This window comes from Bradyrhizobium macuxiense (assembly GCF_001542415.1).
GTDB classification, from domain to species: domain Bacteria; phylum Pseudomonadota; class Alphaproteobacteria; order Rhizobiales; family Xanthobacteraceae; genus Bradyrhizobium; species Bradyrhizobium macuxiense.
In genome coordinates, this window is record NZ_LNCU01000088.1 from 123855 (window position 1) to 207705 (window position 83851).

General features: G+C 64.7%; 76 protein-coding genes, 1 tRNA gene and 1 pseudogene. 34 read left to right on the top strand and 44 right to left on the bottom strand.

Annotated elements, in window-relative coordinates; translation table 11 throughout:
• Positions 1–1612, bottom strand: a pseudogene (locus tag AS156_RS25965) (acyl-CoA dehydrogenase family protein); the annotation flags it as partial.
• A 232-nt stretch (positions 1613–1844) separates the two neighbouring features.
• Here AS156_RS25965 and AS156_RS25970 point away from each other — a divergent pair.
• Positions 1845–1919, top strand: a tRNA-Gln gene (locus AS156_RS25970).
• 813 nt (positions 1920–2732) lie between these two features.
• The gene (locus tag AS156_RS25975; protein WP_066510372.1) at positions 2733–4286 is read left to right on the top strand and encodes a porin; all 1554 of its coding nucleotides are present in this window, start codon (positions 2733–2735) and stop codon (positions 4284–4286) included.
• Between the two features lie 86 nt (positions 4287–4372).
• On the opposite strand, the gene AS156_RS25980 is transcribed toward AS156_RS25975, so the two are convergent.
• The 4 genes from AS156_RS25980 to AS156_RS25995 all read right to left on the bottom strand — a co-directional run bounded on the left by AS156_RS25980 (position 4373) and on the right by AS156_RS25995 (position 8031).
• Complete coding sequence (locus tag AS156_RS25980; RefSeq protein WP_066510376.1) at positions 4373–5407, bottom strand: LLM class flavin-dependent oxidoreductase; 1035 nt, start codon at positions 5405–5407, stop codon at positions 4373–4375.
• A 227-nt stretch (positions 5408–5634) separates the two neighbouring features.
• Positions 5635–6558 (bottom strand): glutathione S-transferase family protein, encoded by a 924-nt coding sequence (locus AS156_RS25985; RefSeq protein WP_066510379.1) that lies wholly within the window; start codon positions 6556–6558, stop codon positions 5635–5637.
• 106 nt (positions 6559–6664) lie between these two features.
• A complete protein-coding gene (locus tag AS156_RS25990; protein ID WP_066510383.1) occupies positions 6665–7423 on the bottom strand; it encodes an SDR family NAD(P)-dependent oxidoreductase in 759 nt (252 codons plus the stop codon).
• Positions 7424–7461: 38 nt separating this feature from the next.
• On the bottom strand, positions 7462–8031 hold the full coding sequence (locus AS156_RS25995) for a TetR/AcrR family transcriptional regulator (protein ID WP_066510387.1): 570 nt from the start codon (positions 8029–8031) through the stop codon (positions 7462–7464).
• Positions 8032–8139: 108 nt separating this feature from the next.
• Here AS156_RS25995 and AS156_RS26000 point away from each other — a divergent pair, with 108 nt between their 5' ends.
• The gene (locus AS156_RS26000; protein ID WP_066510619.1) at positions 8140–8928 is read left to right on the top strand and encodes a crotonase/enoyl-CoA hydratase family protein; all 789 of its coding nucleotides are present in this window, start codon (positions 8140–8142) and stop codon (positions 8926–8928) included.
• A gap of 176 nt (positions 8929–9104) precedes the next feature.
• The gene (locus tag AS156_RS26005) at positions 9105–9956 is read left to right on the top strand and encodes a division plane positioning ATPase MipZ (protein ID WP_160331142.1); all 852 of its coding nucleotides are present in this window, start codon (positions 9105–9107) and stop codon (positions 9954–9956) included.
• A 12-nt stretch (positions 9957–9968) separates the two neighbouring features.
• Here the strand turns inward: AS156_RS26005 and AS156_RS26010 are convergent, their stop codons facing one another.
• The 4 genes from AS156_RS26010 to AS156_RS26025 form a co-directional block, all read right to left on the bottom strand.
• Positions 9969–11456 carry a hypothetical protein gene (locus tag AS156_RS26010; RefSeq protein ID WP_245313068.1) on the bottom strand — a complete coding sequence of 496 codons (1488 nt, stop codon included), beginning with the start codon at positions 11454–11456 and terminating at the stop codon, positions 9969–9971.
• Positions 11457–11540: 84 nt separating this feature from the next.
• Positions 11541–12401, bottom strand: coding sequence for a sugar phosphate isomerase/epimerase family protein (locus tag AS156_RS26015; protein WP_066510392.1), 861 nt, complete (start codon positions 12399–12401; stop codon positions 11541–11543).
• Between the two features lie 3 nt (positions 12402–12404).
• Entirely contained in the window at positions 12405–13748 is a 1344-nt protein-coding gene (locus AS156_RS26020; protein WP_066510396.1) for an MFS transporter, read from the bottom strand.
• Between the two features lie 134 nt (positions 13749–13882).
• Positions 13883–14755, bottom strand: coding sequence for a phytanoyl-CoA dioxygenase family protein (locus tag AS156_RS26025; protein WP_066510397.1), 873 nt, complete (start codon positions 14753–14755; stop codon positions 13883–13885).
• A 99-nt stretch (positions 14756–14854) separates the two neighbouring features.
• Between AS156_RS26025 and AS156_RS26030 the strand changes: the two genes are divergently transcribed.
• Complete coding sequence (locus tag AS156_RS26030) at positions 14855–15856, top strand: LacI family DNA-binding transcriptional regulator (protein WP_066510400.1); 1002 nt, start codon at positions 14855–14857, stop codon at positions 15854–15856.
• A gap of 302 nt (positions 15857–16158) precedes the next feature.
• On the opposite strand, the gene AS156_RS26035 is transcribed toward AS156_RS26030, so the two are convergent.
• The 8 genes from AS156_RS26035 to AS156_RS26070 form a co-directional block, all read right to left on the bottom strand.
• The gene (locus AS156_RS26035) at positions 16159–16692 is read right to left on the bottom strand and encodes an NADH-quinone oxidoreductase subunit B family protein (RefSeq protein WP_066510402.1); all 534 of its coding nucleotides are present in this window, start codon (positions 16690–16692) and stop codon (positions 16159–16161) included.
• A 12-nt stretch (positions 16693–16704) separates the two neighbouring features.
• Positions 16705–18216, bottom strand: a complete 1512-nt coding sequence (locus AS156_RS26040) for a hydrogenase large subunit (RefSeq protein WP_066510403.1) — start codon at positions 18214–18216, stop codon at positions 16705–16707.
• 18 nt (positions 18217–18234) lie between these two features.
• Positions 18235–19683 carry a hydrogenase 4 subunit F gene (locus AS156_RS26045; protein WP_066510405.1) on the bottom strand — a complete coding sequence of 483 codons (1449 nt, stop codon included), beginning with the start codon at positions 19681–19683 and terminating at the stop codon, positions 18235–18237.
• Positions 19680–20342, bottom strand: a complete 663-nt coding sequence (locus AS156_RS26050) for a hydrogenase-4 component E (protein WP_066510406.1) — start codon at positions 20340–20342, stop codon at positions 19680–19682. Before AS156_RS26050 ends, AS156_RS26045 begins: the two co-directional genes overlap by 4 nt.
• Positions 20342–21298 (bottom strand): respiratory chain complex I subunit 1 family protein, encoded by a 957-nt coding sequence (locus AS156_RS26055; protein ID WP_066510410.1) that lies wholly within the window; start codon positions 21296–21298, stop codon positions 20342–20344. The genes AS156_RS26050 and AS156_RS26055 overlap by 1 nt, the downstream gene beginning before the upstream one ends.
• Positions 21289–23304, bottom strand: coding sequence for a hydrogenase 4 subunit B (gene hyfB / locus AS156_RS26060; protein ID WP_066510412.1), 2016 nt, complete (start codon positions 23302–23304; stop codon positions 21289–21291). The genes AS156_RS26055 and hyfB overlap by 10 nt, the downstream gene beginning before the upstream one ends.
• The gene (locus AS156_RS26065; RefSeq protein WP_066510416.1) at positions 23301–23573 is read right to left on the bottom strand and encodes a helix-turn-helix domain-containing protein; all 273 of its coding nucleotides are present in this window, start codon (positions 23571–23573) and stop codon (positions 23301–23303) included. Before AS156_RS26065 ends, hyfB begins: the two co-directional genes overlap by 4 nt.
• Before the next feature lie 154 nt (positions 23574–23727).
• The gene (locus tag AS156_RS26070; RefSeq protein ID WP_245313069.1) at positions 23728–24621 is read right to left on the bottom strand and encodes a CHAD domain-containing protein; all 894 of its coding nucleotides are present in this window, start codon (positions 24619–24621) and stop codon (positions 23728–23730) included.
• Between AS156_RS26070 and AS156_RS45665 the strand changes: the two genes are divergently transcribed.
• The 4 genes from AS156_RS45665 to AS156_RS26085 all read left to right on the top strand — a co-directional run bounded on the left by AS156_RS45665 (position 24620) and on the right by AS156_RS26085 (position 27191).
• Positions 24620–24748 (top strand): hypothetical protein, encoded by a 129-nt coding sequence (locus tag AS156_RS45665; protein WP_283807941.1) that lies wholly within the window; start codon positions 24620–24622, stop codon positions 24746–24748. The genes AS156_RS26070 and AS156_RS45665 overlap by 2 nt on opposite strands.
• A 183-nt stretch (positions 24749–24931) precedes the next feature.
• The gene (locus tag AS156_RS26075) at positions 24932–25366 is read left to right on the top strand and encodes a MarR family winged helix-turn-helix transcriptional regulator (RefSeq protein WP_066510418.1); all 435 of its coding nucleotides are present in this window, start codon (positions 24932–24934) and stop codon (positions 25364–25366) included.
• Between the two features lie 81 nt (positions 25367–25447).
• On the top strand, positions 25448–26218 hold the full coding sequence (locus tag AS156_RS26080) for an enoyl-CoA hydratase-related protein (protein ID WP_066510419.1): 771 nt from the start codon (positions 25448–25450) through the stop codon (positions 26216–26218).
• Between the two features lie 103 nt (positions 26219–26321).
• Positions 26322–27191: an aldose 1-epimerase family protein gene (locus AS156_RS26085; protein WP_066510425.1), complete on the top strand. Its 870-nt coding sequence runs from the start codon at positions 26322–26324 to the stop codon at positions 27189–27191.
• A 36-nt stretch (positions 27192–27227) separates the two neighbouring features.
• On the opposite strand, the gene AS156_RS26090 is transcribed toward AS156_RS26085, so the two are convergent.
• On the bottom strand, positions 27228–27821 hold the full coding sequence (locus tag AS156_RS26090) for a TetR/AcrR family transcriptional regulator (protein WP_066510427.1): 594 nt from the start codon (positions 27819–27821) through the stop codon (positions 27228–27230).
• Positions 27822–27946: 125 nt separating this feature from the next.
• Here AS156_RS26090 and AS156_RS26095 point away from each other — a divergent pair, with 125 nt between their 5' ends.
• Together AS156_RS26095 and AS156_RS26100 are read left to right on the top strand one after the other, a co-directional pair.
• A complete protein-coding gene (locus AS156_RS26095; protein WP_066510432.1) occupies positions 27947–28327 on the top strand; it encodes a DUF4267 domain-containing protein in 381 nt (126 codons plus the stop codon).
• 1 nt (position 28328) lies between these two features.
• Entirely contained in the window at positions 28329–28649 is a 321-nt protein-coding gene (locus AS156_RS26100) for a DoxX family protein (RefSeq protein WP_066510435.1), read from the top strand.
• A gap of 21 nt (positions 28650–28670) precedes the next feature.
• Here AS156_RS26100 and AS156_RS26105 read toward each other — a convergent pair whose 3' ends face one another.
• The 3 genes from AS156_RS26105 to AS156_RS26115 form a co-directional block, all read right to left on the bottom strand.
• On the bottom strand, positions 28671–28871 hold the full coding sequence (locus AS156_RS26105; RefSeq protein ID WP_066510626.1) for a hypothetical protein: 201 nt from the start codon (positions 28869–28871) through the stop codon (positions 28671–28673).
• Positions 28872–28958: 87 nt separating this feature from the next.
• Positions 28959–29960: a tryptophan--tRNA ligase gene (gene trpS / locus AS156_RS26110; RefSeq protein WP_066510436.1), complete on the bottom strand. Its 1002-nt coding sequence runs from the start codon at positions 29958–29960 to the stop codon at positions 28959–28961.
• Positions 29961–30327: 367 nt separating this feature from the next.
• Positions 30328–31062, bottom strand: coding sequence for an SDR family NAD(P)-dependent oxidoreductase (locus AS156_RS26115; RefSeq protein ID WP_066510628.1), 735 nt, complete (start codon positions 31060–31062; stop codon positions 30328–30330).
• 200 nt (positions 31063–31262) lie between these two features.
• On the opposite strand from AS156_RS26115, the gene AS156_RS26120 reads away from it, so the two are divergent.
• The 3 genes from AS156_RS26120 (at position 31263) to AS156_RS26130 (ending at position 33906) form a co-directional block, all read left to right on the top strand.
• Positions 31263–31676, top strand: a complete 414-nt coding sequence (locus AS156_RS26120; protein WP_066510629.1) for a DUF3830 family protein — start codon at positions 31263–31265, stop codon at positions 31674–31676.
• Between the two features lies 1 nt (position 31677).
• A complete protein-coding gene (puuE, locus tag AS156_RS26125) occupies positions 31678–32616 on the top strand; it encodes an allantoinase PuuE (protein WP_066510439.1) in 939 nt (312 codons plus the stop codon).
• A gap of 138 nt (positions 32617–32754) precedes the next feature.
• Positions 32755–33906, top strand: coding sequence for a mechanosensitive ion channel family protein (locus tag AS156_RS26130; protein WP_066510443.1), 1152 nt, complete (start codon positions 32755–32757; stop codon positions 33904–33906).
• A 13-nt stretch (positions 33907–33919) separates the two neighbouring features.
• Here AS156_RS26130 and AS156_RS26135 read toward each other — a convergent pair whose 3' ends face one another.
• The 5 genes from AS156_RS26135 to AS156_RS26155 are packed head-to-tail and all read right to left on the bottom strand — an operon-like array spanning position 33920 to position 39289.
• Complete coding sequence (locus AS156_RS26135; protein ID WP_066510444.1) at positions 33920–35452, bottom strand: ABC transporter ATP-binding protein; 1533 nt, start codon at positions 35450–35452, stop codon at positions 33920–33922.
• Positions 35449–36132, bottom strand: coding sequence for a biuret amidohydrolase (gene biuH, locus AS156_RS26140; protein ID WP_066510445.1), 684 nt, complete (start codon positions 36130–36132; stop codon positions 35449–35451). Before biuH ends, AS156_RS26135 begins: the two co-directional genes overlap by 4 nt.
• Before the next feature lie 13 nt (positions 36133–36145).
• On the bottom strand, positions 36146–37072 hold the full coding sequence (locus tag AS156_RS26145) for an ABC transporter permease (protein WP_066510447.1): 927 nt from the start codon (positions 37070–37072) through the stop codon (positions 36146–36148).
• 1 nt (position 37073) lies between these two features.
• Positions 37074–38183 carry an ABC transporter permease gene (locus tag AS156_RS26150; protein ID WP_066510450.1) on the bottom strand — a complete coding sequence of 370 codons (1110 nt, stop codon included), beginning with the start codon at positions 38181–38183 and terminating at the stop codon, positions 37074–37076.
• Positions 38180–39289 (bottom strand): BMP family ABC transporter substrate-binding protein, encoded by a 1110-nt coding sequence (locus tag AS156_RS26155; RefSeq protein ID WP_066510453.1) that lies wholly within the window; start codon positions 39287–39289, stop codon positions 38180–38182. The genes AS156_RS26150 and AS156_RS26155 overlap by 4 nt, the downstream gene beginning before the upstream one ends.
• A 402-nt stretch (positions 39290–39691) precedes the next feature.
• On the opposite strand from AS156_RS26155, the gene AS156_RS26160 reads away from it, so the two are divergent.
• The 3 genes from AS156_RS26160 to AS156_RS26170 all read left to right on the top strand — a co-directional run bounded on the left by AS156_RS26160 (position 39692) and on the right by AS156_RS26170 (position 42791).
• Positions 39692–40960, top strand: coding sequence for an allantoate amidohydrolase (locus AS156_RS26160; protein WP_066510455.1), 1269 nt, complete (start codon positions 39692–39694; stop codon positions 40958–40960).
• A gap of 224 nt (positions 40961–41184) precedes the next feature.
• Positions 41185–42423, top strand: a complete 1239-nt coding sequence (locus AS156_RS26165; RefSeq protein WP_066510456.1) for an ATP-binding protein — start codon at positions 41185–41187, stop codon at positions 42421–42423.
• Between the two features lie 146 nt (positions 42424–42569).
• Complete coding sequence (locus tag AS156_RS26170) at positions 42570–42791, top strand: hypothetical protein (RefSeq protein ID WP_066510630.1); 222 nt, start codon at positions 42570–42572, stop codon at positions 42789–42791.
• 196 nt (positions 42792–42987) lie between these two features.
• Here AS156_RS26170 and AS156_RS26175 read toward each other — a convergent pair whose 3' ends face one another.
• Entirely contained in the window at positions 42988–43914 is a 927-nt protein-coding gene (locus tag AS156_RS26175) for a LysR family transcriptional regulator (protein WP_066510464.1), read from the bottom strand.
• 85 nt (positions 43915–43999) lie between these two features.
• Here AS156_RS26175 and AS156_RS26180 point away from each other — a divergent pair, with 85 nt between their 5' ends.
• Entirely contained in the window at positions 44000–45061 is a 1062-nt protein-coding gene (locus tag AS156_RS26180) for a YeiH family protein (RefSeq protein WP_066510466.1), read from the top strand.
• A 15-nt stretch (positions 45062–45076) separates the two neighbouring features.
• On the opposite strand, the gene AS156_RS26185 is transcribed toward AS156_RS26180, so the two are convergent.
• On the bottom strand, positions 45077–46090 hold the full coding sequence (locus tag AS156_RS26185) for a formamidase (protein WP_066510469.1): 1014 nt from the start codon (positions 46088–46090) through the stop codon (positions 45077–45079).
• Positions 46091–46379: 289 nt separating this feature from the next.
• On the opposite strand from AS156_RS26185, the gene AS156_RS26190 reads away from it, so the two are divergent.
• Complete coding sequence (locus AS156_RS26190) at positions 46380–47057, top strand: cysteine hydrolase family protein (protein WP_066510632.1); 678 nt, start codon at positions 46380–46382, stop codon at positions 47055–47057.
• Positions 47058–47218: 161 nt separating this feature from the next.
• Here AS156_RS26190 and AS156_RS26195 read toward each other — a convergent pair whose 3' ends face one another.
• The 4 genes from AS156_RS26195 to AS156_RS26210 all read right to left on the bottom strand — a co-directional run bounded on the left by AS156_RS26195 (position 47219) and on the right by AS156_RS26210 (position 51287).
• Positions 47219–48043 (bottom strand): carbohydrate ABC transporter permease, encoded by an 825-nt coding sequence (locus AS156_RS26195; protein ID WP_066510471.1) that lies wholly within the window; start codon positions 48041–48043, stop codon positions 47219–47221.
• Positions 48040–48978, bottom strand: coding sequence for a carbohydrate ABC transporter permease (locus AS156_RS26200; protein ID WP_066510480.1), 939 nt, complete (start codon positions 48976–48978; stop codon positions 48040–48042). The genes AS156_RS26195 and AS156_RS26200 overlap by 4 nt, the downstream gene beginning before the upstream one ends.
• Complete coding sequence (locus AS156_RS26205) at positions 48975–50297, bottom strand: ABC transporter substrate-binding protein (protein WP_066510486.1); 1323 nt, start codon at positions 50295–50297, stop codon at positions 48975–48977. The genes AS156_RS26200 and AS156_RS26205 overlap by 4 nt, the downstream gene beginning before the upstream one ends.
• A 135-nt stretch (positions 50298–50432) precedes the next feature.
• Positions 50433–51287, bottom strand: coding sequence for a VOC family protein (locus AS156_RS26210; protein ID WP_066510490.1), 855 nt, complete (start codon positions 51285–51287; stop codon positions 50433–50435).
• Between the two features lie 73 nt (positions 51288–51360).
• On the opposite strand from AS156_RS26210, the gene AS156_RS26215 reads away from it, so the two are divergent.
• The gene (locus AS156_RS26215; protein ID WP_066510492.1) at positions 51361–52665 is read left to right on the top strand and encodes an NAD(P)/FAD-dependent oxidoreductase; all 1305 of its coding nucleotides are present in this window, start codon (positions 51361–51363) and stop codon (positions 52663–52665) included.
• On the opposite strand, the gene AS156_RS26220 is transcribed toward AS156_RS26215, so the two are convergent.
• From AS156_RS26220 to AS156_RS26235, 4 genes are all read right to left on the bottom strand, one after another.
• The gene (locus AS156_RS26220; RefSeq protein ID WP_066510495.1) at positions 52666–54291 is read right to left on the bottom strand and encodes an ABC transporter ATP-binding protein; all 1626 of its coding nucleotides are present in this window, start codon (positions 54289–54291) and stop codon (positions 52666–52668) included. It abuts the gene before it with no gap.
• Complete coding sequence (locus AS156_RS26225; RefSeq protein ID WP_066510497.1) at positions 54288–55118, bottom strand: ABC transporter permease; 831 nt, start codon at positions 55116–55118, stop codon at positions 54288–54290. Before AS156_RS26225 ends, AS156_RS26220 begins: the two co-directional genes overlap by 4 nt.
• 2 nt (positions 55119–55120) lie before the next feature.
• Positions 55121–56098: an ABC transporter permease gene (locus AS156_RS26230; protein WP_066510498.1), complete on the bottom strand. Its 978-nt coding sequence runs from the start codon at positions 56096–56098 to the stop codon at positions 55121–55123.
• 223 nt (positions 56099–56321) lie between these two features.
• A complete protein-coding gene (locus tag AS156_RS26235) occupies positions 56322–57935 on the bottom strand; it encodes an ABC transporter substrate-binding protein (protein ID WP_066510500.1) in 1614 nt (537 codons plus the stop codon).
• 453 nt (positions 57936–58388) lie between these two features.
• Here AS156_RS26235 and AS156_RS26240 point away from each other — a divergent pair, with 453 nt between their 5' ends.
• The gene (locus AS156_RS26240; protein ID WP_066510502.1) at positions 58389–58688 is read left to right on the top strand and encodes an HU family DNA-binding protein; all 300 of its coding nucleotides are present in this window, start codon (positions 58389–58391) and stop codon (positions 58686–58688) included.
• Positions 58689–58817: 129 nt separating this feature from the next.
• Here AS156_RS26240 and AS156_RS26245 read toward each other — a convergent pair whose 3' ends face one another.
• The gene (locus AS156_RS26245) at positions 58818–59597 is read right to left on the bottom strand and encodes an SDR family oxidoreductase (RefSeq protein ID WP_066510635.1); all 780 of its coding nucleotides are present in this window, start codon (positions 59595–59597) and stop codon (positions 58818–58820) included.
• 165 nt (positions 59598–59762) lie between these two features.
• On the opposite strand from AS156_RS26245, the gene AS156_RS26250 reads away from it, so the two are divergent.
• The gene (locus AS156_RS26250; protein WP_066510505.1) at positions 59763–60716 is read left to right on the top strand and encodes a sulfonate ABC transporter substrate-binding protein; all 954 of its coding nucleotides are present in this window, start codon (positions 59763–59765) and stop codon (positions 60714–60716) included.
• A gap of 295 nt (positions 60717–61011) precedes the next feature.
• Here AS156_RS26250 and AS156_RS26255 read toward each other — a convergent pair whose 3' ends face one another.
• Both AS156_RS26255 and AS156_RS26260 read right to left on the bottom strand, forming a co-directional pair.
• Positions 61012–61299, bottom strand: coding sequence for a hypothetical protein (locus tag AS156_RS26255; RefSeq protein ID WP_066510508.1), 288 nt, complete (start codon positions 61297–61299; stop codon positions 61012–61014).
• A 303-nt stretch (positions 61300–61602) separates the two neighbouring features.
• Positions 61603–62589 (bottom strand): ABC transporter substrate-binding protein, encoded by a 987-nt coding sequence (locus AS156_RS26260; protein WP_066510636.1) that lies wholly within the window; start codon positions 62587–62589, stop codon positions 61603–61605.
• Positions 62590–63061: 472 nt separating this feature from the next.
• On the opposite strand from AS156_RS26260, the gene AS156_RS26265 reads away from it, so the two are divergent.
• From AS156_RS26265 to AS156_RS26300, 8 genes are all read left to right on the top strand, one after another.
• Positions 63062–64156: an ABC transporter substrate-binding protein gene (locus tag AS156_RS26265; RefSeq protein ID WP_066510510.1), complete on the top strand. Its 1095-nt coding sequence runs from the start codon at positions 63062–63064 to the stop codon at positions 64154–64156.
• Positions 64134–65150, top strand: coding sequence for an ABC transporter permease (locus AS156_RS26270; protein WP_066510512.1), 1017 nt, complete (start codon positions 64134–64136; stop codon positions 65148–65150). The genes AS156_RS26265 and AS156_RS26270 overlap by 23 nt, the downstream gene beginning before the upstream one ends.
• Positions 65144–65941: an ABC transporter ATP-binding protein gene (locus AS156_RS26275; RefSeq protein WP_066510514.1), complete on the top strand. Its 798-nt coding sequence runs from the start codon at positions 65144–65146 to the stop codon at positions 65939–65941. The genes AS156_RS26270 and AS156_RS26275 overlap by 7 nt, the downstream gene beginning before the upstream one ends.
• Positions 65935–67107: an acyl-CoA dehydrogenase family protein gene (locus AS156_RS26280; RefSeq protein WP_066510517.1), complete on the top strand. Its 1173-nt coding sequence runs from the start codon at positions 65935–65937 to the stop codon at positions 67105–67107. The genes AS156_RS26275 and AS156_RS26280 overlap by 7 nt, the downstream gene beginning before the upstream one ends.
• Positions 67108–67138: 31 nt before the next feature.
• Positions 67139–68233, top strand: coding sequence for an LLM class flavin-dependent oxidoreductase (locus AS156_RS26285; protein WP_066510520.1), 1095 nt, complete (start codon positions 67139–67141; stop codon positions 68231–68233).
• Complete coding sequence (locus tag AS156_RS26290) at positions 68230–69171, top strand: ABC transporter substrate-binding protein (RefSeq protein WP_066510522.1); 942 nt, start codon at positions 68230–68232, stop codon at positions 69169–69171. The genes AS156_RS26285 and AS156_RS26290 overlap by 4 nt, the downstream gene beginning before the upstream one ends.
• Positions 69172–69525: 354 nt before the next feature.
• Complete coding sequence (locus tag AS156_RS26295; RefSeq protein ID WP_066510524.1) at positions 69526–70371, top strand: CmcJ/NvfI family oxidoreductase; 846 nt, start codon at positions 69526–69528, stop codon at positions 70369–70371.
• A 175-nt stretch (positions 70372–70546) separates the two neighbouring features.
• Positions 70547–71800 (top strand): MFS transporter, encoded by a 1254-nt coding sequence (locus tag AS156_RS26300; RefSeq protein WP_245313070.1) that lies wholly within the window; start codon positions 70547–70549, stop codon positions 71798–71800.
• A gap of 246 nt (positions 71801–72046) precedes the next feature.
• Here AS156_RS26300 and AS156_RS26305 read toward each other — a convergent pair whose 3' ends face one another.
• Genes AS156_RS26305 through AS156_RS26320 form a run of 4 tightly spaced genes read right to left on the bottom strand, consistent with a single transcriptional unit; the run spans position 72047 to position 75284 of the window.
• Positions 72047–72811: an anti-sigma factor family protein gene (locus AS156_RS26305; protein ID WP_066510534.1), complete on the bottom strand. Its 765-nt coding sequence runs from the start codon at positions 72809–72811 to the stop codon at positions 72047–72049.
• Positions 72808–73338 carry an RNA polymerase sigma factor gene (locus AS156_RS26310; RefSeq protein ID WP_066510535.1) on the bottom strand — a complete coding sequence of 177 codons (531 nt, stop codon included), beginning with the start codon at positions 73336–73338 and terminating at the stop codon, positions 72808–72810. The genes AS156_RS26305 and AS156_RS26310 overlap by 4 nt, the downstream gene beginning before the upstream one ends.
• Positions 73335–74792, bottom strand: coding sequence for a YncE family protein (locus AS156_RS26315; protein WP_066510541.1), 1458 nt, complete (start codon positions 74790–74792; stop codon positions 73335–73337). Before AS156_RS26315 ends, AS156_RS26310 begins: the two co-directional genes overlap by 4 nt.
• Before the next feature lie 12 nt (positions 74793–74804).
• Positions 74805–75284, bottom strand: a complete 480-nt coding sequence (locus AS156_RS26320; protein ID WP_066510542.1) for a DUF305 domain-containing protein — start codon at positions 75282–75284, stop codon at positions 74805–74807.
• Positions 75285–75581: 297 nt separating this feature from the next.
• On the opposite strand from AS156_RS26320, the gene AS156_RS26325 reads away from it, so the two are divergent.
• From AS156_RS26325 to AS156_RS26335, 3 genes are all read left to right on the top strand, one after another.
• Positions 75582–77234 (top strand): hydantoinase B/oxoprolinase family protein, encoded by a 1653-nt coding sequence (locus AS156_RS26325; protein ID WP_066510545.1) that lies wholly within the window; start codon positions 75582–75584, stop codon positions 77232–77234.
• Positions 77235–77240: 6 nt separating this feature from the next.
• Positions 77241–79280: a hydantoinase/oxoprolinase family protein gene (locus AS156_RS26330; protein ID WP_066510548.1), complete on the top strand. Its 2040-nt coding sequence runs from the start codon at positions 77241–77243 to the stop codon at positions 79278–79280.
• Between the two features lie 110 nt (positions 79281–79390).
• Positions 79391–80629, top strand: a complete 1239-nt coding sequence (locus AS156_RS26335; RefSeq protein ID WP_066510639.1) for an ABC transporter substrate-binding protein — start codon at positions 79391–79393, stop codon at positions 80627–80629.
• Positions 80630–80781: 152 nt separating this feature from the next.
• Here the strand turns inward: AS156_RS26335 and AS156_RS26340 are convergent, their stop codons facing one another.
• Positions 80782–81996 (bottom strand): mandelate racemase/muconate lactonizing enzyme family protein, encoded by a 1215-nt coding sequence (locus tag AS156_RS26340; protein ID WP_066510551.1) that lies wholly within the window; start codon positions 81994–81996, stop codon positions 80782–80784.
• 244 nt (positions 81997–82240) lie between these two features.
• On the opposite strand from AS156_RS26340, the gene AS156_RS26345 reads away from it, so the two are divergent.
• Positions 82241–83851 (top strand): CaiB/BaiF CoA-transferase family protein (locus AS156_RS26345; RefSeq protein ID WP_245313071.1); only part of this gene is annotated, 1611 nt, incomplete at its 3' end.

Consider the following 83851-nt stretch of genomic DNA (forward strand, 5'->3'; position numbering starts at 1 on the left):
AGCCGCCGAGGGTGGCGCCGAACAGCCGCAGATATGGGGTGGCGCCGGCGAGCGCATCGTTCGGCGCCGAGGCGAGGCGCTCGAGCAGCCATTTGCTGCTGCGATCGAGCGCTGCGTGCGCGTCGCGCAGCTTTGCGCCCGTCGTGCCGAAGGCCGGATCGTTGGAGGCCTCGACCTGTTTGATGGTTGCAGCGAGCTCGTCGAGCAGCGCCCACACCGACGCGCCGCCATTGGCGCCGAGCTTGCGGGTCACGAGGTCGATCGACTGGATGCCGTTGGTGCCCTCATAGATCGAGGTGATGCGGGCGTCGCGATAATGCTGCGCGGCGCCGGTCTCCTCGATGAAGCCCATGCCGCCGTGGACCTGCACGCCGAGATAGGCGACCTCGTTGCCGATGTCGGTGGAGAAAGCCTTTGCAATCGGCGTCAGCAGCGCGCCGCGCGCGGCGGCATCGGAGCGGACCCTGGCGTCCTTGGCGCGCACGGAGATATCGAGCGCGACCGCCGTGGCGTAGCAGATCGAGCGCGCGGCGGCGGTCATGCTGCGCATCTGCATCAGCATGCGCTTGATGTCGGGATGCATGATGATCGGATCCATCCCGTCGCCCTTGTGGCCGACGGCCTTGCCGATAGCTTTCCCTTGCCTGCGTTCCTGCGCGTAGGCCAGCGCCTGCTGATAGGCGCGATCGGCGATGCCGACGCCTTCGAGGCCGACGCCGAGCCGGGCCTGGTTCATCATCGTGAACATGCAGCGCATGCCCTGGTTTTCCTCGCCGATCAGATAGCCGATCGCGCCACCCTTATCGCCCATGGTCATGGTGCAGGTCGGCGAGGCGTGGATGCCGAGCTTGTGCTCGACGCCGGAGGCATAGATGTCGTTGCGTTCGCCGAGCGAGCCGTCGGCGTTGACAAGGAATTTGGGAACGAGGAACAGCGAGATCCCCTTGGTGCCGGCAGGCGCATCGGGCAATCGCGCGAGCACGAAATGCACGATGTTGTCGGTCATGTCGTGCTCGCCATAGGTGATGAAGATCTTGGTGCCCTTGATGCGATAGGTGCCGTCTGCCGCCCGCTCGGCGCGGGTGCGCAGCGCGCCGACATCCGAACCCGCGCTGGGTTCGGTGAGTTGCATCGTGCCGGTCCATTCGCCGGTGACCATCTTCTCGAGGTAGATCTTCTTCAGCTCTTCGCTGCCATGGGCATCGAGCGCCTCGATCGCGGACAGTGTCAGCAGCGGGCAGAGACCGAAAGCAATGTTCGACGCACTCCAGATCTCGGTGCATGCGGCGTTGATCGCGAGCGGCAGGCCCTGGCCGCCGAAGGCTTCCGGACCGGATACCGCGTTCCAACCTGCGGCGGTCCAGCGCTGATAGGCATCGGGCCAGCCGGGCGCGGTCGTCACCTTGCCGTTGTCGAGCTTGATGCCGTGCTCGTCGCCAACGCGGTTGAGCGGCGCCAGCACATCGGAGGCGAACTTGCCGGCTTCTTCGAGCACGGCGGCGGTGATGTCGCCGTCGAAATCGCCGTAATGGCCGGCCTGCACGGCGGCCGCGAGTCCCGCACCGTGATTGAGGGACAGCAGGATATCGTTGATCGGCGCACGGTAGGTCATGGCGTTACTCCCGACGAGGCGTTTGCGAATTGTCTTCCCATGAAACCCGCCGCCTCTCAACTCTCCGAAGCCGGCCGCCGCAGCGGAGGCGGGCGGTTTCGGCGATCGTGGCGTCACGCTATTACAATGGCTGGGCCGGCATCATCCCGCGGCTTTCGCGTGATTTCGGTTGCCGCCCTGTTGAAATGGTCGTGCTCCCTCTATAGACCGGCGTTGCCTTCGATCGGCGCGTTGGGGCGTAGCCAAGCGGTAAGGCAGCGGATTTTGATTCCGCCATTCGGAGGTTCGATCCCTCCCGCCCCAGCCACGAGTTGCTCCGATCTCGCGAATCTCCCGCGGGAGAGATTGCGCCGAGAGTGCAGATTTTCCATCGCCGATCGTCTTTGGAGAATAAAGCTATCGGCGGCGCATGTTGCGCGCGCCGCTGACGCGTCAACGAAATGTCGCACGATTGCGATAACTGCCGGGAATGCACGCCTCTGGCGATTGCCACGGTCCGGGCATGGCGTGCCCCCAATCTTGCAAATACGGCGATCGCTTTGCGGGCCGGATTCGGCTTCAGTGCCATCGCGAAGCCTCCGGCCGGGGCGCCAGTCGACGGTATTGGAGGGCGGCTATGTTCCTCAGATACCGGCATTTTCTGCCCAAAACGAGAGCCGGAAGACGGAATCACCGCCCCCGAAGCGGGCACTGGATACCGCGCTGCAGCGTCGAATGGTGCGTTTTCCACCCCGTTCCGCCCACTGTTGCCCACTCTTGCGCCGGGTAACGTGAATAGAAATATTTCCATTATATTTCAATGGCTTGACAAGATGCCGCAGTTCAAAAGCCCGTGATATTTGTGCAACATTTGCCCGAAAACAGCCGCAACTGACCCGAATCCGAGCGGTCTTTTGTTGCGTGATCGGGGGCCTTCTGTCTCATATGGAACTGCGACGGAGGGGGGCATCCCGAGGTCGTCCCGTTTTAGGTGGTTCGCTTAAGTCCCTCGCGTTCAGCGGGTGTGTCCGAAGGCGCGAAGCGACTGAGCGGGGATTAAGGGACAAGGGAACCAACCTGAGGGTGTTCTACCCGGCGGATCCGGAACCTTCCCTGAGATAGAGCAACTTGGAGGTTTAACATGAACATGGTTAAGAGCCTTATCCTCGGCTCGGCGGCGGCTCTGGTCGCGGTCGGCGGAGCTCAGGCGGCTGACCTTCCCGTCAAGGCCAAGGCCATTGAGTACGTGAAGGTTTGCTCCCTGTATGGTCCCGGCTTCTACTACATCCCGGGTACCGACACCTGTATCAAGCTGGGCGGCTACCTGCGTGTCGACGTTCTCGCGAACACCAACTCGGACGACACCGGCAACACCTCGGGCGCTGGCGCTGCGGGCAACCGTTTCACCAACGGCTACACCTGGCGCTCTCGTGAAGACCTGAACGTCGATACGCGCACCGCGACCGAGTACGGCGTGGTTCGCACCTTCTTCGACGCGACGTTCTCGTGGACGACGGACAGCTACGCTGGCGCCGGCAACGGCTCGACGATCTACTCGCCAATCGGCACCACCCAGGCGCCGAACAACGCCAACGCCGGTGCGGTCGCTGGCGGTACGGTCGGCGTCTACTACGCCTTCATCCAGTTCGCCGGCTTCACCATCGGTAAGGCGGTGTCGCAGTTCAGCACCCCCTGGGCCAACTATCCGGGCAACAGCTACGACGGTCTCGTCGGCGGCGGCGGCACGATCACTGGTGTGAACCAGTTCACCTACACCGCGGACTTCGGCAACGGCACGTCGCTGTCTCTGTCGGCTCAGGATCAGACCCAGTACTATCAGGCTGGCGTGCAGAACCTTGGCGTCCTGACGTCGCCCTACGGTGCGTCGGACTATGCCGGCACGATCGCTCCGGACCTCGTCGCCATGCTGCGCGTCGATCAGGCTTGGGGTCTGTTCCAGGCGTCGTTCGCGGCGCATGACAACCACGCTGCCTACTTTGGTGGTTCTGAGTTGACCGGTCATCCGGACGACAAGTGGGGCTGGGCAGGTCAGTTGGCCTTGTCGATCAAGAACATCCCGACCGGACCTGGCGACACCATCAACGTTCAGGGCGTCTATACCAACGGTGCAAGCCGTTACAACATCCAGGACCTTGCTGGTTCGGCTGGTGCCAACACCATCTTCGGTCACACCAACCTCCCTGGTGCTTACCAGAGCATCGGCTTCGGCATTGCGCCTGACTCGGTGTTTATCCCCGGCGGTCAGCAGCAGCTGGTCACCACCTACGGCATGCGCGGTGCGTACGTCCACAACTGGAGCCCGAACTGGAACACCAGCATCTACGGTGCCTGGGCTCAGGTTAACTACAACAGCACTGCGAAGACCTACATCTGCGGTGCGAGCGGGACCGGTGTTGACGGTACGTGGGGTGCGGTGTTCGGTGCAGCCGGTGTTGCCGGCATGACCTCGTGCAACCCGAACTACAGCATTGCTCAGCTCGGTACGCAGACCCAGTGGACCCCGGTGAAGAACCTGACCTTCTCGGCTGACTTCACCTACACCCATCTGGACCAGAACTATGCTGGCACGCTCGCCTTCCCGGGCACCGCCAGCATCGGCAAGCCGGCCGCCGTGTACGAGCTGAAGAACCAGGACACGTTCCTTCTTCTGCTCCGCGCTCAGCGCAACTGGTAATACCGGCTGATCTGATCAGGATCTAACAGAGCCCCCGACGGGAAACCGTCGGGGGTTTTGCTTTTGAGGCGGCTGGAGGCGATGCGTCACGCCGCGAGCATGTCGCGAACCATCGGCACCACCTTGCGGCCGTAGAGCTCGATGCTCGTCATCAGCTTCTCGTGCGGCAGCGGCCCCGCCGAGTATTTCAGCTGGAAGCGCGCCAGTCCGAGCGCCTTCACCGTCGCCGCGATCTTGCGGGCCACGGTTTCCGGCGAGCCGACATAGAGCGATCCGTGGTCGGCCTCCTGCACGAACTCATCGCGCCCCATCGGCGGCCAGCCGCGCTCCTTGCCGATCCGGTCGCGCATGATCTTGTAGTCGGGCCACAGATCCTCCCTGGCTTGCGCGTCGGTCCCGGCGACATAGCCTGGCGAATGCACGCCGATCGGCTTCGGCTCGCGGCCGAACTGCTGGTAGGCGCGCCTGTGCAGGTCCACATAGGGCGCAAAGCGCGTGGGATCGCCGCCGATGATGGCGAGCATCAGCGGCAGGTCGTAGTGCGCCGCGCGCACCACCGATTCGGGACTGCCTCCGACGCCGATCCAGGTCTTCAGCCGGCCGTGCTCGACCGGCGGATAGACCGACTGGTTGTTGAGCGGTGGCCGCAGCTTGCCCTGCCAGGTCACCGGCTCCTGCTTGAGCAGTTCGGTGAACAGATCGAGCTTCTCCTCGAACAGCTCGCTGTACTGGCGCAGGTCGAAGCCGAACAGCGGGAACGATTCGGTGAAGGAGCCGCGGCCGAGAATCACCTCGGCGCGGCCGTTCGAGACAGCGTCGACTGTGGCGAAGCGCTGGAATACGCGGATCGGATCGTCCGAGCTCAGCACCGTCACCGCCGAGCCGAGGCGGATATCTTTGGTGCGCGCGGCGATCGCCGCCAGCACGGCCTCGGGGGAGGAGATCGCAAAGTCGGCCCGGTGATGCTCGCCGAGCCCGATAAAGTCGATCCCGAGCTCGTCGGCGAGAACAGCTTCGTCGACGACGTTGCGGATCACCTGGGCATGCGGAAGCGGTGCGCCGTCGGCGCCCTTGGTGACGTCGCCGAACGTATCGAGCCCGAATTGGAGGGGGGTAGTCATTGGTCAGTCCAGTTGTCGGCGTGGCGTTGGATCCGCCACGGGCCACCCATCGCACGCAGGCTGAGAGATCGAATTGCGGCAGCTATATCCGCAAGCCTGCGCTGTGGAGCCTTCAGTTGGAGATAGCGGCGACGTAAGGGCTGTTCACGGCGGAACAAGGCCACGTGGCGAAACGCTGGGTTTCTCCGACTGGCCGGCTCGCGCCCGAAGCGCAGGTTGCTCCGCCCTTAGTCGGGTACGACCAGGAAGCCGGCGCGCGGGAAATGCACCACGACCTCGCCGGCGCGCGCGTCGGTCCGGCGGATCGCGATATGCTGCGCCGACAGCGACACGATCTCGCCGTGGACCGGGATCTTGCCGTAGTCATCGGGCATCACGCCGACGCGATCGCCGGGCTTGCGGCCGTTCGGATCGGCGGGGTCGCGGAAGCTCTCCGATTGCGGCGTCGACCGCGCGGCGATCTCGAGCGCGTCGGCCGACGACATCTCGGTGCGCGTGCCGTGCCCGATGCCGCGCATGCGCGTCTCCCAGGCCGAGACGCCGGGAAAATGCACCATCATCTCGTCGAGGGTGGCGACGCTCTGCCGCGCGTACCACACGTTCATGTAAGCGCTGACGTCGGCAAGGCTGAACTCGCTGAGCAGCCATGGCCTGCCGTCGCCGAGCTGCGCCTCGATCCAGTCGACATGGGCACGGAACTGGTCGCGCATCTGCGGCAGCGCCGCCATCATGGCGGCGACTTCGAACTTCGCGCCGCGCAGCTTCTCGCGATCCTCGATGAAGTCCTGCGGCACCTTGTCGCCGATGAAGCCGAACACGAGATTGACGGTGCTCTGGAAGAACGGTCGGTCCGTCCACATGCCGAGCGCAGCCGGCACGCCGGCGTTGCCGCCAGGAAACAGCGTCGGTGTCGGATATCGCCGCTCCAGCTCGCGGATGATGATCTGGGTGTCGCAATAGATGTCGGCGCCGATCTGCATCGTCGGCGTGCGCCGATAGCCGCCGGTCATCGGCATCAGGTCGGGCCGCGGCATGATGCGGGAGATCCGCACCGAATTCCAGGCGAGCTTCTTGAATCCGAAGATGATGCGAATCTTCTCGGAGAAGGGCGACTGATCGAAGTGATGCAGGATCGGCGTCGGCTCTGACACGGCTCCTCCCAGGCTGTGGGCGTCCTTCCAGGATCGCCGCACAGCCTGACAAGATTCCGGCAGATCGCAACCTATTTCCGAGACGAAATCCCGCTCGCCGGTCGCGTCAGAACGACTCCGCCCACGGCCGCAGATCGAGCTCCAGCGTCCAGGCGCTGCGATGCTGATGATGCAGCACCCAATAGGCATCGGCGATGGCCGCGATGTTGAGCAGCCCGTCCGGTCCGCGATCGTCCTTCAATTGCGGCCGCAGGCTCAGCAGGCGATCGCCCTCGATGCCGCCGTCAACGACGACGTGGCCGACATGGATTCCCTGCGGCCCGAACTCGCGCGCCACGCTCTGCGCCAGCGCGCGCAGCGCCGCCTTGGCGGAAGCGAACGGCGCGTAGTTGGCCTTGCCGCGCAGCGAGCCGCTGGCGCCGGTGAACACCAGCGTTCCGCCGCCGCGGGCGAGCAGCGCCGGAATCGCAGCCTGCGCCAGCTGGAAGCCGCCGAGCGCATGCTCGCGCCAATGTTCCTCGAAGCGCTGCTCGCTGACTTTCAGGAACGGCGCAGGCCGGTTGGAGCCCGCATTGTGCACGGCCATCGCGAGCGGCGCGAGCCGCTGGGCGGCGTCGACGAAGCGGGCAACGTCCGCAGCGGACGACGCATCGCCGACGACGTGGGCGATCTTTGCGCCGGTCGCGGCAAGTTCGGCGGCGGTCGCAGCGAGCTTGTCGGCATTGCGGCCGGCGATCGCAACGGGATAGCCGCCGGCGGCAAAACGACGCGCGATCGCGGCACCAAGCCCGTTCGACGCGCCGACGCCTGCGATCAGGACGCTGCCCTGCACGGCAGCCGGCTCAAGCACGGATCGATCGTTCATTGCTCACTCCATCAACCGAGCCCGCGTTGCGGGCGATATCATTCGTCCGCCGCCATCGCGATGACGCCGTCGCGCACCGTGCGCAGCACGGCATCGGAGCGCTTCTCATCGGTGATGACCCGCGAGATGGCGAGCGCGCCGATCATCGCGCTGACGGCCATGATCGCCCGCACGTCACCGTCATCATCGAGCACCTCGGCGACCTTGGCGATGAACGCCTCGATATGTGGCTCCATCACGGCGCGACATTCCTCGTCCGCGCGCCCGACGTCGGAGATCAGTGCGGCGATCGCGCAGCCCGACTTGCGGGAGTCGCGATGCGCGCGGCTGAGATAGCTCCGCGCCATCGAATTCAGGCTGACCGGCTTGTCGGGGTCGCGGGAGGCGTGCGCAGCCGCTTCGCCGGCAGCCAATGCCCGCTGCAGCGCGGCGGCGATCAGGTCCGACCGGGAGGCAAAATGCCCGTAGAATCCGCCATGAGTGAGCTTCACGCGCTGCATCAGGCTGCCGATGCTGACGGCGTCCAATCCCTTGTCGCGGATCTGCGTCGCGGCCTCGGTCAGAATGCGTTCGCGGCTCCTGGCCTTGTCGGCCTGGGAATGGCCCATCTTGCGTCACCTTCGCCAGTTTGACTCTCGATCAGGATTATGACCATCATATATCTGGATGACAAGCATCATCCAGAATTGGGCCGGTCACAAGAATGGGAGGAATCGATGTTTGGCAGCGCAAGCGAGGGGCGGGTTCGTCACGAGCGGCACGACCGAATCCTGAAGATCGTCATCGACAATCCCGCGAAGAAGAATGCGTTCAGTCCCGGGATGATGGCGGAGCTGTCGGACGCACTCACGCTGCTCGACACCGACGACAGCCTTTGGGTCGGCGTGCTCTGTGCCGCCGGCGACAATTTCACCGCGGGTCTCGACATGCCGAAGTTCTTCGGCCCGACCGCGACGCGCAAGCCGTTGCCGGAAGGCAATGTCGATCCGTTCGGACTCGCGAAGCGATGCCGGAAACCGATCGTCACCGCCGTGCAGGGCATCGTGTTCACGGTCGGCATCGAGATGATGCTGGCCGGCGACATCGTCGTCGCAGCCGATGACTGCCGCTTCTGCCAGATGGAGGCGAAGCGCGGCATTGCGCCGCTCGCGGGCGCGCATTTCCGCTACATCAGCCGCGCCGGGTGGGGAGATGCGATGTATCACCTGCTGCTGTGCGACGAGTTCTCGGCGACGGAGGCGCATCGCATCGGCCTCGTGCAGGAAGTCGTGCCGCCAGGGCAGCAGGTCGAACGCGCGATGACGCTGGCCGGCATCATCGCACGCAACGCGCCGCTCGGAATTCAGGTGACGAAAGAGGCGGGCCGCAAGTTCATCGAGGCCGGAGAGCAGGCCGCGATCGCGGTCATTCCGCAGATCCGCGAACGTGTGCTCAACACTGCCGATGCAGCCGAGGGCATCAGGTCCTTCGTGGAGCGTCGCGCCGCCGTCTTCCAGGGACGTTAGTCGCGTTCACGATACGTGCCCACAAATGTGGTTGTGGCAATCATGTCGCAACCATTGCATTTCGATTGCAAATGCGTTGCGACGACTCTTGTCGAGATTCGTCGAATCAGGGAGATTCGAAGCCTTACCGAATTCAATTCGTTCTGCTTTGGCTCAAGCGACCGGTCAGGAATCGCATGACAAACGCACATGTAATTGTCGTAGGAAACAACAAGGGCGGATCTGGCAAGTCGACAGTTGCCATGCATGTCGCCATCGCACTGATCAAGGCCGGTCAGCGCGTCGCAACCATCGATCTCGATAACAAGCAGAAGACTCTGACCCATTACGTCGAGAACCGGCGGGACTGGGCGCGAGAGGCCTCGCTGGAGCTCGGCGGCCCGACGCATATGTGCTTCGAGACGGTGAACGGAAGGACCAGCGAGGTCGAAACGCTCGGGCGCAGCGCGCTTGCAGAGATCGTGGAGCGGCTCAGCCGCTCGCATGATTTCGTCGTCGTCGACAGCCCCGGTCACGACACCTACCTGACCACGTTCACGCATTCGCTGGCGAATACGCTGATCACGCCGCTGAACGACAGCTTCCTTGATTTCGACGTCCTCGGAACCGTCGACCCGAACGATTTCAAGGTGACGGGCATCAGCCACTATTCGGAGATGGTAGAGGAGGCGCGGCGCGCGCGCAGCACTCACGATCAGCCGACTTTCGAGTGGGTGGTGCTGCGCAATCGCCTGTCCACGCTCGGCTCGCGCAACAAGCGCCTGGTTGGCGAGGCCCTGAGCGAGCTGTCGAAGACGCTGAACTTCCGCCTGGTCGACGGATTGGCCGAACGGGTGATCTTCCGCGAATTCTATCCGCGCGGACTGACGGCGATGGATGACATCAGCCAGCTGGCATCAGGTGCGAAGCCGACGATGTCGCATGTCACCGCACGGCTCGAGATGGAGCGGCTGATGACTGCGATCATGCTCGGTCATCTGGTGGCGCGGTCGCCCGAGACGTTCGACGCCGGCCGCAACGCCGCGTAGGGCAGGAGATCGCTACCGACAGTTGGCGTTCGCGGCTTCGGCAACGATCAGGAACGTGATCGTTGCCGGTGTGAACATGATTGGTCCCGCCGTAGTCGCTTCACCGGTGAGAGGCGGGAGTTCGTCCCGGGCATCAAGCGCAAGCATCGTTCCGTTGAGCCGAACCGAGCCATCGGCAAGACTGTCGCTTGCCAGCGTGTAGCGCTCCGCGGCCGCCGGCAACACCAGCTTCCTCGATTTCTTTCTGTCGTTGTTGATGACGAGCAGGGCAACGCCGCCCGGCGTGCCGCGCGCGCAATGCGCGTAGACGTGGAGACCCGGGCGAGCCGAGACACCGGAATCCAGCACGGTCGTTCCCATCAATCGTCGCCACAGCAGCGCGGCCCAATAGTTCGGCCGAGGCAGATGGGATTGCTCGTCGAGCAGGCCATAGTCGCTCGCGGCGAGGGTGTTGTGCATCACCACCTGAACGCCGGCCTTGGCGAGGCGCCCGAGTTGATCGAGGTAACGGAACGTATCGGTGAAGGTCGCGGCCCAGCGGTTGCCGCCGCACGCCGTTTCTCCGGTCTCGGTCAGCCAGATCGGCTTGCTCGGTGCGAGACGATCGCGCAGCGCCTTGTAGACGGCGAGCGTCTTGTCGGTTCGTGCCAGCCATCCATCTGATAGTGCGGTCCCCGGCGTGCGATCGCCGCGGCATCGGGCGGAAAGCGCGCCATAGAAATGGTAGGAGATCGCGCCGACGCCTGGCGCCACCGCGGCGAACAGCGCTGCTATTGTGGGGTTGGTGCCCGCCGTGCCGGGAGCGAGGATGGTCACATCAGGTGCGGCGCTCTTCATGAAGGCGCGGAACGCGGTGAAGTCCCGGCCGTAGGCCGTGGCGTCGTAGCCATCGGGGGCGCCGCCGGTCGCCGGGAGATCAGGCTCGTTCATGAACTCGGCCGCGGCGATATGTCCGCCGATGGATCGCGTGAAGGCGAGCCGCTGCCGTGCCTGCTCCGGTGTCCAGTGTCCGTTGGCGTCGCGCGTGCCGGCGCTGATCGCAAATGACGTGACGATTGGCGCATCGACGGCACGCGAGAAGCCGATGACGTCGTGCCATTGCTGCCTTGTGAGGACGCCCTTGAAGCCCGCCGGCGGTGCTGATGGCGGGGTATCAGTATCTGCAAAGAACGTGCTGTTGGCCCAGGTCCCGCTGACGCGGAGATAGGCGGGACCCAGCGCGGCCGCGAGCCTGCGCAGCCTGATTTCGTGGAGATTGATCGGAGCGCGCGCTGCGAGGCGGTCCGCCTTCGCGGCCGCATGCGTATCGCGTGCTGCATAAGGCTTCCAGAATCGTCCGCCGCTGACCTCGACCATCTCGATGTTGTAGGACTGGAAACGCGGATCGATTGTCGCAATCCGCGGCATGGTTGCGACGTTCAGCGTCAACTCTGCCGCAGGTGCGCTCGTGCAAGCGAAGACCATCGTCGCGGCAATGATGCGCGCGAGGCGTTCGAGCAATTGGGTTCGGCTGTGTGCGCGCAACGGTCCTCGCGGCGTCCTGAACTCCTGTCCCTGTCAGGATGCCGCCGAGGTGAGGTGGAATCAACGCGCGGATTGGTCCTGCGGCTCGTTCGCGATGCGATCCCACAGCGCGCGGATCATGTCCTTCATGATCAGTGCCTCCTGCCAGCGATCGGACAGTTCCCGGCCGTCGGGTCCGGTGATGGCGTAGGGCGGAGGCCCGAGCTCGCACAGGAAGGTCAGTGTCGTATCGGGACCGGCGCGTTTCCTCCAGGAACGGATGCCGTACTCCCACCAGCCCATGAACAGCGAGACCCAGCCCTGATGCTGCGGGAAGCCGAGCGAGATCTGCACTTGCTCGCGGCTTGCGACACGGCCGTGGATGCCCCAGGCATTGTCGAGGATGCGGTGGATCATCGCATGGTTGACGTCATCGACCGGCCAGGCGAATTCGCGGCCGACGAGATAGTGCGAGAGATCGGCGGTCAGCCGCAGATCGGGAAAGCAGTCGAGCAGGTCGAGTGTGAAGAACAGATCGGTCGTCATGCGGTCGCGATGGGTTTCGACATGCACGGCGACACCCGCCTGCTCGCCGAGCCGTCGCCAGCCCTCAAGCAAAGGGATGCAATCCGCAAGCCGCCGCGGACGGACATCCGCCTGCAGGTTGACGTGGTCGGCGCCGAGCTGCGCTACCAGCTCGAGCACCGGTTTCAGATCATCGACCGCCTTCGGATAGCACTGCGCCTGCCAGATCATGCCGTGCGCGCGAAGGAAGCTCGTCGCCTCACGCGCAAAGGCCGGATCGATGAAGCGTACGCCGGCGCCGTCAAACCCGGCATCGCGGATCATCGCGAGCTGGGTTTGCAGCGGCCATTCCGGCTCATCGGCCAGCCGCCGCTCCATCGCCCAGAGCGACTGCAGGATACGAAGCTGCTGCGCCATGGATCAGGCCCGTGCCGGAAGCACGGCGGGCAGTTCCTCCCGTTCGGGCTCGTCGGCCGCGATATTCTCCTGGTACGTTTCAGGTCCAATCCAGATCGCGACCACCGTGCAGGCGGACAGGAACATCGCGTAGCAGGCCACCGGCCACCAGGTGCCGTAGGCTGCCACCAGTGCGGTGGCGACGAACGGCGCCGGCCCGCCCGATAGCAGCGAGCCGAGTTCGCGCGCGAAGGCGAAGCCGGCGAAGCGCCGTTGCGGCGGGAACAGCTCGGCGAAATAGGCCGCCTGCGGCCCGAACATCGCGGCGGTCACGACAGCGCGCGCCAGGATGAAGGCGAGCGCGATCATGATCCAGCTCTTGGTGCCGACCATCCAGAAGAACGGGAAGGAGAGCGCCACACCGGCCAGCGCGCCGAACATGTAGACGGGCCGCCGCCCGATGCGATCGGAGAGTGCCGCGAAGCCGAGGATCGCGAACAGCTCGATCGTAAAGGCCAGCATCAGCGCGCTCAGCGCCTCCGATTTCGGTACGCCGAGGGTGGTGATGACATAGCTCAGGCCGAACACCGGGAAGAAATAGCCGAGCCCGTTCTCGGCCATTCGCGCGCCGAGCACGACAAAGAAGTTGCGCGGGTGACGCCGCAACGCCTCCATGGCCGGATTGCTCTCGACCTTGCCGCGCGCGACCACGGCCTCGGTATAAACCGGCGTCTCTGTCACGCGCATGCGGACGAAGATGCCGACGACGATCAGCAGGAAGCTCGCGAGGAAGGGCAGGCGCCAGCCCCAGCTCATCAGGTCCTCGCGCGGCAGCATCGTCACCAGCGCGAACGCACCGGCGGCGAGCAGATTGCCGACGGAGACGCCGAGCGGCGCGAAGCCGCCCCAGAAGCCGCGATGCTTCGGCGGGGCGTTCTCGACCAGATAGATCACCGCGCCGCCGTATTCGGCACCAGCGCCGAGACCCTGGATCACGCGCATCGCCACCAGCAACAGCGGCGCCCAGATCCCGACTTGCCCATAGGTCGGCAGAAGACCGATCGCGGTGGTGCCGATGCCGATCATCAGCAATGTCGCGACCAGCACCGGCTTGCGGCCGTAGCGATCGCCGAGGATGCCGAACAGCAGGCCACCAAACGGCCGTACCACGAAGCCGACGCCGAAGGTGAGGAACGACAGCAGCGTGCCGACAACGGGATCGCTCTTCGGAAAGAACAGCTCGCCGAACACCAGCGCCGCGGCGGTGCCGTAGAGGAAGAAGTCGTACCATTCGAGCGCGGAGCCGATGCTTGCGGCCAGGATCACACGCAGGCGCGATTTTTTGGCGCCGTTTGCCATCTCGGTCATTCGTTTCCCCGTTATGTTTTTTGGTCGTTTTGTTTGAGCATGATCTTTTCGGAAAACCGGTGCCCACTTTTCCGGATCATGCTCGAGAAAGCAGCAATGCCCGCGGCTTCGGCCGCGGGCATTTGTCGTCGGTGTTAGGCGGCGCGCGTGAAGTAGGATTTCTTCGACGCCGATTGGGTCTCGTAGATCGAGCCCTGCCGTTTCGCCGGTGGCAGCGGCATCCTCACTGGCACGTCGGCGAGCCGCGGCGTCACCACCGAGGGCCCCGCAAGCAAGCGGCTGTCGAATTCGGCAAAGTCCTTCACGCCCATCAGCGGCCAGGCGTCGCTGGCGGCCACTTCGTAGAGCAGCAGGTTGCGCGGCCGGTTCGACGTGTTGGTCGCGGAGCCATGCAGCGCCCGCACGTGGTGGAACGACATGCTGCCGGCCTTGCCCATGCAGGGCACCGCGCGCTTGATGTCGTCCTCGATCAGGTCGGGGTCGATCAGGCCGGCGAAGCAGCCGTCGTCGCCATGATGGTTCCACATGGTGTTGCCGGTGTGCGATCCCGGCGTCACCAACATCGGGCCGTTCTCGAGATCGCAGTCGTCGAGCAGCACGCCGATCGCGAGGATGTCGTCGTTGGTGTGCGGATAGAACGCCCAGTCCTGATGCCATTCGACCGGTGAGCCGTATTGCGCGGACTTCATATTGAGCTTGGAGCCGTGCAGGCGGAGGCCGGGGCCGATCAGTTTGGTCAGGATCGAGATGACGGCAGGGCTGCGGACGATCTCGTCGAAAATCGGATGCGCCTTGTGCGGCGCCTTGATGCGGCGGACGCGCGGGTTTTCCCGCGAATGGCCTGGCTCGAGGTCGTAGACGTCGGTGTGCTCGGTGACATCAGCGGCACCGGCGACCAGCTCAGCGAGCACCGTGCGCACCCGTCCGAGGGTTTCCTTGTCCAGCACTTCGGGGACCACGATCACCCCGTCGCGCTTGTAGGTCTGAGCCAGTTCGTCCGAAATCATGCCGTTTTCTCCCTCATTTGCGCTATGTTAGCGCTAACATATGGGCATGTTAGCGCTAACATTATGGCTTGGCAACCCGGAATCGTGCAGGCTCCGTCCATGAGCTCCGAACTGCCCGATCCTGAGACCGAAACCGCGCCCACGCTTTCAGCAGTGGCCAAGCGGGCAGGCGTCTCCTCGATCACGGTCAGCCGGGTGGTGCGGACGCCCGATCTGGTGGCGCCGGAAACCCGGGCACGGATCGAAAAGGCGATGCGCGAGCTCGGCTATGTCCCGAACCTAGTCGCGGGCGCATTGGCGAGCGCGCGGACCAATTCGGTCGGCGTGCTGGTGCCGACGATCGCCAACTCGATCTTCGCCGACACTGTGCAGGGACTATCCGACAAGCTCGAGCCGCTCGGCTTCTCCGTCATCCTGGCGCAGTCGCGCTACGACGCGGCGCGCGAGGACCGCATGCTCGCGGCGCTGCTGTCGCGGCGGCCCGAGGCGATCATCATGGTCGGCTCGCCGGCGACGGAGGAGGGCAGTCGTCTCCTGCGCAACGCGCGCATCCCGATCGTCGAGACCTGGGACCTGCCGACAACGCCGGTCGACGCGGTCGCCGGCTTCGACAATTACAAGGCCGGCACAGCGGTCGCGCGGCATCTGGTGGCGCAGGGACGCAAAGCGCTCGCCTTCATCGGCGGTGACGATCCGCGCGCGACGCGGCGCTGGCTCGGCTTCAAGGACGAGATTCTGGCGAGCGGCCTTGCCGAGCCGCGCCGGCTGATCCTCGATCGCAATGCGTCGGGCAGCGTGGCGGCGCATGCGCGCCTGCCCGGCGTGGATGCGGTGTTCGCCGCCAACGATGCCCATGCGATCGGCTTCATGGCGGGCCTGCGTAGCGCGGGTCTCTTGCGCGACGGACCGGCGTCAGCGCAGCCGGTCGCCGTCGTCGGTCTCGGTGATCTGGAAATGGGCCGGCTGATCTCGCCGACATTGAGCACGATCAGCGTGCATGGCGACGCGATCGGCCGCACGGCGGCCACCCTGACGCTCGAGCGCGGCGGCGAGCGCCGCATCGACCTCGGCTTCGAGCTGGTGCTGCGCGACAGCGGCTAAAGCGCGATGAGATCAGGTTGAGCTGGAACGGCGTCGAAGGATCACCTCTCCCTTGGGAGAGGTCGATTTGCTCCTGGCGATGCGAAGCATCGTCCAGTGCAAATCGGGTGAGGGGTTGCGGTCTATCGAGAGGGCAAGAGCCCTCACCCGGATTGCTCCGGACGATGCTTCGCATCTCCGAGCGCAATCCGACCTCTCACCGACGGGAGAGGTGAACCGAGGCCGCGCTGATCCAACCAAAACTCATCGCGCTTTAGTGATCTTCGCCGGTGCGGCGTGATCACGGGCCGCAGCCGCTTCACTCAGCGTGCCGCGATGCCTGACTCCACATCGACGAGCAAGGCAAGAAGACCACGGAGAATAGCCATCGGAGACGGAGGGCAGCCCGGAATGTGGAGATCGACCGGTACTACTGCGGAGACCCCGCCGACCACCGCGTAGCTGCCGGCAAAGCATCCGCCGTCCTTCGCGCAATCGCCGACTGCGACAACCCACTTGGGATTGGGCATCGCATTATACGTGCGCTCCAGCGCATCGCGCATGTTTGTCGTAACGGGACCTGTGACGAGCAGGACATCGGCATGACGGGGCGAGGCAACGAACCGGATACCGAACCGTTCGACGTCGTAATACGCATTGTTCAGGGCGTGAATTTCCAGCTCGCATCCGTTGCACGAGCCTGCGTCAACCTCCCGGATCGAGAGGCTGCGGCCGAGGCGGCGTCTTGCGGTGTGGCCGACCATCGCCGCGAGCTCTGCCAGCGCGGCGTCGTCGGGACGCGGCGCCTGTTCGGTCAAGGGCTGGCGAAGCAGGCTCTGAAACAGAAGTTTACGCATCTCGTCCGGTCCTCAGAGGTCCTGCCCTGAGTAGGAGCAGTTGAACGATTTGTTGCAGAGGGGGAAATCCGCCACGATGTTGCCTTCGATCGCGGCCTCCAGCAGGGGCCATTGAAACCACGACGGATCGCGCAGGTGGCATCGCTCGATCCGGTCGCCGCTCAGCCGCAGCCATGCCAGGATATCACCCCGGAAACCCTCGACGATCGCCATGCCTTCGGAAGGCGCGGATCCATTTTGCAGTGGCACACTGATCGGACCGGCCTCGAGTCCGGCGATGATCTGATCGACGAGTGAGAGGCTTTGCTCGACCTCGCGGATCCGAATCCAGACGCGGGCATTGACGTCGCCCTCGTTCAGGACGGGGATGTCGAAGCGCAGCACGTCGTAGGGGTGATAACCGGGTGCGCGGCGTGCATCATGATTGCGGCCGCTCGCGCGCCCGACGTAACCGCCGGCGGCAAATTGCCGGGCGAGGGCGGGATTGAGGCTGCCGGAACCGACGGTGCGGTCCTGGAGCGACGCGGTGTTGTCATAGAGATCGACCAACGCCGGAAAATGCCGGCGGATCTCGCCGAGCGCGGCGCGGATCGTCGCGGGTCCGTCGCTCGCGATATCGCGCGCCAGGCCGCCGGGGACAACAACGTCCCGCATCAGGCGGTGGCCGAACGCAGCTTCAGCGGCGCGCAGCACGCGCTCGCGCAGCACGCCGCAATGCGCGTGCATCAGCGCAAACGACGCATCATTGCAGATTGCCCCGATGTCGCCGAGATGATTGGCCAGGCGCTCGAGCTCAGCCATCAGCGCGCGCAGCCAGAGCGCGCGGCGTGGCGCCGTGATCTGCAGCGCGGCTTCGACGGCTTGCGAGAATGCCAGCGCATAGGCGACCGTGCTGTCGCCGCATACCCGGCCGGCGAGACGCGCGGCTTGCTCAATGGTGCTCGCCGCCATCAGTGCTTCGACGCCCTTGTGCGTGTAGCCGAGCCGCTCCTCCAGGCGCACCACGGTCTCTCCGCTCGCGGTGAAGCGGAAGTGCCCGGGCTCGATGATGCCGGCATGCACGGGACCGACCGCAACCTGATGCAAGCCATCACCCTCGGCCGGAAGGAACGGATAAGGCGAAGCATCGGGCGAAGCGTTGAGACGTTCGCCGAGCGGGAAGCGTGTTTGCCAGCGTCCGTGATCGAGCCAGCGCCGGCTATCCGGCGTTCCCACAGCCTCCAGTCCGAACAGGTCGTGGATGGTGCGCTCCAGTCGAAGCGCCGGACGATGATAGGCCGCGACCGACGGGTAGCGGCGATCGGGGCAATCCAGGCTGATCACGCCGATATCGGAGGTGCGGTCATCGAGAATGGCCATGTGCACGCGCGACGGTTCGCCCCACAACCCAAGCAAACTCATGCCGCCGTTCGCGCAGGCGCTGGCGGCAGAGCGCCAGACTTCGCCGTCCACGATCGCGCGTGGCCATGGATAGTGCCGTTCCACTCTGCGGCCCGCCTGCATCAAATCGATCAACGCCGGCATATCCCGTTCTCCTTCGCGCTAACCCAGAACGTTGGCGACGTGCTGGAACCAAACGACGAGCGGTCCCGGAAGGTAGATGCCCGCGGTCAGGACAAGCGCGAAATGCGCGAACATCGGCATGTAGGATGCGTCCGCCGGGGCGGTGCTGCCGCGCGGCTCGCCGAAGGCGACGTTCGTCAGGCGCAGCATGAGCGCCCCGAAAGCGAGCAGCAGGCCGAAAACAAGCAGGACGGCGAGCAGCGGCTGGCGCGCGAAGGTGGAGCTGACGATGAGAAACTCGCTCATGAAGATGCCGAGTGGCGGCAGACCGGCTATCGCGACCACGCCGACCGCAAGACCCCAGCCGAGCGCCGGATGCGTTTCGGTCAGGCCGCGGATGTTGGCGATCTGTTGCGTGCCCTTCACCTGTGCAATGTGGCCGACGGCGTAGAAGATCCCCGACTTGGTGAGGCTGTGCATCACCATGTGCAGCAGGCCGGCGAAGTTGGCGAGCGGACCACCCATCCCGAACGCAAACACGATGATGCCCATGTGCTCGATCGAGGAATAGGCAAACAGCCGTTTGATATCGCGACGGCGGTACAGCATGAAGGCCGCGAACAGGAGCGAGGTCAGTCCCATCGTCACCATCAGCGGGCCCGGCGATATCGCCTCCGGATTGGCGGCCAGCAGGATCTTGAAGCGGAGCACGGCGTAGAGCGCAACGTTCAGCAGCAAGCCGGACAGTACGGCGGAGATCGGGGTCGGGCCTTCGGCATGTGCGTCCGGAAGCCAGGCGTGCAGCGGCGCCAGGCCGACCTTGGTGCCATAGCCGAACAGCAGGAAGATGAAGGCGACGTTGAGCAATGCCGGGTCGAACGTCGCGGCGCGCCCGATCAAGACGGTCCAGACCATGGCGTCCTGACCCTCGCCGACCACCGGCCGCGCGGCCATGTAGACCAAGATCGTGCCGAACAGCGCAAGCGCGATGCCGACGCTGCCGAGAATGAAATACTTCCAGGCCGCCTCGAGCGCGGCGTGCGTCCGGTAGATGCCGACCATCAGGACGGTGGTGAGCGTGGCAATCTCGACTGCAACCCACATCAGGCCGATATTGTTCGACACGAACGCGAGATTCATGCCGAACATCATGACCTGATACATGGCATGATAGAAACGCAGATAGCCCGGCGTCAGTCGTCCGGTCTCGATTTCGTGGGCGATGTAGCTCGCGCTGAACACGCTCGTAGTGAATCCGACGAAGGTGTTGAGCACGATGAAGACGATGTTGAGGTCGTCCACCAGCAGGTACTGGCCCGGTTGCGGTCGTGCGATGATGAACAGCGAAAGCGCGGCGAGGAAGGTGCCGAGGCTTGCAACGACGTTGAGCGCGGCGGTCAGCCGGTAACCGGGCAGCGCCGCAAGGACCGCTGCGGCGCAGATCGGTATCAAAAGCACCCAGGCAACCGCATCCGACGCCGCGGTCATCGCCGCTCTCCTCTGAATTCGTCGAGAGCGCCGATGTCGACGGTGTCGAACCGTTCCCGAATGCGGAACAGGAATACGCCGATCACGATGAAAGCGATGAGGATCGAAAACGCCACGCTGATTTCCACGACGAGCGGCATGCCCTTGGCGCCCGTCGCGGCGAGCACCAAACCGTTCTCCAGCGACATGAAGCCGACGACCTGGCTGACCGCGTTGCGTCGCGTCACCATGACCAGCAATCCCAGCAGCACAACCGACAGCGCGAAGGCGAGGTCTTCTCGAGCCAGGGGATCGGCAGCACCTGTCACCCGCAGCATCAGCACCATGGAGAGGGCGACGAGCCCCATCCCCGCCAGCATGGTGGGCCCGATGCCCACGGCAGTCTCGATGTCGCGATGAATGCCGAGCTGCTTGATGATCCGGTGCAGCGCCACCGGGATGATGATGGCCTTGAAGACCAGCGCGATGACCGCGGTCACATAGAGATGCGGTGCGTTCTGGACGTACGCCTGCCAGGCGACCGAAAGCGCGAGCACCAATGCATGAAGCGCGAAGATGTTGAGCAACGCGTACAAGCGGTCCTGGTACAGCATCATGAAGCTTATCAGGACGAGGCCGCCGGCGAGCAGATGGGCGATGTCAAAAGCGAGATTGGGCATCAGAAGCTCTCTGACACGAAGCGAAGAAGCGTACCGAGCAGACCGAGCATGAGCGCCGCGCCGAGGAACTCGGGAACGCGGAAGACCCGCATCTTTGCCGTCGCGGTCTCGAACAGGGCGAGCAGAAACCCCGCCAGAGCAAGCTTGAAGAGATAGGCGCCGACGCTCACGACGTAGGACAGCGGGGCGGCGCCGACGATCGTGATCTGCCACGGGAAGAACACGCAGATGATCAGCGAGATGTAGAGCAGGAGCTTGAGAAAGGCGCCGAACTCGATCATGGCGAGATGACGCCCGGAATACTCCAGGATCATCGCCTCATGCACCATGGTGAGCTCCAGGTGCGTCGCCGGATTGTCGACCGGGATGCGGGCATTCTCGGCGAGCGCCACCATGATGAGCGCGATCATCGCCATTCCGAGCGAGACGCGCAGGCCCACCTGCGACGACGCCATGAAGGTTGCGACAGTCGACAGCTGGGTCGAGCCGGCAATCAGCGCCACGCAGAATACCATCAGCATCATCGCCGGCTCGGCGAGAGCGGCAATCATCACCTCGCGGCTGGAGCCGATGCCGCCGAAGCTGGTGCCGACATCCATGCCGGCAAGTGCAAGGAAGAAGCGCGCGCTTCCGAGCAGGGCGACGATGGCGATCAGGTCGGCGCTCCAGCTGAACTGCAGGCCGGTCGCGAATGTCGGGACCAGTGCCGCCGCGACCCAGATAGCTGCAAAGGTCACGTAGGGCGTGACCCGGAACAGCCAGGAGGCGTTCTCGGCGAGCACGACCTCCTTGCGCAGCAGTCGCAGCAGGTCACGGTAGGGTTGGAAGACCGATGGTCCTTTCCGGCGCAGCAGGCGGGCCTTGATCTTGCGCACGACGCCGGTCAGCAGCGGCGCCAGCAGCAGCACCAGCGTCATCTGCCCCAACTGCACGAGCATGTCCGAGATCACGACCATATCGCGAGCACCAGCAGCAGCGTGACGAGGGTTGCAAAGACGAGGCTGAGATAGCGGCGGATGGTCAGGAACTGGAGCTGGTTCAGCCGATCGGCGAAAAACCACACCGCTTTGGTCAAGGGCGTGTACAGCCGTTCCCAGACCAGATCGTGCATATCGACCGTGAGGCGAGCCGGCCGCGGATCGCCCGGCGACGGCATGTCGACATGCTCGCGGGCCTGGAAGATCAGCGTGCCGAAGACGCGGCGTATCGGCTGTGCGAAACTTGCGCCGGAATACTGCGCCGCCGGCGTCGGATCAGCAAAGCCACAGCCCCAGGCGGGGCCGCGCCTGATCGCGCGCGACGCAAAGCGGTGGATGAAATAGACTGCAAGCGACGCCGCGGCCGTTATGAAAACGAAGACGAGCAATCCGTTGTAGGAGCTGCGGCTCTCTGCGATCGGAACGATCGAGAGCCAGGGATCGTTGGCCTGGACCGGCATGCGGTGGCCAATGATGGCCTGCGCGACGGGCGCAAGGCCGTCGATGACCAGGCCGGGCAGAATTCCGGCCAGGAAGCAGAGCGCAGCGAGGCCGTACATCGCCGCCAGCGAGCAACGATCGACCTCACCGGCAGCTGCAGCGACGGGGCTTCGCGCGCGGCCGAGAAATGTGACGCCGAAGGCCTTGACGAAACATGCCGCTGCGAGCGCCGCTGCCAGCGCCAGCAATGCGCCGACGGCGGGCACCATGATCTTCAGCCCCCATTGCGGCAGATCCGGGCTCCGCAGCACCGCCTGGAAAACGAGCCACTCCGACACGAACCCGTTGAACGGCGGAAGCGCCGAGATCGCGACGCATCCGACGAGAAAGGCGAAGCTCGTGAGCGGCATGCGGTGGATCAGGCCACCCAGTTTCTCCATGTCGCGCTCGCCGGTTGACGTCAGCACGGCACCGGCTCCGAAGAACAGCAGGCTCTTGAAGAACGAATGGTTGAGGACATGGAATAGCGCCGCCGTGAAGGCGAGGGCTGCCGCCAGGCCAAGGCCGTTCGCCTGAAAGGCGAGCGCAAGGCCGAGGCTCGCAAAGATGACGCCGACGTTCTCGATCGTGCTGTAGGCAAGGAGGCGCTTGATGTCGTTTTCCATCAGCGCATAGAGGATTCCCATGACAGCGGTCGCGCCGCCGAGCACCAGCACGACGATTCCTGCCGACCAGCCTGGCGGGCCGAGCAGATCAAACACGACCCGGATGAATCCGTAGATCGCGACCTTCGTCATGACGCCGCTCATCAGCGCCGAGACATGGCTCGGAGCTGCAGGGTGGGCGAGCGGCAGCCAGACATGCAATGGCACCAGGCCGGCCTTCGATCCGGCGCCGAGCAACATCAGCGCAAGCACCAGCGCGGCTTCTGAGGGCGCATGCGGGGCGCTGCGTATGGCGGCAAATCCGTAGCCGACGCCGGCCCCCGACAGCAGACCGAAGGCGAGCAACAGGGCCAGCGTTCCGAAGCTTGCCATCACAAGATAGACGTAGCCCGCTCGCGCATTGTCCGCTTCGCGATGGTGCGCCATGACAAGCGCCCATGATGCGAGCGACATGAACTCCCAGCACAGCAGAAAGGTGAACGCGTCATCCGCAAGCACGACGAGATTCATTCCGGCCAGGAAGGCTGGGAAGAAGGGAAGGACGCGGTGCGGCGCGGATTCGTGGCTGCCATAGCCAAGGCCGTAAAGACTTGCCGCAGCACCGCCGAGATTGACCACCGCAAGAAAGAATGCGGCGAGCGCGTCGAGGCGGAAATGTGATCCGAGCCAGGGCAGGCCGATCGGCAGCACCATTTCCGTCGCTTCGGCGTGGGCGACGAGGAAGGACAGGGCGCGGGCGAACGCGATCAACGAGATCACAAGCGTTGCGCCGTAGACGACGGTTGTCGATTTGTTCGATCTGTTCGCTGCGATCGCGAGAAGGGTCGTTCCCAGCAGAGCGGCCACACACCAGACCTGCTGATCGACCCCCGGTATCACATCGGCACCTTCGGCGTATTCGATCCGGTCTTCAGTCGTACGCCGCGGCCGCCGCCGCTACTGACGGCTCCCTCGTTGATGACCTCGACACCGGCGGCGCCGAGTGCGTCGATCAGTTTAACGAGCGAGTCGACGTTGCCCCGGATGGTGCCCTCGCTCGCCTCCATGCGCTGTATGGTCGGCACCGAAAGCCCGGATAGTTCGGCAAGTTGCCGTTGGTCGATGCCAAGCAGGGCTCTCGCAGCTCGCAGCTGCGCCGCAGTGATCATCGGTCTGGCCGTCGATTGAGAGGGTCGATTCGAATGTCATTCATACACACCAAGTAGTGATGTTACAAGTGCAATAAATGATATCTCAGACATCACCGCCTGAACAGCGACAGCCGTTTACCTGTGGCGGGCCGATGGCGTCGCGCGGACGCGCTCAGCTGGAGATTTTTCGATAGATCGCCGCAGCCCGGCGCAAGAGCCGGCCCTTCTTCTTCCGTTCGTCCAGTTTCTTGTGTGCGGCTGTTTCGCTTCGCCGCTCCAATGTATCGACACTTTCGACGAGTGTGCGGCGCACCTCCGCGTCGTTCAGTTCGCCGAGGACTTGCTGCCCCTTGCGCAATTGCTTCAGGATATCCCGCCACGGTGCGAAGTCGTCCGCGGGCAATCCGCCTTCCGAGAATTCGATGGCGTAGCGCAGCCGCTTGCTGGCCAGCCGCACCCGATGCCGCTTGTTTTTGCCCATGCCCTGCAGGCCGCGGCTCTTGCGGGTGAGCTTCTTGTGCCATTGCGTCAGCTGGCGGGCGTGGAAGACCGAGACCGGCACCGCCCGCCGTTTCGCGGCGCTGCGATCCTGTCTCGTGGTCCACGGACCGCTGCCGACCCAGTCCCACATGCCCTCGAACCATTGTTGATAGCGTTGGCTTTGGAGCGCGTCGGTGAGCTGCTCGAACGCCTCGACGCGTGCAGCCCTGAACATGCGCTCCTCGGGCAGCCCCTTGCTGTTCTCGATCGCGACGTCGAGATCGCGGGTTGCGCCGAGATACCCGCTCAGCCATTTCAGCTCGGATTTCAGTCGTGCCCATTCGGTGTCCCCCACCATCCGTCCGTAAAACCTGATCGCGGTCTTCAGCCGCGTCAACGCGATCCGGGTGCGATGCAGCGCGGTGGTATCGCCGGCACGGACGGCCTCGTGATTGGTGGCGACTTCCTCGAGACATTCGGACAGGATCAGGCGAAACGCGGTCTCACAACGCATGGCCTGGCTGAGGTGACGCGGACGCTTCGGATGGGCAACGCGCCCTTTGGCCGGACTTGCCGATGACGTCATGAATTCTCTCGCGCCGCAGTCGGAGCCGCGAAACGCTACCGGCGGCATCCTGAACCCGAAGCTTTCCGGGTTGATCGATTTCGATCAAGGGTTTTCTGAAAAGCCCCGCTTCAACCATGCTGCATAGCGAAAAAATGTGGCGTGCGCACAACTGCGACGGGAGGTCGTTGCGCAGGCGGCCTTGCTGCGCGAGCGCATGCCCGTCGTTCGGCGACGGTCCGCCGATTTTTGCACGCACGATTCCGTGAGGCTGGATATTTCGTGCGCGAAATAGTTGAGTATTTCGTGTGCGAAATATATACGGATCAGCATGAGAGCAGAGCACCGGCTGATCTTTCTTTTGACCGTGGCCTATCGACGGCTGCAGCGCGCCATCGAGCAGGAGACGGCCGCGCACGATCTGACGTCGGCCCAGGCGGGTGTGCTGTTCTATCTCGGGCGCAATGGCGGCGCGCTGATCGGCGACGTCTCGCAGGCGGTCGACATCGTGCCGTCGGCGATGACCGGGCTTGCCGATCGGATGGAACGTGCGGGCCTCGTGAAGCGCCGGCGCGACGGTGAGGATGGCCGCAGCCAGCGGCTCTATCTGACCGCGGCGGGACAGGAGCTCGGCAAGCGTGCCGCGACGCGGACCAGGGTGATCAACAACCGCCTGATGGACGGATTTTCGGAAGCCGAGATCGACGTGGTGTCGCGCTGGCTGACCAGCCTGCAAGAGAAATTCCCGAAAGACAAAGACGCCTAGAGCGTTTTCGAGCGAAGTCGGCACCGGTTCGCGTGAAGAAAACGCGTCAAGACAAGACTCTAGAGGCAACAGGAGTGAGACATGAGTGAACTGGTCGACGTAGCCCTGGACGCAGGCGTCCTTACCGTGACGATGGCGCGTCCGGACAAGAAGAATGCGATTACGAATGCGATGTATGGCGCGATGGCCGATGCGCTGGAGCGTGCGGAAAGCGATTCCGCGATCCGCGTCGTGCTGCTGCAGGGCGACGGCGACAGCTTCACCGCCGGCAACGATCTCGCTGATTTCGCTGCGGTCTCGCAAGGCGCGCGCGTCGAGCGCCACGTGTCGCGCTTTCTCGCAAGCCTCGCGGCTGCGAGGCGGCCGCTGGTTGCCGCCGTGCAGGGCAATGCGGTCGGCATCGGCACCACCATGCTGTTGCATTGCGACCTCGTCTACCTCGCGCCGAACGCCAGGCTGATCACGCCATTCGTCAACCTCGCGCTGGTTCCCGAGGCAGCCTCGACCCATCTCCTGCCGCAGCGCATCGGCTATGCGCGCGCCTACGCGATGTTCGCGCTCGGCGAGCCCGTCGAGGCGGAGGCTGCGGTCTCTATCGGCCTGGCCAACGCAGTCGTCCCGCTCGACGATCTCCGCGCCAGGGCGCGGGCAGCGGCCGAAGCGCTCGCCAAGCGGCCGCTCGGCTCGCTCGTGCACACCAAGGCCCTGATGCGCGACACCGCTGCGATATCTGCGCAGATGGCGCGCGAGAGCGAGATCTTCCAGGAGCGGTTGATGAGCGCCGAAGCGCGCGAGGCCTTCGCTGCCTTTGCCGAGCGCCGCCCGCCGGATTTCTCCAGGATCACGGGATAGGCCTGATCATCAAAACCGTGTCGGCGAGCGTCATCGGGGTTGACGCCGCCGCCATGATCGAACATCTCGTTTCGCAGCACACTGCAGTCCGGCGAGGCGAGGCATGAGCGACAGTCACACGCTGCGTGGCGAGGGGATCGCCGCGACCATTCTGGCGCAGGGCGCGGAACTGTCGTCGCTCCAGAATATCGAAGGCGCCGAGCTGTTATGGCAGGCCGGCCCGCAATGGCCACGGCATGCGCCCGTGCTGTTCCCGATCGTCGGCCGGCTGAAGAACGATACGCTGCGTCACGACGGCAAGTCCTATCCGATGACGCAGCACGGCTTTGCGCGTGACCGGCGCTTCGCGTGGGTGGAGCAGGGGCCGCGATCCTGCAAGCTCTCGCTCACCGACGACGCCGAGACCCGCGCGCGCTATCCCTTCGCCTTCAGGCTCGAGGTCACCTACACGGTCGACCGCGCCGATCTCACGGTCGGCTTCGACGTCATCAACACCGGCGAGGTAACGTTGCCGGCCTCGCTCGGCGGTCATCCCGCCTTCAACTGGCCGCTGCTGCCGGGATTGCCGAAGGATGCTTATGCGCTGACCTTCGAACAGGATGAGCCGGCGCCGATCCGGCGGCTGAAGGGCGGGTTGATGCGGCCGCAAACAGAGCCCAGCCCGGTCGCAGGCAGGACGCTTGCACTGTCGGAGCAGCTGTTCGATGACGACGCCATGATCCTCGATCAGGTCGCGAGCACATCCGTTCGCTTCGCCGCGGGCCAAGGTCCGGCGATCGAACTGTCCTGGAGCGGTTTTCGTGAGCTCGGCGTCTGGTCGAAGCCGGGCGGTGCGCCGTTCCTCTGCATCGAGCCGTGGCACGGATTTGCAAGTCCGGTGGAGTTCGACGGCGAATTTGCCGACAAGCCCGGCTTGATGCACATCGCGCCGGGCGCGCGGCAGTCGCTGAGCTATCGCATCCGCGTCAGTTGAGCCTTGGCTTTATCCACGGAGGCCGAAGGCCGCTTATCAGGACGAGCGACGGTTCGGCGTGCTTCGGGAAACGACGAGCGCCCGAACAACAAGTGCGATGCGTTCGTCACGCGCGCTGGGCCTGATCCGGCCTGACCGTTCGAGTGCAGCGAGCCCATGAAGGGCCGCCCAAAAAGTCTCGGTCGCGGCCTCGACATCGGCACAGAACGGCTTGACCGCTGCAGCAATGGCTTCGAAACCAGCGTGTAGTTCAGGCCTGGTCTCGGCCGAGGCGAACCGCAGGCTGGTCGGGAGTATGAACATGGCCTCGTAGAGCGCAGGGCGACTGAGCGCAAAGGTGAGATAGGCCACGGCGACATTCTTGAGGGCGTTTCGTCCGGTCGATCCACTTGCCGCTTCGCGAAGAGCTGTTGTGAGTTCCTGAAAACCCTCGACTGCAACTGCCGCAACAATCGCATCCCGATTCTCGAAATGTGAGTAGAGGACGGGCTGGCTATATTCGATCTCGTCGGCCAGACGGCGGATTGTAACGGCATCCCATCCTTCGCGCTCTGCGATCACGCGCGCTGCCGCGACAATGCGATGCTCGCGCTCGGCACGTTGCCTTCCTTTCCGCTCGGCGGTTCCCAATCTTCGATCTCCCGGATCTGGAAGGCCCAAATATCTCAATAGCATACCGATGCTTGACAATCTAGCAATGCTATACAATGATCTAGCGGCGCTAGATTATCTTGTTTAACTAACGGGACACGGCGATGCATTGGCTTACGCTCGGACTGGCACTGCTCCTGGCCCTCGCGATCATCGCGATCGGCACCCTGTATGTTGCGAGCCCGCTGACCGCGACACGCAGCTTCGGCCTGCCGCTTCCCGAAGATGGCGTCAACATCGCTTGGTGGCTTCGCCTCAAGGGGGTGCGCGACATTGCATCGGGATTGGCGGTGTTGGCGTTCATGGCCTGGGGCATTCCTCTGGGGATCGGCATCATCCTGCTTGTAGAAGCCATCATCCCCGTCGGCGACATGCTGCTCATTCTTGCGGCGAAAGGCTCCACCAGAAGCGCCTTCGCCATGCACGGCCTTACGGCGGTGATCATGGTCTTGACGGCCGTTCCCATGATGATTGGGGGGCGCTGAGATGGTCCATGCTCTTTCGGTCTGGCTGCTGGTTGCCGGCTTCTTCGGCGCAGGCCTCATAAACGCGATCGGCACGCCCGCGACGCAAAGCGATTTCGTTCGGTGGGGTTATCCGCGCTGGTGGGGCCGCGTGACCGGCGGACTGGAAATGGTGAGCGCCGTTCTGATTGCGCTTCCCGTCAGTCGGATTGCCGGCCTGACGCTTGGGGCGGCCATCATAGCGGTTGCGGTTCTGACCGTTCTACGTCACCGCGATTTTTCGCACCTGGTGCCGCTTGGTGTCTTTGTCGCCGCGATAGCGCTCGCAGGGCTCTCGTCGTGAAAAGCGGCGCGTCGCTACGGCTCAATGCGCGCGTGGATCGAGCACGCTCGTGATCCCGCTGACTGATGGCGGATTCTCACGTGCCCATGCTTCATGCGCGGCTAGATCCCGGTAATGGTCAGCCATGCGCAGCAGCCGTTTGCGGATGCCCTGGTCCTTCTCGCCCTTGGCCTGGTCTGCGAGCTGCGAGGCTCGTTCAAGAAGCGCTTTCGGATCGATCACGGCAAAGCTCCAGATGCGGTTTCGCCTGACAGTCAACGATCGCAGGCAAGCACGGTTCCCGCACGGTTTGATGACAGCCTTGCAGCGTCACAGCTGGAACAAGCCGAGCCCTTCCATGACGTAGCATTTGGTGCGTTCCGTGGTGTCCCGTGCCTTCAGGGTTCCGCGTCTGATGATATCGACAACGAGGTCGCGATCGGTGGCCAGCTCGGTGCGCCGTGCCCGGATCGGCGCGATCAACTCCTGGAGAATGTTCTCCAGGCGCCGCTTGACGCTTGAATCGCCGAGACCGCCGCGCCGATAGCGCGCCTTCAAATCCTCGACCGCATTGCGATCGTCGTCAAACGCGTCGAGATAGGTGAAGACGACATTGCCTTCGACCTTGCCGGGGTCGCTGACACGCAGATGGTCGGGATCGGTGAACATCGCGCGCACGGCAGCGGAAATGTCATCGGGCGAGGCCGAGAGCGGAATGGCGTTGCCGGCGGACTTGCTCATCTTCGAGCGTCCATCGACGCCCGGCAGCCGCCCCGCACGCGGGATGATCGCCTGCGCCTCCTGCAACAGCTCGCGTCCGGCCAGCGCATTGACGCGGCGAACGATCTCGTTGGTCTGCTCGATCAGGGGAGCCTGGTCCTCGCCGACCGGCACGACCGTTGCGCGGAAGGCGGTGATATCAGCAGCCTGCGATGCGGGATGGCAAAGGAAGCCGGCCGGGATGTCGCGTCCGAAACCGCGCGCGCGGATTTCATCCTTGATGGTGGGGTTGCGCTCGAGCCGAGCGACCGTGACGAGGTTGAGATAGAGCATCGACAGCTCCGCAAGCGCGGGAAGCTGCGATTGCAGGCAGATCGACGTTCGTTCCGGATCGATGCCGACGGCAAGATAGTCCAGTGCGACCTCGATGACATTGTCGCGGACCTTGCCGACGTCGTGGGCATTGTCGGTGAGGGCCTGCATATCCGCGAGCAGCAGGAACTGCCGGTGCGTGTCCTGAAACGCGAGACGGCTTTTCAGCGAGCCGACATAGTGGCCCAGATGAAGCGGCCCGGTGGTGCGGTCACCGGTGAGAATGATCGGTTTGGTCATCGTATCTCCATTCGGTTGGAATGGGGACGCCGCATTGCGAGCTGGATGACATGAAAAGGCCGCCCGATGCGGCGGCCCCGAAAATGCATGAACGCGTTCGGCCCGCCTTGTCAGAAGGCGCGCCACCAGAAATTGGCGATGAGGATCGAATGCTTCATGCCGCAACGCGTAGGGCAAACCGGCGGTATGGTCAAGACGGCAAGGAGACGTACGCTAGTCCTGCTGCGTCACACACCTCGTAACCCTCATGGTGAGGAGCGCGGAACGCGCGTCTCGAACCATGAGGCCCCATCTGTGGCCTACATCCTTCGAGACGCCCGCTTCGCGGTCTCCTCAGGATGAGGGTACGTCTATGACGTAATACGTCTTAGTTGAACGCCATGCCGCCGCTCATCGCGATGGTCTGGCCGGTCATGTAGGGATTGTTGACCAGCAGCATCACGGCTTGAGCGACTTCCTCGGACGTGCCGAAACGTCCTATGGGGATGCGGCTAACCAGCCCGGTCTGCCCTCTCATCATGTCGGTCTCGATCAACGACGGCGCAACGGCGTTCACGGTGATGCCTTCCTTGACGAGCCGTGCGGCATAGCCGCGGGTCAAGCCTTCGATGCCGGCCTTGGACGCGTTGTAGTGCGGCCCGATCGAACCTCCACCGCGCGCGGCGCCAGAGGAGATGTTGACGATGCGGCCCCACTGCTTGGTTCGCATCATCGGCAGCACGGCCTGCGTGCACAGGAAGACCGATTTGAGATTGACCGTGATGGTGCGGTCGAAGTCCTCTTCCGTGAGATCGTCGACGCCCTTGACGATCGCGATCCCGGCATTGTTGACGAGGATGTCGATCGGGCCGAGTCCCGATGTCGCGCGCTCCACCATGTCGGCGACCGCGGCGGCTTCCGAGACGTCGGCGGCGATTGCGACCGCCCGGCCGCCCGCAGCGGTGATGCCTTTCGCCAGCGTCTCTGCTTCGGCGGCTCGCTCGCGATAGTTGATCGCGACCGCGGTGCCGGCTTCCGCCAGCATCCTGACAATGGCCGCGCCGATCCCGCGCGACCCTCCGGTTACGAGCGCCACATGTCCGTGCAGGCTGTCCGTTGCCATCGGGGCACCTCCCTCGTGTGTCCCTGTCAGGTTCGCAAACGGCGTCGCGGGATGCAATGCGACCCTGCTCAAATCTGCGTTGCCGGCGTGTCCCGCGTCGAAAAACCGGTTTTTGCGGCCGGAATCGGCCTTGCTTCCGGCGCGGGCCGGCGGCAATGCTGGCGGTGTCACTCCTTCCAAAAGCCACCCACGAGAGATCGATGAGCAAACTGATTGTCCGCGCCGGCGAGTTCACCTTTGACGCCCGTTTCGAGGAGCAGCTTGCACCGAAAACGGTCGCCGCCTTCCGTAAGGCGATGCCGTTCGAGAGCCAGGCGATCCATGTGCGCTGGAGCGGCGAGGGCGTCTGGATGCCGCTCGGCGATCTCGATTTCGGCGTGTCCTACGAGAACCACACCAGCTACCCGGCGCCGGGCCAGATCATCCTCTATCCCGGCGGCATCAGCGAGACCGAGATCCTGCTTGCCTATGGCGGCGTGCATTTCGCCAGCAAGATGGGCCAGCTCGCCGGCAACCACTTCATCACCCTGACCTCGGGGCTTGAGAACCTCACCATCTTCGGCAAGACGGTGCTGTGGAAGGGCGCGCAGAAGATCCGCTTCGAGGAAGTCTGATGTGAGCGAGCCCCGTTATCCGCGCGATCTCCGCGGCTACGGCCGCAATCCACCCGATCCGAATTGGCCGGATGACGCGCGGATTGCGGTCCAGTTCGTGGTCAATTTCGAGGAGGGCGGCGAGAACAACATCCTGCACGGCGATTCCGCTTCGGAGGCGTTCCTCTCGGACGTGCTGGGCGCCCACCCCTGGGTCGGTCAGCGCCATGCCAACATCGAGTCGATGTTCGAATATGGCTCACGCGCCGGCTTCTGGCGGCTGTGGCGGATGTTCACCGAGCGCAAGATGCCGACCACCGTGTTCGGCGTCGCAATGGCGCTCAAGCGCAATCCGGACGTTGTCGCCGCGATGCAGGAGGCAGGCTGGGATATTGCCAGCCACAGCCTGCGCTGGGTCGAGCACAAGGACATGTCGGAAGCCGAGGAGCGCGAGGAGATCAATCGCGCCATTGCCGTCCACACCGAAGCAACCGGCGCGCGCCCGCTCGGCTGGTACACCGGCCGCTCCTCGATCAATACGCTCCGGCTGCTGATGGAGACGGGCGGCCTGCGCTATCTCTGCGATTCCTACGCCGACGATCTGCCGTACTGGATCAAGGCCGCCGGCACCGAGCCGCATCTGGTGATCCCCTACACGCTCGATGCCAACGACATGCGCTTCGTCAATGCGCAAGGCTTCGGCGGCGGCGACGGATTCTACACCTACCTGAAAGACAGTTTCGACGTGCTCTATGCCGAGGGCGCGACCCGACCTGCGATGATGTCGATCGGCCTGCATTGCCGGGTGGTCGGCCGTCCCGGCCGCGCCGCCGCGCTGATGCGCTTCCTCGACTACGTCCAGAAGCACGAGCGGGTCTGGGTGCCGACGAGGCTTGCGATCGCCGAGCATTGGCACGCCAATCTGAAGCATCTCGCCGGACAGGCGTTCGAAATCGGCTAGCCAGGTTCCGCGCCGTCGTTTTGGCGCAGAATCCCGTGCACCCGAGTTGCACCGCATGGATTGCTGCGTTGCACTGATATCAGAAGCGATCCCGGATTCCGCGCGTTAGTTGCCTGCAATGCGGGAGCAGGCGGGTTCATGCAAGATGTCCGGGACATCCTGACCAGGTTGGAACACACGTTTCGTTGGGTTCCAGATTGGGTGTTCGGTCTCGCTCTGATCACGGCTGCCGTTGCCGTGGCCCTCGTCGTTCATTCCATCGCCCAGCGCATCGTCCACCGCATGGTTGGACCGAAGAACTCCGTCGCTCCGATGCTGCTTGACCGGACATCCGGTCCGACGCGGCTGGCGCTGTGTCTTGCCGCCGTCGCGCTGGTGCTACCGCTGGCGCCGCTCGACGATTTGCTGCGCCAGGCGCTCGGTCATTTCTTCGGCGTCTCTGTCATCGCCTTGGTCGGGTGGATATCGATCCGCGCCGTCGACATGGCCTCGGTGAGATATCTGGATAAATTCCGGCTCGATGTCGCGGAGAATTTCCTGGCACGCAAGCACGTGACCCAGGTTCGCGTCTTCAAGCGGGTTACGGATACCTTGATCATCATCATCGCGGTCTCCACCGCGCTGATGACGTTCGACTCGGTCAGGCAATATGGCGTCAGCCTGTTCGCGTCTGCCGGCGCGGCCGGCTTGATCGTCGGTCTTGCGGCGAGGCCCTTGCTCAGCAACCTGATCGCCGGCCTGCAGATCGCCATCACGCAGCCGATCCGGATCGAGGATGCCGTGATCATCGAGAATGAATGGGGCTGGGTCGAGGACATCGCCTCGACCTATGTCGTGATCCGCTTGTGGGACTGGCGACGCATGGTGGTGCCCTTGTCCTACTTCATCGAACGTCCGTTCCAGAACTGGACGCGCGACGCGCAGTCGCTGATTGGCGCGATCGCGCTGCATGTCGACTATAGCGCCGACGTGCCGGCGATCCGGAAAAAGCTGGAGCAGGTGGCGAAGGACTCAAGGCTTTGGGATGGTGCGGTCGTCAATTTGCAGGTGATCGACACCCATCCGCGCACCATCGAGCTGCGTGCGTTGGTCAGCGCGCGCAATGCGCCGCAATCCTGGGATCTGCGTTGCGAGATTCGCGAGAAGCTGCTTGCGTTCATTCGGGACGAGATGCCGCAGGCTCTGCCGCGCGATCGGGCGATCCTGGCGCCTGCCGTTGATGATTTCGGCAGGGCGTTCCTGCGCGGTGCGCCAGCACGGGGGCGTGCGGCGGCGCCGTCACGCAATTAGTCAGCGACTTGCCTCAGTGCCCCGCCATGTGCCGGCCGATCTCGGTGAGGTCGGCTTCGCTGGCGCGGGCCTCGTGGACGAACGCGCCGTGGAACATCACGACCAGCCGATCCGACAGCTCCAGCAGTTCGTCGAGGTCCTCGCTGACCAAGAGTACCGCCGCACCGCGGTTGCGCGCGGCCATGATCTCGGCATGGATCTGCGCCACCGCGGCAAAGTCGAGCCCGAAGCAGGGATTGGCGGCGATCAGCACCTCGACGTCGCCACCGAGCTCGCGCGCCAGCACCGCGCGCTGCACGTTACCACCTGACAGCGCCGCGATCGGCGTCTCCGGCGTGCGGGTCTTGATCTTGTAGCGTCCGATCTTGCGCTCGGCGCCTTTCCGGAACGCCGCGCGGTTCAGCCACCAGCCGCCACGCGCAAACGGCGCGCGGTCGAACTCGCGAAACGCGATGTTGTCGGCGACGCTCATGCCGCCGACGCAGGCGTTCTTCAGCGGCTCCTCCGGCAGCAGCGACATCCGGTGGCGGCGCATCTCCTCGCGGGTCGCCGCATAGGTCTCGCCCTGCACCCGGATCGCGCCGCTCTCGGCCTCGCGCTGGCCGGCCAGCACCTCGACGAGCTGACGCTGACCGTTGCCGGATACGCCGGCGATGCCGACGATCTCGCCGCTCTTCACCGTCAGCGATACGCCGTGCACGGCAATGGCGCCCGCATCATCAAGCGCGGTGAGCTTGTCGAGCTCGAGCCGGGCGGCTCCGGCTTCTCCGGTGCGCGGCGGCTGCACGGTCAGTTGCTCGGCGCCGATCATGGTGCGCGCCATCTCGTCGGGCGTGAGGTCGGCGACCTTGCCGGCACCGGCCAGCTTGCCGCGGCGCAGGATCGTCACCTCGTCGGCAAAGGCCATCACCTCGCGGAACTTGTGTGTGATCATCAGGATGGTCAATTCACCCGCGACCACCATCGCACGCAGCATGCCGAGCACCTCGTCGGCCTCGCCCGGCGTCAGCACCGAGGTCGGTTCGTCCAGGATCAGGAAGCGGCGCTTCAGATAGAGCTGCTTGAGGATCTCGCATTTCTGGCGCTCGCCCGCGGAGATATCGGAGACCTTGGCGTCGAGCGGTACCTTGAAGGGCATCCGTGAGAGGAACGCTTCCAGCGCCTTCTTTTCCTTGCGCCAGTCGACCACGATCGGGACGTCGTCGCGCGCCAGCACCAGGTTCTCGGCGACCGTCATCGCCGGCACCAGCGTGAAGTGCTGATAGACCATGCCGAGGCCGAGCGCGTGGGCATCCTTCGGGTTGGCGATGCTCTGCTGGCGCCCGCCGACGATGATGTCGCCTTCGGTCGCGCGGTAATAGCCCATGATGCATTTCACGAGCGTGCTCTTGCCCGCGCCGTTCTCGCCGAGCAGCGCGTGGAACGAGCCGGGCCGCACCTTCAATTCGACATTGTCGAGCGCGAGGAAATCGCTGAACCGCATCGTCATGGCGATGGCGTTGACGCCGAACGCGCCGGAGGGGGCAGGCGGCTCGCCGATGATCACGACAGCGTCCCGATCAGATCGGCGGATTTCGCCACCGCGCCGAACACGCCGCCCTGCATCTTGATCATCTTCAGCGCGTGATCGTGATTGCTCTTGTCGGTCGCGCCGCAGCAATCCTCGATCAGCACGCATTCGAAGCCGCGGTCGTTGGCCTCGCGCATCGTGGTGTGGACGCAGACGTCGGTGGTGATGCCGGTCAGCACGATGTTCTCGATGCCGCGCAGCCGCAGCATCAATTCGAGGTCGGTGGCGCAGAACGAGCCCTTGCCCGGCTTGTCGATAACAGGCTCGCCCGGCAGCGGCGCCAGATCGGGGATGATCTCCCAGCCGGGCTCGCCGCGGACCAGGATGCGGCCGCACGGGCCGGGATCGCCGATGCCCGCGCCGATCTGCCGCGAGCGCCAGCGCTTGTTGGCGGGCAGGTCGGTGAGGTCGGGCCGGTGGCCTTCGCGGGTATGGATGATGTGAAAGCCCTGCGCGCGCATCACAGCGAGCAGCTTCTTGATCGGCTCGATCGGGGCGCGGGTCAGCGACAGATCGTAGCCCATCTTGTCGACATAGCCCCCGACGCCGCAGAAATCGGTCTGCATGTCGATGATGATGAGCGCGGTGTTCTGCGGACGCAGGTCGCCATTGTATGGCCAGGCGTAGGGCTCGGACTTCACGTAGCGCTCGGGCATGGGACGGTCTCGGCTATCGGGTGATGGACAATTCGGCCGGCGCGCCGGTCACCGTGCGTTTCGGCGAGCAGGTGATGATCATGATCGCCAGCGTCAGGATGTAGGGCGCGGCGTTGAAAAGGTGATAGCCGGAGGTGATGCCGACCGATTGCAGCGCCGGCCCGAGCGCTGCGGCGCCGCCGAAGGCGAGCGAGGTCCACAGGCACAGCATCGGGTCCCAGCGCGCGAAGATGACGAGCGCGACCGCGGTGATGCCCTGTCCCGACGAAAGACCCTCGTTCCAGCTGCCGGGATAGAACAGTGACAGGAACGAGCCGCCGATACCGGCGAGGAAGCCGCCGACCATGGTGGCGCGCAGCCGGATCAGGAGCACCGAATGGCCCATCGCGCGCGCCGCGTCCGCGCTTTCGCCGGCGGTGCGGATCAACAGGCCCCAGCGCGTGGTCCTGAAGGCCCAATAGAGCAGTGGCGCGATCGCGACGCCGATCAGGAACAGCACGTTGATGCGCAGCGCCGCGCGCAGCTGCGGCACGTCGCTCCACCAGCCGAAGTCGATCGCCGGCAGCCGGGCGGCGGTGGGTTCGATCAACGGCTTGCCGAGGAAGAACGCAAGGCCGGTGCCGAGCAGCATCAGCGCGATGCCGACCGCGATGTCGTTGACCCGCGGCAGCGAGCATATGCCCGCGTGCAGCGCGCCGAACATTGCGCCGGTGACGCCGGCGGCGAGCACGCCGAGCCACGGCGAGCCCGAGAGATAGGAGATGCCATATGCGCTCATCGCGCCCATCACCAGCGTCCCCTCGAGGCCGAGATTGATCCGGCCGCTCCGCTCGGTGATGCATTCGCCAAGGCTGACGAACAAAAACGGCGTCGAGACGCGGATGGCGCCACCGAACACGGCGAGCGGAACGGTCCAGAGTCCGATCGAGGCATCCGCCATGTCAGGATTTCCCCTTCAGGAAGCCGATGCGCCCGTAGAGGGCGTCGCTCGCGAGCACGAACACGAAGATGATGCCTTGCAGCACCAGCACCGAGGCGTCGGGCAGGCCAAGCCGCCGCTGCAACAGACCGCCGGACGCACTGATGCCGCCGAGCAGGATCGCCACCGGAATGATCGCAAGCGGATTCTGGCGTGCGAGGAACGCGACGAGGATGCCGGTGAAGCCGTAGCCGGCGGCGAGATTGGCGTTGGTGCGGCCCTGCACGGCGGCAACCTCGATCATGCCGGCAAGCCCGGCGCAGCCGCCGGCGAGGAAGCAGACCGTCAGGATCAGCTTGCTGACACTGAGGCCCACGATCTTGGCGGCGCGGATATTGCCGCCGGCAACGCGCGCGGCGAAGCCGAAGGTGGTGTGATAGATCAGCACGTAGGCGGCAACAGCGGCGACGAGCCCGAACACCAAACCCCAATGCACCTCGGTGCCGGGAATGCTGCCGATCATGTTGGCGGCGCCGATCTCGCGGGTCGACGGCTTGTTGAGGCTCGCGGGGTCGCGCATCGGCCCCTCGACCAGATGGTTGAGGATCGCAAGCGCGATGTAGACCAGCAGCAGGCTCGAGATCGTCTCGTTGACCCCGCGATATTGCCGCAAGGCGCCCGACAGCGTGATCCAGAGGCCACCGCCGATCACGCCCGCGATCACCATCGCGACCTGCACGACGATCGGTGCCGCGCCCTGCAGCGCCAGCGCGGCCGATGTTGCCGTGAGCGCACCGATCAGCAGCGCGCCTTCGCCACCGATGATTACCATGCCGAGCTGCGCGGGCAGCGCCGTGCACAGCGCGGTCAGGATCAATGGTGCGGCGCGGGTCAGCGTGTTCTGCCAGGAGAACCAGGTGCCGAATGCGCCGTAGTACATGTAGAAATAGAGATCGAGCGGGTTCTTGCCGTAAATCGCGATGAAGGCGCCGAACACCGCGAGCGCGCCGACCAGCGCCGCGCCCGGGATCAGGATGTATTCGATGGTCGCGCCGTAGCGCTGGAGGAATCCGACATCGGCGGCCGGAACAACTCCGGCCGCATCGACCGATTCCACCGCATCAGTCGTCACGCGGTCGCTCCGATCACGCCGTCGACGAGATAGTCCATCCTCTCGAGTTCGGGATCCTGCTGGCCGCGGTCGGTGCCACCGGCGATCACGGTCTTGCCCTTGTTGTCGACGATCGGGCCCTTGAAGATGGTATAGCCGTCGGCCATGAACTTGGCCTTGACCTCGTCGGCATGCTTGCGCGCTTCCGCCGAGACCATCTCGCCATAGGGCGAGACCTTGACGATCTCTTCCTTCAGGCCGCCGCGATAGAAGTTCGGGATCGCTTCACCGGCGGTGATCATCTTGACGAACTTCGGATAGAGCGCCTCCCAATTCCACTCGGCACCGGTGAGATAGGCCTTCGGCGCCAGCGGCGACTGGTTGACGTGATAGCCGCAGACCATCGCGCCGCGGCGCGCGGCGTTCTCGACCATCGTCTTCGGACCGTCGACGTGGCAGGTCAGTACGTCGATGCCCTGGTCGATCAGGCTGTTGGTGGCCTCGGCTTCCTTGACCGGCATCGACCAGTCGCCGGTGAAGATCACCTGCGTGGTGGCCTTCGGGTTGGCGAGCTTGGCGCCGAGCGTGAAGGCGTTGATGTTGCGCAGCACCTGCGGGATCGGTTTCGCCGCCACGAAGCCGAGCTTGCCGCTCTTGGTCGAGTAACCGGCGACGATGCCGGAGATGTATTGCGCCTCGTCGATGTAGCCGAAATAGCTGCCGGCGTTCTTCGGGTCCTTGTCGGTCCATAGGCCGCCGCAATGCTCGAAATGCAGTTTCGGAAACTTGCTCGCCATCTTGACGACGTGCGGATTGTAGTAGCCGAACGAGGTCGGAAACAGCAGCGTGGCGCCGTCGAGATTGATCATGGACTCGATGGTCTTCTCGACCGCATCGGTCTCCGGCACCTTCTCTTCCTCGACCACCTTGATGCCGGGCAGCTTCTTCACCGCTGCCGCGCCTTGCGCGTGCGCCTGGTTGTAGCCGTAGTCGTCGCGCGACCCGACATAGATGAAGCCGACCGTGGTCTCGGCTGCGGCTGCGCCGCGAATGCCGAATGTGCTGCTCAATGCCAGCGCCGCGCTTCCCTGCAACAAATGCCTTCGTGAAATCCTGCCAAAATCCATCGCCTGCTCCCTCCGGCGGTCCGCCCGCCTGTCCTTGTCGCAGCCGCGCCCTGACGGCGGAGCTCAGAGGGGATGTCGCAAGCTTCGTGCCAGAGCGCGTTTCGCGGTCACAACGACGTAAACGATTGAAGAAGAAGGAGAACGTGTTGCGTGGGCAGGGCGTCCGAGGGCCGTGCATTCGCTCTTTGCATATATTTTAGGCTATCGAGCGACATTGTATGCAATCCCGTTGAGCACCCGCTAACCTGGTGAGTGCGGTCGAGGCCTTGGCCGGGACTGCGCAAAAGGCCTGACGTGCTGACTGGTGAATTGAACCGGGCCTGCTACGAGTGAGGGGCGGTCGGAGGCGCAGGCCGGTTCGGCCGATGGGATCGATACGGTCGCGCGGGAGAGCTGAGCGAGATGGAAACGGCAGCCGGAACCAAGCAGTCATCGCTCGGCGAGGAGATCGTGGCGCGGATAGATGCGCTTGCCGCGATCTCGGAGACGCCCGAGCACTTGGCGCGCATCTTCCTGACGGATGAGCACCGCAGGGCCGCCGATCTGATCCTGTCGTGGATGCGAGAGGCGGGCATGAGTGCCCATCTCGACGCGATCGGCAATGTCTGCGGCCGCTACGAAGGCGATCAGCCCGGTTTGCCGTGCCTCATGCTCGGCTCGCATTACGATACGGTGCGCGACGCCGGCAAATGGGACGGGCCGCTCGGCGTGATCACCGCGATCGCCTGCGTCACGGATCTCAATCGACGCGGCAAGCGGCTGCCATTCGCGATCGAGGTCGTGGGCTTCGCGGATGAGGAGGGGGTGCGCTTCGCCTCGACCTTGCTCGGCAGCCGTGCGGTGGCCGGCACGTTCGACACGGGCGTGCTCGACACGCGAGATCGCGCCGGGACATCGCTGCGCGACGCCCTGACCCAGTTCGGGCTCGATCCCGATCATATCAGTAACGCAGCGCGCGCACGCCGCGACCTGCTCGGTTATGTCGAGCTTCATATCGAGCAAGGGCCTGTGCTGGAGGAGAAGAAACTGCCCGTCGGCGTCGTCACCGCGATCGCGGGTGCGACCCGGCTTGTCGCCAATCTCACCGGCGTGGCCGGCCACGCCGGCACCGTGCCGATGCCGCTCCGACGCGACGCGCTAGCCGGCGCAGCTGAATGCATCGTTGCGATCGAGCAGTTCTGCAAGGCCGATCAAGCCGGCCTCGTCGGCACCGTCGGCCATATCAGCGCCATGCCCGGCGCGACCAACGTGATCCCGGGCAAGGTGTCCTTCACTATGGACATCCGCTCGCAGAGCGACGCGCATCGCAAGCATGCGGTGACTGAGATCTTGCAGCGGATCGAGGTGATCGCGAAACGCCGCGAGCTGACGCTGCACGTCGATGTCACCCACGAAAACCGCAGCGTGCCCTGCGCGGCGTGGCTGACGGCGCAGATCGCCGGCGCCGTCGCGACCGAGGGCTTCGCTGTGTTCGAACTGCCGAGCGGGGCGGGACATGACGGCATGGCGATGGTCGATATCGCCGATATCGGCATGATCTTCGTGCGCTGCCGCGACGGGATCAGCCATAACCCGGCCGAGCATGTCGAACTCGTCGACGCCGAGACCGGCGCGAGGGTGCTGCTGCGCTTGATCGAGAACTTCAAGCCGCACGACGCGGCCAATAGCTGAACCTGACGCGCCTGGCGCGCGGCCGACGTGGGGGCGCGCTGTTCGCATCGCACGCAACCCAACCATGGGTTGTGTTTTGGCGCGAAGGTGCGGTACGATTACACGGGCCTCGTCGAGCCAATATGCAGTTCGTGCCAAATCCGGACGGATTCGGCCCCGGAACCAACGTGAGGCTATTGCGGCCCGCCGTGAACCGCTAGACTTCCCTGAACCGGGGATAGGACATGAGGTCGTCCGTCGTTCAGGACATTCAGTTCCCAAAACAACCGGCGCTGCAGTTGATCTATGACACGGCGCCGATCGGTCTTGCCTACCTTTCTCCCGACTGCCGCTATCTCCAGATCAACCAGCGTCTCACCGAGATCTGCGGCATTTCGGTCGAGGGTCATCTCGGACGTACGGTACGCGATTGCGTGCCCGCATTGGCCTCGGCGGTCGAAGGCATCGTTCGTTCGATCATGGAGACTGGGAAACCCGTGACCGGCGTTGAGGTCTACGGCCAGCGCCCGGGGCACAATGACGAGCGATGCTGGATCACGTATTGGCACCCGCAGCGCGCGCCGAACGGGAGCATCGTCGGCGTCAACGTTGCGGCCGAAGAGATCACCGAGCGCAAGCGGAGCGAACGCGAGATCCGTGCCGCCCGTGATGCGGCCGAGCGGGCATTGCATCATCTGCAGGAGACCCAGGCGTCGCTGATCGAGGCGGAAAAGCTCGCGGCGCTGGGTCGGCTGGTGGCCGGCGTCGCGCACGAGATCAACAGCCCGGTCGGCACCAGCCTCACCGTCGCCTCGGTGCTCGAGCAAAAATGCGCCGACTTTGCTACCGAGGTGGCGCGCGGCAAGTTGAAGCGGTCCAGCCTGACTGATTTCATCGAAGTCGTCGAAAGCGCATCGTCGCTGCTTGTCGGCAATCTCAAGCGCGCCGCCGATCTGGTGCAATCGTTCAAGCAGGTGGCGGTCGATCGAAACTATTTCGAACGGCGCGAGTTCGATCTCAGCGAGGTGACTGAGCAGGTTCTTTCGAACCTGCGTCCGGCGTTGCCGAAGAACAATCTGGCGCTCGAGGTCGATTGCGCGCCTCATCTTGCAATGAACAGCTATCCGGGCCCTTACGGCCAGGTGCTGACCAACCTGTTCGTCAATTCGGTTGCGCACGCGTTTCCGGATGGCAAGGGCGGCACCATCGCGATCCGGTTGCGTGCGTCCGGCGCAGACCACGTGGAAATCCTGTTCGCCGATGATGGCTGCGGAATGGGCCACGACGTGCGGCGGCAGGCCTTCGATCCGTTCTTCACCACGCGCCGCGACAATGGCCGCATCGGGCTCGGCCTGCACATCGTCCATAACATCGTCATGAACCGGCTGGGCGGAGAACTGGATCTCGACAGTGCCCCGGGGATGGGGACAAGGGTGCGGATCACGCTGCCGCGGGTGGCGCCGCAGCGCGGGACCGACAGTTGAGGTCCGGGAGCGCTGAGAAGGAAATGCTCTTGCCTCTCCGTGCCGGAAAACGTCCTTCCAACTAGCTGCCGCAAAAGGCACTGCGCTACCCTTGCTTCTGGGCCTGTTGTCGCGACATCTTAAGGGCATTCCAGATGGTCGCGACAATGAGCCAATCCGCATTCGATCCTTTCGGCGAGCCGGTCCCCGCAATCGATCCTTCGATTGCTCGCGGGCGTGCGTCGACATGGCTGAAGACCGCGGGCACCAGCCTGTTCTGGGTACTGGTCGTGGGCATCGTGCTGGCGCGTGCGGTCTATTTCGAGCCCGGCGTTTTCAACTTCGAGCATGCCGTGGCCTGGGCGCAGGGTCTGTTTGCCGCGCTTTAGATGAGCTTGGATCGAAACGCTTCGGCCATGCACTCGCTTCACCTCTCCCCAATGGGGAGAGGTCGATTTGCGAAGCAAATCGGGTGAGGGGCCGCAGCTCTAACGAGGGACCGGAACCCCTCACCCGGCGCTACGCGCCGACCTCTCCCAAGGGAGAGGTGAACCTCCGCTGCCGATCCAGCTCAACCTCATCTCATCACGCTCTTGCCGCCCGCGCGCGCGACGTCTTAGCAGCTTTCGTCTCCCGGATGATCCCTTCGAACGCGACCGCCGCCGGCACCTCCAGCCGGCCGGGCGATTTGAGCTGCCACAGCGTGCGCTCGATCGGGACGCCCTTGATCGGGATCACCTTCAGCTTTCCAAGCCTGACCTGATCGTCGATCGTCGCCATCGAAACCATGGCGACACCGACGCCCGCGGCGACCGCCTGCTTGATCGCCTCGGTGCTGCCGATCTCGAGCGTCCGCTGCGGCTCGACGCGGTGGGCGGCCAGCGCCTGCGCGACCACCTCGCGCGTGCCTGAGCCCGGCTCGCGCACGATCAGGATCTCGTCGTTGAGCTGACGGAGGTCGATCGGCCCGGGCGCCGCCGCGAAGCGGTGGTCGGGACCGGCAATGAGGCCCATCACGTCGGTACGCCAGGCTGTGCTCGTCAGGTTCTCATCTTCCACCGGCCCCTCGACCAGGGCGATCTCGATCTCGTGCCCCAGCATCAGCGCGGCGATATCGCTGGTGTTGGCGCTGACCACGTGCAGGTCGATGCCGGGAAAGGCGCGATGGAAGATGCCGAGATATTCCGGGATCATGTAGGTCGCGATCGTCGTGCTGGCACCGATCCGCAGCGAGCCGCTGTCGAGGTTGCGCAACGCCTGCAACTCGTCCTCCGCGGCCCGCTCGGCGGCGAACAGCGTCTCCGCATGCCGCGCCAGCGCGGCGCCTTCCCGGGTCGGTCGCACCCCCTTGGGCGTCCGGTCGAGCAGCCGGCAGCCGACCTGCAGCTCGAAATCGCGCACGCCCTTAGAGATCGCCGGCTGGCTGATGTGCAGCAGGTCGGCGGCGCGGGAGAAGCTCCCGGTCTTGGCCACGGCCGCAAACAGGCGGAGCAGATGCAGGTTAAGGGACATAACTTCTCTCTATTGGGGCAGTTCGAAAATATATTAGCCAAAGTGACTGTGTTTGCGCATAAATCTTCTCCGAAAAGGAGATTTCGTGCCGGAACCATCCACCGAACAGGGGCAAAAGCCGGGCCCGCTCAGGCGGGCCCTTCTTCTCATTCCAGGTATCCTCCTCTGCGGAGTGGTCACGGTCATCTCGCTCGGCGTCCAGGCCGTCGAGGAGCGCGTGTTCGACCACCCCTATATCGAGGCGCTGGTCGTCGCGATCCTCTTGGGCATGGCGGTGCGCACCGCCTGGCAGCCGTCGGAGCGCTGGCGCTCGGGCATCGCCTTCAGCGCCAAGCAGCTGCTCGAGGTCGCGGTGATGCTGCTCGGCGCCTCGATCAGCTTCGCGGCGATCGTGGCATCCGGCTATCTCCTGATCGGCGCGATCGCCGTGACCGTGGTGATCATGCTGGCGATCAGCTATGGCCTCAGCCGGCTGCTCGGGCTCAAGGCCAAGCTCTCGGTCCTGATCGCCTGCGGCAACTCGATCTGCGGCAATTCCGCGATCGCGGCCGTTGCTCCCGTGATTGGAGCCGATGGTGACGACATCGCTTCGTCGATCTCGTTCACTGCCATTCTCGGCGTACTGATGGTGCTCGGCCTGCCGCTGCTGATTCCCCTGCTGCAGCTCTCGGCCACGCAATACGGCATTCTCGCAGGGCTCACGGTCTATGCCGTGCCGCAGGTGCTGGCGGCGACCGTGCCGGCCGGCATCGTCAGCACCCAGCTCGGCACGCTGGTGAAGCTGGTGCGGGTCTTGATGCTGGGCCCGATCGTGGTCGGCCTCTCGCTACTTGTCGCGCGGCGCCGCAAGCAGGAGGCCGGGGCCGCCAAGGCCGTGTCCATCAGTCCCTTCAAGCTGGTGCCCTGGTTCATCATCGGCTTCCTGGTGCTCGCCGCGCTGCGTTCGTTCCAGCTCGTGCCCGACATCGTGATCGCGCCGGTGACTAAGACTGCGGCGATCCTCACCGTCGTGTCGATGGCGGCGCTCGGCCTCGGCGTCGACGTGCGCGTGCTCTCGACCGTCGGCGGCCGGGTAACGGCGGCCGTCACCCTGTCGCTCCTGCTGCTGCTCGGCCTGAGCATCGGGCTGGTGCATTTCTTCAAGTGACACCAGCTCGGCCGGTTATTCGGCTGCCTTCGCAGTTCCGCCAAACATCCGTGTCGGCGCAGGGAAACCGCAGGACGTGCCGTCTGTGACCTTGACCTGATCTTCCCAGGGCAGCCGGAAGCGGCCTGACACCATGTCCTGCATGAAGGTATAGGGGCAGTCCATCGCGCCGCCCTTTACCGCGACATAGCCGCGATGCCACAGCTGGTAGATGTTGTTCTCGACGCCCCAGTTGATCCGGGCCTCCCGCACGAGATCGGGCCGCACCTCGGCGGTGATGATCTCGTCCGCGCGTCCGGTGGTCCCGTGCGCGATGATGCTGCCGTCGAAATTGACGATCATGCCTTCGCCCATCGAGTCGAACGAACCATCCGAGCCGCACATGCAGACGTTGGCCGTCACCATCAGGTTCTGGAACGCGTTGGCCTGATTGGTGAACCGCCAGCTCTCGCGGATGGGCGCGGTATAGCCCGCGGTGCGGATCATGATCTCCGCGCCCTTGTAGGCGCATTCACGGGCCATCTCGGGGAACATGCCGTCGTGGCAGATGATCAGCGCGATCTTGGCGCCTTTCGGTCCTTCGATCACGGGGATGCCGATGTTGCCCGGCTCCCACGGTTCGACCGGAATCCAGGGATGAAACTTGCGATAATAAAGCTTGATCTCCCCGCAATCGTCGATGATCAGGCCCGAATTGTAGGGGTTGCCGTGCGGGTTGAACTCCATGATGGAGAAGCAGCCCCATATCTTGTTCTCGATGCAGGCCCGCTTGAAAGCCGCCACTTCAGGCCCGTCGAGCCGGCACATGATCTCCGGATTGGTATCCATCGACAGGCCGTGCAGCGAATATTCGGGAAACACGACGAGATCCATGGTGGAGAGATTGCGCCGCGCCTTGCCGACCATCCAGACGATACGCTCGGTCTGCCGCGCCAGATCGGCCCTGGTCGCAACCACGGGGAGTTGCAGCTGCACCAGTCCGATCACGACGCCGTTGGGTGATTTGTTGAGACCGCCAAGTCCGTTCATGCCTGTCCTCCCGAATGTCTGAGGCGCGCTGCGCCATGCCGCGAACGGTCCTCGCCGTTCCGTCGGCCTCCGATCGAGCAATGATCGTGCCAGCGCGAATCTGGCGCATGTAAGGTGTCGTCACCGCAGACGGATGCGCGCGCCGCAGCGACGAGCAAACACAAGTACGGTGCCCAAGCGACTGAGATAACCGTCGATTTGACGACTGGTGCGATGGACGGGACAGTGCATCATGGCACGTCACTTGCTTGCCGAATGTGCTGATTGATTGCTCGATGGGGCGAACATCATGACGAACCTGAACGGTACGATCGCCGCGGAGCCGGAGCCGATCACGCTCGACTGGAGCAGGACCGCACTCGTGATCATCGACATGCAGCGCGATTTCATGGAGCCGGGCGGCTTCGGCGAGACGCTTGGCAACGATGTCGGCCAGCTCGTGCGTGCGGTGAAGCCGATCGCCACCGTGCTGCAGGCCGCGCGCGCCGTCGGGCTGCTTGTGGTCCACACGCGCGAGGGCCATCTGCCTGATCTGTCCGACGCACCGCCTGCCAAGATCGAGCGCGGCGCGCCTCGCTTACGGATCGGCGATCCCGGCCCGATGGGGAGAATTTTGATCCGTGGCGAGGCGGGGCACGACATCATCCCTGAGCTCTATCCGCTCGACAGCGAGGTCGTGATCGACAAGCCCGGCAAGGGCGCGTTCTATGCCACCGAGCTCGGCGACATCCTGCAGAAATACGGCATCGAGAACCTGCTGGTCTGCGGCGTCACCACCGAGGTCTGCGTCAACACCACCGTGCGCGAGGCCAATGATCGCGGCTATCGCTGCGTCGTGATCTCCGACGGCTGCGCGTCCTACTTCCCGGAATTCCACGAGATGGGCCTGAAGATGATCAAGGCCCAGGGCGGCATCTTCGGTTGGGTTACGGATTCGGCCGCGGTGCTGGAGGCGCTCGCTGCCTAGAGGATCCTTGCGCAATTTCGGAATATTAGAAGAATATCTCCGAGTTGCCCGACGTGTCAAGTTGCCTGGTCGAACGCCGGCCGCGGCCGGTTACTTTGCATGGGGTTGTTTTCGATATTTTGGCAGCGCCCCCTGCGACGGCCCCATAACTTCATGTTGCTCTAGCCGCCCTTCACCGCGCCTGCGGTGAGCCCGGCCACGATCTGCCGCTGCGCCAGCACGGTGAGCAGCAGCACCGGCGCGGTTACGATCAGCGCGGCGGCGGCGAGCGGGCCCCAGCTCAACTGATCGAAGGAGATCATGTTGTAGACCGCGACCGGCAGCGTGCGCGTCTCGCGCCCGGCCAGCACGATGCCGAACACGAAGTTGTTCCAGGAAAAGATCACGGCGAGGATAAAGGCGACCGCGAGCCCCGGCTTGGCGATCGGCAGCGCGACGTGGCGGAACACCTGCCAGCGTGTGGCGCCGTCGATCAGCGCGGCTTCCTCGAGCTCCAGCGGCGTGGTCTCGAAATAGCCGATCATGATCCAGATCACGATCGGCACCGTGACCACGAGATGGATGATGACCTGCGGCACCAGCGTGCCGAGCAGGCCGAGCCACTGGAACAGCAGGAACAGCGGGATCAGGTAGGAGAGGCCCGGCGTGATGCGCGCGATCAGGATCACGACCGCGGATTTGTGCGCGGCCATCCGCGCGATGCCGTAGCCCGCGGGCACGCCGACCAGCATCGCGAGCCCGGTCGCAGAGCCGGTCACGATCAGGCTGTTGACGAAGTAGGTCACGAAGCGATTGGAGGCGAAGACGTCGGCATAGTTCTTCCAGGCGAAATTCTCCGGGATGAACACCGGCGGATAGGCGGCGTTGTCGATCTCGAACTTCAGCGACAGCGAGGCCATCCAGAGGAAGAACAGGATCGCCGGCGAGACGATGACGAACACCGACAGCCACAGCCCGATCCGTCCCAGCAGCTGACGCAGATTCATGCGCCGCCTCCGAGCTCTGCCGTCCACAACATGCGCTTGCGCAGATAGAGCAGGAGGGCCGCGAGCGCGACGATCAACAGGAAGAACACCACCGCGATCGCCGAGCCGTAGCCGAGGTCGTAATAGACGAAGGCGACGCTGTAGAGATAGACGTTGATCGTTTCCGACGCCGAGCCCGGTCCGCCTTGCGTGATCGCGAAGATGATGTCGAAACTCTTCACCGCATCGATCATGCGGATCATGCCCGCGATGAACAGGAACGGCATGATCAGGGGCAAGGTGATGAAGCGGAACACCTGCCAGAAATTGGCACCGTCGATCTGCGCGCTTTCGTATGGTTCGGTCGGGATCGCGGCGAGGCCGCCGAGCACGATCAGCATGACCAGAGGCGTCCACTGCCAGGTCTCGACCAGCACCAGCGACGGGATCACCGTGTTCGGGTTGAATACCCAGAGCTGCGGCGGCAGCCCGACCAGCGAGAGCAGATAGTTGAGCACGCCGAGCTGCGGGTGGAACATCATGGTCCAGACCAGCGCGATCGCCACCGGGGTTGCCATCATCGGCATGATGAAGATGCCGCGCAGGAAGCCGCGAGCGGCGAACTTCTGGTGAAACACGATCGCGGCCAGCGTGCCGAAGATCAGCGGCAGCACCACCGACAGCGCGGTGTAGAGCAACGTATGCCCGACCGCTTCGACGAAGCGCGGGTCGGTCGGCAGCCGCAAATAATTGGCGAGCCCGACGAATGTGGTGGGCGAACCCACCTTCCATTCGTGCATGCTCATCCAGATCGTGAACACCCACGGGAAGATGATCACCGCCAGCACCACGACGAGCGCCGGGATCACGAACGGCCAATAGGACGGCGGACGCCATTCACGCTCCGGCGCGGCGTTGTCAGCCGCGGCCGAGGTCGCTTGTATGACCGTGCTCACGCTTTTTCGCTGCGCTCCAGGATCGGGCGGAACTGCTCGTGCGCCTTCTTGAGCTCGGTGGCGGGATCGGCGCCCGACAGCGTAGCGGTCAAAGCCGCGCCGACGATGTCGCGGAACTCGGCGACAGGGATAATCACGGGCAGACCGAGCTTGGAGATCTTGGCGGAGTCGACCACCGACTGCAGCCACTCCTTGGTCTTCACGCCCTTCTTGACCTCGGGATCGTCGACGATCGAGTTGCGGAACGGCACGCCGCCGCCGGCCTGCAGCAGACGCGCACCCTGTCCCTTCGAGACCACCCACTGGCAGAGCAGGTAGGCGGCTTCCTTGTTCGGGCTGGCCGCAGCGATGCCGACGCCGTCGCCGTAGGTGGACGAGAACTGGCCCTTCGGCCCGGCCGGCACGATGGTGTAGCCGACCTTGCCGACCACGCGCGAGGCCTTTGGATCTTCAAGCGGCGGCGCCCAGCCGTCGGCGTCGATCCACATCGCCGAGCGACCCTGCGTGAAGGAAGCCATCGACTCCATCCAGTTGAAGCCGGCCACGCCCGGAGGCGCCGACTTGGTCAGCAGGCGCTGATAGAGCTTGGTGGCCTCGATCGCCTCGGGGCCGTCGGTCAGGATGTTGCCCTTGGCATCGAGGAATTCTCCGCCATAGTTCAGATAGAAATTGGTCCACATCGCCATGTTGGCGTTGCGCAGGCCGCGGCCGACGAAGCCATAGATGCCTTCCTTCGGATCGGTCAGCTTCTCGGCGGCGATCGCCATCTCGTCGAGCGTCTTCGGGACCTCGACGCCCTTCTTCTGGAACAGCTCCTTGTTGTAGTAGAGGATGAAATAGTCGACCGACCACGGCAGCGACAGCATCTGGCCCTTGTCGTTGCGCGCATATTGCAGGCCGGCGGCGGAGAAATCGCTCTCGACGAGATCGGGCAGCGTGAGGCTCGGATCCTTGAGGAAGCCGGACATGTCGGCGAGCCAGCCGGCCTTCTCGAACTGCCGCTTCTGCACGTGATAGCTGAGGTGAACGACGTCGAAGCTCGGTTTTCCGGACGACAGTTCGATCACGCATTTCTGCCGCTGCTGCTGCTCGGGGACCTGCTCGGACTCGACCTTGATGCCCGTCAGCTCGGTGAATTCCTTGATGTATTTTTGCAGGTTGTCGCCGCGCGGCCCCTTCGCGAGGCTGACCTCGAGCGTGGTGCCGGAATATTTCTTCCAGTTGACCTCGGCGCGGGCGGGAAATCCGGTCAGTCCGACTGCGCCAGCAGCGGCGGTGCCGGCCAGCATCTGCCGGCGCGAAATCAGGTGATGCGACATGTTTCTCTCCCAGGGACGGTTCTTATTTGGGAGAGATACTAGCGTCTGAACTCCGTCTGCCTAGCCCCAACCTGCGCGGCGGGCGTGCATGATTGCCGCGCCGCGCAAGTGATGATGGCTATCAAGTTATGGCGGCTATGCCTGAACGAACGCGAGCAGGGTGCCGTTGGCGGCAGCCGGCGGCACGCAGATGCTGCTGCCGCTGCTGACGCCGGCCCCGCCCAGCGCTTTCTTGGTCGCCGCGAGATCCGCCGCGATCACGAGGCCCGCGCCGCCGCGATCGGGCAGGCCATCAAGCGAGACCCCGGGATAGCGCTTGCCGAGCTGATCCTTGGTCGCGAAGACGAAGTCGGCGCGATCCCCGCCTGACGGCACCGCCACGGCGCCGTCGGCCTCGTTCCGCACGGCGACATCGATCATCTTCGACAGATGCGCCGCATCGGTCGCAGGGTCCGGCGAGACGATCAGCACCTGCTTGAGGCGTTTTGCCCCATTGGCATGCTTCATCAGCTCAGGGATCCACACAGTCTCTCGCGTCTTGTGCTGGCAGGCGAAGATGCGGACGCCGCCGGGCGCTTCCGCGGTCGGCCACTGGAAGGTGCGGAATTTTGCCGCAGAGACTGTGCCGTTCGGCAGCGTCACCGGACGCTCGAAGTCGGTCGGGCCTATCGGCGTGTAGCCGCGGGCGCGGATCTCCTCGGCGCCTTCGGCCGAATCTACCGCGGTGAACGCGATCCGCTCGATGCCTTCGCCGCGCTTCTCCAGGAAGGCGCGCGCCGGAGCATTATGTTCCGTCGGCGTCAGCACGCCGAGCAATTCCATGTAGTCAGGATCGAACATAATGGTGTAGTTGCCCGAGCCCATATGCGCGCTGTGGGTGCCGCGCGGCGATACGGTGAAGCCGAGCCGCTTGTAGTTTTCGGCGGCCTTGTCGAGGTCCTTTACCATGACCACGGCATGATCGATTCCGATGACGTTCTTGAGTGCCACTTCTTGTTTTCCCGGCTGTAATAAGGGACTAGAGCTAACCAGAACGATCAGGCGCCCGCAAGAAAGGATCATGATGAGCAGCAATGCTGTGCGCTGGCCCAATTCGCTTTGGGCTGCGGTGACACCGTCCGGCCCTGACTGTCCCGAACTGACGGGTGCGCAGCAGGCCGATGTCGTGATCATCGGCGGCGGCTTCACCGGGCTGTCGACGGCGCTGCATCTGCGCGAGGCCAATATCGATGTCGCGATCGTCGAGGCGGCCGAGCCGGGCTGGGGCGCATCGGGGCGCAACAACGGGCAGGTGATCCCGACGCTGTCGCGGCCGGATCCCGAGGACATCGTCGCAACGCACGGCGCAGCCGGCGAGCGCTTCGTCGCGATGCTGCGCGACAGCGCCTCCACGCTGTTCGATATCGTCAATCGCTACAAGATCGAGGCCGAGCATGAGCCGGCCGGCTGGGTGCAGCCGGTGCATTCGCCGGGCCGCATCAGGATCGCGGAGCGGCGGGTGCGGCAGTGGTCGAAATTCGGTGCACCGGTCGAATTGCTCTCGCGCGAGCAGGTCAGGGACATGCTCGGATCGGACGCATGGTATGGCGGCTTCTGGAACAGGACCGGCGGTCACGTCAATCCGCTGGCGCTGGCGCGGGGCCTTGCGCGCACCGTGCTCGGGCTCGGCGCGCGCATCTATGCGCGCTCGCCGGCGACGCGCTTCGAGCGCCGCGGCGACCGCTGGGTGGTGAAGACGGAGAAGGGTGAAATCTCCGGCCGCGCGCTGGTGGTCGCCACCAACGCATATAGCGGCGAGTTCTCGCAGGCGCTCGTGCCGCAGATCGCCCATGAGGTGATGCCGGTATTGTCCTGGCAGATGGCGACGCAGCCGCTGTCGGACAATGTCCGCAAGACCGTCATCCCCGGCCGTCTCGCGATGTCCGATACCCACGGCGAGCTCTATTTCGCGCGCTACGATGCCCGCAACCGCCTCGTCACCGGCGGCGCGGTGATCGGTCCGGGCGACAAGGCAGCGCGGCTCAAGGCACGGGTGACGGAACAATTGCAGCGGCTGTGGCCGCAGATCGGCGACGTCTCCTTCGACTATGTCTGGAACGGCTATGTCGGCATGACCTCCGACTTCCTGCCACGCATTCACCGGCTCGGGCCCAATGCTTTCGGCTGGACCGGCTGCAACGGCCGCGCGGTTGCGCTGACCATGCCGCTCGGCCGGGAGCTCGCCAAGGCGGTGCAGGGCGTGCCGGAAGGCGAGCTCGCGCTGCCGTTCACCGAGCCGGTCACGATCCCCGCGCACGGCCTGATGCGCAAGCTCGCGCCGCTGATGCTGTTGGTCTACCGCCGCCGCGACGCGCGGGAGATCGCGTAGTCAGACCAGCGCGGCATCACGCTTGCGGGTGAAGTCGCCGCCGGGGATCGCTGCGAGCAGCGCCTGGGTGTAGGGATTTTGCGGGTTGCCGAACACCTCGGCGGTTGGCCCTTGCTCGACCACGGCGCCATCCTTCATCACGGCCACGAGATCGCATATCTGCGCCGCGACGCGCAAATCGTGCGTGATGAAGATGATGGAGAGGCCGAGCTGCTGGCGCAGTTGGGCGAGCAGCTTCAGTACCTGTGCCTGCACCGAGACATCGAGCGCCGAGACCGGCTCGTCGGCGACCAGCACATCCGGCTTCAGCGCGAGCGCGCGCGCCAGCCCGATGCGCTGCCGCTGGCCGCCGGAGAATTCGTGCGGGAAGCGATCGCCGGCGGATGGATCGAGGCCGACCAGTTCGAACAGCTTCTTCGCCTCCGCGATCGCGGTCGCGCGGTCGGTGCCGTGCACGATCGGGCCCTGCGCCACCAGCTCCGCCGCCTTGCGGCGCGGGTTGAGCGAGGCGAAGGGATCCTGGAACACCATCTGGATGTGGCGGGTCTCGCGACGGACCGCGTCGCGCGAGAGCTTCGCCCAATCCTTGCCGTCGAGCAGGATCGAACCCGTATCGGGATCGATCAGCCGCACGATGCAGCGGGCCAGCGTCGACTTGCCTGACCCGGATTCGCCGACGATGCCGAGCGTCGCGCCGCGCGGCAACTGCAGCGACACCTCCTTCACCGCCTCGGTGACCCGCGTGCCGCGGCCGAGGAAGCCGCCGGTGCGATAGGTCTTGGAGACGCGATCGATGGTCAGGATGTCCTTGCCGGAGAGGACTCGCGACGGTGGCGCCTTGAGCGGCGGCACCGCTGATATCAGCTGCTTGGTATAGGCATGCTGCGGATCGTTGAGCACCTTGTCGGCGGTGCCTTGCTCGACGATCGCGCCATGCTGCATCACCACGACGCGGTCGGCGATCTCGGCGACCACGCCGAAATCATGGGTGACGAAGAGCACCGCCGTCTTCTTGCGCTGCTGCAGGTCGCGGATCAGCTTCAGGATCTGCGCCTGGGTGGTGACGTCGAGCGCCGTGGTCGGCTCGTCCGCGATCAGGAGTTTGGGGTCGAGCGCTAGCGCCATCGCGATCATGGCACGCTGGCGCTGGCCGCCGGAGAGCTCGTGCGGATAGGCTTTCGCGGTGGCCTTGGGATCGGGAATACGGACGTCGTCGAGCAGCGCCAGCACCCGTGCATTGATCTCGGTCTTCGACAGGCGGGAGTGGACCCCGAACATCTCGCCTATCTGGTCGCCGATGGTGCGCAGCGGATTGAGCGCCGTCATCGGCTCCTGGAAGATCATTGCGATCCCGGCGCCGCGCACGTCGCGCATCTCGGCAGGACTCGCCGCGCAGAGGTCGCGGCCGTCGAACATCATCCGACCCCGTTCGATCGTCACCTCGTTCGGCAACAGCCGCATGATGGCGTTGGCCATCATCGACTTGCCCGAGCCGGATTCGCCGACCACGCAGAGGATTTCGTTCGAGGCGATCGACAGCGAGACATCGGACAGCGCATGCGGCCGGTCCGCGCCCTTGGGCAGGCGGACCGTGAGCCCGTCGAGAGAAAGAACCGTGTCGTTCATCGGCTCTTCAGCCTTGGATTGAGCGCGTCGTTCAGACCCTGGCCGACGAGCGAGACCGCTAGCACGGTGACGAGGATCGCAATGCCGGGGATCGCCGAGACGTACCACTGCACCCGCAGCACGTCGCGGCCGAGCCCGATCAGATTGCCCCAGGAGGCGACGTTGGGATCAGACAGCCGCAAGAAGGCGAGGGCACTTTCCAGGAGGATCGCGACCGCCATCACGACGCTGGCATAGACGATCACCGGCGGCAGCGCGTTGGGCAGGATTTCGCCGAGAATGAGCTGGATGTCCCGCATGCCGAGCGTCTTGCCGGCCTGCACGAATTCGCGGTTGCGCAGCGACAGGAACTCGGCGCGGGTCAGCCGCGCCGGTGCCGGCCACGAAACCACGCCGACCGCGATCGTCACCGTGGTCAAGGTCGAGCCGAACACCGCGACCAGCACCAGCAGCAGCACGAAGTTCGGCAGGGTCTGGAATGCTTCCGTGATCCGCATCAGCACATTGTCGACCCAGCCGCCGTAGTAGCCGGCGAAGGCGCCGACAAGGATGCCGATCAGGATCGCGATGATGGTGGCGACGCCGCCGATCAGCAGCGAGATCCGCGCGCCGTAGAATATCTGCGCGGCGATGTCGCGCCCCGAATTGTCGGTGCCGAGCAGGAAGCGCGGATTGGTGAACGGCCAGAGCAGCGGCCGGCCGGCGAGCGCCAGCGGATCGCGCGGATAGAGCCAGCCGGCGCTGACCGCCATCGCGATGACGAGCAGCAACAGGATCAGGCCGATGACGGCCGCAGGGCTGCGGAAGTAACGTTTCACCGCGTCCATCGCTAACCCTCCGCCGCAATGCGCGGGTCGAGCCGTGCGTAGAGCAGATCGACGACGAAGTTCACGATGATGACGAGCAGGGCGGAGACGAACACGATGCCGAGCAGCGTATTGAGGTCGCGCTGCACGACCGACTCATAGGCGAGGCGGCCGAGTCCAGGCAGCGAGAACACGCTTTCCACCACCACCGAGCCGCCGAGCATGGTGCCGGCCTGCAGGCCGATCAGCGTCACCATCGGCAGCAGCGCGTTGCGCAGCACGTGACGGGTGATGACGTGGGTCTCGTCCAGGCCCTTGGCGCGGGCGGTCCTGATAAAATCGAGGTTCAGGACCTCGAGCATCGAGGCGCGCATGATGCGGAGATAAATCGCAAGGAAGATCAGCCCCAGCGTCAACGTCGGCAGCACGAGATGGGAGGCGATGTCGAGCAGGCGCCAGATCCCGGTCTGCACCGTGCCGATGTCCTCGAAGCCGCCCGGCGGCAGCCACTGCAGGTAGACCGAGAACACCACGATCGCCATCAGGCCGAACCAGAACGAGGGGGTGGCGTAGAAGATCAGGCCGAGCGTCGAGATCAGCGTATCGGGCCAACGGTTGACGCCGCGCGCGGCGATCACGCCGAACACCAGGCCGAAGAAGAACGCGAACGACAGCGACGCGGTCATCAGCAGGATGGTCGGCGGCAGCCGTTCCAGGATCACGGTTGCCACCGGCTTGCCGTAGATCGCGGAAAAGCCGAGATCGAGCCGCACCAGGTGCCACAGGTAGTTGCCGAGCTGCGCCGGGACAGAGAGGTCGAGGCCGTAGAACTTGCGCAGCGCTTCGGCGGTTGCGGCATCGCCGCCGCCCATCTGCGCCATCAGCGCATCGACAGTGTCGCCCGGCGCGAGCTGCAGCAGCAGGAACACGCCGATCAGGATCAGGATAAGGGTCGGTATCGAGGCGGCGAGCCGCCGCCCCGCAAGGCTCAGGATGCGCATGCGTTATTGTGGCTGATAAAGGGTCAGAGTGCGACGGCTTTTGTCGCGCCATTTCGATCTGTTCATTAAAGGCGAGTTTGCATGGACCGCTTCGCGCCCAGTATCTCCTCATCCTGAGGAGCTTGCGCAGCAAGCGTCTCGAAGGATGAGGCCACCGGCCGGGCCTCATGGTTCGAGACGCGCTTCGCGCTCCTCACCATGAGGGATGAAACCGCGACCAGCCCTAAGTCGAAAGCCAAAGATCGTGCCAGCTCGTCGAGCCCCAGCGCGGGGTGTTGGAGTGGTTGCGCGCTTTCGCGGTGATCACGGTGACGAATATCTGCTCGATCGGCATCCAGACCGGCAGTTCCGTGTTCACCTCCTTGACGAACTCGGCATACAGCGCCTTGCGCTTGGCCGGATCGACCTCGGTGGCGGCATCGTCGATCGTCTTGTCGACGGTCTTGTCCTCCCAGCCCCACTGGTTGGTCCAGGGCGCGCCCTTGGGCTGGCCGGAGCGGTACCAGACCGTGGTCGAGACCGCGGGGTCGTTGCGGTACTGGTGCCAGCCGGTGGCGAGATCGAAGGCGTGGTCGTCATAGACCTGCTTGAGGAAGCCGCCGCCGTCGTTGCGCACGATGTCGACCTGGATTCCGACCTCGGAGAGCGACTGCTGCACGAAGGTCGACCACAGCGAGATGTCTTCGCCCCACGGCGCCGGCAGCAGCTTCAGCGCGAAGCGGTTGCCGCCTCTTGCCTTGAAGCCGGCCTCGTCGAGCAGCGCGATCGCCTTGGCCTTGTCGTAGGGATATTGCGGCGTGTCCGGGCCGGGATAGAAGTCGGTCGAGGTCGAGGGGATCGGTCCGGTGCCGAGCTTGGCGAAATCGCCGAGGAAGTTGTCGATGAAGAACGGCACGTTGATCGCATGCGCGATGGCGCGGCGGACGCGGAGGTCGGACAATTCCTTGCGGCGGAAGTTGAACTCGATCGTGTTGGTGCGGGCGTTGCCCTCATTGCCCTTGGTCGAGACGATGAAGCGCTTGTCCTTGCCGAGCCGCGCCATGTCCGAGATCGTCAACCCCGAGAACGGGCTGTAGTGCAGCTCGCCGGCTTCCATCTGTGCGGCAGCCGCGGCGCGGTCGGTGATCACCTTCCAGACGATGCGGTCGAGATAGGGCGCGTTCGGCCGCCAGTAATCCGGGTTGCGGTCGGCGATGATGTATTGGCCGCGCTCGTACTTGACGAATTTGAACGGGCCGGTGCCGACAGGCGCGAGGTTGACCGGGTTCTGCCTGATGTCGCCGCTCTCATAGAGATGCTTGGCTGAGACGTAGCCGAGGTCGGGCAGGGCCCGGAGCAGGAGGTTCAGCGGCATCGGCCGCTCGTAACGGAAGATCGCGGTCTGCGGATCTGGCGTGTCGACCGCGGTGAGGAAGAGCTGCAGCGTCGATCCGTAGTTGAGGATCTTCTTCCACATGTTCAAGGCGGTGAATTCGACATCGGCCGAGGTGAACGGCTTGCCGTCGTGCCAGGTGACGCCCTTGCGCAGCTTGAAGGTGATGGTCTTGCCGTCCGGCGCCGCCTCCCAGCTTTCGGCGAGCACGCCGACCGGCTGGCCGTTGGCGTCGAGGTCGACCAGGTTCTCCTGGATCTTGCCGCCGATGATGTAGACGCCGGTCGAGGCCTGCAGGCTGGGGTTGAGCTGGCGCTGCTCGGCGCCGTAATGGACGTTGAACACGCCTCCCTTGCGCGGCGTCTCCTGCGCAAAGGCCCGCATCGGATTGATGACGTTGGCCGCGATGGCGGCCGAGGTCAAAAGGGCCGTGCGGCGGTTGATCTCGAGGCGGGTCAAGTCCATACGCGGGTCTCCAAAGCTTACCTATTCCAAGGCTTACATATAAAGGCTTACATCCGACGGACCGCCACGTAGCCATGGCGGGCTTTGCCCGATGTTACGATGGAATGCGAACGCAAGTCATTTTCTAATGCCTCGGCCTTTTGGAGGATCGTTTCCAAAACCTGAAGTCGCGCGCCGCGACGCTTCGCAACTCACATTCGCCCTGCGTCAGGCCGCGCATCGGGTGTTCACGTGGTGCATGGTGATTCTCTCCGGGAGCCGTTTTGAGCACGGTCGGGTGCGCGCAAACCCTGTAATTTCAGGGGTCGGAAGTGCCTTGACTTGGAAAAACCGCGGAAAAATCACTGATTCGGAGGCTTTCCACAGCGATATTGCTGGGGGGAGTGCAGAAAACCCTGTCTTTTTCGGCATTTTCAGCCATATCGTGCCCACTCCAGAATCAATGGAGCAACCATGGCTACCCAATTGTCGAAGTCGCAAGTGATCGAGAAGATCGCGACCACCACCGAACTCTCCAAGCGCGATGTCAAGAACGTGTTGGACACGCTCGTCGATGTCGGCCACAAGGAGCTGAAGAAGGCCGGGGTGTTCCTCGTCCCCGGCTTCGCGAAGTTCGTCGTGGTCAAGAAGCCTGCGACCAAGGCGCGCAAGGGCACCAACCCCTTCACGGGCGAAGAGATGATGTTCAAGGCCAAGCCGGCCCGGAAGATCGTCCGCGCACGGCCGGTCAAGGCCGCCAAGGACGCGGTTTAAGAAAAAAGGCCTCCGGTGACGGAGGCCTTTTGCCTTGGTGCGCTCTTGCACGGCCATGCGGCGTGCTCGATGGGCTCCCTCTCCCCGCAAGCGGGGCGAGGTGAAGGGGGCGCATTTTCAAGCCGAAGCTTAGACCACCGGCGATCGGCCTCCGTCGACATTGATGGCGGTGCCGGTGATGTAGGAGCCTTGTTCGGAGGCGAGGAAGCAGGCGAGGTTGGCGAACTCCTCCGCCGTGCCGATCCGGCCGAGCGGCGTGCCCTTGGCAAGGCCTTTCGCGAACTCCGCGAAATCCATGTTCGGTGCTTGCGCGGCGTGGCGCTTGACCCACTGATCGCTCATGATCAGGCCGACCAGCAGAGCATTCACCAGGATATTGTGCTCGCCGCCTTCGCTGGCCATGACCTTGGTCAGCGCCATGCCGGCGGCGCGCGACACCGAGGTCGGCGCGGAATGGCCCGCCGGCGCCTTCGCGAAGGTGTTCAGCACGTTGATGATGCGGCCCCATTTGCGCTGCTTCATGCCGGGCCAGACCAGCCGGCTGAAGCGGATCGCGGCGAACAGCTTCAGGTCGAAGTCCTCCTGCCAGGCCTCGTCGCTGATGTTCTCGAATGCCAGCGTGCGCGCCGTCCCGGCATTGTTGACGAGCACGTCGATCGCACCGAGATCGGCGACGATCTTGTCGTGGGTCTTGCTGATGTCGGCGGCCTTCGAGACGTCGCAGACGTAGTCGCGCACCGCGAGCCCGTCCTTCGCCAGCGCCTCGCGCGCGGCGGCGAGATCGGCCGCGCCGCGGGCGAGGATCGCCACCTTGGCGCCGGATTCGGCAAACCGGCGCGCCACCGCGATCCCGATGCCCTTGCTGCCGCCGGTCACGACGGCGACGCGATCCTTCATTGATAGTTGCATGCTGCTCTCCCTGTTGTCGTTGCGGGCGGCGTCAAAGAAATTCTTCCGCACCGATGCTGCGTGAAATGCTTGAGGCGGAAACCGTCCATCTTTGAAATTGCTGCGATCGGTAAAATCAAACACGCTTCCTCTCTCCAATACTGTCTTTCGAAGGGGAAAGCGAGCATGCGAAACTGGCCGGGTCGGGCACTTGCGCTGGCGATGGCCGGCTTTCTCCTTGGCTTGGGTGCGCTGCCCGCCGCGCAGGCAAGGGACAAGGTGTTTCGCATTGCGTTCCAGAAGGGCGGCGGCAATTTGATCTTCCTCAAGGAGCGCGGCATCCTCGAGCAGAAGCTGGCGCCGCTGGGCTGGACGGTGAGCTGGAATGAATTCCAGGCCGGACCACAGCTACTGGAATCGCTGAATATTGGCGCGGCCGACTTTGGTCCGGTCGGCGAGGCGCCGCCGATCTTCGCGCAGGCCGCCGGCGCCACCATCGTCTATGCCGGTTACGAACCTGCATCGCCCCGAAATGAGGCGATCATCGTGCCCAAGGATAGTCCGATCAAGACGATCGCTGATCTCAGGAAGAAGCGCGTGGCGCTGAACAAGGGATCGAACGTCAACTATTTCCTGGTGCGTGCGCTGGAGGCGAACGGCCTGACCTACCAGGACATCGAGCCGGTCTACCTTGCGCCGGCGGATGCGCGCGCGGCATTCGAGCGCGGCGCCGTTGACGCCTGGGTGATCTGGGATCCCTATTATGCTGCGGCCGAAACCGGCCTTGGCGCGCGCAGCATTGCGGACGCCACCGGCCTTGCCGCCAATGTGTCCTTCTATATCGCGTCCCGGCCGATCGCGGAGGCGAATCCGAAGGTGCTGGAGACCGTGCTGACGGCGATCGACGAGATCGATGGCTGGATCAAGGACAATCGCAAGCAATACGCGGCCGAGCTCAGCCCGAAGATCGGCCTTCCTGCCGACATCATCGAGCGCTCGGTCAACCGCGCCGAGCTAGGTGCCGGGCGGGTCGACGCGGCCGTGCTTTCCGAGCAGCAGAAGATCGCCGATGTCTTCACCCGCCTCAAGCTGATCCCGAAGGCGATCAACGTCTTGGATGCGGAATGGAAGACGGAGTGAGACAACCTCTCGCGGCTGAGCGTCGCACCGCACCTGAGCTGCGGCGGTGCTAAGGCGCGGTGAGATTAGGTTGAGCTGGAACGGCGTCGAAGGATCACCTCTCCCTTCACCTCTCCCTTGGGAGAGGTCGATTTGCGCAGCAAATCGGGTGAGGGGTTACGGTCTATCGAGGGAGCAAGAGCCCTCACCCGGATTGCTCCGGACGATGCTTCGCATCGCCGAGCGCAACCCGACCTCTCCCCGGCGGGGAGAGTTGAACCGAGGCCGCGCCGATTCAACCAAAACTCATCCCGCTTTAGAGCTCGTCGGGCAATTCCGCGACCAGGAAGCGATTGGAGCCATCGGCAAACTCATCGGCGAGGCCGCGATAGAGTGCGGCTTCCGCCGCAGTTGCCGCGCGGATGCGGGCAGGTTCGCAACGATTCGATGTGCGTTGGTGCCGGCGGTGAAAGTCATCGAGGGCCGCGGCGAGCCACGGCGTCTGCAGAAGCTCCAGCGCCTGCACAAGGCTCGCGGCCTCGAACGCGAATGCCGCGTCGTGACGCGTCTCGATCACAAACACCGGTCGTTCTGCGGTTACCATCGAGGATGATCCGTTGCGGTGTTTGGCTGCGCTTAAACCGACAGCAGCACCAGCAGTATTATGCAGGTCAGGTGCGCCGCGACGATCAGAGCGAGATGGAGCGGGCCCGACATGAGGCATCTCCGTTCAGGCGTGGGGTGAGGTGAGCACCCGCTGTCTGGCTCCCTCCCCCTGAAAGCGGGAGGGTGGGGTGGGGGTTGCTCTCCACGGGTGCTCGCGTTCGTGGAAGCAGGATCCCCACCCGGCTTGCGCTTGCGCGCAATCCGACCTTCCCTTTTCAAGGGGAGGTGAAGAGATCGCCGGCTAGTTCAGGCTCGCGCCGGCCGTGAAGCTGCGATCCACGGCCTTGCCGACATCCAGTGTCTTCGCAAGAATGCCGTAGCGCGTGGCGCGATCGGAGGCCTCCTGGACTTCCTTCACCACCGCTTCATCGATCACGATCGGGCTCGTCTTCTGCGCGGTATAGGCGGCGAGTAGCACGTCCTCCGGCAGCTTGGTCAGGTCGGCCGTGTTCTTCGCGTACTCCGCGAGGTGGTCGAGCGACCACAGCCGCGCCTTGTTCAGCCGCTGCACCAGGTCCTGCACCGCCGCGCGCTTGGCCGCGATCGCATTGTCGGAAGCCACGATGAAGGTGACGGTCGGCGTCAGGCCGTCGCCATCGGCGACCACGCGCGCGTTGTCCTTCAGCTTGGCGTAGGAGACGTAGGGCTCCCAGACCGCCCAGCCGTCGATCGAGCCGGCGAGCAGCGCGATCTTGGCGTCGACCGGGCCGAGCGGCGCGAAGGTCGCGTCCTCGATCTTGTTGCCGGTCTTCTCCAGCGTCGCGTCGATCAGGAACTGGCCCCAGCCGCCGCGGGTGCCGGCCAGCCGCTTGCCCTTGAGATCGGCGGCCGTCTTGATCGGCGAGTCCGCGCGAACCAGGATCGCCTGCGTCTTCGGGTCGGCGCGAGTACCGCCGATCGCCTTGATCGGCGCGCCGGCGGCGTAGACCGTGAGGAAGGCGAGATCGCCGGTATAGCCGACATCCAGTGCGCCAGCGTTGAGCGCTTCGAGGATCGGCGCGGCCGCGGGGAATTCCGACCATTCGATCTTGTAGGGCAGGTCCTTCGCCTGTCCGGAAATCTCCAGCAGTGAGCGGTTGCCGCCCTTCTGGTCGCCGACGTGCAGCACGATCGTGTCGGCGGCGAAGGCCGCGACCGATGTCGACAACGTGATTGCCGCCGTGATCAGTGCGGCTGCCGTGCGGCGGGTGAGGGAGTGGAGAGACCTCGGGCGGGTGAGTTTGTGCATGTCCGTTTCTTTCCGATTCATTCGCTGCTGCGTGGGAAGCGCGTCAACGTTCGATCAAGTCTATGAGCGGCCTGTTCGCCGTCAATGAAACGGATAACTGAATTGTCTGCCCTTGCGGCAACGACTCGCTCGTCAAACGATGCGTTCGTAGAAGGCGTCACGCCTGCTGGCCGAAGACGCTGAAATGCTGTGCAGGCCGTGCCGGCGAGATGCGAGTCAGTGCATCGATCGCCGGAAATCGTTTCATCGTCGCGCAATGCCATCGGGGAGATAACGTCTTTCGCGCGCGTTACATTCGAAATTCCATTTCATTGACGATGCCGCTATCGCGCCGCATCATTTGCGTGTTGCTTTGAGTGCAATCGCGCCGGAGAAATCCGCTTTTTCTAGAACATGAGCTTCGAACGACGGGCGTGCAGACCGAGAGGTTTTGCGCGTGGGGGCAGAGCCTTGCCGAAATGCAGGAGTGAATATGTCTGTCGATAACAAGAAGACGGTGATGGATCGCCGCACATTGCTGCGCGCGGGAGCCGCCGCGGCGTTCGCTGCGCCGATCGGGACTTTCGGCGCGCAAGCCTTTACGCCACGTGCGGTCGCGCCCGCGATCGACGTCTCCGAGTTTCCGATCTGCAAGACGGCGTCCGACGCGCCGCCTTTGACCGGCGCCCCGCGCAAGCTGAAACTGTCGTGGAACGCCGGCGCGGTCTGCCTTGCGCCGCTGCCGGTCGCGATCGACCATGGCTTCTTCCAGAAGCAAAATCTCGACGTCGAGCTCGTCAATTATTCCGGCTCGACCGACCAATTGCTGGAAGCGATCGCCACCGGCAAGAGCGACGCCGGCCTCGGCATGGCGCTGCGCTGGCTGAAGCCGCTGGAGCAGGGCTTTGACGTCAAGATCGCCGCCGGCACCCATGGCGGCTGCATGCGGGTGCTGACCCGCGCCAACTCCGGTGTCGACACGCTCGCCGACCTCAAGGGCAAGATTGTCGCGGTCGGCGATCTCGCCGGGCCCGACAAGAACTTCTTCTCGATCCAGCTCGCCAAGCTCGGCATCGATCCGGTCAGGGATGTCGACTGGCGCGCCTATCCCGGCAATCTGCTCAACGTTGCGGTGGAGAAGGGCGAGGTGCAGGCGTTCCTGTCGTCGGATCCGCTGGCCTATCTCTGGCTGAAGGATCCGCAATACAAGGAAGTCGCCTCCAATCTCGACGGCGCGTATCGCGACCGCACCTGCTGCATCGTCGGCGTGCGCGGCAGCCTGGTGCGCGAAGAGCCGAAAGTCGCGCGGGCGATCACGCAGGCGCTGCTCGATGCCGCGATGTTCACCTCGCAGAATCCGGACAAAGCGGCAAAGTCGTTCCAGCCCTACGCCCCGAAAGCGGCGAGCCTCGCCGACCTCGAAGGCATGGTGCGCTACCACACCCATCGCCATCACCCGACCGGCGAGGCGCTCAAGCGCGAGCTGAAGGACTATGCCGACGACCTGAAAACCGTGCAGGTGTTCAAGCAAAGTACGGACACGGCCAAATTCGCGGAGCGGATCTATGTCGACCTATTCAGTGTCTGACGCGGCGGCCGCGCCTGCGCCGCGTGCCGCAGTGACGCTCTCGAACCTCTCGGGCAGCTACGGTATCGGGCTCGCCGCAAGCCTGGCATGGCTGGCCTTCGGGCTGTCATGTCTCTATTGGCCGGATGTCGGCGACTGGTCGCGGACGGATTCGCTCGGCATCGGCGCCATCGTCATTGCCGCCTTCGTGCTGTTCGGGACCTTCGGCGCAGACTATCTCGGCGGCCCGGGCGAGGCGTTGCGCAAGCGTGCGCCGTGGCTGGTTGCGCTCGGTGCGCTCTTCACACTGTGGGAGGTCGCTACCGCGAAGTTTGCCTGGCTGCCGCTGCCGTTCTTCCCGCCGCCGCAGTCGATCCTCGAAGTATATACCGACGATCTGCCGAAACTGCTCGACAGCGTGTTCGCCTCGGTCAAGCTGCAGCTCGGCGGTTACATCATCGGGGCGACCATCGGCTTCGTCACCGGTGTTTCGATCGGCTGGTCGCAGAAGGCCGGCTACTGGATCCATCCAGTGTTGCGCTTCATCGGCCCGCTGCCGGCCACGGCCTGGCTGCCGATCGCCTTTTTTAGCTTTCCGTCGAGCTGGAGCGCCTCGACCTTCCTGATCGCGCTCGCTACCGGATTTCCGGTGACGGTGTTGACCTGGTCGGGCGTGGCGAGCGTCAGCAGCGCCTATTACGACGTTGCGCGCACACTCGGCGCCAAGCCGTCGTTCCTGGTGCTGAAGGTGGCAATCCCCGCAGCGCTGCCGCATGTGTTCGTCGGTCTGTTCATGGGGCTCGGCTCGTCCTTTGCCGTGCTCGTCGTCGCCGAGATGATCGGAGTCAAGGCCGGGCTCGGCTGGTACCTGCAATGGGCGCAGGGCTGGGCGGCCTACGCCAACATGTATGCGGCGCTGATCGTGATGTCGCTGCTCTGCTCCGGCGCGATCACGCTGTTGTTCCGCACCCGCGACCGCCTGTTGGTCTGGCAGAAGGGTGTCGTCAAATGGTAGTGCAATCCGCCGCCGAGGCGATCACCTATCCGGCCGTGGGCGCCGAGCTCGATATCGAAGGCGTCAGCCACGCCTTCGATATCGACGGCGCAACGCTGCCGGTGCTCGACAATGTGAGTCTGGCAATCGCGCCGGGCGAGTTCGTCGCGCTGCTCGGCCCATCCGGCTGCGGCAAGTCGACCCTGCTGCGGCTGGTCGCCGGCCTCGAGAGGCCGCGCGCCGGCGTGCTGCGCGAGGATGAGACCCGCATCACCGGCCCGCATCCGTCGCGCGTCGTCGTGTTCCAGGATCCCACCTTGTTTCCGTGGCGCTCGGTCTGGGACAATGTGGCGCTCGGGCTCGAGGCGCAGGGCATTCTGAAGACGCAGCGGCACCGGGTCGATGATGCGATCGACCTGGTCGGCCTGTCGTCCTTCCGCAATGCCTATCCGCACCAGCTCTCCGGCGGCATGGCGCAGCGCGTCGCGCTGGCCCGTGCGCTGGTGAACGATCCGAAGATCCTCGTGCTCGACGAGCCGCTCGGCAAGCTCGACTCGCTGACGCGGATCGCGATGCAGTCCGAGATCGTCGCGCTCTGGCAGCGCAAGGGCTTTACGACGCTGCTGGTCACCCACGACGTCGAGGAGGCGCTGGTGCTCGCCAACCGCGTGATCGTGCTCTCCGATCGTCCGGCGCGGATCAAGGCCGACATCGCCGTGCAGCGGCCCTATCCGCGGCATCGCGGCGATCCCTATCTCGCCGAGCTCCGCAAGCAGATCCTCGGCCTGCTCGGACTGGAGGCGACGTGGTGACCATAGTCGCAAAGGAGGCTCCGCAGGCGAGCGAGCTCCAGTACATCGTGCGCGCCCTGCGGCTCGCCGAGTCGTTTGCAGCGCGTGCGCCGGCGCACGATCGCGACGCGAGTTTTCCGTTCGAGAATTTCGCGGACCTTTCGCGCGAAGGACTGCTGGCCCTGACCGTGCCGGCAGCGCTCGGCGGCGTCGGGGCGGGCGCCGGCGAAGCCGCGCGCGTGCTAGGCATCATCGGCAGGGCCGATCCGTCGACCGCGCTCGTGCTGTCGATGCATTACATCCAGCATCTGGTGATGGCCCGGAGCACGCGCTGGCCCGGCCGGCTCTCGCGCAAGCTCGCGAAGGAGACGGTCGAAGGCGTCGCGCTGATCAACGCATTGCGCGTCGAGCCCGAGCTTGGCTCGCCGGCGCGCGGCGGCCTGCCGACGACGATCGCGCGGCGCACGGAGACCGGCTGGCGGCTGAGCGGCCGGAAGATCTATTCGACCGGCGCGCCGATCCTGAAATGGTACGCGGTCTGGGCCAAGACCGATGAGCTGGAGACCCGGGTCGGAATATTCCTGGTTCCCGCCGGGTTGCCGGGGACGCGGATCGAGGAAACTTGGGATCACCTGGGCTTACGTGCCAGCGGCAGCCACACCGTGATTTTCGACGATGTCGTGTTTCCGCTGGATTATGAGATCGACGTTCGCAAGCCCGACGATTGGAAGGTTCCGGATTTCACGCAGGCGACGGTGCACGCCATCTTCATTGCCGCGATCTATGACGGCATTGCCCGCGCGGCGCGCGACTGGCTGGTGACCTTTCTGAAGGAGCGGGTGCCGGCCAATCTCGGCGCGCCGCTGGCGACATTGCCGCGCTTCCAGGAAGTCGTCGGCGGTATCGAGACGCGGCTGGCCGTCAACGCGCGGCTGATCGAGAGCTTCGCTGCCGATTTCGATGACGGCTTCCAGCTCTCGGCGATCGAGTCTAACATCGTCAAGCTGACGGTGACCAATAACGCCGTCAAAGCGGTGGAGGATGCCTTGTCGCTGACCAGCAATCACGGTCTGTCGCGAACCAATCCGCTGGAGCGGCATTATCGCGACGTGCTGTGCGGCCGCGTCCATACCCCGCAAGACGATGCCACCCGTATCTCCGCCGGACGCCTCGCGCTGGGCGTCTGATAACAACAGTCAACGAACCGGAGTTTCTCCCATGTCGGTCGAGTTCATCGGCTTCATCACCAACAACAACGCGTCCGAGACCATCGTCCGCTCCGGCCCGGTGCTCGATCCGCCCTATATCGAGACCGTCGCGAAGGCGCATGAGCTTGCGGGCTTCGACCGCGCGCTGCTGGCGTTCCACTCGACGACGCCCGATGCGCTGCAGGTTGCGCAGCACGTGCTGACCATCACCAAGACGCTGAAGGTGATGATCGCGCAGCGCCCTGGCTTCACTGCGCCAACGCTGCTGGCGCGCCAGCTCGCCACGCTGGACCAGCTCTATGGCGGCCGCGTCTCGCTTCACGTCATCACCGGCGGCAACGCCATCGAGCTGCGTCAGGACGGCAACACGCTCGACGACAAGGACGAGCGCTACGGCCGCACCAGCGAATTCCTCGATGTCGTTCGGCTGGAATGGACCAGCGAGAAGCCGTTCAACTACAGCGGCAAGTATTACAACGTCGAGAACGGCTTCTCGCAGGTGAAGCCGCTTCGGAAGGGCGGCATCTACACCTTCGTCGGCGGCGGCTCGGATGCCGCGGTCGAGGTCGCAGGCAAGCATGCGGATACGTTCTCGCTGTGGGGGGAGTCCTACGCGCAGGTTCGTGACGTCACCGCGCGCGTACGTGCGGCTGCCGCCAAATACGGCCGGCCGAGCCCGCGCTTCAGCCTGTCGGTGCGGCCGATCCTCGCCGACACCGAAGAGAAGGCGTGGAAGAAGGCCGACGCGATCCTGGAGCGCGCCACCGCGCTGCAGGACAAGACCGGCTACCGCCGCCCCAATCACGCGACTGACGGCGCCAAGCGCCTGCTGGCGCTTGCCGATCAGGGCACCCGCATCGACAAACGGCTGTGGACCGAGGTCGCCAAGCTCACCGGCGCCAACAGCAACACCACCGCGCTGGTCGGCACGCCCGAGCAGGTCGCCGAGGTGTTCGGCGACTATTACGATCTCGGCATCAACCATTTTCTGATCCGGGGCTTCGATCCGCTGGTCGATGCCATCGACTATGGCCGCGAGTTGATTCCGTTGACGCGGAAGCTGATCGCGGCGCGCGACGAGCAGCGCGGGATCGCCGCGGAATGATCCGGTTGATTGTTGCGGCGGCGCTTGCGTTCGCCGGGATCGACGCTGCGGCGGCGCAAACCACGCTGCGCGTCGGCGACCAGAAGGGCAATTCGCAGGCCGTGATGGAAGCGGCCGGCGTGCTCAAGGACATCCCCTACAAGATCGAATGGAAGGAGTTCGCCGCCGCCGCGCCGCTGCTCGAGGCGCTCGGCGCGGGCGCGATCGACACAGGCCTGGTGGGCGACGCGCCTTTCACCTTTGCGGCCGCCGCCAAGGTTCCGGTCAAGGCGATCGCCGCTGTGCGCCAGTCGCGCGAGGGGCTTGCGGTCGTGGTGCCGGAGAAGTCCGCGATCAAGAGTTTCGACGATCTGCGCGGCAAGAAGATCGCAACCGGCCGCGGCTCGATCGGCCACCAGCTGATCCTCGCCGCGCTGGAGTCGCGTGGGTGGAAGGCCGGCGACGTGCAGATCGTGTTCCTCGCGCCGTCGGACGCGAAGGTCGCGTACTCGCAAGGCTCGATCGATGCCTGGTCGACCTGGGAGCCCTATGTCAGCCAGGAAGAAGTGCTGTTCAAGTCGCGCCGCGTCATCACGGCCGACGGCATCACGCCCGGTCTCGGCTTCCAGGTGGCGACGCCCGATGCCATCAAGGACAAGCGCGCCGAGCTCGAGGATTTCGTGCGCCGGCTCGCCGCCGCGCGCGCCTGGTCGCAGAACAATGTCGAGAGCTACGCCGCGACCTGGGGCAAACTGATGAACATCCCGCCCGCGGTGCCGCTCAACTGGTTGACGCGGGCGAAGATCCGCATCGTGCCGATCGACGACAGTGTCGTGGCCGACGAGCAGAAGACCATCGATCTCTATGACCGCTGGGGTCTGATCCGGCAGAAGGTGAATGCGGCCGACATCGTCGACCGGTCGTTCGCGGCAGCCGTCGAGAAGGGCGCGGGGCTGTAGCGTTGCGCATCTGGTTGCGACTAGCCCCTCATGGTGAGGAGCGCGGAACGCGCGTCTCTGGACGATGCTTCGCATCGCCAGACGAACCATGAGGCCCCGTCTACGGCCTACATCCTTCGAGACGCTTGCTTCGCAAGCTCCTCAGGATGAGGGGCGAGCACAGGCTATGCGGTGACGGCTAACGAACCCGTGATCGCAAAAATATCCGTTCCTTGGCGTATAGGCCCTCGACAAGGATATTCCCCGTACGTCGCCCTGCAAAACCGCAACGTTGCTATTTTCGCAACGGCCTTGCCGGTCGCCCTGGCGTCGCCAAAATCAAACACATGAACAATCGAGTCCGGGGAAATCACCATGGGCCTTCAAGAAACTCGCATCGAGTCGTTGCCGTTCGTTACCGCTGAACTGAATTACCTCGCGCCGACGCCGGGCAAGCCCCGGACTTATGCTTTCGACCCGCCGCCCGGCGAACCCAAATCCACCGCGCTGCCCGAACCTCACAATGTCCCGATCTTCGACGGGCGCCTGATATCAGACAGTTTCTCGCTCGACCGCGAGGGATTTGCGCTGGTCAAGCATCCGACTATCGTCAAGAACTTCTACGACGACAATGAAGTCCGGAACGTCTACTACCCCGCTGTCGAAGCCTTCCTGAAGGCGACGCTGAAGGCGGACCGGGTCTTCATCTTCGACCACACCGTGCGCAAGCGCGTGGACGGAGCCGCCGATGTCAGAGGCGCCGGACCGCGGCAGCCCGCGACCCGCGTCCATGTCGACCAGACCGCCGTCTCCGGCCACAACCGGGTGTTCGAACATCTGCCCAACGAGGCCGAGGAGCTCGTCAAGGGCCGCGTGCAGGTGATCAACCTGTGGCGCCCGATCCGTGGACCGTTGCGCGATTCACCGCTCGCGATGGCTGACGGCACGACGATCGCGCCGGAGGATCTCATCGCTTCCGATCTGATCTACCCGAACCGCAGCGGCGAGACTTATTCGGTGAAGTACAATCCGAATCATCGCTGGTTCTACATTCCCGAGATGACGCCGGACGAGGCGATCCTGCTCAAGTGCTACGACTCGGCAACCGACGGCCGCACCCGCTTCGGGCCGCACACCGCCTTCATCGATCCGACCACACCGGCGGATGCCGCGCCGCGCGAGAGCATCGAGCTTCGAACGTTGGTGTTCCACAAGCAGTAACGCCCAAGTTGGTCATGCCCGGGCTTGTGCCGGGCATCCACGTCTTGGGCTCCTCCTTGAAGAAAGACGTGGATGGCCGGGACGAGCCCGGCCACGACTGCTCGGTGCCTCAAAAGTTGGCACCCGCTGCCCAATAATGTTACGCCCTCCCCACATTTTTGGGATAGGACGAATCGTGGACGGCGCGGCGGCAACGGAAGAGGCGGGGATCGGTTTCCGCGCATTGGTTCTTGCACTTCTGGCATTGGCCTCGGGCCATATGCTGTCGACGCTGCTGCGGACGATTCCGGGTATCAGCCTCGACCTGATGGCGTCGGATTTCGGCACCTCGCCGCAGGTGCTGGCGAGCCTCACCTCGATCTATCATTTCTCCTTTGCCGCCGCGCAGGTTCCGGTCGGCGCCGCCATGGATCGCTTCGGCGTGCGTCCGGTGTCGCTCAGCCTCCTGGCCGGAACGATTGTCGGCGCGATCGTCTCGGCGCTCGCGGTCGGGCCGTCCACCTTCCTGCTTGGGCAACTCCTGCTCGGCGTCGCCACGTCGGGCATGCTGATGTGCCCGATGACGCTCGCGGCGAAGCAGATGTCGGCGGCGAAGTTCGGGCTGTGGTCCGGGCTGATCCTCTCGATCGGCAACACCGGCATGCTGCTGTCGTCGAGCCCGCTCGCTTTCGTCGTCGACCAGCTCGGCTGGCGGGCGGGGTTCTGGGGGTCAGCCGCGATCGGCGTTGCCGTGTTGATCGCGGTGTTTGCGCTGGTGCCGCAGCAGCCCGCGGCGCATGCGGACGACTCCTCGCCACTGCACCAGATGACCGAGGTGCTGCGGCTCGGCGTTTCGCGCGGTCTGCGCGGAGTGATCGCGTTGTCGCTGGTCTCGCTCGGCGTCGTGCTGGCGCTGCGTGCGTTGTGGGGCGGACCGTGGCTGATGGACGTGAAGGGCCTCAGCCGCATCGAGGCCGGCAATGTGCTCGGCCTGTTCACGCTGGCGATGACGGTCGGGCCGATCTGCATCGGCCTGTTCGATCGCAAGTTCGGGCATCGCCGCGCCGTGGTCGGCGGCAGCCATGCGCTTGCGGCGCTGCTGTTCGTGCTGATGGCGGCGGGCGCACCGCATTTTCCGGTCTCGAACCTGTTCGGCGTCGCCGCGATGCCGTCGCAATATGATCTCGTGCTGCTGATCCTGATCGGCTTCGTCACCTCGGCGCAACCGCTGCTCTACGGCATGACGCGACAGCTCGTCGCCCCCCAGAACACCGGCAAGGCGTTGTCGGCGGTCAATCTCGCCTTCTTCCTTGGCGCTGCCCTGATGCAGTCGAGCACCGCCGGCGTCGCGGCGCTGTACGGATTGCCCGCGGTGCTGCTGTATATGGCAGGCGTGCTGGCCATCGGGACCGTGCTGTTCTTCCTCTACACGAAGGCTTCGAGCAGCTAAAGCGCGATGAGATCAGGTTGAGCTGGAACGACGTCGAAGGATCACCTCTCCCTTCACCTCTTCCTTGGGAGAGGTCGATTTGCGCAGCAAATCGGGTGAGGGGTTACGGTCTATCGAGAGAGCAAGAGCCCTCACCCGGATTGCTCCGGACGATGCTTCGCATCGCCGAGCGCAATCCGACCTCTCCCGGCGGGGAGAGGTGATCCGAAACCTTGGCGAGCCGATTCAACCAAAATTCATCCCGGTCTAGATCGTCCGGGCCTGCTTGCGGATCTCGTTGGCAAGCGGCCGCAAGGAGTCGTCTCGGCGTGGCCCCACGAGGCTATAGCCCATGCCGCGGTCAGCCCAGGAGAAGCCGGCGACATCACCGCTCGACAGCGGGGCCATCGGTTCGTTCTGATCTGTCGTCATGGGGCGTGTCAGGACGACAAGCCGGTCGCCGCGATCGTCGTCGTACATGAACATGGCCGCGGGACCGTGCGCGGTCGGCACCACACGTCCGCCCATGAAACGGTATCCCGACTGCGAAAGGTCCGGCAGCTTGATCGGCTGGCGCAGCTGGCTGGAGACCCATTGCGCAAGCTCGGTGCTGTCGCGCAGCTCGACCGGCCGGATGCGATCCGAGGCGTACACCTTGTAGGATTCACTTGCCTCCTGGGCCAGCGCGGTCAGTCCGCTCGTCGGCAGTTGTGTCGCGCCGCGGATCACCCATCCGCCGAGGCCGCCGATCGAGAGCATCAGCATCGCCGCGACCGCCCAGCGGAATGACGAGGGACGGCGGCGCTGGCTCTCTATGATCCGGGCAAGATTGAGCTGCGGCGGCAGCGGCTCCTCGGCGATCGGCAACAGCGCCGACCGCAGGAGATCGCGCTGGTCGGAAAAGGCCGCGACACGTTTCGCCACGTCCGGATGCTTGTCCAGATAGGTAGCGACCTCGGCCTCGCGTTCAGGCTCGAGGGCGCGGTCGACATAGGCGTGCAGATCATCTTCGGTGATAGGGCGATTGCTCATGAGTGGCTCCGCAACTGCACCACGTTACCCGGCGGACCGGCGGCGGACCTTTCGATTTCCTGCTGGAGTTTCTCGCGCGCCCGTGACAGGCGCGACATGACGGTGCCGATCGGGATGTTGAGCACTCTGGCGGCCTCTGCATAAGTCAGGTCTTCGACGGCCACCAGCAGCAGTACGGCGCGTTGTTCGTCGGGGAGTTTGGCGAGCTTCTCGATGACGTCCTGGTACATCAGTTTCTGTTCCTGCACGGCGTTCTGCCCGACCTCATGGTCGGACACCTCGTCGATTCCGACGTGTCGGCCGCGTGAGGCCGTGCGACGGAACTGGTTGACGGCAAGGTTGTGCAGGATCGCGAACAGCCAGGGGCGTGGACTGCCGTCGTCGCGGCGCTGGTTCCAGTGACGGACCGCGCGCTCCAGGCAGTCCTGCACCAGATCGTCGGCCGCCGCGTGGTTGCGGACCAGCGTGCGCGCATAGCGGCGCAACGCGGGAATGACCGGCTCGATCTGGTGCAGCATGTCGCTCATGGCGTCTGGACCTGCACGGCCGCGCCGGGCTTCGACGGCTCGCCGGGCGCAATGACCAGGTAGCGTCGTTCGGCCTTGGCAGAGTTTTGCACGAGTTGCCGAATTGGACCAGTCGCGTTGACGATCGCGGAGCCGACAGGGTTGGTCATGAAGGCTGCCAGTGGCTCGACCGCGCCCGTCCCGTCGGCCTTGCCGGCCAGCGCGAGAACATAGTGCTGCTTCGGCTCGAGGCCGGTGACGGACGCCTGCAGAACCTGGATCAGGCCCTGCTCGAACAGCGACACGCTGGTCGGCGGCTTCTCGCCCTTCGCCTCTTTCTTCGGTGCCAGCGTGAGGTGCGCGACCTGGCCGGCGACGCCGAGGCTTTGCAGGTTCTGGCGGTCGTTCGGATTGGGAGCGGCTTCCGGCACATAGGCAATCGCCTGCGGTGCCTGGCCGATCGGGATGTTGGCGATCACCTTGTTGGTCGCGGTGTCGATCGCAGCGAGCGCGTCGGCATTCTCCAACCCGACATAGACCCGCGTGCCGTCGCCGGATGGCCAGATGCCGTGCGGCAGGTTGCCAACCGGAATGGTGGCGACTTCTGAGAAGTCGTCGGTGCGGTACACCTTGACCTGGTTGGTCCCGCCGATGGTGACGTAGGCGAAGGTCCCCTTGAGGGTCTTCGCGAAATTGACGTGGTTGGTGATCGGGCCGGTGTCGATCGTCTTGATCGGGTTGAACGGCGGTTTGGCGTTGAAGATTTGCGTCTTGCCGATATCCTTCAGCGTGAACCAGACCTGCTCGCCGTCGGGCGTCGCTGCGATGTTCGGGCAGAAGGGACTTTCCTGCTTCACTTTCGCGACGATCTGATGATCGGCGACCGAGACCACGTCGGTCTCCGGATTGAACGACGAGCAGATGTAGCCGTATTTCCCGTCGGGCGAGAAGATCTGCATACCGGGCCCGGCCGGCACCTCGATGCGCATCATCTCCTTGAAGCTTTGCGCGTCGATGACGGAGATATAGTTCTCGCCGCGAACCGTGACCCACACTTCCTTGCCGTCGGGAGTGTAGAACGCCTCATGGGGGGAACGACCGACATAAGTGACGTGCTTGACCGCATTTGTCGTCGTGTCGATGAAAGTCACTGAATTCGAGCCGATCGAGACGATGGCGAGGGTGTGGTGATCCGGCGAATAGCCCATGCCGTGGACCAGCACCTGCCCCTTGTAGAGCGGGCTGAAATTGCCCGGCTGCGGATCGCCCAGCCGGATCACGCCGAGCAGCTTGTTGTCGACGGGATCCGTGACGGAGACCGTGTTGGAGAACTGCTCGGCGGCAAAGACGCGGTCGTGGTGGCTGATCGGAATATCTGGCGCGGCCGCTGCACCGGGTGCCTGGCCGGCGAAGGCGGACGTCGACATCGCAACCACGGTCGTGGCCAACAGGGTCTTCAGGAATTGGTGGTTCATCGCGTCGAGCTCCTACTTCTTCATCTCGTGGGACATGTTCATGTGGTCGTGCGTGGGCGCAGCCGCCGGAGGAGCGGGTTGCGTCGGGACGGGGGCAGATGCGGTGACCGGCTCGCCGATCGCGAGCTTCATCGCGTCGATCTCCTGCTTCTGGTCGACGATGATCTCCTGCGCGATGCGGCGGAGTTGCTCGTTCTTGCCGTAGCGGAGCTCGATCACGGCCATGTCGATCGCGCCCTGGTGATGCGGCGTCATCATCGCGACGAAGTCGCGGTCGATGTCGCCGCTCGGCTTGGCGGCCATGTCAGCCATCATCTTGTTCATCGCGGCATCGTTCTCGGCGAGGAATGCGCTTTCCTCCGCCGTCGGCGCCTTCTGGGCTGGCTGATGCGCTTCTTTCGCGAGCACAACCGGCGAAGCGGCCACGGCAACCAGGACGCGCGCGACGAGCAGCGCGGCGCCGAGGCCGGGTTTGAAGGAACGCAGGATCATCGGTTCACCCCTCGGGTTGCAGGGGAAGGGCTGCGCGCCGCCCGGCCGAGGCCGGTCCGCGTGGCCCATTCCCTCGAATGCCATCGGCTTGCATGGGTGGGACGCAGTCGGGTGGGTTCTATTCCGCCGGAAGACAGAAGATCTTCGATCACGACTTGCTGATCGATGGGAATGCCCTCGGCGGGTGGTTGGGCCGGTTTGCGGTCGAAAGACGTCTGGCTATAGAGTGGGGCCTCGTTTTCAGATCGACCGGTACAAATCACCAATCAGCGCATCCCACGCGCCAACAAGGCAAAAATGTCCGCCAAGATCGATCCCATCACCCGCTCCGTCGTCCAGCACCGCCTGTCGTCGATCGTCAAGGAAATGGGCGAGGCCATGCTTCGCACCTCCTATTCCCAGATACTCAACTCCAGCCGCGATTTCTCGTTGGCGATCTGCGACACGCGCGGTCGGCTGATCGCGCAGGCCGATCACATTCCGGTCCATGTCGGCGCTTTGCCCTGGGCGACGCTGGCGGTCGAGGAGCGCTTCAAGGACGTCGCGCCCGGTGATGTGATCCTGCTCAACGACCCCTATCAGGGTGGCAGCCATCTGCCCGATCTCACCGCCTTCGTGCCTGTTTTCGACGGCGGCAAGCGGCTGCTCTGGACCATCGTACGCGCGCATCAGAGCGACATCGGCGGTGCCACCCACGGCGCCTACAATCCCGGCGCCACCGAGATCTATCAGGAAGGCATCCGCATTCCGCCGATCAAGCTGTACGAGGCCGGCAAGCCGCGCGAGGACCTGCTCGATCTCCTGGCGCTGAACATCCGCAACCCCAGAGAATTCCGCGGCGACCTCGCCGCGATGCTGGGCGCCGCGCATCTCGGCGAGCGCCGGGTCTCAAAACTGTTCAGCGAGTTCGGTGTCGAGGTCGTCGAGGCCGCGATCGAGGCGATTTTGGATGCCACCGAGCAGCAGACCCGCGCCGTGGTCTCGGCCTGGAAGGACGGCGTGTTCCATGGCGAGGCCTTGCTCGACGACGACGGCCACGGCCGGACCGACATCAAGATCGCGGCCAAGGTGACGAAAAAGGGCAGCGACATCGAGGTTGATCTCACCGGCTCCGACCCGCAGTCGACCAGCTTCGTCAATTCCTCGCATGCCAACATGCAGGCCGCGGTCGCAATGGCCTTTGCCTATCTGATCGATGCCGACATCCCCAAGAACACCGGCGCGCTGCGGCCGCTGAAGGTGGTGGCCAAGCAAGGCACCATCGTCTGGGCCGATCCAGGCCGCCCCGTGACGCTCTGCACCAGCCATCCCTCCAACGAGATCGTCGAAGCGATCATCAAGGCGATGTCGGCGTGCTGTCCGGATCGTGTGATGGGCGGATGGGGTCGTCGCTTCCGCATCGCGATCCAGGGCGAGGACCCGCGCAACGGACGCAGTTTCATCTGGCACATGTTCCAGGCGCGGCCCGGCGGCGGCGCTTCGCCGGGCGGCGACGGCTATTCGTCGATCGGCGAATGGCACTCGGTCGGCGGCCTCAAATTCGGCAGCATCGAGGTCGCGGAGGTGCGCTTTCCCCTGCATTTCCGCCAGCACGAATTTCGCGCGGATTCCGGTGGCGACGGCCAGCATCGCGGCGGCCTCGGCGTTGCGCTCGACATGGTGCTTGAGACGGCAAAGCCCGCCAAGGGCAACACCGCTGGCGACGGCGCACGTCACGGTCCCTGCGGCATGCTCGGCGGCAAGGACGGCGAGCCGCATCACTATCGCCTGCTCTCGGAAGGCCGCGAACCGCGCGTGCTGAAGACCAAGGAGGTCGGCATCGAGCTTCGCCCCGGCGATTGCCTAGAGATCCGCTCTTCCGGTGGCGGCGGCTGGGGACCGCCCGAAAAACGATCGACTGAGGCGCGTGCGCGCGATGTCGCGCAGGGTGTGGTTTCGAAAGCGGTATAGGCGAGCATGTTCACGATTGGGGTAGACGTCGGCGGCACCTACACCGACCTGGTTGCCACGGACAAGACCGGGCGTACCATCTTCGCGAAATCACCGTCCACGCCGGCCGATCAGTCGATCGGCGTCATGGCCGGCCTCGATGAACTTGCGCGTCGCCTCGGCGTGACGCGCGCGGCGATGCTCGCCGAGACCGACCGCCTGGTGCACGGCACGACGGTTGCGACCAATGCGCTGCTGGAGCGCAAGGGCGCCAGGGTCGCGCTCTTGACCACCGAGGGCCATCGCGACGTCGTCGAGATGCGCGAAGGATTGAAGCCGGACCGCTACGATCTGCGTACGCCGCCGCCCGAGCCATTGGTGCCGCGCGAGCGCCGCTTCGGCGTGCACGAGCGGCTGAAGGCTGACGGCAGCGCGGTGATCCCACTTGACGCTGCCGCGCTGGATAGCGCTATCGCCGATGTAAAGCGCTCCGGTGCGACCTCGGTCGCGGTCTGCTTCCTGCACGCCTATCTCAATCCGGTGCACGAGCTCGCCGCAGTCGAGCGCCTCGCCGAGGAATTGCCCGACGTCAGCGTGTCGCGCTCGAGCGACGTGCTGCCGCAGATCAAGGAATATGAGCGCGTCTCGACCACGATCGTGAACGCCTATGTCGAGCCGACGGTGCGGCGCTATCTCACCAATCTCGAGCAGCGCCTGCATGAGGCCGGCTTCAAGGGCTCGCTGTTCGTCGTGCTGTCGCATGGCGGCATGGCGCCGGTGGACGAGGCCTCGCGGCTCGCCGCAGGCACGGTGCTGTCGGGCCCGGCCGGCGGCATTTCCGGCAGCCGACGCTGCGCCGACATGCTCGGCATTCCCGATCTGGTGCCGTTCGACATGGGCGGCACCTCGACCGACATCTCGCTGATCGCTGACGGCCAGGCCTCGCTCTCCGCCGACGGCATGCTCGCGGGCCAGCGCATCGCGCTGCGCAGCCTTGACATCGCCAGCATCGCGGCCGGCGGCGGCTCGATCGCGAGCGTCGACGGCGGCCGCACGCTGCGGGTGGGGCCGGAGAGCGCGGGCTCGGTACCGGGCCCGGCCTGCTACGGCAATGGCGGCACGGCCGCGACCGTCACCGATGCCAATGTCGTGCTCGGCTATCTCGATGCCGCCGCCTTCATGGGCGGTGCGCGGCCGCTCGATCGTGCCGCGGCCGAGGCTGCGGTGGATCAGATCGCGGCGGCGCTCGATCTGTCGCGGCTCGAGGCGGCGGCCGGCATCTACAAGATGATCAATCTGAAGATGGCCGACGGCATCCGCCTGATGACGCTGCGCCGCGGCGTCGATCCGCGCAAATTCGCGCTGCTGAGCTTCGGCGGCGCGGCCGGCATGCATGCGGCGGAAGTGGCGCGCGAGCTCGAGATCAAGCGCATCATCGTGCCGACGGTCGCCTCGGTGCTGTCCGCCTGGGGCATGCTGACCAGCGACCTGCGCTACGAGGTCAGCCGCACCCATTACGGCACGGGGCGGATTTCCGCAGACGAGGTGCGTGCACTCTACGCCGGGCTGGAGGAGCAGGCCGCGGGGCGGCTGCGCTCCTGGTTCAAGGGCGATATCGCGATCGAGCGCTCGGCGGAGATGCGCTATGGCGAGCAGGTGTTCGAGATCGATGTGCCGCTCGGCGACCTCGATCTTGCCGCCGCCGATCTGGTCACGCAGATCGAGGACCGCTTTCATCGCCGCCACGAGGAGCTCTACACCTACGCCTCGCGCGGGCAGGAGGTCGTGTTCGTCAACGCCCGCGTCGCCGCGATCGGCAAGGTTGCGCAAGGCGCCGGCGATGCCGGCCAGGTCGCGTCTTCAGCGCCGTGCGCGCCGCGCGGCAAGCGGCAGGCCTGGTTCGGCGCATGGCGCGAGGTACCGGTCTATGCGCTTGACGATCTCAAGCCCGGCCAATCGCTCACGGGCCCTGCGATCATCGAAGCCGAGACCACGACAGTCCTGATCGATACGGACGATCGCGTTACGGTCAATGCGCTCGGCTGGCTCGACATAACATTGCGTTGAGCGGAGCTCCGCCATCAACATTTCATTTTTCCGGCGTTGCCTTGGGCGATAAGGTTGACCTCGCTCGGGAGGGAGCGCCGGTCACGTTGCCGGCGTTTATGGCGATGTTGATGCAAACAGGATCACAAACCGCGCTTTCGCTCTCGCTTGCCCTGGGTGCGCTGCTGCTTGTCGCCGCGCCGTCGCGTGCGCAGCAAGGGCCGCCGGCCGCCGCTGATAACGACATCCGCATCGGCAACATCATGCCCTACACTGGCCCGCTCGCGGCGTTCGCCACCATCGGGCGGGCGGAAGCGGCCTATTTCGACATGATCAACCAGCAGGGCGGCATCGACGGGCGCAAGATCAAGTTCATCTCGGTCGACGACAGCTCCAATCCGAAGACCGCGATGGAGCAGACGCGCGATCTCGTCGAGAAGCAGAACGTGCAACTGATGTTCGGTTCGTTCGGCACGCCCGACAACCTGGCGACACGGACCTATCTCAACGAGAAGAAGGTCCCGCAGCTCTTCGTCGCCTCGGGCGACGAGGCGTGGGCGGAACCCAAACCCTATCCCTGGACCATGGGCTGGCAGCCGACTTTCCGTGCCGAGGGGCGAATCTATGCCAATTACATCCAGGCTGCCTATCCCGACCGCAAGATTGCCGTGCTCTGGCAGAACGATCAGTTCGGCCGCGACCTGTTCAAGGGATTGCAGGAAGGACTCGGCGCCACCGCGGGGATGATCGTCGCCGATCTCGCTTTTGACGCTTCCGAGACCAGGATCGAGAACCAGCTCGGAATATTGAAGGCGACCGGCGCCGACATCCTGGTGTTCGATGGTGCGCCGGCGATCGCCGCGCGCGCGATCCGCAGCGCCGCAAATCTCGACTGGCACCCGGTGTTCATCCTCGACAACGCGTCGGCCTCGATCGCCAGTGCGCTGCGGCCGGCGGGCCTGCAGAATTCGCTGGGCGTGATCTCGACCTCGTTCCTGAAAGATGCCGGCGATGCTTCCTGGAAGGAGGATCCGCACATCAAAGCGTGGTTCGCCTTCATGAACAAGTATTTCCCCGACGGCGACAAGGACGATCTCTACGCCGTGTTCGGCTATGCCGCGGCGGACACGCTGCTCCAGGTGCTGCGCCAATGCGGCGACGACCTGTCACGCGAGAACATCATGCGGCAGGCGGCGTCGCTGAAGAACTACCAGACCCCGGTCGCGCTGCCGGGGATCGTCATCAACACCAGCCCCCAGGACTTTCGCCCGATCAAGCAGATGCGGCTGGTGCAGTTCGACGGCAACGCCTGGCAACCGATCGGCGACGTGGTCGACAGCGCATTCACGACGGTCAGGGACGACAATTAGTTCACGTCGTCCCGGCGAAGGCCGGGACCCATTGCCACATCTGCGTTTTGTTGCGCTCCGCTGGAGCCACAATCCCGTTCACGTCACCCGGCGGTGGTTATGGGTCCCGGCCTTCGCCGGGACGACTGGGGTGAGGGCCGGTGCAATCGTCCCTACCTCTTCAGCCCGTAGTTCAACAGCCCGCCCTTGTTCTTCGGCGGATGGGCGCGCAGGCCTTCTTCGTTCGGTTCGGTGCCCCAGCCCGGGCGATCCGGAATCACGAGATGGCCGTCGACGAACTCCGGCACATGGGTGAACAGCTCGTGGTCCCAGGCGAGGCGGTCGATATCGGTCTCCATGATCCGCAGGTTGGGCACCGCGGCGCAGAAATGCGCGTTCATCATGGTGCAGAGGTGGCCGTAGAAATTATGCGGCGCGACGTTGACCTCGAAATGCTCGGCGGCGCTGGCGATCTTCATCGACTGCCACACCCCGTTCCACGGCGTGTCGATGATCGCGACATCCATCGCCTGCTCGGTGAAATAGGGTAGGAACTCGCGCAGGCCGAGCAGCGTCTCGCAGGATGAGATCGGGTGCGGGCTCTGGCGGCGGATATAGCCCAGCGCCTGCGGGTTGAAGGTATCGATCTCGACCCAGAACATGTCCATCTTCTCGATGGCGCGCAGGATCTTGAGATAGCCCTCGGTCTTGGCGTTGAAGTTGAGGTCGAGCAGCAGATCGACGTCAGGCCCCGCGCCGTCGCGGATCGCCTCGAGATGCATGCAGAGATTGCGCAGCACGGTTCGGTCGACATTGATCTCCGGCTCGAACGGCGAGCCGAAGCCAGGCCGCCATCCTTGCGGCTTGCCGTCGGTGTAGACGAAGATGTTGGTCTTCATCGCCGTGAATTTCTTCTCGCGCACCTCGCGTCCGATCGCCTTGACGCCGTCGAGATCGGTGATCGCAGGCTTGTACCAGTCCGGATGATTGATGCGCCACGTCGCGCAATGCGACCAGTAGACCCGCACGCGGTCGCGGATCTTGCCGCCAAGCAGGTCGTAGCAGGGCACGCCCAGCGCCTTGGCTTTCACGTCAAGCAGCGCATTCTCGATCGCACCAAGCGCGAGTGCCACCACGCCGCCGGCGGCCGGACGCGTCGCGGCGAACAGCTCCGCATAGATCCGTTCATGCTGGAACGCATTCTTGCCGACCACCCGAGCCGACAGCCGTTCGATCGCCGCCGTCACGCCGGGCGCGCCAAAGCCCTCGTCATATTCGCTCCAGCCGACCAGCCCGTCCGCGGTCGTCACCTTGACGAAATGATAATTCCGCCAGCCGGCATCGCAGGCGAGCATTTCGACGCTTTTGATTGTGGTTGATTTGCTCATGGTTTCCCGCCCGGCTTTTGTTGATGTCGAAGAGAGCACAATAGCGGATCGAGCAATGCGTCAACCGCACGGCGGCAGACCGTCAGCGCACGCTTGATGCAAAGTGCTGCGGCAATCTCGCGAATTCCGTCAAGCGGAAGAAAATTCCACTTGCATCACACAGTCGGCGCGGCTTCAAGTTCATCCTAACAAAAAATCTGAATCAGTCGCTGTCATCGGCTGGTCATGTTGGCGGGGAAGCGTGATGGGCGCGTTGTCGCATCTGCGGATTATCGAGATCGGAAGCGCGGCGGCGACGAGCTATTGCGCGCGGCTGTTTGCCGATTTCGGCGCTGACGTGCAGAAGATCGAGCCGGCGCAGGGCGATCCGCTTCGCCGCGCCGCGCCGCTCACGCCGGGCGGGCAGAGCGCGTGGTTTGCGTTTCTGAACTTCAACAAATCTAGCGTCATGCTCGACAGGAACGACGCGCGCGCTGCCTCGCGGCTGAGCGAGCTAATCGGCGTGTGCGACATTTTGCTCGATGGCCGCGGCCTCGATGCGGCGGATTGTCCCGATATCGATCTTGACGCGATCAAGCGGGACAATCCCGGCCTGATCCATCTCGATCTCTCCTGGTTCGGTGATCGCGGTCCCTACGCGAATTTTGCCGCGACGGATGCCACCATTCGCGCGCTGACCGGGCTCGTGAAGCTGGTCGGTCCGGAGCAGGGACCACCAATGCACGCGCCGGATTTCCAGACGGGAATCCTCGGTGGGCTCTGGGGCGTCATCGCGGCCAGCTCCTCGGTGCTCGGCCGCATGCAGGATGGGCGCGGCCGCGCGAGCCACCTGAGCATGTTCGAGGCGAGCATCGCCGTCACCGAATACATCATGTTCGAGGCGTTCTCGCGCGGCGACATCATGCGGCGGATCGGAGTCAACCGGTTCTGGCCGACCTTTCCGGTCGGCATCTACGAGACGAAGCAGGGCTGGCTCGGCGTCACCACGGTGACCCCTGCGCAGTGGCGCTCGTTCTGCGAGATGCTGGGGCTGCTGGATTTGCGCGACGATCCGACGCTGTTCCTCGGTGTCGACCGGCTGCAGCATGTTGCCGATATCGAAGGCAAGATCCTGCCGAGGCTCAAGCAGCGCACCGCGCAGGAATGGTTCGCCGAAGGCCTCAAGCGCAAGATTCCGATCGTGCCTGTGCCCGAGATCTCGGATCTGATCGCCGATGAGGAGAAGCGGGCGCGCGGCGCCATCGTGCCCATCACGATCGGTGAGGAGAGCGGCTTCAGCGCCGGCACGATGCAGCGGCTGACGGGCACGCCGCCGTTGCGCGGTGGCCGGGTTCCCAACGTCGGCGAGCAGCAGGCGAAGCGTGAGGCTGCGCCGCGCGCGGCCGCACCAAAGCCGGCCGCCGCCAACCGCCTGCCGCTCGAAGGCATCCGCGTGGTCGATTTCTCGATGGGCTGGGCCGGGCCGATCTGCACCCGCACGCTCGCCGATCTCGGTGCCGACGTCATCAAGATCGAGGCGATCCAGTATCCGGACTGGTGGCGCGGCGTCGATCGCCGCCCGGCCTATGTGCTGGAGCAGATGTACGAGAAGTCGGTGCGCTATTGCATCATGAACCGCAACAAGCGCGGCATCACGCTCGACCTGACAAGGCCGAAGGGCCTCGCGCTCGCCAAGCGGCTGCTCGCCGATGCCGATCTCGTGGTCGACAATTATTCGGTCGAGGTGCTGCCGAAGCTCGGCCTCGGCTACGAGGTGCTGAGCAAGATCAATCCGAAGCTCGTGATGATGTCGATGTCCGCCTTCGGCGCCGGCAGCGTCTATCGCGACTGCCGCGCCTATGGCTCGACCCTGGAG

Bases quoted from the DNA above. Each gene is read 5' to 3' on its own strand.
- AS156_RS25975 (WP_066510372.1), top strand. From the start codon at position 2,733: ATGAACATGGTTAAGAGCCTTATCCTCGGCTCGGCGGCGGCTCTGGTC.
- AS156_RS25980 (WP_066510376.1), bottom strand. From the start codon at position 5,407: ATGACTACCCCCCTCCAATTCGGGCTCGATACGTTCGGCGACGTCACC.
- AS156_RS25990 (WP_066510383.1), bottom strand. From the start codon at position 7,423: ATGAACGATCGATCCGTGCTTGAGCCGGCTGCCGTGCAGGGCAGCGTC.
- AS156_RS25995 (WP_066510387.1), bottom strand. From the start codon at position 8,031: ATGGGCCATTCCCAGGCCGACAAGGCCAGGAGCCGCGAACGCATTCTG.
- AS156_RS26000 (WP_066510619.1), top strand. From the start codon at position 8,140: ATGTTTGGCAGCGCAAGCGAGGGGCGGGTTCGTCACGAGCGGCACGAC.
- AS156_RS26005 (WP_160331142.1), top strand. From the start codon at position 9,105: ATGACAAACGCACATGTAATTGTCGTAGGAAACAACAAGGGCGGATCT.
- AS156_RS26015 (WP_066510392.1), bottom strand. From the start codon at position 12,401: ATGGCGCAGCAGCTTCGTATCCTGCAGTCGCTCTGGGCGATGGAGCGG.
- AS156_RS26020 (WP_066510396.1), bottom strand. From the start codon at position 13,748: ATGACCGAGATGGCAAACGGCGCCAAAAAATCGCGCCTGCGTGTGATC.
- AS156_RS26025 (WP_066510397.1), bottom strand. From the start codon at position 14,755: ATGATTTCGGACGAACTGGCTCAGACCTACAAGCGCGACGGGGTGATC.
- AS156_RS26030 (WP_066510400.1), top strand. From the start codon at position 14,855: ATGAGCTCCGAACTGCCCGATCCTGAGACCGAAACCGCGCCCACGCTT.
- AS156_RS26035 (WP_066510402.1), bottom strand. From the start codon at position 16,692: ATGCGTAAACTTCTGTTTCAGAGCCTGCTTCGCCAGCCCTTGACCGAA.
- AS156_RS26040 (WP_066510403.1), bottom strand. From the start codon at position 18,216: ATGCCGGCGTTGATCGATTTGATGCAGGCGGGCCGCAGAGTGGAACGG.
- AS156_RS26045 (WP_066510405.1), bottom strand. From the start codon at position 19,683: ATGACCGCGGCGTCGGATGCGGTTGCCTGGGTGCTTTTGATACCGATC.
- AS156_RS26050 (WP_066510406.1), bottom strand. From the start codon at position 20,342: ATGCCCAATCTCGCTTTTGACATCGCCCATCTGCTCGCCGGCGGCCTC.
- AS156_RS26055 (WP_066510410.1), bottom strand. From the start codon at position 21,298: ATGGTCGTGATCTCGGACATGCTCGTGCAGTTGGGGCAGATGACGCTG.
- AS156_RS26065 (WP_066510416.1), bottom strand. From the start codon at position 23,573: ATGATCACTGCGGCGCAGCTGCGAGCTGCGAGAGCCCTGCTTGGCATC.
- AS156_RS45665 (WP_283807941.1), top strand. From the start codon at position 24,620: ATGAATTCTCTCGCGCCGCAGTCGGAGCCGCGAAACGCTACCGGCGGC.
- AS156_RS26070 (WP_245313069.1), bottom strand. From the start codon at position 24,621: ATGACGTCATCGGCAAGTCCGGCCAAAGGGCGCGTTGCCCATCCGAAG.
- AS156_RS26075 (WP_066510418.1), top strand. From the start codon at position 24,932: ATGAGAGCAGAGCACCGGCTGATCTTTCTTTTGACCGTGGCCTATCGA.
- AS156_RS26080 (WP_066510419.1), top strand. From the start codon at position 25,448: ATGAGTGAACTGGTCGACGTAGCCCTGGACGCAGGCGTCCTTACCGTG.
- AS156_RS26085 (WP_066510425.1), top strand. From the start codon at position 26,322: ATGAGCGACAGTCACACGCTGCGTGGCGAGGGGATCGCCGCGACCATT.
- AS156_RS26095 (WP_066510432.1), top strand. From the start codon at position 27,947: ATGCATTGGCTTACGCTCGGACTGGCACTGCTCCTGGCCCTCGCGATC.
- AS156_RS26100 (WP_066510435.1), top strand. From the start codon at position 28,329: ATGGTCCATGCTCTTTCGGTCTGGCTGCTGGTTGCCGGCTTCTTCGGC.
- trpS (WP_066510436.1), bottom strand. From the start codon at position 29,960: ATGACCAAACCGATCATTCTCACCGGTGACCGCACCACCGGGCCGCTT.
- AS156_RS26115 (WP_066510628.1), bottom strand. From the start codon at position 31,062: ATGGCAACGGACAGCCTGCACGGACATGTGGCGCTCGTAACCGGAGGG.
- AS156_RS26120 (WP_066510629.1), top strand. From the start codon at position 31,263: ATGAGCAAACTGATTGTCCGCGCCGGCGAGTTCACCTTTGACGCCCGT.
- AS156_RS26130 (WP_066510443.1), top strand. From the start codon at position 32,755: ATGCAAGATGTCCGGGACATCCTGACCAGGTTGGAACACACGTTTCGT.
- biuH (WP_066510445.1), bottom strand. From the start codon at position 36,132: ATGCCCGAGCGCTACGTGAAGTCCGAGCCCTACGCCTGGCCATACAAT.
- AS156_RS26145 (WP_066510447.1), bottom strand. From the start codon at position 37,072: ATGGCGGATGCCTCGATCGGACTCTGGACCGTTCCGCTCGCCGTGTTC.
- AS156_RS26155 (WP_066510453.1), bottom strand. From the start codon at position 39,289: ATGGATTTTGGCAGGATTTCACGAAGGCATTTGTTGCAGGGAAGCGCG.
- AS156_RS26160 (WP_066510455.1), top strand. From the start codon at position 39,692: ATGGAAACGGCAGCCGGAACCAAGCAGTCATCGCTCGGCGAGGAGATC.
- AS156_RS26165 (WP_066510456.1), top strand. From the start codon at position 41,185: ATGAGGTCGTCCGTCGTTCAGGACATTCAGTTCCCAAAACAACCGGCG.
- AS156_RS26170 (WP_066510630.1), top strand. From the start codon at position 42,570: ATGAGCCAATCCGCATTCGATCCTTTCGGCGAGCCGGTCCCCGCAATC.
- AS156_RS26175 (WP_066510464.1), bottom strand. From the start codon at position 43,914: ATGTCCCTTAACCTGCATCTGCTCCGCCTGTTTGCGGCCGTGGCCAAG.
- AS156_RS26185 (WP_066510469.1), bottom strand. From the start codon at position 46,090: ATGAACGGACTTGGCGGTCTCAACAAATCACCCAACGGCGTCGTGATC.
- AS156_RS26190 (WP_066510632.1), top strand. From the start codon at position 46,380: ATGACGAACCTGAACGGTACGATCGCCGCGGAGCCGGAGCCGATCACG.
- AS156_RS26195 (WP_066510471.1), bottom strand. From the start codon at position 48,043: ATGAATCTGCGTCAGCTGCTGGGACGGATCGGGCTGTGGCTGTCGGTG.
- AS156_RS26205 (WP_066510486.1), bottom strand. From the start codon at position 50,297: ATGTCGCATCACCTGATTTCGCGCCGGCAGATGCTGGCCGGCACCGCC.
- AS156_RS26215 (WP_066510492.1), top strand. From the start codon at position 51,361: ATGAGCAGCAATGCTGTGCGCTGGCCCAATTCGCTTTGGGCTGCGGTG.
- AS156_RS26220 (WP_066510495.1), bottom strand. From the start codon at position 54,291: ATGAACGACACGGTTCTTTCTCTCGACGGGCTCACGGTCCGCCTGCCC.
- AS156_RS26225 (WP_066510497.1), bottom strand. From the start codon at position 55,118: ATGGACGCGGTGAAACGTTACTTCCGCAGCCCTGCGGCCGTCATCGGC.
- AS156_RS26230 (WP_066510498.1), bottom strand. From the start codon at position 56,098: ATGCGCATCCTGAGCCTTGCGGGGCGGCGGCTCGCCGCCTCGATACCG.
- AS156_RS26235 (WP_066510500.1), bottom strand. From the start codon at position 57,935: ATGGACTTGACCCGCCTCGAGATCAACCGCCGCACGGCCCTTTTGACC.
- AS156_RS26240 (WP_066510502.1), top strand. From the start codon at position 58,389: ATGGCTACCCAATTGTCGAAGTCGCAAGTGATCGAGAAGATCGCGACC.
- AS156_RS26245 (WP_066510635.1), bottom strand. From the start codon at position 59,597: ATGCAACTATCAATGAAGGATCGCGTCGCCGTCGTGACCGGCGGCAGC.
- AS156_RS26250 (WP_066510505.1), top strand. From the start codon at position 59,763: ATGCGAAACTGGCCGGGTCGGGCACTTGCGCTGGCGATGGCCGGCTTT.
- AS156_RS26255 (WP_066510508.1), bottom strand. From the start codon at position 61,299: ATGGTAACCGCAGAACGACCGGTGTTTGTGATCGAGACGCGTCACGAC.
- AS156_RS26260 (WP_066510636.1), bottom strand. From the start codon at position 62,589: ATGCACAAACTCACCCGCCCGAGGTCTCTCCACTCCCTCACCCGCCGC.
- AS156_RS26265 (WP_066510510.1), top strand. From the start codon at position 63,062: ATGTCTGTCGATAACAAGAAGACGGTGATGGATCGCCGCACATTGCTG.
- AS156_RS26270 (WP_066510512.1), top strand. From the start codon at position 64,134: ATGTCGACCTATTCAGTGTCTGACGCGGCGGCCGCGCCTGCGCCGCGT.
- AS156_RS26275 (WP_066510514.1), top strand. From the start codon at position 65,144: ATGGTAGTGCAATCCGCCGCCGAGGCGATCACCTATCCGGCCGTGGGC.
- AS156_RS26285 (WP_066510520.1), top strand. From the start codon at position 67,139: ATGTCGGTCGAGTTCATCGGCTTCATCACCAACAACAACGCGTCCGAG.
- AS156_RS26290 (WP_066510522.1), top strand. From the start codon at position 68,230: ATGATCCGGTTGATTGTTGCGGCGGCGCTTGCGTTCGCCGGGATCGAC.
- AS156_RS26295 (WP_066510524.1), top strand. From the start codon at position 69,526: ATGGGCCTTCAAGAAACTCGCATCGAGTCGTTGCCGTTCGTTACCGCT.
- AS156_RS26305 (WP_066510534.1), bottom strand. From the start codon at position 72,811: ATGAGCAATCGCCCTATCACCGAAGATGATCTGCACGCCTATGTCGAC.
- AS156_RS26310 (WP_066510535.1), bottom strand. From the start codon at position 73,338: ATGAGCGACATGCTGCACCAGATCGAGCCGGTCATTCCCGCGTTGCGC.
- AS156_RS26315 (WP_066510541.1), bottom strand. From the start codon at position 74,792: ATGAACCACCAATTCCTGAAGACCCTGTTGGCCACGACCGTGGTTGCG.
- AS156_RS26320 (WP_066510542.1), bottom strand. From the start codon at position 75,284: ATGATCCTGCGTTCCTTCAAACCCGGCCTCGGCGCCGCGCTGCTCGTC.
- AS156_RS26325 (WP_066510545.1), top strand. From the start codon at position 75,582: ATGTCCGCCAAGATCGATCCCATCACCCGCTCCGTCGTCCAGCACCGC.
- AS156_RS26330 (WP_066510548.1), top strand. From the start codon at position 77,241: ATGTTCACGATTGGGGTAGACGTCGGCGGCACCTACACCGACCTGGTT.
- AS156_RS26335 (WP_066510639.1), top strand. From the start codon at position 79,391: ATGCAAACAGGATCACAAACCGCGCTTTCGCTCTCGCTTGCCCTGGGT.
- AS156_RS26340 (WP_066510551.1), bottom strand. From the start codon at position 81,996: ATGAGCAAATCAACCACAATCAAAAGCGTCGAAATGCTCGCCTGCGAT.